Here is a 115,343-nt window from a genome sequence, read left to right on the forward strand (position 1 = left end):
ACGCGTTGCGCTTGTCGCGGTAGGCATGCCAAAGGTTCAGCACGCTGCCGACGTCATCGTTCTGCCCTGGCATCGCCAGCAGCGGCGTGGCTTGGCTGCGGTATTTGGCATCGGTGATGTAGCGGTCCTGGGCCGGTTCCTGGAACAACGCCCAGAAGTTATCGCGGATCACATCGGTGGCGATCTGCCCTCGACACACGGGGCCGCGGATGAAGGTGCGCACGAAGTACTCGGCGTTATCCAGCATGAACTGATAGCGGGCCACCGCTGGGATCGCCTCGAACGTTTCGAACGGGTTGGCGCGGTGACGCGGGCCGTAGCCGGGCAACGCGCTGGCATGCCAGTCGCCTGCGTAGAACAGCTGCTTCACCCGCTTGAGCTTCTGCGGCCCCATCGGGTAGGTGATGTGGGTTTTGTGCACGATGACGCCCTGCACCGGTATCAGACGGTAGAAGAAATCAGTGCCGGGCGGGTCGTTCGGGCGGCGTGTGGCGATGATGTCCACCGGTTTGCCGCTCGGGGTGCGTGAGCGTACCCACTGGAAAAAGTGCCCCTGCTCGCCGCCAACGAAGTAGATATGCGCCAGAAACAGGTGTTCGTAGAGCCAACGGCCGACCAGCGCTTCGGTGGAGCCAGGACGGTTGAGCAGTTCCTCCCACTCGTTGATTTGCCGGGCCTCGGCAGCGCTGGGCTTGATCGGCTGATATTCGACAGGCGCGCCAGCGGCGAGCCAGCGGCGCAGTGTGTGGTACTCGTCATCAGTGAGCCCGGTCACCGCCAGCGGCATGCCCTCTTTGGGATGGGCGCCGGCATAGCCGTCGAATTCTTCAGGCAGTGGGCACATATTGGTGCGGTTCAGGCCCAGGACGATTTCGTCAGGCACCTTGGCGTTGGGGGTCAGCGGGGTCTTGTGCCCCAGTTCGAGCATGCGCGCCATCAGCGCAGCCTGGCTGCCCTGGTTGTCCAGGACCGAATAGAAGCCCTTGCGCCGCCACTGCTCCTCAGTCTGCGCATCATAAAAAAGCCGCGTGGGCGGCACGGCCTGGCCCCGCTCACCCTGATACACCGGTACCTTGGTGGCGCCACGCACCGCGCCCTCGGGGCTTTCCAGCTTTAGCTGACAGGCCGCGTCGTTGCAGGCGTGGCAGGCTACGCACTTTTCGGTGAAGATCGGTTGAATGTCCCGCGTGTAGGAAATGCTTGGGCTCGATTGGGGGGCTTGCCCATGCGCAAGGCTGCTGACGAGCAGAGCGAACACGCTGACAAGAATACGCTGCACCATGTGCGGAAAGTCCTGAGAATTAAAAGCCATCACGTTTTGCCTGGTCGTCTGTTGGGTGCCTGCATAACCCGCGCTCAACATGAGCGAAATTCATGCAAATCGGCGATGCGCCTAAAATCCGCGCAGCTTTGTTATGATTCGACACCTTCTGATATTCGCCCGACCAGGTAGTTTCTATGTCCGACCGCAGCGCTCGTCTAAAAGCACTCCAGCAAGCACTCAATGAGCGCATTCTGATCCTCGACGGCGGCATGGGCACTATGATCCAAAGCTACCGGCTCGAGGAACAAGACTATCGTGGCACGCGCTTCGCCGATTGGCCAAGCGACGTCAAAGGCAACAACGATCTGCTGCTGCTCAGCCGCCCGGACGTGATCGCGGCGATCGAGAAAGCCTACCTGGATGCCGGCGCCGATATCCTGGAAACCAACACCTTCAACGCCACACAGATTTCCCAGGCCGACTACGGCATGGAAGCGCTGGTGTACGAGCTGAACGTCGAGGGCGCGCGCATCGCCCGCCAAGTCGCCGATGCCAAAACCCTCGAAACCCCGGACAGGCCTCGCTTCGTGGCTGGCGTACTCGGCCCCACCAGCCGCACGTGTTCGATTTCTCCGGACGTCAACGACCCTGGCTATCGCAACGTCACCTTCGATGAACTGGTAAGCAACTACATCGAGGCAACCCGTGGGCTCATCGAAGGCGGCGCCGACCTGCTGCTGATCGAAACCATCTTCGACACGCTCAACGCCAAGGCAGCGATCTTCGCCGTGCAGCAGGTGTTCGAAGACGACGGCATCGAGCTGCCGATCATGATCTCCGGGACCATCACCGATGCTTCCGGCCGCACCCTGTCGGGCCAGACCACCGAAGCGTTCTGGAACTCGGTGCGCCACGCCAAGCCGATTTCCGTGGGCCTTAACTGCGCCCTGGGTGCCAAGGACCTGCGCCCCTATTTGGAGGAGCTGGCGACCAAGGCCGATACCCATGTGTCCGCACACCCTAACGCGGGCCTGCCGAACGCTTTCGGTGAGTACGACGAAACCCCGGCAGAAATGGCCGCGGTGGTCGAGGAATTCGCCGCCAGCGGTTTTCTCAACATCATCGGCGGCTGCTGCGGCACGACGCCTGGTCATATCCAGGCCATCGCCGAGGCCGTGAGCAAATACAAACCGCGCCAGATCCCGGAAATCGCCAAGGCGTGCCGCCTGTCAGGGCTGGAGCCGTTCACCATCGATCGCCAGTCGTTGTTCGTCAATGTCGGCGAGCGCACCAACATCACCGGTTCCGCCAAGTTCGCCCGGCTGATTCGCGAAGAAAATTACACCGAAGCGCTGGAAGTCGCCCTGCAACAGGTCGAGGCCGGCGCCCAGGTAATCGACATCAACATGGACGAAGGGATGCTCGACTCCCAGGCCGCCATGGTGCGCTTCCTCAACCTGATCGCCGGTGAGCCTGACATCTCCCGGGTGCCAATCATGATCGACTCCTCCAAGTGGGAGGTGATCGAAGCAGGCCTCAAGTGCATCCAGGGCAAAGGCATCGTCAACTCGATTTCCATGAAGGAAGGCGTGGAGCAGTTCAAGCACCACGCTCGCCTGTGCAAGCGCTACGGCGCAGCCGTGGTGGTGATGGCCTTCGACGAGGTTGGTCAGGCCGACACCGCTGCACGCAAGAAGGAAATCTGCCAGCGCAGCTATGACATTCTGGTCAACGAAGTCGGCTTCCCGGCGGAAGACATCATCTTCGACCCGAACATCTTCGCCGTGGCCACCGGCATCGAAGAGCACAACAATTACGCTGTCGACTTCATCGAGGCCTGTGCCTACATCCGCGACCACCTGCCCCACGCGTTGACCTCGGGCGGTGTTTCCAACGTGTCGTTCTCGTTCCGCGGCAACAACCCGGTGCGTGAAGCGATCCACTCGGTCTTCCTGTACCACGCCATCCGCAACGGCCTGACCATGGGTATCGTCAACGCCGGCCAGCTGGAGATCTACGACCAGATCCCTGCGGCGCTGCGTGAGAAGGTCGAGGACGTGGTGCTCAACCGCACCCCGCACGGCACCGACGCCTTGCTGGCAATCGCCGATGACTACAAAGGCGGCGGCGCGACCAAGGAAGTGGAAAACGAAGAGTGGCGCGCGCTGCCCGTTGAAAAGCGCCTTGAGCACGCGCTGGTCAAGGGTATTACCGCTTTCATCGTCGAAGATACCGAAGCGTGCCGCCAGCAGTGTGCCCGCCCGATCGAGGTCATCGAAGGCCCGCTGATGAACGGCATGAACGTGGTCGGCGACCTGTTCGGTGCCGGCAAGATGTTCCTGCCTCAGGTGGTCAAGTCGGCCCGGGTCATGAAGCAGGCCGTGGCGCACCTGATCCCGTTCATCGAAGCAGAAAAAGGCGACAAGCCCGAGGCCAAGGGCAAGATCCTGATGGCCACGGTCAAGGGTGACGTCCACGACATCGGCAAGAACATCGTCGGTGTGGTCTTGGGCTGTAATGGCTACGACATCGTCGACCTCGGTGTCATGGTGCCAGCCGAGAAGATCCTGCAGACCGCCCGTGAGCAGAAGTGCGACATCATTGGCCTGTCTGGCCTGATCACGCCGTCTTTGGACGAAATGGTCCACGTTGCACGCGAAATGCAGCGCCAGGACTTTTACCTGCCCCTGATGATCGGCGGTGCCACGACTTCCAAGGCGCACACTGCGGTCAAGATCGAACCCAAATACAGCAACGACGCGGTGATCTACGTCACCGACGCCTCGCGTGCCGTGGGCGTGGCCACCCAGTTGCTGTCCAAGGAGCTCAAGCCCGCCTTCGTCGAGAAAACCCGCCAGGAATATGTCGAGGTACGCGAGCGTACCGCCAACCGCAGCGCCCGCACCGAACGCCTGAGCTACGCCCAAGCCATCGCTGCCAAGCCGCAATACGACTGGGCCGGGTATCAGCCGGCGGTGCCCTCCTTCACCGGTGTCAAGGTGCTGCAAGACATTGACCTGCGTACCCTGGCCGAATATATCGACTGGACGCCGTTCTTCATTTCCTGGGATCTGGCCGGCAAGTTCCCACGCATTCTTACCGACGAAGTAGTCGGTGAAGCAGCCACCGCGCTGTACAAGGATGCCCGCGAGATGCTCGACAAGCTGATTGACGAGAAGCTGATCAGCGCTCGCGCCGTGTTCGGCTTCTGGCCCGCCAATCAGGTCGGCGATGACGACATCGAGGTTTACGGTGAAGATGGCCAGCCCCTGGCGACCTTGCACCACCTGCGCCAGCAGACCATCAAGCCCGACGGCAAGCCCAACCTGTCCCTGGCCGACTTCGTCGCGCCCAAGCACAGTGGGTTGACCGACTACGTCGGCGGTTTCATCACCACCGCCGGCATCGGCGCCGAGGAAGTGGCCAAGGCCTATCAGGACAAAGGCGACGATTACAGCTCGATCATGGTCAAGGCCCTGGCCGATCGCCTGGCCGAAGCCTGTGCCGAATGGCTGCACGAGCAGGTGCGAAAAGAGCACTGGGGCTATGCACAGGACGAGCACCTGGACAACGAGGCGCTGATCAAGGAGCAGTACCGCGGTATCCGCCCTGCCCCTGGCTACCCGGCGTGCCCTGATCACACCGAGAAGCAGACCCTGTTCCGCCTGCTCGACGGCAGCGGCATCGGCGAAACCGGGCCAAGCGGTGTGTTCCTTACCGAACACTTCGCGATGTTCCCGGCGGCGGCGGTCAGTGGCTGGTACTTTGCCCACCCACAAGCGCAGTACTTCGCCGTGGGCAAAATCGACAAAGACCAGATCGACAGCTACAGCGCGCGCAAGGGCCAGGATATCCGGGTCAGCGAGCGCTGGTTGGCGCCTAACCTGGGTTACGACAGCTAAGACCCCACCGGCCTGCTCGCTTTAGGCTTCCCCCCCAGGGTTGCATCACTGCCCAACTTCTGGGGGGGCAGTGCATACCTGTAGGGGGCCAAGTTCGCCCGCCAAGAGCCAGGCACGACCAACCTCAAGCGCCTTGCCTATACTGTCTCTGGTTGTCTACCAACACCCAGGAGCCTCCCATGGACGACTCAAGCCAAGGCAAGCCCCCTACGTTCTGGCAAATGCTGCACAGCATCCTGGCCGCTGCCTTCGGCGTACAGAGCGGCAAGAACCGCACGCGGGATTTCACCCACGGCAAAGCCAGCCATTTCATCGCACTGGGCGCGCTGTTCACCCTGGTGTTCATTGCCGTGCTGATAGGCCTTGTGCAATTGGCCTTGCACCTTACTGCGCGGTGAAAATACAAACGCCTGCGTGTCTCCCTTACGCAGGCGCTGTGGTTGGATCATGGGTGGAGCATCACGTCACTGGTGGCTGACCCAATACACGGCGGTGACCACCACCAGAACGATCAGGCAGAGGATCGCCCAGGCATCGACACTGCTGTCAGCTTTGCGGACCTTGGTTGGGTTTCCCATTGCATTGCCTCTTGTAGTGGTTATGGGAATGCACTTCACAACCAGCAGTTAAGACGAGCAATGACCATCCCTCAAGCAAGGGTTTTCAATAGTCGACGGGCGTTGTCAAAAACGGGTACTGGTAGCTGGCTGGCTGCCCTTGCGCGCTGTAATGCTTGAAATCCACGCCGTAGTCGTCGCGCTCGACCAACTTCAGCCAGCGACGCGCCTTGGCTTGGTCGATCGACTGCAGCACCGGCAGTACATGCTCACGTTGGCCGCCGCGGTGAATATCCAACCCTTGGGCATCATCGTGCAGCAGCACCATGGCCCACCCGCCCAGTGTGGCATGCCCGCCCATCAGCACGCTCAAACGCCCATCGATACGCGCTTGCAGGGCCTCGGCCGAGCTATTGATGGCGCCGAACACCACGTCGCGCCCAGGGGTGCGGCCGGCTTGCTCGAATGCCCGCATGGCGCCGAAAGCCATCTGGTCGTTGGCAGCCCAGACCAACCGAGTCTTCGGGTAGCGCTGCAGTAACTGCTGAGCCTGTTCGTAGGCGCGCTCTCGGCTCCAGCCGCCGTATACCACCTGGCGCAAGCGGACCTGGGGGAAGTCGGCCAACGCCTGGCGCATGCCTGCTTCGCGCAACTGGGAAGCGGGGGTTGTACTGACTCCGGAAAAAGCCACCAGATCGATAGGCTGGTTGTCACGGGGGAGTGAAGCCAACATTTCATGCAGCATGCCAAAGCCCGCCTGCCAGTCGTTACCGATCAAGGTTCCCAGTACCTGGCCATATTTGCCTGGCTGGGCCTGGATACTTTTAGCCTGGCTGGCGGTCAGCCCGTTATTGACCAAGAACAGCTTGACTCCACTACCCTGGGACAAGCGGATGATTTCAGGCGCCAGGTACTGTTCATTGACCAGCACCAAGTAATCTGGCCGCTTGGGCCTACCCAGCACCGCCCGAGCCTGGCTCATCGCAATCCCACCGTCACGCTGGCTGTAATCGACTTCCAGGGTCATGCCCAATTCGTCGGCTGCAGCCTGCATGAAACGCGAATAGCTGCTCCAGAATACTTCGTCGCTGTGGCCAGGGTTTAGAAAAACTACCGAAGCGGCGTGAGCGGAGGCTGCCAGCGGCAGGCTCAGTAACACGCTTTGGCAAAGCGCCTTGAGCATGCGGGTACCCCCTTCAAACCAAATCGCCGAGTATAAACGTGCCTGCCTGACGGGTAACAAACGCCACTCAGTCTCACTTAGTTCGTTTGGTTCTTTTCATATGCAAAAACATCACTTTAGCGCATAAACCCAACCTGCTATCGTTCCCCGGCTCCGAACCGGAGTGCGCGGCCGTGCGCGCGAATAGCTGCATGCAGCCTGAGACAGGACTTTTATGTACGTATACGACGAGTACGATCAGCGGATCATCGAGGACCGCGTCAAGCAGTTCCGTGATCAGACCCGCCGCTACCTGGCCGGTGAGCTGAGCGAAGAAGAATTCCGCCCTCTGCGCCTGCAGAACGGCCTTTACATCCAACGTTTCGCACCGATGCTGCGTGTCGCCGTGCCGTACGGCCAGCTGAACGCCAACCAGGTTCGCACCCTGGCCAAGATCGCTCGCGACTACGACAAGGGCTATGCCCATATCTCCACGCGCCAGAACGTGCAGTTCAATTGGCCGGCGCTGGAAGACATCCCGGACATCCTCGCCGAGCTGGCCACCGTGCAGATGCATGCGATCCAGACCAGCGGCAACTGCCTGCGCAACACCACCACTGACCAGTTTGCAGGTGTGGCCGCCGACGAACTCGTCGACCCTCGCCCATGGTGCGAAATCGTCCGTCAGTGGACCACTTTCCACCCGGAATTCGCCTACCTGCCGCGCAAGTTCAAGATCGCCATCAACGGCTCCAAGCAAGACCGCGCCGCCATCGAAGTGCACGACATCGGCCTGGAGCCAGTGCGCAACGCCGCTGGCGAGCTGGGCTTTCGCGTATTGGTCGGGGGTGGTCTGGGCCGCACGCCAGTGGTGGGCTCGTTCATCAACGAGTTTCTGCCTTGGCAGGACCTGATCAGCTACCTCGACGCGATCCTGCGCGTGTACAACCGTTACGGTCGCCGTGACAACAAGTACAAAGCGCGGATCAAGATTCTGGTCAAGGCGCTGACTCCGGAAGTGTTCGCCGAGAAGGTCGAGGCCGAAATGGTTCACCTGCGTGGCGGCAGCACTACCCTGACCGAAGCAGAAGTGCAGCGCGTGTCGCGCCACTTCGTCGACCCGGACTACCTGGCCCTGGACAACGTCGACTACAGCGCCCAGGACGCCGAGTTCCCAGGGTTTGCCCGCTGGCGCTCGCGCAACACCCGCGCCCACAAGCGCCCTGGCTACGTGGCCGTGACCCTGTCGCTCAAGCCAACCGGCGTCGCCCCTGGTGACCTGACCGACAAGCAGCTCGACGCCGTGGCGGACCTTGCCGAACGCTACAGCTTCGGCTTCCTGCGCACCTCCCATGAGCAGAACATCATTCTCGCCGACGTCGAACAGCGCCAGTTGCACGCGCTGTGGATGGAACTGCGCGAGGGCGGCTTCGCCACGCCGAACATCGGCCTGCTGACCGATATCATCTGCTGCCCGGGCGGCGACTACTGCTCCCTGGCCAACGCCAAGTCGATCCCAATCGCCGAATCCATCCAGCGCCGTTTCGACGACCTGGACTACCTGTTCGACATCGGCGAAATCGATCTGAACATCTCCGGCTGCATGAACGCCTGCGGCCACCACCACGTCGGCCACATCGGCATCCTCGGGGTGGACAAGAAGGGCGAGGAGTTCTACCAGGTGTCGCTAGGTGGCAACGCCGCGCGCGACGCTAGCCTGGGCAAGATCCTCGGCCCGTCCTTCGCCCAGGATGACATGGCTGATGTGATCGAGAAGCTGATCGCCGTGTACGTCGAACGACGCACCGAGGAAGAGCGTTTCATCGACACCTACCAGCGGATCGGCATCGACCCCTTCAAGGAACGCGTCTATGCAGCGAATCATTAAGAACAACCAGATCGTCGACGAAACCTGGCACCTGTTGCCCAAGGATTTCTCGTTCGATGAGCTGAGCAATTGCGACGACTATATCGTCCCGTTGCAGATGTGGCGTGACCATGCCCACGTGCTCAAGGCCCGCGACGGCGGCCTGGGGGTATGGCTGGACAGTGACGAGCAGGCCGAAGAAATCGGTGACGACGTGCAGCATTTTCAGGTCATCGCCCTGAACTTCCCCGCCTTTACCGATGGGCGCAGCTACTCCAATGCACGCCTGCTGCGCGACCGCTATGGCTTCAAGGGCGAACTGCGCGCCATTGGTGACGTGTTGCGCGATCAGTTGTTCTTCATGGCCCGCTGCGGCTTCGACGCCTTCGCCATCCGGGCCGATAAAGATCCGCAAGACGCGCTGCAAGGCCTGAAGGACTTCTCGGTGACCTACCAGGCCGCCACCGACGAGCCGCTGCCGCTTTTCCGCCGCCGCTGATCGTCACCTGCACCGCCTGACGGCCCGCCCTTTGGCGGGCCGTTTCATTTGTGATTACAGGTCAAATGTCCTTGCACCGACCCTGGCTTAATCAAAGCCGAGCAAAGCCCCACACTGCCCTACTACGCTGATGGGCCGGCGCTGAGCGGCTAGGCTCAATGCGGTTCCATCTTTCACTGACCAGGAGCAGATTCATGAACATTCCAGCATTCGGCCTGGGCACCTTCCGCCTCACCGGCCAAGCCGTGATCGATTCGGTCAAGTCGGCTCTGGACCTCGGCTACCGGGCCATCGACACCGCGCAGATCTACCGTAACGAAGCTGAGGTGGGCCAGGCCATCGCCGAGAGCGGCGTGCCGCGCGGCGAATTGTTCATCACCACCAAAATCTGGGTGGACAACTACGCGGCCGACAAGCTGATCCCAAGCTTGCGCGAGAGCTTGCAGAAACTTCGCACCGACTACGTCGACCTGCTGCTGATCCACTGGCCGGCGCCAGGCAACGGCGTCGAGTTGCGTGAATACATGGAGGCCTTGGCCGACGCCAAACAGCAAGGGCTGACGCGCCAGATCGGCATATCCAACTTCAATATCGAACTTACCCGCCAGGCCATCGCCGTCGTGGGCGAAGGCGAAATCGCCACAAACCAGATCGAGCTCAGCCCGTACCTGCAAAATCGCACGCTGGCCGCATTTCTCGACCAGCAAGGCATCACCGTCACCTCTTACATGACCCTGGCGTACGGCAAAGTGCTCAAAGACCCAGTACTGGCCGATATCGCCAGCAAGCACAAAGCCACCGTGGCGCAAGTAGCCCTAGCCTGGGCGATGCAGTTGGGTTACGCAGTGATCCCATCTTCGACCAAGCGCGAGAACCTGGCCAGCAACCTGCTCGCCCGTGACCTGCGCCTGGACGAAGACGACATGGCCCGTATCACCGAGCTTGAGCGCAACGGCCGCGAGGTCAGCCCTGCTGGGCTTGCTCCGGCCTGGGACTGATTTCACGGCCAAGCCCCTGAGGTTAACGTTACGCCCAACCTCAGGGGCATCTTGCACGCGCTTGGCTTGCTTACCTTTGGGGTCGCCCCAACCGGTCAGAAGCGCAGCCCTAGGTTGACCATCCCACCAGCGCCTCCCAGCACCACGAACTCGCCCCCCACGGCCCCCCAGTGCACCCCCAGCGACGGGATGATCACTGGCGCGATGCCCAAGTGGTTCAACGGGATCTTGTCGGCGTACTCGCCTTTGTAGCCTTCGATAAAACCTGCGCTCAACTTGGCGTACACAGGATAGTGTGGGTGTTGCCAACTCTTGCCCAGATAGGCGTAGTAGGAGCGTTGGTTGAACGAGTTCTTGAATGTCGCCGCTCCCCACAGCGCGCCATCGGTGTAGACACGCTCGATACCGATCAATGCCTGGTGATTGTTGTGCTCGGGGTCGTGGGTCCAGTGCCGGGTGTAGACGCTGGTCTGCAGATACCAGTAATCACCTTCACGCGTGGTTTGTTCGGCGATGGCGACCGGTGCCGTCAGCAGTATGCCTGCCACAATCGATGCCTTGTTCATCCTTCACTCCCCCTTGAACAGTGAAGCGACACTAGCTGCGCCACAATGGCTGAGCCATAGGAAAACCCCGAGAGGCAGTACGCAGCGTGCAGGACGACGTATCGCTCTGTCCGAATCGCGACAGTCAGTGCCTGTTCAGCGTGAGACAGGCAATGGTCGGCTGGATAACCTAGCCCCTGCTTTGCCTTGCCACCCATGAACAAGAGCCATAACCATGACGACTCCTGCCGCCACCTTGGCCCCGCCCGCCAACGTCAACGCCGAGCCTGAAGGCTTCGTTGTCCGCATTGTCGGTGCCGCCGCCTTCGCTCATTTGCTCAATGACCTGATCCAGGCGGTGCTGCCGTCGATCTACCCGATGCTCAAAAGCGATTTCTCACTGAGCTTTGCCCAGATCGGCTGGATTGCGCTGATCTATCAGGTCACCGCCTCGCTGCTGCAGCCCTGGGTTGGCATGTACACCGACAAGCGGCCCATGCCCTACCTGCTGCCCACCGGCATGTTGTTCACCCTGGTCGGCATCGCCCTGCTCGCTTATGCCAACAGTTACCCCATGCTGTTGGTGGCCGCTGCTGTAGTCGGCATCGGCTCGGCAACCTTCCACCCTGAAGCTTCACGGGTAGCGCGCATGGCCTCTGGCGGGCGCTTTGGCACAGCGCAGTCGACCTTTCAGGTCGGCGGCAATACCGGGTCTGCCATTGGCCCTCTGCTGACCGCCGCCATCGTCATCCCCCACGGCCAACCAGCCATCGCCTGGTTCATGCTGGCTGCCGGCCTGGCCATCTTCGTATTGCTGCGGGTGACCGGCTGGACCATCCGCCACGGTCAGACGCAACTCCAAGGCCTGGCCGGGCATCAGGCACCTGGGCTGGCCAAAAGCGCCATGTGGCGTGCCGTCACGGTCATCGCCGTGCTGATGTTCGCCAAGTTCGTCTACATCGCCTCGTTCACCAACTATTTCACCTTCTATCTGATCGAACACTTTGGCCTGAGCGTGCAGCAAAGCCAGTTGTATTTGTTCGTGTTCCTGGCCGCGGTGGCGTTGGGCACCTTCGCCGGTGGCCCAGTAGGTGACCGAATCGGGCGCAAGGCGGTGATCTGGGTCTCGTTCCTCGGCGTGGCACCCTTCGCCCTTGCCCTGCCCTATGCCAACCTGGCCTGGACTGCGGTGCTGGCCGTGGCCATTGGCTTGGTGATGTCATCGGCCTTCGCCGCGCTGGTGGTCTATGCCCAAGAGGCGGTGCCTGGCCGGGTCGGCATGGTCTCGGGGGTGATGTTCGGCCTGATGTTCGGTATCAGCGGCATCGGTGCGGCAGGGCTGGGCGAGCTGGCCGACCTGCACGGCATCGAATGGGTGTATCAGGTGATCGCCTACCTGCCGCTGCTTGGCCTGGCCACCGCGCTGCTGCCAGCGACCCACTCCAAGGCACGGCCCACCCGCTGCTGCTAACATGGCAGCGCTTTTTGGACGGCACGAGAACATGATGGTCAAACCCCAGCACGAATTGCTGATGGAGGTCGAAGATTGGACGTGGGAGGTGGGTAGCCGGGCAACCGACTACCCGCCAGACTGGTACATCGCGCCCCACTCGCATACCAAGCATCAACTGATCTACGCCATCAAGGGCCTGATGCTGGTCGAGTCCGGCGCCGAACGCTGGACCGTGCCGCCCAGCCGTGGGATCTGGATGCCTTCTGGCCAGGTACACGCCATCCGCTGCGTGGGTGATGTGAAAATGCGCAGCGTGTTCGTGCGCCCCAATGCAGTGGCGGGCTTGCCCCAACAAAGCAGGGCCATCAGCATCACCCCGCTCCTGAGCGAATTGATCAAGGCCTCGGTCGACTTCACCGGGCCTTTTGTCGAGGACTCGCGCGAGGCACGGGTGATGCGCCTGATCCTCGATGAAATCTGCGTGTTGCCGACTCTGCCGCTCAAACTGCTGCAGCCAAGCGACCCGCGCCTGCAGGCCATCTGTTCAGCCCTGCACGCCCGCCCCCACGACACCTCTACCGTAGCGGACTGGGGCGCTCATCTGGGCGTCGATGAGAAAACCATCCAGCGCCTGTTTCGCAAGGAAACCGGCATGACTTTCGGCCAGTGGCGCCAACAGGCTCGGTTGATGCAGGCACTGGAGCGCATCGCCCTGGGCCAGCGCATCATCGATGTCGCCGGGACCTTGGGCTACGACAGCCCAAGCGCGTTCGCCAGCATGTTCAAACGCCAGTTCGGCATAACGCCGAGCCGGTTTTTCAAATGAGCTGAACCTCGGCTGGATATGGCTATGGCTAGCCAATTGCTACATAACGTTTCAGCGTCGAGGATGTGCTTGTGCCCTTACCTTCCAATGACTCCGCACCGGGCGGGTGCCGCTACCTCAGCAAATCCGGGCACTCGATGCGTAGTCTGCGCACATGAACTGAAACAGCTGAACACGGGATTTGTAGGACGTTTCCCCAAGGCCTGTAGGCAGATTACCGGCAGCCGGGTTTTCCTGTATGAAACCTCAGTTCCCGAAGGATTTTGTAGCTGCTACGGTCCATTTTTCCTACAACGGCACGGAGGCCAATGGCGTGAGAGAAACATGGATCAATACAATAAATCCGGCCTAGCCCTGCAGAAGAATCTGCTCAACCTGCGACGCGAGCGCGATCGCCTGAGAGCCGAAGGTAACCATCAGGAAGCTAAACGCCTGGAGGTGGAAATCGCGCGGATCGAAGCGGTGGTCGCGGCTTTGCCTGCCGAGGCCAAGCCGCCGACGTTGCAGTGATGCTCGGGCTGACACGCCCGTGCAGAGTCTTGGCGACCCGCCATGAAATACCTGCGATTCTCAATCGGCGGTGGTCGCAGTTAGCCCACCAGCAATCAACGAAGCCGGCTTTGAATTGATTGAGGTTGCCAAGACACCTTCGCTGCATCCAAAAACCCACTGACATCGATTCCGATAATTAATTTGTAGGGTTTAATCATTCTGCCTACCGTAGGACGCTCGCTAGCTATTGGGCCAACTCCTATGAACGACCGCGAGTTCGTCAATGCCATTGATGCCGATGGCCAACCCCTGAATATCGCCGTGCGCGAAGGTCGCATCAGCCACATCGGCCGGCACCGCGATACCATTACTGCCGGTGAAACCATTGATCTTGAAGGCCTGCTGGTATTGCCCGGTTTCGTTGACGGGCATATCCATCTGGACAAGAGCTTCGTGGGTGACCGTTGGCGTGCACACCAGCCAGTGAGCAACCTGCGCGAGCGCCTTGCCGTGGAGAAGCGCGAGCTGGCCAGCGCCCGACCGATGGTCGAGCGTGCCGACGCGTTGATCAGTCAAGCCGCCTCGTTCGGCACCCTAGCCATGCGCTGCCATGTGGACGTTGACGCCACTACCGGCCTTGACAATCTGTGCGCCGTTCTAGAAGCCCATGACAAGTGGAAAGAGCTGATCGACATCGAACTGGTGGCATTCCCCCAGGCCGGCGTGGTCACGTGCCCGGGGACCGTCAAGGTGCTGGAGGCTGCCGTGCGCGAGGGCGCCAAGGTGGTTGGCGGTATTGACCCCACCATGCTCGACGGTGACGCCCAAACGCAGTTAGACAGCATTTTCGGCATCGCCGATCGCCATGGGGTAAAGGTCGACATCCACCTGCACGAGCCTGGCGAAGTCTGCGTCGCGCAACTTGAGCGCATTGCCGCGCGCACCCAGGCGCTAGGCATGCAAGGGCTAGTAGCGGTGAGCCACGCCTATGGGCTTGGCGACGTCAGCGACGCGGTGGTCGACCGAACAGCTGGGGTTCTGGCTCGAGCCGGCGTGTCGATCATGACCAATGCCCCCGGTGACCGGGCTTTCCCGCCGGTACTTCGCTTGCGTGCCGGGGGCGTGCGGGTGTTCACCGGTAATGACAATATCCAAGACGCCTGGTGGCCCTATGGCAACGGCGACATGCTGCAGCGGGCCATGCTGGTCAGCTACCGCTCAGGCTTCAATACCGATGAAGAGTTGCGCGTAGCACTGGACATGGCGACTGTGATCAGTGCGCAAGTGATGGGTAAGCAGGATTACGGCTTGGCGGTGGGTAACGAAGCCAGTTTCATCCTGTTCGAGGCGCCCAATGCTGCTGCAGCCGTAGCAGCAGCTATTCATGAACGGGTTATCGTGCGCCGTGGCGCATTCTGGGGAAGGCCCGCGCAGTTGCGAGTCAATGCAATGCGGTGCGAACCTACGACTTGAGACGCAGTTGAGCTACCAGCGCTGCGTACAGTGACACAGGGTTTGTGCTGCCGGTTACTTGATCTGCTTCAACTTCTCAAGCATCGCCGCGCTGCCCTTGAGGTAACTGGTGACCTCACCGTCTTGGCGTGTGAATCTGATGCCCATCACTTTGTCGTCGAGCTTCACCCATTCGACGGATGCGCGCACCACTTCACGAGGGTGAGTAACAGAGGCAGCAGCCGGGCCATTGTGCACGGACACTTCGCTGATCCTTTGCTCAAAGGCATTGCGCCCGGCGTCATACGACCATGTCGACTGCTGTACGATTTTTTGCATGCCATGCTCGTCACTGACGATCAGAAAGTCGGTTGCCGAACCGTCCGCCCTCAGCAGCAACAGCGCCAGCACCTGTGAGGTACCCTGTGCGGCGTTGAAGTACCAGAGGCCGTACAAATCACTGGTCTGATAGCGGCCAGTATTGACAGACGCCTGGCTGGGCGGTTCGACAGTGCCGGTGCTGGAGCAGGCGGCAAGCGCCAGCGCGGCCAGCAGTGCGAGGGTTAGGCGGATGCGCGCTCTCATTTCAATCCTTTGCCTCTACCATGCCGCACAAGCGGTGGGTGAAGCTGCCAGGTAAACAGACTTTGCGGATTCATGCAGCTTACCATTGGCAGGTTCCGGCCGATCAGAAATTGGCGCCCACGCTGAACGCTATGTAGTCACGGTCCCCCCGGGTGCCGTAATCGCCGTCCAGGTAGTCGGTGTAGGCCAGGCTTGCCCAATACTGGCTGGCGAACGTCACATCCACCCCCAGGCTGACCGAGCGTGAGCCTTCGTTGAAGGCTGAGCCGTCTACCGGTGAATAACCCCTGACGTCATGGGACCAGGCAAGGTTAGGGCGGATATCCATGCCCGGCATCAGGCCGGTATAGCTCAAGGTGGCGCGCAGGCGATAACCCCAGGAAAAGGGCGTGACGAAGCCTTGGCCATTGCAGTCTTCGGGGCTACGGGATATGGCCTGGCACAGGCTGTTGTCAGGCAGCTCGCCGTTGCCGTAGGCACCGCTGCGGCCATATCGCGGCCCGTAACGCCCTTCCAATCCACCGACATAAGTGGCGCCCACCTCGCCCATCAGCAGCAGTTGGCTGGCCCCGAGGATCGGGCCCAGCGCCTGTATGGCCGAGACCTGCGCCTGGGTCACTTCCTTGCGCCGATAGCCATCGAACGGAGTACTGTCGGTTGCCGGTCGCAAGCCTTCGCCGTTCAGTGGGCTGCGCTGAGCATTGAGCAGCGACTGCAATATATCGTTGCCGTTGAGCTGCACCGGCATGTTGGGGCGGTAGCTCAGTTCACCTTGCAGCGCAGTACCGTTACGCAGGGTGGTGGCGAAGCTTAGCCCGTACAGATGGATGTCTTCGGGGTATTGGGCGCGGTATTGCGAGGTGCCCATGCGCAATGCCCCGGCCAGGGTCTGGCCGTTGCTCGAAGCCAGAAATGCACCGCAGTTTGCCAGCGGCACCCCCACATTGCCGCACAATTGGCTGGCGAAACCGGTGTTGGCGTAGTAGCGGCTGCTTACCGTCCCCAGGTAGGGCGAGCGGCTGTGGTAGTTGGCCCAGAACAGGCCGAACTCGGTGTCCAGGCGCTCGACGTAGGCATGCAGGGAGAACCCCCACTGGCCGCCATTGCGCGCATCCTCGTCGCTGCCCCGTGGCACCCGCACGCCCTCCTGCGAGAGCGTAACGCCAAAGGGTGTGAGAGCCCGGGCCACCGCTGGGGTGGTCACATTCGCCCCACCCACATCCAGGCCCGTGCAGCCCTGTGGCATGAAGTCGTTGCCGGAAAAAAACGTGGCGCAGTTGTCCAGCCGCGTCTGTTCCCAGTCCAGCTGGTAAAAGGCGTCCAAGGACACTGCCTGGTTGAGGTTCTGCGACACATACAGCAGGTTGACCGGTGCCAGGGCATCCTTGACCTGCGTGCCAGGGCGGCGTATCGCGGCCTGGTTGAACGGGTTGATGACGTTCAAGCCGCCTTGGATGAACAAACTCTCGCCCCAGTTGACCACCTGTTTGCCCGCCCGCAGTGACCCAGGCTCGCCTTTTATGTCGTAAAGCGCGTAGGCGAAAGCATCGAGCAGTTCGGCCCCAGCGGTTTTCGCCGATACCAGACGGTTATGGTCGTCGATGTCCACAGCACGCTGGCTGTGGTCGCGCTGGGCGCTGTCATACCAGTAGGTCCCACGCAGAAACACACCGATGTTGTCGCGGCGCAGTTCGAGGTCGTGAATACCTTTGAAGACGGTAGAAAATACGTCGCCTGCCCGGTAGTTGCGTCGCCCGTCATTGCCGTTGACATAGGCCAACTGCTTTTTGTCGGGGTTGGCAGTGCTCACGGCCGTACCGAACGACAGCGCCGAATCGAACCGCCCTTGCAGCGGGCCGATATCGAACTCTACGGCCGCAACGGGGGTGGCAAGCAGGCAGCAATAAGCCGCCAGCGGCGCGCAGCGCCGGCAGAAAAGGATAGTTGCGCTCACTCTGACCTCTTGTTGTTTTATTAGCGAGGAAAATGATGGGTTCAGCGCGGACGCGCCGGCCGCCCAGGCCGGCGGTGTCGGTGAAGTGGAGTATCAGGCAGGGCCGATAACCCTCACAAATAGCGTCTTCGGATCAATGCCATGCCAGTTTGTTATGGCTACTTTGGCCATCGAAAACGTGGGCAAGACGACCACTGCCTGCATGAAACGAAGCTTGCTGGGCTAGCCCGGCAGCAACCGCTCGAAGGCGCGGCGGAGCTTGGCCGGTATGGCCACCGGGCGGTTGTCGCGCCGGTCGACGAAAACGTGGGTGAAGCGACCCGCGGCGCTGGCATGGTCGTGCCCTGCGGCAAATACGGCCAGGGCGTACTGCACCGAACTGTGGCCCAAACGCTGCACGCTGATCCCCACCTCGATAACTTGCGGGAAGGCAACAGCCGCGAAGTAGTCGCAGGCCGACCCTGCGACGTAGGCCACCACAGGGTCGTGGTGAATATCCAGGCCAGCATGCTCGATCAGCCAAGTGTTTACCGCAGTGTCGAAAAACCCGTAGTACACGACGTTGTTCACATGCCCATAGAGGTCGTTATCGTGCCAGCGTGTGGTGATCGGCTGAAAATATCGGTAGGCACCGCGCAGCGGGCGCTCCCTGGCCATGCTCAGAACGCCGCCTGGTAAATCGCCAAGGCGTCGCCATGGCTGACTTTGCGCGGGTTGTTGACCAGCAAGCGTTGCTGCTGCAAAGCATCCTCGGCCAGCAGCTCAAGGCTGTGCCGAGGCACCCCCACGTCCCGCAAGCGCGTAGGCAGGCCGCAACGCGGCGCCAGCTGCGCCAGCTCGTCGATGAACTGGCTGCACAGTTCGTGGGCATCGCCTGGCACCAGCCGTTCGCCCAGCAAGGCTGGGGCCAGCGCGGCATAATCGGCGAACGCATGGCCTTGGTTGAAGCGCATCACGTGGGGTAGTACCAGGGCGTTGGCCAACCCATGGGGCACGTGGTAACGCGCGCCCAAGGGATAGGCCAGTGCATGCACGGCCGCCACCGGCGCATTGGCGAAGGCTTGCCCGGCCAGGCAGGCGCCCAGCAGCATGGCCTGGCGCGCGGCCAGGTTGCCGCCGTTGTGCACGGCCTGATCGAGGTTGCCGGCCAACAACGCCAGGGCCTCTCTGGCCAGCAGGCTGGACAGCGGATTACGCCTGAACTGGCTGGTAGTGGCCTCGATGGCATGCACAATGGCATCGATACCCGTAGCTGCAGTGATCGCAGCTGGTAAGCCCAGGGTGCGTTCAGCATCGAGCAGCGCCAGATCGGGCAGCAGCAGCGGCGATATGACCGCGATTTTAGCGGCCTCGCCGGTGGTGACTACCGCTACTGGGGTCACTTCCGAGCCGGTCCCGGCGGTGGTCGGCACTTGAATCAGCCCCAAGCGTTGCCCTTTGGCCTGATCGATACCGTACACCGCCTCCAGGGTCTGCTCGCAGTCAGGATGGGCCAGCAGCGCCACCAGCTTGGCCACGTCCATGGAGCTGCCACCGCCAAAGCCTACGATCAGTTCGGCACCGATATGCCGCGCTCGGCTGACCGCCGCCAGCACGCAGGCGTGGCTTGGGTCGGCGTTGACCTCGCTGAAGATCGCCGCGCTGAGCTGCAGCTCGGTGAACCCCGGGAGGATGTCGTCGAGCATGCCCAAGTTGACGATGCCCGGGTCGGTCACGATCAGCACGCGACGCACGCCGCGTTGCCGGCAAAGTTGCGCCAGGCGCCGGGCAGCACCCGGTTCGCATAACAGCTGGGCGGTGGTGGCAAAACTGAACGGCTGCATAATCCTGGTCCTCTTGTTGTTATGGGTGAACAGCCAGGCTGCTTCAAAAGGCAAAGTGCGCCTCATCCAGGCTCATCAGGCACTGCGCGCCGCCGCGCAGCGCTTCGCAATGGGCGTTGGCGCGCGGCAATATCCGCCGCCAGTAGAACGTGGCGGCCTGCACCTTGGCCTGGTAGAAGGCGCAGTCCGGGCTGCCGGCTGCCAGCGCCGCGCAGGCCCGCTCGGCAGCGCGCAGCCACAAGGCAGCCAACAGCACGTAGCCTGAGTAAGCCAGAAAATCCACCGACACCGCGCCGATTTCCTGCGGGTCGCAGCGGCAGGCATCGAGGACTTCGGCACTCAAGTTGCGCCACTCCAGCAGGCGCTGGCTGACTGCCTCGGCCATGCCGGTGAGCGGCTCACTGCGGCACTCACCTACCTGGGCAAGCAATTGGTCGATCAGCAGATGCAGCTGCTCGCCGCCATCGCCCAGCACCTTGCGCCGGATCAGGTCCAGCGCCTGGATGCCATTGGTGCCCTCGTACAACTGGGTGATGCGGCTGTCGCGCATCAGTTGCTCCATGCCCCATTCACGAATGTAGCCGTGCCCGCCGTACAACTGCACACCCAAGCTTGCGACCTCCTGCCCGACGTCAGTGAGCAATGCCTTGACGATCGGGATCAACAGCGCCGCTCGTCGCCCTGCAGCCAACCGTTCCTCCGGCAAGGCGGCGCCGTGCTCAAGGGCCAGTGCCTGGGCAGTCAACGCGGCAAGCATGCGGCACCCCTCGGTGAGGGTTTTCTGGGTCAGCAGCATGCGCCGAACGTCGGGGTGGCAGATGATTGGGTCGGCGCTGCGCTCAGGCGCCACCGGCCCTGCCAGGCTGCGTGATTGCAGGCGCTCGCGGGCATAGGCGAGCCCGCCCTGGAAGGCCGCCTCGGCGATACCCAAGCCCTGCAGCCCGACCTGAAAGCGCGCATCGTTCATCATGGTGAACATGCAGGCCAGCCCCTGGTTGGCCTCGCCCACCAGCCAGCCTTGGGCGGCGTCGAAGTTCATCACGCAAGTGGCCGCCCCCTTGATACCCATCTTGTGCTCCAGCGCACCGCAGGTCACGGCATTGCGCAGCCCTGGCTCACCCTCAGCGGTGCAGATGAACTTGGGCACCAGAAACAGGCTGATGCCACGTACACCCGTCGGCGCATCAGGCAGGCGCGCCAGTACCAAGTGCACGATGTTCTCGGTCAGGTCCTGCTCACCCCCGCTAATGAAGATCTTGCTGCCGCTGATCAGGTAGCTGCCATCGCCCTGGGGCTCGGCGCGGGTACGCAGCAGCGCCAGGTCGGTGCCGGCTTGCGGCTCGGTCAGACACATGGTGCCGGCCCATTGGCCGCTGACCAGCTTGCCCAGGTAGTCACGCTTGAGCGCCGCACTGCCATGGCGATACAGGGCCAGCACGGCGCCTTCAGTCAAGCCGCTGTAGATACGAAACGACAGCGATGCGCCCATCAGCATTTCGTGAAAACAAGCCGCGACCATCTGCGGCAGGCCCTGACCGCCATACTCAAGCGGGCCGGTCATCGCCGCCCAGCCGTTTTCCACGTACTGCTGGTAGGCCTGGCGAAAGCCATCGGGGGTGCGCACACTGCCCTGCTCCAGGCGGCAGCCTTGCTCGTCGCCCTGGCGGTTGAGCGGCGCCACCACCTGGCCCGCGAAGCGCGCGCCCTGCTCAAGGATGCCATCGATGGTTTCGCGGTCCAGCTCGTTACCGAGGCGATCACAATGGGCCGTTACGTCGAACAGCTCGTGCAGCACGAAGCACATCTCACGCAGGGGGGCGTTGTAATTCATACCCGGCCCTCGCGCACGTCAGCTAACTGTCGGCCCGCCACTGCCAGGCGCATCAACAGTGAGGCCGGACGCCAGTGCTCACCGAACAGGCCTTGCAGGCGCTCCAGCCGCGCCAAGATCAGCCCCAACCCTTGCTGGTCAGCCCAGCGCATTGGCCCACCAACTTCTGGCGCAAAGCCGTAGCCGTAGAGGTAAACGCGGTCGATGTCGGCACTGCAACCGGCCACTGCTTCTTCGAGAATCTTCGCGCCTTCGTTGACCAGTGCTAACAGACAACGCTCGCGGATTTCTTCGTCGTCGATCTCGCGCCGTCGCACTCCCAAGTCCTGGGCGACTTTTAGCACCAGGGCATCGACCTCGGGGTCGTGCAGTGCCTCACGGCTGCCCGGTGCATACCGGTAGTAGCCCTGCCCGGTCTTCTGACCGAAACGCCCCAGCCCACAGAGTGCGTTGTCGACCTGCGCCAGCGGTGCATCCATGCCACTCCCGGCGAGCTGGCGCGCTCGCCACTCCAAGTCGATACCGACCACGTCATACATGCGAAACGGGCCCATGGCCATGCCAAACGCCTGCAGCACCTCGTCCACCTGCCTTGGCGTGGCGCCTTCAAGCAGCAGCTTGCGCGCTTCGGCCACATAGGTGGCAAGCATGCGGTTACCGATGAAGCCGGGGCAGTTGCCGGCCACTACCACTTGCTTGCCCATCCGCAGGCCAAGGGCCTGAGCTGCGTCCAGCACCTCGGGTGAGGTACGCGCCCCGCGTACCACTTCCAGCAGCTTCATCACATGCGCTGGGCTGAAGAAATGCAGGCCCAGCACCTGCTCGGGGCGGCCGGTTACCGCGGCAATGGCATCGATGTCCAGCGCCGAGGTGTTGCTGGCCAGGATGGCCTGGGCCTTGAGGGTGCTGTCCAGGGTGCGGAAGATGTCTTGCTTGAGTGCCAGGTTCTCGAAGACCGCTTCGATCACCAAGTCGGCATCGGCAAGCTCGGCATAGGTGCTGGCGGCGCGTACTCGCTCAAGGCAGGCGTCGGCTTCGCAGGCTTGCAGGCGCCCCTTGGCTACCTGCTGCGCCCAGGTCTGGGCCAGCATCGCGATGCCTGCAGTGATGGCTTGCGGGTCGTTGTCCAGCCATGTCACCGCGACCCCTGCGCGGGCCAGGCTGATGACGATACCGCGGCCCATGGTGCCGGCGCCGATCACCGCCGCCTGCCGAATGTTGTAGGTATTACTCACGGGTGACGCTCCTGATTGTTCTGTTAGCGCATTGCCACCACCCTAGTCAGCCCCCTACTATTTTTGAAATTTTCATTTTCCATTGCATGTATTTGCCACATGAATATTGCCAACTTCGACCTCAACCTTTTGCGTGTGCTGGATATGCTGCTGCGCGAGCAGAATGTGTCGCGAGCCGCAGAACGCCTGGCTTTGACCCAGCCCACCGTGAGCAACGCCCTGGCGCGCCTGCGCGACCTGCTGGGCGACCCGCTGTTGGTGCGGGTGGGCCGGCGCATGCGCCCCACTCCGCGCGCCTTGGCCCTGGAAGGGCCGATTCGCGCCGCCCTGCAACAGATCGAGCAAACCCTGGGCACCGGCAACGCCTTCGACCCACAGCTCAGCCACCGGCAACTACGCATTGCCCTGACCGACTTCGCAGAACAGTTGTGCATGCCCAAGTTATTGCACACCTTGCAGACCCAGGCGCCGCATTTGCGCATCGACGTTCAGCACCTGGCTCCACACCTGCCGGCCGAGGCCTTGGACCGTGGCGAACTCGATCTGGTGTTGGGGCGCTTCGATGAGGTCCCTGCACGTTATGAACGACGAACGTGGCGCCGCGAAACCCTACGTGTTGCAGTGCGCAGGGAACACCCTGACGTGCAGGGCACGCTCGACCTGCAGACCTTTCTGGGGTTGCGCCACCTGTGGGTACACGGCGGCCAGACCCGTGGCATGGTCGACCAGTGGCTGGCCGAACAGGGCTTGGCCCGGCGCATCGTCTACACCACACCCAACTACCTGCAGGCAGCGCACCTGGCGGCCACCTCGGACCTGTGCGTCGTGCTACCCACGGCGCTGGCACTGCATTTCGCAGAGCTGCTGCCGCTGCAGGTGCTAGAGCTGCCGCTGGCCCTGGAGCCGTTCGAGCTGGAGCTGGTGTACCTTGCTCACCGCCAGCACGATCCGGCCTTGGCCTGGCTGGTGTCGCGGATCATGGAGGTAGGTCACGGCTGAGCCATCGCATTAAGGCATGACTCGCCATGCAAGAGTGGTATTGGTTAGCCTGCGACCTCTGTCCTTAGAGTGGTCGCCAGCCCATAACAACAAGGACCACCCGATGCGCCTACGATCATTGCCCTGCCTTCTGGCCCTGGCATTGCCATTCACTGCACTGGCCGAGGGGCCCGCCAAAGAGGCCACCGCGCTGACTCGCCAGATCAACCAGCAGTGGTTGCAGCGCCTGCCGTTCGCCGACCGCAGCGATTTCGACAACGCCCGCCGGGGCCTGCTCGAGGCCGTTGACCAGGCAGTGGTCAACGCCGATGGCAAACCCGTGTGGGACCTGCAGCGCTACGCCTTTCTCAATGGCCAGGCACCGGCCACCGTCAACCCAAGCTTATGGCGTATCGCTCAGCTCAATAGCATTGCCGGCCTGTTCAAGGTGACCGACGGTATCTATCAGGTACGCGGGCTGGACCTTGCCAACATGACCCTGATCGAAGGCGAGCACGGCCTGATCGTGGTCGACCCGCTGCTATCGGTCGAGACCGCAAGGGCGGGCTTGGCGATGTACCTACGCCATAGCCCGCAACGGCCAGTTGTGGCAGTGATCTACACCCATCCACACGTCGATCATTTCGGTGGCGTGCGGGGGGTGATCGACGAGGCCGATGTCAAAGCGGGCAAGGTCCAAGTCATCGCCCCCCAGGGATTTTTCGAGCATGCCATCAGCGAGAACGTTCTCGCCGGCCCTGCAATGAAGCGGCGTGCCCAGTACATGTATGGCGCCCCCCTGCCACGCGGGCCTCGCGGCCAGGTGGATGCGGGGCTGGGCAAAGGGGTGCCGGCCAACGCTACGGTCAGCCTGATCGCCCCCACGCAGCTGATCGACCAACCGTTGCAAACCCTGCAGATCGACGGGGTGAACATCGAGTTTCAGCTGACCCCCGGCACCGAGGCGCCGGCCGAAATGAACCTGTGGCTGCCACAGTTCAAGGCCCTGTGCATGGCCGAAAACGCCTCCCATGTGCAGCACAATGTGCTGACCCTGCGCGGGGCCCAGGTGCGTGATGCCAAGGTATGGGCGTATTACCTGGACCAGTCGCTGGTGCGCTACGGCGAGCAGGCCGAGGTGGTGTTCGCCCAGCACCACTGGCCCACTTGGGGCGGTGCAGCGATCCGCGAGTACCTGGCCGATCAGCGGGATATGTACGCCTTCATCGACAGCCAGACTCTGCGGCTGATCAATCGCGGCCTGGGCCCCACCGAAATTGCCGCCGAGCTGACCAGCCTGCCGCCACGGCTGGCCAGCAAGTGGTATAGCCGCGATTACTACGGCTCGCTCAGCCACAACGTGCGGGCTGTATACCAGCGCTACATGGGCTTCTACGATGGCAACCCCGCCACCCTGGACCCACTGCCACCCAGCCAGGCCGGCGCCCATTACGTCAAAGCGCTGGGAGGGGCCGAGCGAGTGCTGGCACTGGCCGGTGATGCCTACGCCAATGGCGATTACCGCTGGGTCGCCGAACTTACTCGGCATCTGGTGTTCGCCCAGCCAGACAACCAGCAGGCCCGCCAATTGCAGGCCGATGCGCTGGAACAGCTGGGCTACCAGAGCGAGAATGCCACCTGGCGCAATGCTTACCTGACCGGCGCGCAGGAGCTGCGCAACGGTGTCGCGCCAGGCGCGAGCCAAGGCGGCAGTGCCGAGGACCTGGTGCGCGCGCTGACCCCTGCATCGTTCTTCGATTACCTGGGTGTACGTGTGGATGCGGCCAAGGCCGCCGCGCAAGATCTGACCATCAACTGGCGTTTCAGCGACCTGGACCAAGACTACGCCCTGACCCTGCGCAACGGTGTGCTCACCCATCGCGACCTGGCCCGCCACCCACGGGCCGATGTCGAGGTGACGATGAGCAAGGCCACCCTCGACCAGATTGCTCTGAAACAGACAGGTTTCCTCAAAGAGGCCACCTTGGGGGGCATCGACATCGCAGGTGAACGGGCCAAGTTCCTACGCTTCATGGGGGGGCTCGATGAGCCTGATGGCCGGTTCGCCATCGTCACCCCCTGAACCCACCTCCCCCCTTGACCACAGCAATAAGGCGTCAGCGCAGCCCTTGGCTGCGCAGCGCGCCGGGCGAGAAGTGCGAGGCGCTGGTGACGAGGTCGAAGGTATACGGCTTGGGCTGTTCATTGGTCAGGCCCGAGAGTTGATAGCGGCCAGTGCGCAGATCGTAGATCGCCTCCATGGCGTTGACCAAAGCCTGGCCAGTGACGTGGTAATAACTATGAGCCTGGGCCGTGCGCCACAGCCGGCCCTGCTGGTCGAAGAAATCGGCTTCGACGATGGCCCAACTGTCCTCGTCCAGATAATAGCGGCGGCTGGCGTAAATATGCTTGGCTCCAGGTTTGAGCGTACCCACCACTTCCCACACCCGGTGCAGCTCGTAACGGGTGGCCTGCGGCCGTACATGGCCCGGCCCGATCAACGCAGCGTAACCCAGCAGCGGCGAAGCCAGGCGATAGCTGTTGTAGGGCACGTGCAGTGTCTTCTTGCCCACCAGGGTCCACTGGTAAAGGTCTGGCGCGCCGTTGAACATATCGCGGCTGTCGGCAGTGCGCAGGCCGGCCGTGCCTGGGGTAATGCTGTCGTACGCCAAGGCAGGGGCACGTCGCACTCGCCGCTGGCTGCTGCTGTACAACCACGACAGGCGCGGCTGCGCCACTTGGTCGAGGGTTTCGTGCAGTACCACGGCATCACCCGCCAGCCGCGACGGAGCGGTCATGCGGTAGCTCAGGTAATACAGCACAGTGCTCGGATCGCCATCGCGCAGCACATCGGGGCGGGCGAACGTCTGCTGAAAGCTCATGGTGGCGTAGCGCCCATCGCCACGTGGGGTGATGCTGTCCGAAACCAGGCTGTAGCTGGCGTTGCGTGGTCGGGTCAGGTGGTTCCACAGCACCTGGAGACCGTTGCTTGGGTAGGGAAATGCCAGTACGCCAGCAAACCCCGTCAGGCCATTGCCGTCATTGGCCAGCCTTGCACTGGCTGCATTGCGCTGGGCCCATGCCTGCACCTGGGGCGCAACGGCAACGCTGCGATGCGACGGATACACCGGCAGGCGAAACGATTTGGGGTAACGCTCGATCAAGGCCACCTGCCCGGCCGTGAGCTGATCGCGGTACTGGCGGTAATTGTCGGCACCGATGATGTACAGCGGCTGCTCGTCGGCGTAGGGGTCCAGCGGTGTGCCATTGAAAGCCAGCGACACCTGCCCGCTGCGCAGCCCACCGTCCCAGGCCGGAATGCGGCCATCAGAGCTGGGCCCACGCTCGGCGCCCACCGGGGTCAGGCCCTGGGGTGTAGGCATGGCTTGGGCGTGCAGGGCCAGCAGGCTGGCATTGACGAGCAGGATACAGCGCAGCAAAGCGGCAGGTTTCATCGCAGTTGGCCTCTTGTTGTTGTGTTGTGCCGGCCGGGCTTGCCTTGGCCCGCCCTTTCGAGGTGATACTAGGAGCCGCGCTTGGAACCCCACAAATAACGTGTTCGGATACGTGCCATATCAGTTCGGCATACCCTTGGAATCTGCTGCAATGACCTTGAAACAGCTCCGCTACCTGATCGCCATCGTCGAAGCCGGCAGCTTCTCCTCGGCTTCGCGTCGTGCCTACATAGCCCAGCCGGCGCTGAGCCGGCAGATCAGCCTGCTGGAAAGCGAGCTGGAAATGCAGCTGCTCGACCGCCAGCACGATGGCATCGCCCTGACAGATGCGGGGCGCCAGCTTTACGAAGTTGCCCGCCAGGTGGTGCAGAAACTCGACTCGGTGAAAGACGAGCTCAAGTCCAGCCGTGGCGACCCCAAGGGCCATGTCGCCATTTCGATTCCGGCAACTGCCGCCGAATTGCTGCTGCCAGAAATCCTCAGGCGCGCCGAGCAGCGCTTCCCCGGGGTGACGCTGACGGTGTGGGATGGTTTGAGCCGCGAAGGCGGCCAGGCTATCGAACTGGGCCGTGTGGACTTTGGGGTGGTGCCCAATGCCGAGGAACTCGACCATGTCGAGGCCGAGCCGATCTTTACCGAGGCGTTGTACTGGGTCGGCAGCTCAACCCCCGGTACCCCCGACACCATTACCCTGGCCGAAGCCATTGCCACCCGCCTGGTGCTGCCGCCCCGCGGGCTGCACCTGCGCCGGCGCATCGAGCAAGCCGCCATGGAGGCAGGTGTGCCCCTGAACGCCGCCTACGAACAGCAATCGGCGCCCGGCATCGCCAGCCTGGTACGCGCAGGGTTTGCAGCGACCATCAGCAACTGGCCGCCACTGAGCCAACTGCTCGAGCCCACGGCAGCGCGGCGTATCGTCGAACCCAGCATCAGCCGCACCATCGCCCTGGCGCATTCGCAGCACAAGCCCCTGTCGTTCGCGGCCGGTTGCCTGCGAGACCTGGTGCGCAGCGTGCTGATCGACCTGGTCAACAGTGGTCAATGGCGCGGTGAGCTGATCGGCAGGCAAGCCCAGCCGCTGGAGTCGGTACTGGGCGTTCAGCTGGCGGTTTGAGCCCGCACCTGCCGCCCTTGCACATCCGCCCCGTGCAAGCGCTGCAAGGTGCGCTGCGGGTTGAGGCTGACCAGGCCGGCCAATCCCGCTATCACCAGTACCACGCCGCACACCAGGAAGCCTTGGGCATACCCTGCCGGGTGTGCGGCACCCGCGCCTTGCACCAGCACACCGGTCACTACCGGCGCCGCCAACCCCGCGAGCGAGGCGATGCCGTTGCCCATGGCGAGAATGCCCCCACGCTGGCCTGCGGGGGTGAATTCGGCAAGCATCGCTGGCCCTACCGAGTACATGACCAACGCCAGCCCACCACTGAAGGTCAACGCACTGACCCGCACAACGGTGCTCAGCCCCGGCAGTACCAACGACGCCGACAGCAGCCCAGCCACTATCAGACAGGCCGAAACGAACACCCCACGGGCCAGCCGCGACGGTAGGCCCTGGCGCATCAGGCGCTGTGAAAGCCAGGCGAGCAGCAGGCTCAAAGGCGTGGTCACGATCACGAACATGACGAAAATCCGCCCGGTCTGCAGCGGGTCGATACCCAGCCCCACTTGCAGGTAGCTGGGCACCCAGGTCAGAGTAAGGGCCAATGACCAGTTGGCAGCGAAGTGGCACAGATAGTTACCCAGCACGCTGGGGTCGCTCAACAACTTGCGGTAAGCGATGGCCGGCTCGTCAGCCTGCAACTGGCTGGCACGCAAGCGCTCGAGGGTGCCTTCTTGCCCCAACCGCCACCACAACAGGCACCAGACCAGCCCGATCACGGCCAGGATGATGAAGTTGGTGCGCCAGCCATAATGCTGGCTTACCCAAGGGATCATGGCGCCTGCCACCAATAGCCCCATGGCGCTGCCTGCATGCAGCAGCGCTACCGGCAAATTGCGCCGGTCGTTGGGGAACCACTTGTACAACGCATGGGTGGCGACCGGCGAGGCGGGCCCTTCGCCAATACCCAGCAGCACGCGGCAGGCGATGATCGCCCATAGGGACGTGGCGAACAGCATCGGTAGCTGGATCAGCGCCCAGAACACACCCATACCCAGCAGCAGGGTACGCGTGGGGCGGCGGTTGGCCATGAACCCCCCGATCACCGCCGAGAGGGCGAAAAACCAATGCAGGGCGCCGCCAATCAGGCCGAACTCGGTTGCCGTCAGGCCCAGCTCTTGGCTCATCGGCACCGCCACCAGGCCGATCACCACCTTGTCGAGAAAGTTGATCAACATCAGCAGCGCCAGCAGCGCGGCCACCAGCCAGGCAGTTCGGGGGTTGGGCAATGAAGAATGCGCAGTCATGGGGAATACTCTTGTTATTGTTGTCAGCATGCAGGCAACAGGCCGCCACTGCGGCCTGCCGGTGGCTCAGGCGGGCATCAGCACCCCTTTGGCGATGGTATTGCGCTGGATCTCGCTGGTGCCGGTGAGGATGCGCATCATTCGGGTGGCGCGGAAAATCCATTCCACCGGATGCCCCTGCATCAAGCCGGCACCACCGTGTACCTGCACCGCCTTGTCAGCGATGCGAAACGCAGCCTCAGACACGAACAGCTTGCACATCGGCGCCTGGGTGCGGATATCGCCCCCTGCGTCATTCAACTGGGCGGTGGCGTACACCATGCTGCGTGCAGCATGCAGCTCGGTGGCCATGTCGGCGATCATATGGTTGACCGCCTGGAACATCGCGATCGGTTGACCGAACTGCTTGCGGCTGCGGGCATGCTCGACCGACAGCTTCAGTGCCAGGCCGGCCAACCCCAGCAGGGTCGGGCAATGCAGCAGGCGGTTCAGGGTGATGCGACCCATGGCCAGTTTGAACCCCTGCCCTTGTTCACCAATCAGATTGGCCGCCGGCACCCGCACCTGGTCAAGCACGATGTCGCCGTGGGCGCCGCCACCGGACATCACCGAGTAATCGCTCTGGATGCGCACACCTGGGGCCTTGAGGTCGACGAAAAATGCCGAGATACCCTGGGCACCCTGCCCTGGGCCGGTCACCGCCAGCAGCACTGCCAAATCGGCAAAGGTGGCACCAGAAATGTAACGTTTGCTCCCGCTCAGTACGTAGTGATCGCCATCGCGCTGTGCCTGGGTGGCAATGGCGCTCGCATCCGAACCGGCCTCAGCTTCGGTCAAGGCAAAGCACACCGCTTTCTCGGCGCGGCACACCGGCTTGAGGAAAGTCTCGACCTGATAGGGGCTGGCCACCTTGAACAGGTGGCCGACCCGCGGTGGTCCCGACAGCTCACCCAGCACGTGCGGCGCGAGCATCGAGCCGGTCAGCACGGTGGCCTCTTTCACCGCACACAGGTCGGCCACGTTCAGGCCGGCTCCGCCCATGCTTTCGGGCAGCATGATGGTATACAGGCCCTGCTCGCTGGAACGCTTCCACACCTGCCGCAGCACAGACTGCGAATGCGGGCGCGCCCAGTCCAGCTGCGCTTGCTGCTCCAGTGGGCGCACCTGATCGCGGACGAAACCTTCGATCGATTCAATGATCTGCGCAGCTTTTGCACTTGGTTGATACATGGTGATGCTCCCAGGTCAGATACGACGTTCGCTGTGTTGCCAGTAGGTGTCCCGGACCAGGCGGCGCACCACCTTGCCATTGGGGTTTTTCGGCAGCTCGTTCACGAAGTCCACGCCGCGCGGCTTCTTGAAGCCAGCTAAGGCGCCTGCGCAACGCTCGATGAGCTCAGCCGCCTGCAATTGCGCACCGGGCTTGAGCACCACCACCGCACGCACCGCCTCGCCCCATTGCGCATCAGGCACACCGACCACTGCCACTTCGAACACTTCGGGGAAGCCGTAGATCACCTGCTCCACCTCGCTGGGATACACGTTGAAGCCACCGGAAATGATCATTTCCTTCTTGCGATCGACGATGAACACGTAACCCTGGTCATCGACCGTCGCCAGGTCACCGGTGAGGTAGTAACCGTCGCGCATGACCTCGGCGGTGAGCGCCGGAGCCCGCCAGTAGCCCTGCATGATGTCGGGCCCTTTGACCACGATCTCACCAACCTCGCCAGGCGCCACATCTTCAAACGCGTCATTGACCACCCGCAGGTCGGTGTCGAAATAGCAGCGCCCGCAAGAGGCCAGGCGCCGGTAGTCGCCGTCCTCGACCAGGTGGTCCTGCTCGGTCAGTACCGTCACCAGCGAGCAGGTTTCACCGGCCCCGTAGCCCTGCGCAAGAATCGGCCCGAACAGCTCGATGGCCTTTTTCACCAAGGCTGGTGCCATCGGCGCCGCGCCATACATCACAAGCTTCAGGCTGGACAGGTCGTAACGCTCGACGCCTGGGAAATTCACCAGACGGTTGATCATCGCAGGTACCAGGAACAGGCGCGTCACCCGTTCGCGCTGGATGGTCTCCAGCAGCAAGCGGTCGTCGTAGCGATCGAGCAGCAGGTTGCAGGCACCGACTGCCAGCAGTGGCATGATCTGCATGCCACTGGCATGGGTAATGGGCCCGACATGGGCCATGACGTCGCCCGGCTCGGAACGCCGGGTTGGGCTGGCAATGCTTTTGCGCACCAGTGCCTTGCGGTTACCGAACGACAGCATGGCGGCCTTGAGCACACCGGAGCTGCCTGAGGTGTAATGCAGAACGGCCAGCGCATCGTCGGCCGGGTCATGTGCCAGTGCGGTATCGCTGCCACGCTCGAGCAACGCGGCATAGCTCAGGTCACCGCCATCCCCGTCCAGCACGATCACCTGGCGCAGCATTGGCAACTGCTGACGCCGCGCTGCCAACGCCTGGGCGAAGCGAGCGTCGGTGATCACGGCAACACTGCAGGAGTCTTCCAGCACCCGCACCACTTCATCCAAAGACAGGCGTGCATTGATTGGCACCTTGACCATCGCCGCCTTGTACAGCGCCACTTCAGCCTCCACCAGCTCCACGCGGTTGGCGGCAAGAATCGCTACATGCTCGCCAGCGGCCAACCCCAGCGTTCCCAACCCATTAGCCAGTCGATTGCTGCGGCGTTCCAGTTGGGCGTAGCTCAGGCGCATCTGGCTGTCCGCCACGGCGATGTGCTCGGGCCAGTAGCGGGCACTGCGGGTTATGATCTTTCCAAGGTTCACGTTGTTGTTCTCGTCGACAGGAAGACATCGACGATGCTAAACAGCCGTGGGCGGGCAGATGTAATACCAGATTCCGATGCCGGCCATAGCATTATTAGCTGGCGCCGGTTGGCGCACTTGGCGAACGGGTGCCGATGGGTACGGCACCCGTTGCTTTAGGTCGGCGCGCCAGTGCTGCGGTGGTCAGCCTCGTCCGTAGCCCTTGCTATTACGCGGCGGTTCAAACGCTTCGTTAAGTTCGGGCAACGCGGTCACTTTGATCGAGCGCACGGGTACAGCGAACCTGGCGCCTATGCGCGAAAAGCATTCGAGCAAGCGGAAATTGATCGCCTGCTGAATATCCATGTACATGTTGTACCCAGGGTCCTGCACGATGTAGACGCACTCGAACTCCAGCGCCTCCTTGCCAAACCCGCGCAGGTGGGCTCTGTCAAAGCGTGCATGTTCCTGCGCCCGGATAGCCTCCTCCACGATGGCTGGGGCTTTTTTCACCGCTTCAGTGGGCGTGTCGTAAGACAGTCCGAACTCGAAGACAATGCGCCGCTCCTGCAGCCGCTTGTAGTTCTGGATGGTACTGCTGATCATGCTCGCATTGGCCATGACGATCTGCTCACCACCCAGGCTGCGGATACGGGTAGTTTTGAGTCCCACATGCTCAACGGTGCCGGCCAGTGAGCCAATGACGATGAAATCTCCCACTTCGAATGGTTTGTCCACGGCAATCGACAGCGAAGCGAACAGGTCGCCTAGTATGTTCTGCACCGCCAGTGCTACCGCGATGCCACCGACACCCAAGCTTGCGATGAAGGCGGTGATGTTGACGCCCAGGTTGGACAACATCGCCAGTACCACGATCGACCACAGCAGCACCCGGGCACCCCAGGCCGACAACGTCGCCAAGGCGCTGCCTTGGTACAACCCCTGCCCGCCGTGGCGTGTGATGTAGTGAACCAGCCCCAGGGCGATGGCACGGTTGAGCCACAAGCCGATCTGCAGGGCGGCCACTACGAACCACAGGCTACTGACCCTGTCCAGCCAGCGTTCAGGCAGGTCGAGCATGCTTAGCCCCACCAGCAGCGAAGCCAACAACAACAGCAGGTTGCTGGTGCCGGCCAAGACTTTGGCCAGCACCTGGCTGAGCATCCCGGTAGACTCCACCCGGCGCCGCATGAAGCCTATGGCAGCCCGCGCTACCGTGAAAGTGACAGCCGCAACGCATAGCGCCAACAGCCAATTGAGCACTGATATACCGAACACGCTGTGGTCCGTAACCAAGTCGGTGATGCGCTCGTACATGAGTGGCAAGCCTCCTGAGTGTTTGAGTTGAAGCGGACATGCCTCTTCTCTGACGCCCTATGCTCCCGTGAGGTCGATTGGATGTCCGCTCAGCGATGGCCGGTCGGATCGAACCGAGCCAAGTGTGCCAGTGCAAGGTGCGTGAGGGTCACTGCACCTTGCACCGCGAAGTGGCATAAAGCCTCAACTCACCACGTGCAGGTAATGCAGGTGGCGCTCGTATTGATCGAGGATGTCGCCGATCACATCGTCCCGGCTCCAGCCCATGATGTCGTAGTCCTGCCCGCCTTCACGCAGGTGCACTTCTGCGCGGAAGTACTTGCGGCCATCGGTACTGTCGTCGGTATCGCGCATGACGAAGCTGGGCGTATTGAAGGCGCGCGGACGAACCTCGTAGAGGAAGCGCCCTTCCCCGGCATGGGAAAGCTCAAGGGCGACCCGGCCATCCTCACGCTCATTCACGGCCACCTCGTAGCCTTGCTTACGCAGCTCCAGTGCGACCTCTTCGCAGGCAGGCTTGACCACATCGGCGATGAAGCGCGTAACGTGCGCACGGCGCGGCATCATGGCGATATTGCGCAGGCGGCGCTGCCAGCCACCGTGGGGATGACGGGCATGCCCAGGCCCAGGTAGCGCCTGGTTGCGCAGCCCGCGGCGCGTGGCATCCAAGCTCAGAGCTTTGAACAACCCCCACATGGCTATCAGCAAGATGGCTGCGAACGGCAGGGCCGAGGCGATGGTAGCAGCCTGCAGGGCTTTAAGGCCGTTGGCCAATAGCAGTGCAATGGCCACGGCGCCCATGCTCAGCGACCAGAAAATCCGTTGCCATAGGGGCGAATGGCTCTGCCCCGACGAGGCCAGCATATCGACCACCAAAGCGCCCGAGTCTGCAGAGGTGACGAAGAACACCACCACCATCAGCACCGCGACCAGGGAAATGACCGTGGCAAACGGGAAGTGCTCAAGAAAGGCAAATAGCGCCAGCGAGCTGTCCTGACCAACGACGGTAGCCAAATCTTGTATCCCATCGTTGAGAATCATCCGAATGGCGGAGTCACCGAAGACCGTCATCCACAGCAAGGTGAAACCCGCCGGAACGAACAGCACCCCACAAACGAATTCGCGGATGGTACGCCCGCGGGAAATACGCGCGATGAACAAGCCTACGAACGGCGACCAGGACAACCACCAACCCCAGTACAACAGGGTCCACCCACCAATCCAGTCGGTCGGTTCATAGGCATAGAGGTTGAAAGTCTTGTTGACGATATCCGACAGATAGGCGCCGGTGTTCTGGATATAGGTCTGCAACAAGAATACGGTTGGCCCCAGTATCAATACGAATAGCATCAAGATCACCGCCAAGCTCAAGTTGAGCTCGGACAGAATGCGGATGCCTTTATCCAGCCCGCTGGCGACCGACAGTGTGGCCAGGCCGCAAGTTACCGCAATCAGGATTACCTGCACCGTGGCGTTGATGGGTAAGCCGAACAGATGATTCAAACCGCTGTTGATCTGCAGCACTCCATAGCCCAGAGAAGTGGCAACGCCAAACACTGTGCCGAGAATGGCGAAGATGTCGACCGCATGACCAATGGAGCCGTGGATACGCTCCCCAATCAAAGGATACAGCGCTGAACGCAGCGTTAGCGGCAAGCCATTACGGAAACTGAAGTAAGCAAGGATCAACGCCACCATTGCGTAGATCGCCCAGGCATGCAGGCCCCAGTGGAAAAACGTGATCTTCATCGCTTCACGTGCCGCGGCGACGGTGCCGGGCTCCCCGACCGGGGGCATGGTGAAATGCATCACCGGTTCGGCGACCCCGAAAAACATCAGGCCGATACCCATACCCGCAGAAAACAACATGGCGAACCAGCTGCTTTTACCATAATCCGGCTCGCTGTGATCAGGACCTAGTTTGATGTCACCGTAGCGACTGACCGCCAGGAACACCACACTGATCAATACCAGCGCAACGGTTAGGATGTAAAACCAACTGGCATTAGTGATGATCCAGCTCTGGACGCTTTCGAACAGGTCTTGGGCATGCGCCTGAAAAGCAGTGGCATACACGACGAGCAAAAATATCAATAGAGCGCTGGTGTAGAAGACCGGAGGATTAAGCGTGGTCCTGGGTTTTGGTGCTGCAGTCATTTGCGGCGGTTCTCCTTTGGTGACGGTGTGCACGGCGTGCCAAAGATGACTTGGACCAGCGTTCAACCAACGAAGTGCCAGATCGTTGAACCGTCATTGCTTGAAAATGCCTCAAACCGTAACGCCACCCGCATAAATTCTCAAACACTGGCCTTTGAATGCCAGCGGCAGCTGCTCTATGACAATCCTTGCATGCTGTGAGCTAACGCCCAGCCAAGACGGCCGCGCAGTGGGCCTGTTTGTGGGCATGGTCAAGGCGATTGTGTCGTTCAAGCTCATTCTCAATTCATTGATATTGCTTTCACTGAATTTTCACGCCTGCTACGGCAGTCTTTAGCTATCCCTACGTGTGATAGACCTTGCCCGCCTAGCAGCGGGCTTTCTTTTGCCTGCGGTTTTTCCACGCGCGAGCGCAACGTATCCAAAGGCCAGGGTCATGGGTTCAGGCCAGCTGGATGTACACCGAATAGCTGCCCAGCAGCACCCAGAACACCAGAAAGATCCAAGGCGTGCGTAACGAAAACAGCAGCGATTTTCGATGCCCGGCACGCGAAGTCTCGGCCTCGCAGAACAGCGGCGACTCGTCGTAGGCCAGCCCCATTAACGGCTCGCTCTGCAATAGGTGGCTTTGCTTGAGCTGCCAGTGATCGATGATTCTGTACGCCGCCCGAATACCCGGCCAGGCGTTGAGTGAGCTGAGTACACCCAGCAAAGCAAGAAACGCTGGCACTATCAGCGTGAACATTTCCCCCCAACCATCGTTGAGGTTGCCCATGGCAGAAACAAAGGCGATAACCAAGAAGGACTGCGCCGCCAGGTAGGCATCGGTACGGTTGGCCAGGATGCTGGTTTCGTATTGAATTTCACGCCGATAGAAATCCAGACGCTCCTTGGGCGAACCAAACATCCTGGCATCGTGCTCGTCGATTTCGTGCTCAGGGGTGGTTGGGGTGATGATTCGAGGCACTTGCTGCTCCGCAAATTTGCGCCCAAGCCACGAAAAGGGCTTGAGTCTGACCTCGGTAGAACAAGGGTGAGGCTGCAAATTCAATCGAATCGGTTCAATTGACCGCTCGTCGCTCGATGCGCCGATTGAACCAAACACGTCCCGGCAAGGCTTCTCGAAACCTGTGAGTGCGTTCTCAACTACAGGAGCTCGAATCATGCGTGAATTCCCTACCCCGCCCTTCCCTTCGCAGCCACAAAGCGTGCCGGGCTCACAACGCAAGATGCAGCCGGCTCCTGACTGTGGCGAGCAGTCATACATCGGCCATAACCGATTGGAGGGCAAAATTGCCCTGATCACAGGCGCGGACAGCGGCATCGGGCGCGCGGTAGCCATCGCCTATGCCCGTGAAGGTGCTGACGTGGCCATCGCTTACCTGGATGAGCACGACGACGCCCAGGAAACCGCACGCTGGGTCGAGCAGGCAGGCCGTCGTTGCCTGTTGCTACCCGGGGACCTCGCCCAGAAGCAGCACTGCTACGACATCGTCGAGAAGACCGTGAACCAGTTTGGGCGCATAGACATCCTGGTCAACAACGCAGCGTTCCAGATGTCCCATGAGACCCTGGAAGAAATCGATGATGATGAGTGGGTGAAAACCTTCGATATCAACATCACTGCCATCTTCCGGATTTGCAAGGCGGCGCTGCCGTCCATGCCCAAAGGCGGTTCGATCATCAATACCAGTTCGGTCAACTCCGACGATCCTTCCCAAAGCCTGTTGCCTTATGCGACCACCAAAGGCGCGATTGCCAACTTCACTGCCGGGTTGGCCCAGTTACTGGCCAAAAAAGGCATACGGGTGAACAGCGTCGCACCTGGTCCGATCTGGACGCCACTGATCCCCGCAACCATGCCCGATGAGGCGGTACAGAACTTCGGGTCAGGCTACCCAATGGGGCGGCCAGGCCAGCCGGTGGAGGTGGCACCGATCTATGTGTTGCTGGGCTCGGACGAAGCCAGTTACATCAGTGGCTCCCGCTATGCCGTGACCGGCGGTAAGCCGATTCTTTAACGTACTTCGCACAGTGTCGCTGGCGCTCAAACCGCCAGCGACCGGCTGCGCTGAACCGTGCCACCGGCGCGGCACTAACCTGCGGCAAGTTCATCAATCAATCTGTGACGAGGTAACGCCATGAACGCTATCGACTTACTGATCCAAGACCACAAGCTTGTGAAGAAACTGCTTGAAGAGCTTTCCACCACCACGGAGCGGGCCGTCAAGAAACGTGCGGATCTGCTGCACAAGATCGAGCAGGAACTGCAGATTCACACCACCCTTGAAGAAGAAATTCTTTACCCAGCCATCAAGCAAGCCGGCGGTAAGGAAGAAGCCAAGATGTACTACGAGGCCAAGGAGGAACACCGCACGGTCGATGCACTGGTGTTGCCGGACCTGCTGCATACCGAAACCGGCACTGTCGAATTCGCAGGGCGCGTCAAGGTCATTAAAGAACTGCTCGAGCATCATATCGAGGAGGAAGAAAGCGAGCTGTTCCCTACTGCCAAGAAGCTGCTAGGCAAGGACATGCTCGAAGAGCTCGGGCAGGCCATGGAAGTGCAGAAGAAAATGCTCAAGGGTGAGCAGCGGGCAGCCTAGTCGAGCGGTTACCTGCCAGCATACGCCAGGCTGGCAGGTAGCTTGATGGGCGATCGAGCAGCGACTTGGGAACAGCGTCATGGAACTTTGGATAAACTTTTTGGAGTGGCCGGCCATGCTGATGACGGTGCTGGCCGCCTGGTGTATCGGCTCACGCCGCCCTGGCCGGCGCAAAGTTGGTTTTAGCTGCTTCATTGCAAGCAACGTGTTGTGGGCCGCCTGGGGTTGGCACGCTCAAGCGTGGGCATTGATCATCTTGCAGTTGTGTTTGTGCGCCATGAACTTGCGTGGGTGGAAAAAGAATTCCCAACTGCAGGCCGTGAGATGAAACCATTGATGGCACCTTCAAATACCGCGCAGCTACACCAGGGCGCACATTAATCAGCAGCGCTGCAGGCTGGCCCTAGCAGATTGAGATCCGTCCTATTCTGGACGCAGTTGGCACTGGCTAGGCTGGCGCCGATGAAACTTGACCATCTGATCCCAACCGCTCGCTCGACGCTGGCCACGCCCAAGGCGGCCCGCAAGCTGCTGCACCTGTTTGCTTTCAGCCTGGTAGCAAGTGTCTACATTGGTGCCTACAGCTACCTGCGGGTGACGCTGAACCAGGAAATCTCCTCGCGGCGCAGTTACATGAACGAGGCGGTATTCGAGGCCCAGGGGTTCTTCGTCAGCCGCCAGACACTCCTCAAAGGCCTTGGCTTGTCGACCGTTCGTCAGCCTACTCTGGCCGCCGCCCAGGCCAACAATGTGCCTGAAGAAGAGATCCACATCATTCTGGGTGTAGAGCATGAAATCTGGAGCCTCTGGCTGACCCGGCGCATGTTGGACTACCTGCGGGTCAACCATGTCAACCTGCTCTACGTGCCGCAATCTTCTCAAGAACAGGTACAAAGGCTATTCACCGCAGGCGAAGCTGCCCAGGCGCTCCCAACGCAGGTGCTCAAGCAAGTGCGTTCGGCCAACGATAGCCCCTCTTCACAGGAAGAACTGTGGCTCACCGACCCCGCCCAGCCGAACGCTTCGCTGTACATCTTCATACGCATGGACGAGCGCAACCTGGCGTCAGGATGGTTGGGCCTGGAGGTGGATAGCCCCAATTTGATTCAGGCGCTAGAACATGACCAGGCAGGTGATTTCAAGCTGCTCGACGCCAGCGGCCGGCTGATCGTGGGCAACGCTGCACTGGCATCAGGGGGTGATGACCCCGAGGTTGACGCCGCCACCCTTGCAGGCTTCGGCTGGGAGGGAGGAGACTGGTTACCGGAACGCCTGACCATCCGTAAACACCTGGACTATTCGGGTTGGCAGATCGTCTACAGCGTCCAATTGAAATCCTTGCTACCGGCCATGGTACTGCCGCTGGTGGTTGCGCTGTTTGTCTGTTTGATGGCGACCGTATTCATGGTGTGGCTGGTCAGGCGAATCGATCAGCGCCTTATCGTACCAGCCGCCGCGCGGATCGACGCATTGATCGAAAGCGAAGCCTTTTGTAGCACGGTTATCCGTATCGCTCCCGTCGCGCTGTGCGTGCTTCGCCGCAGCGACGGCGCGGTGGTACTGGAAAACCCTCTTTCTGAGCAATGGCTGGGCATGGATGGTGAACGCAGACGGCTATGCCGCCAGTGGATCGAGAACGCTTTCGATGGTGAAGCGCCGCGTAGCAGTATTGATGAACTGAAAACGGCCGATGGGCGTCACCTGTACTTGAGCTATGCGCCAACCCGCTACCAACGTGAGGACGTGCTGATATGCGCGTTCAGCGATATTACCGAACACAAGGCCGCAGAACTTGCCCTGCAACAGGCGCGCATGCTTGCCGACGCCGCCAATGAAGCCAAGACACTGTTCCTGGCGACCATGAGTCATGAAATTCGCACACCGCTGTATGGCGTGCTAGCCACTCTGGAACTGCTGTCTCGCACCCAACTGGACACCCAGCAGCGTGGTTACCTCACGGCGATCGAGGGCTCGTCGGCGACGCTGTTGCAGCTGATCTGCGACGTATTGGATGTTTCCAAGATCGAAGCTGGGCAACTGGCCCTTGAGTTGAGCGCCTTTTCACCCCTGGTGCTGACCCAGGACTTGATCCAAAGCTATACCGGCGCGGCGCAAAGCAAAGGCTTGCAACTGTTTGCCTGCATCGACCCGTCATTGCCAGACCAGGTCAGAGGGGACGTTATTCGCATCCGCCAGATCCTCGGCAACCTGCTGAGCAATGCCGTCAAGTTCACCGAGACCGGGCGCATTGTCGTACGCCTGCAACTGTCGTCCCGCGAGGGCGAACGGGCCATGCTGCAATGGCAGGTGGTCGATACCGGTAAAGGTATCCCCACGCAGGATCAGCGGCAGTTGTTCGAGCCATTCTTCCAGAGCAGCCCTACCGCCAATGTGGTCGCCGGCACGGGCCTTGGGCTGTCCATCTGCAAACGCCTGGTGCATCTGATGAATGGCACGCTCAGAGTGTTCAGCGAACCTGGGCTGGGCAGCAGTTTCTCGTTCACGCTGCCATTGGAGCAGGTCACGCCTGATGCACATCAGCAATGGGCCACAGCGCTGGTCAGCGAGCGGATCTATGTTCAGTCTCAGGTTCAGGAGCTGGCCGAACACACGGCGGGGTGGCTACGCCGCTGGGGCGCACGGGCGCAGTTGGTAGGCCAGGACTCAAACAAGCTCGACCCAACCGCAGTGTTGGTTGAGCTGTGCCCAGGCTTGGCCAGCACTGCGCTCAGGCAAGACTGGAGCGGCCCGCGAATTGTGGTCGCTCAGGACGTGCACGGCATCTTGCAGGTGGACGCACGCACCTGGTCAGCCGGCTTGAACAACCTGCACGCGTTGAACCGTGCGGTCAGCCAGGCACTCGGTATGGCCCAGCACGGCGAACCTGCGCCGCTGCGCGAGCCTCAGGAAACCCAGCTGAACCTGCACCTGCTGGTGGCAGAAGACAACATGGTCAACCAGTTGATCCTGCGCGACCAACTAGAAGAGCTGGGCTGCACGGTGGCCCTGGCAAGCGACGGGCTCGAAGCGCTTGCGCTTTGGCAGGACGCAGACTTCGACATCGTCCTGACCGACGTGAACATGCCACGCATGAATGGCTATCAGCTCACTCAGGAGCTTCGCGCGCTCGGCTGCAGCGTGCCGATCATCGGCGCCACCGCCAATGCCATGCTCGATGAGGCGGAGCGTTGCCTTGGGGCAGGCATGGACCATTTTCTCGTCAAACCTTTCACGCTGCATGCGCTGTACCAATGCCTGCAGCCCTACCAGAGAAGCGCGTCTTGAACGTCTATCGTGTATTAATAGTCGAGGACCACCCCTTCCAACACCAATATCTGACAACCGCTTTCCAAGCAGCGGGAGGGTTCGAAGTCGAGTTGGCATGGGACGGTGCGACCGCCCTGCAGCGCCTTTCGCGCAACCGCTATGACCTTTTGCTGACCGACCTGATGATGCCGCAGATGGACGGCGTACAGCTGGTCCAACAGCTGGCGCAACTTCATCGCCCCCCTGCGCTTGCACTGATGACCGCAGCCTCTCGACGCATGCTGGTAGGTTGCGGCCAGGTAGCCAAGAACCTGGGACTGCAAGTTGCCGGCCTGATATCCAAACCAGTGCGCGAGGCCGAGATCATCGGCTTGCGCACACGCCTGGACGAGCTCAACGAGCAGGCTCGTGCCTTCAGCAGCAGACCGCGTGGCTGCCGCTCGGGTGATACACTGGCCAAGGCCTTGCAGAGCGGTGAGATACAGGCCTGGTTCCAACCAAAAATGTCACTGCGCGATGGCAGAATCGTCGGTGCCGAGGCCCTGGCTCGCTGGCTCCATCCCGCCGAGGGGCTACTGATGCCAGGCGCGTTCATCGAGGAAATCGAAAACGCGCAGCTGGATATCGAGTTGCTCACCAGCATTCTGGGCCAGACGCTTTCTGCCCAGGCGCAGTGGGCGCAGATGGGCCTGACATTACCGGTTTCGATCAACCTGCCGACGCATCTGCTGGATCAATATGACCTGGTCGACCGGCTGCTCGCGCAGGTCCGCGTCAATCAGGCAGACCCCCGACAGATCACCTTCGAACTCACCGAAAGCTCCACCACGCAGTTGTCCAGCAACTATTACGCTGGAGCCTGCCGCTTGCGGCTGATGGGGTTCGGATTGGCTCAGGATGATTTTGGCAAAGGCTACAGCTCGTACTTTAATTTGGTATCCACGCCGTTTACCGAGCTGAAGATCGACCGCTCGCTGGTGCTGGGCTGCGGCGAAAACGATGGCTTGGCATCAGCGCTGCGCAGCATCACTGAACTGGGGCGAAAACTCGGCTTGGTAACCGTCGCTGAGGGCGCGCAAACCCGCGCCGAGCTTGACGTGCTGCGCCGTGCACAGTGCGACCAGGTGCAGGGGTTCATTATTTCCCCTGCAATTGACAGGGTTGAATTGGCAGCGCTACTCAAGGAAGATGGCCCCCGGCCAGCACTTTCATGATCGAGTGAGGTCAAACGTTTCAGCTCATGGATGTGAAGCCATTTTCGATGGCGTTTGATGCTTATTGCAGTAGGACCTGCTAGCCCCCAACCCGTCAACGCCGAGCCCATCATGAAACACGCAAGCTTGCAACTCGATAAGCTGGCGCTGAGTTCTCAGCGCCTGAACAAAGCCTTGCTGCTGCTGGCTGGCCTGGTGCTGCTGCTTTCCAGCACCTGCTACTGGGCTGTGTCTCGGCTACTGGAAGCGGAGCAGCAGCGTGTGGACTTTCACTTCGCGCGGGTCGTTGAGATCATTCACGAGCACGAAACTTTTCTGCGCAACGTGGCTGCAGGTTACCGACAAAGTAGCAGGCCTGCATTACAAGTGGTGCAATCAGTTTCCATAGTCCAGACCAGCCCCCTTGGCGACCAAGTGTTGCTCAAAGCCAAAGGCTTTGAACACTCGCTGCCGTTTTCCCTGGCACACACCAAGGACTTCAGCAAGGAAGACCAGGCCCGTGCTCTGGCGCTGGGCGTCCAAATGACCGACTACTACGGCGGCTTCTGGTCAAGCTCGTTCTATGCATCGCCTCAACTGTTCGTTCTTGACCCCGGTGGCCAAGCTAGCCTGGCGATTCCTGGCGCAGAGGTTGCGCGGCAACGCCTGCCCCTGCTGCACGACAAATATGCCGACATCATCAACCGTTTGCAGCAACTCAGGCCTTCGCAAACGTTACTTGCCGATCAGCAAGTGCACTGGATGCGCGCCCCTCTGAAGCTGTACAAGGACCACCGCAGTATCGTCGCGATGATAGGCCTGGATGCTTCCAACGCTCTGCTGCCCCCCACGCAGGCAACGGGCCTGCTCATCCTCGCCGCGGCCGTGGACACAGCGCAAGTCGACGAATTCGAGCGCTTGCTGCAACTGTCGGCCTACAACCAGTTCACCTTGATTTCTCCCCAGGGCGACGTGGTGCTGGGCGCACTGGGTACCGATGAGGCTGTACCGGTAGGGCTCAGCTTCAACCGCCAGGGGCTGCACTTCAAAATGGTTTCCCCGATCGGGGAGCGCTGGACCGGCCTGTATGCCGTTTCGTACCAGGACTTTCTGCGCTATGCCAAATGGCCGCTCATGGGCCTGCTGTTGACCTTCATCGCAGCGATCATCGTCGGCTTGTGGATTAACCGTTGGTACAAATCCCGGATCGTCCTACCGGCCCAGCGGGCCCAGGTGCGCCTGTTCGAGAACGAAGCGTTCAACCGCCTGATGTTGCACAACGCACCGGTGGGTTTGTGCGTGCTGCGCCGCAGCGACCGCAAGCTGCTGCTGGACAATGAGCGTGCCGTGCAACTAGGTGCGACGCCGGCTGTGATCCAGCTACTGGAGAGCCATGATGGCGACCAGGCGCCGGGCGAAACCTGCCTGTTGGTCGACGGCCGCTACGTGCAAGTGGTGGTAGTGGCTGCGCGTTACGAGGGGCAGGACGTGTTCCTCTGTGGCTGTAACGACATCACCCGCCACGTCGACGAAACCTTGATGCTCAACCAGGCGCACCGCCGTGCCACGGCTGCCAATGAAGCCAAGACGGTGTTCCTGGCGACCATGAGCCATGAAATTCGTACACCCCTGTACGGGGTGTTGGGCAACCTGGAGCTGCTGTCACTGACCGAGATGACCGAGCGCCAGCGCCACTACCTGGAGGTCATCCAGGGTTCATCCACCGTGCTGTTTCAGCTGATCAGCAACGTGCTGGATGTGTCGAAGATCGAGTCGGGGCAGATGCCACTTGAAGAAGCCCCCCTGGACCCGAGCCAACTGGTCGAGGACGCAGTGGTCGCATTCTCTGCAACGGCGCGCAACAAGGGGCTGGATATCGAAGCTGAGGTGGACCCGCAAGTCCCAGGCCAAATCAAAGGTGATGCCGGTCGGCTACGGCAGATCCTGCATAATCTGTTGGGCAACGCCATCAAATTCACCGATTCAGGCCGCGTGCGCCTGCGCCTCACCGTTCAAGAGCGCACCGCCGACACTGTCTTGCTGCAATGGCAGGTAACGGACACGGGCGTCGGGATTGCTGAAAAAGCCATGGAGCAGCTGTTCAAACCCTTTTACCAAGTTGCAGCAGGCCAGGACGGCAATGGCGCAGGGCTTGGGCTTTCGATCTGCAAGAAGCTGAGCGAACTGATGGGCGGCAGTATGCGTGTGGTCAGCGAGCCAGGGCTGGGCAGTAGTTTCTCACTGTTGATTTCGCTGCCCGTGGTGGATACCCCGCCACCTGCGCCTGTGACCACCCTGCTACCCTCGTGCCTGGATGCGCCCTGCCTCAACGTGCGCGTGCTGGTGGCTGAAGACAACCCTGTGAGCCAGGCGGTGCTGCGTGAGCAACTCGAAGCCCTGGGCGCACACCCCACCGTCGCCAATGACGGGCAGCACGCTTTGAAGCTTTGGCACACCCAGCCGTTCGACCTGGTCATCACCGATATCAACATGCCGAAGCTCAACGGCTATGAGCTGGCCCAAGCGCTGCGCTCCCAGGGTGTGGATGTACCAATCATCGGCGTCACCGCCAACGCCCTGCGCGAAGAGGGTCAGCGCTGCCTGGCGATGGGTATGAGCGCCTGGGTGGTCAAACCGTTGAGCCTTGGCATGTTACGTCAGGCCCTCATGTCCCATTGCCGCAAAGCCACCGGGTTGCTGCCCATGCAAGCAATCGCGCAACCTGACGCGGTACAGGATCAAGAAGGCTGGATCGAGCTGTCTGCTGCCATGCGTGAACTGATGGCCAAGACCTTGATGGCGGATATCGCTCAAATCGAGCAAGGCTTGCTGGAGCTGGACGCCACTGCTGTACGCCACCGCCTGCATAGCCTCAGTGGCGCACTGGCCAGCGTGCACGCCCAAAGGCTGTACCTGCTTAGCCAGCAACTGGAGGAAGCACTGCACGCAGGCCCCTTGTCTGAGCCGCTGGTACAGCAGATCAGAGCCCTGTGTGCTCGGCTAACGGCAGTGTCGAAATGCCTGAGCGAGCAAGGCTGATGCCACCTACAACCCCAAGAGTATTCGTACATGCCCGATCTGAATGTCGTCATCGCTGATGACCATCCCATTGTCTTGCTCGGCGTGCGCGAAATCGTCCAGCGCGATGGGCGCTATACCATCGTGGGTGAAGCGGTCAGCTCCAGCGAGCTGATCGAACAATTACGCAAGCATCAGCCCAACCTGCTGATCACCGACTTCAACATGCCCGGCGATGCCACCTATGGTGATGGGCTGAAGTTGATCGAGTACGTGCTGCGTAACTTCCCACAGACCCAGATCCTGGTCCTGACCATGGTCTCCAACAGCCTTATCCTCACCCGGTTGCAGGAACTGGGGGTGGCCGGCGTTATCCAGAAGAATCAACTGCATCAAGAAATCGAGAAAGCGTTGACCGCCCTGAGCAAACAGCGCCGCTATGTAGGCCCTGCAAGCGAGCCCCGGTGGGTGACGGGCGAGCAAGGCCAGGTCGAGGAGCGTTTTCAAAGCCTATCGCCGCGCGAGATGGAGGTGCTACGGCTGTTCGTAACAGGCATGACCGTCAGTGACATTGCACGGCAGCTGTGTCGCAGCAACAAGACGGTAAGCGCACAGAAGGTTTCGGCAATGCGCAAACTGGACGTGGATACAGACCAGGCACTGCTCACCTACTGCATCGAGGCGCGGCAGTTTACCTGAAGGTAGCAGCGCGATCATCGGCACCCTGGGCGGTGGGGTGAACGGAGGTCAGAGATAATCGATGACCATCAACACTTGGGACTGATAGTTACCCACCGTCGGCGGCTGATCCCCAACCATTACCGAGCGGGCGCCCAAGTTCAGGCGCAAGCCAGTGCCAGACACTGCGATGCCCAGCGTTTCATTCAAACGCATGTCCAGGGCTGTAGCCCCTTGACTGTCATCACGCAGGCGCAGGCGCAGGCCCAAGCCATCAACGGTCGTGCGCAAGGTCACCCCATCGTACGCTGCGCCGGCGGCCACGAATCGTAACTTCACCTGGGTATTTTCGGCGCAGCGAAACTCCAGAGGCACCTCAGCCCATTGTGAAGTGCCGGCCATCAATGTATTGAGGCTGACCGCAGGCAGGGTAACCGTCTGATTGACCGGAAACAGAGTCGTGCACAAGGGGCGAACCAACGTGCCCGATACCCGGACTTCGCTAGCATCGAGCGCATGGCCCATGGCAGGCAGACAAAAAAGCGCGGCAATTGCTGCCTTGATCAGTGGTTTCATTGCAGGCCTCATCGAATTACAGGTAGGTGATGTTCACCACGGCCGAGGCTGAGAATGTGCCCTCGCTGAGCGTACCTTGGGCGACCAGTTTGGCATACATGCCAAGGTCGACATTGCCCTGCGCATTGCTCACGGTGCGCGCAGTTCCGCGAATGTTGACGGCGGCATTGTTGTCCTTACGCATCAATTGATAGCCCAGGTTCGTGCGGCCGGCCGAAGCGATGGTGTCGGTCAGGGCGCTAGAGGCGGTAACCGCGATGGTGAATGAAGAATTGGGTGGGCAGCTGAGTGTCAGCGGCAGGTCGATGGACGGTGCTGCCGCCACTTTGTCGTATTCAATACTACCGAAGTTCGCCGTGAGCGTTTTGGCGCTGGTTACTGTGCAAGGTGGCCGAGTCAAGGTGCCGCTGACATTGATGGTAACGGCATCGCTCGCGGCTTGTGCGCTAGCACAGACCAGCCAGGAACTTGCGACAAACAGGAGTGCATATTTCATAGTTGTATCACTCGGCATCACAGGTAGTTGATGGTCAACGTGTACTGGCTGTTAAAGCTGCCAACTGGCTGTACGGTTGGGCTATTCAATCTGGGTTTAAAGCGCACGCCTAGCGTGTTGCTGCCAGCTTTCAAGCTCAAGGATCGGGTACCACTGAAATTCACCGCGGCGCCGGTGTCTGCCCAATTGCTGACCATGGACAATCCGGCCAGTGTAGTTGCCGAAATACCCGATGCACTATCGACCACGCTCTGCGTGGGCGTAAGCTTGACCGTAGCCTGAGTTGCAGATTTACAGGAAAGATTGATAGAAGCCGTCTGACTTACTGCAGAAAAATCGGCACTGGACAGCGTGCCAAATTGAAGATTTGCAGCATTGGATGAAACCAGGTTACAGGGGGGATTTTCGACCGTGTAGGACATTACGCCTGCCACAATAGTGTCTGAATAATATCCCCAGCCCAATGACGTACCGTATAATCCATATACAAAAAAATAATTACCAGGTGTATTTCCTGCCACACCCTTGAACATGACCACGGTCTGGAAACGGTAGTTCACTGGCAGAGCAGTGCATGTAACAGGCAAGCAGACGCCTGAACTAGTTCCCATGCCCCCTTCAGTCACTTGTCTACCATTTGAACCCACCTCGAACTTCGGCCCCACGAGATATCCGACATAGCCCGAGGTGTAGCTGAGGCCCAGGGCGACCGGATATCGCCTGAGGACGGTGCAATCCAGCAGAATCGCAAATGAAATATCCTGGCCCGCACTCACGGTGCCTAACTGCTGAGCAACAGGCGCACCGGCGAGGCGGGTGCATTGCACGTTATTTTCGATGGATGCCTGAGCCTGGGGAGGGAACAAAACCGCTAAGCAGGCCAGCACTAACATGCCCAGTGTATGGCGGGTATTGGGTAAGATCATTTTGATGCCGCAGTAACTCATGATTCGTTTCCTCTCGCTGCCGGTTCAGAGCCGCCAGGGCAGCGCATAGTTATTTGCTCTACACCCTCGCCCTTGAGTGCGAAATCATTCAGATCGACCGTTGCCCGACACCAGGTCTTTCCATCGACATCCACGGTGAGCGTCGAGTGCTCGGGCACGCCCGTCATGAACACTCGCCCGTTATCCGCAACCATGGCCGTACTGATAAGCGTGCCGTCCTGGCCATAGAGGTTTGCTTGCGAGGCGAATGGCGCCAACGCGCCCTCGGGCGTTGCCAACCTGATCAACAAGCGCCTGCCATTACGTGTCTCGAAGTTGGCAATCACGAAGGCTCCGCGAGTCGGTACAACGTCCTGGACCAAATTACTGATGTCGGTCGTGTCCGACAGCGTGTCGGTGTTGAGCGACACTTTGTTGGACCGGTAAGGCTGGGCCGAAGGCAACACCGTATAGCCCGAACTATTGGTGCGCACGCCTCTTCTGGCGCGAATACCCACCCCTTCGGCGCCGGGTGTCGAGACGATGATGTTGGTTTCACCCAACGGCTGGGTAAACATGAAGCTGTCGCTAGTTGCAACCAGCCCCCCATCGACGCCGTAATCGAGTTGTGTGACGTTCTGATCGGAGGTATATGAACCGTGCCACACCGCGTTGGCCGCACTGTAGCGCGCGGCCAGCGAGGCTCCAGTCAGCTGATCACCTTGTTGTTTGCGCTGGTTCAACCCGACGTTGTAAGTCAACGCGTTATCTTCCAGCACCGAATCCGACATATTGATGTTGTTGCTGGCATTGCCCAGCGAGTCATGGCTTGCGCCCGCGCTAACCCGCCGCGATGAACTCACGCCCCCCAAAGGCAGGCTGACACCCAGTGAGATACTTTTCACCGACTGCCCTGCTCCGCTGGTCTGCGCCAGCCCTAATGTGTAGGAAGCGCTGCCCACGCTGAAGTTGTAACCCAGTTGCACGGATGTCGAACTTTTTGCCTGGTTCCAGTAACGCGTCTTGCTGACGTTGGCAAACAGGCTGCCGTAAGTGCTGAACTGCTGGGATACGTTGGCGGTGAACGCACTTTTCATATGGCCGGCAAAGTAATCTGAGGCCACTAGCGCGCTGCCCAGCAGATCATCGTCATAGCGGATGCCGGCTGCCGTGGCCTGCAGGTTCACTGCCTCGTTGAAGCTGTAGTAGCCCGCCGTTGAGTAGCGGTAGCCCAGCAGGCTGAAATTGGTGTCGGTCGTCTCGATGGATTTGGAGTAGCGAAAACGATAGGACTGCCCCGTTGCAGGCTTGTCCTTGAGCCCTTGGGTGACCGCGTGGGTGACATCCACCGACACGGCCCCGAAGCCTTCGATATCCTGCGCCACACCAAACAGTGCCGAGTGGTAGTCGGCACTGACGATGCTGCCGGCCAGCAGCGTAGTGCCACTGGCAACACCTCTGCGGTAGCTGGCCTGGGCGAACATGGGTTTGGGCAGGTCCGTCGAGGTGCTGGCAGAGCGGTACTGGCCGAGCGTCAGCTCGTAGCTGTGCTGCCCTTCACGCAGCATATAGGGTACGGAAGAGAACGACTGCGTATAAACCTGGCGATCACCATTGGGCCCTTCGACGGTGACTTCGATATCACCGTTGCTGGGTGTGGAATACAAGTTGCGCAGCGCGAATGGGCCAGACGGCACCCATTGTTCGCTGATGACATAGCCTCGCTGGCGCAAGGTGACCAGTGAGCGGCCGTTGGCAATCCCACGAATGACCGGCGCGAAGTTCCTGGCGCTGTCAGGCAGCATGTCCAAGTCCGTGGCCACACTGACGCCGCGGTAAGAGATCGTGTCGAACAGGTCGCTGCTGGTGCTGCCATCACCCACGGTCGCAATGGCCATGGTATTACCGAGCGCACGCTGGACGTAGGTGTCGACCGACTTCCATTCACCGCTGGTGGCGCCGTTTTTCTGATAGGTCGAAAAATTTCTGAAACGCCAGGCGCCGGCATTGATACCGCTCTGAACGCTGCCAAATTGCGACTCTTGTCGGCTTCTGGTGGTTTCCTGATGACTTGCGCTCAAGGAATAGTTGGCGAACACCACACGCTCGCCGTCAGACCAGTGTCGGCGACGGACCTCCAGTGGCACCTCGCCGATGAAAGCTTGAGGGACCTGGATATCGAGTTGTTGTTTGCCGAAGACGTAGTCATAGGTCATACCTGCCAACGAACCGCTGAAGGCCACGCACTGCGCCTCGTACAGCGAGGCCTTGGCCAGCCGCTCGGCATCGACGCCCAGCTCCTTGAGCGACTCGACGGAAAAACACGGAAACAGGCCAGTCATGGTTTTTGGCTGATCGGAAGGCTCCCGAATGAATCGAACCTCACGCTCATCAATGGCCTTGCCATTGACGGCGAGCCCAATCTTGTACACCCCAGGTAACTGCCCTTCACTGAGCGCACTCACTTGAGCCGCTACCGCATCGCCGCCGCGGCCGCCACCAATTTCCAGGAAGCTTGGGTCGAAACTGAACTCAGCCTGCACGCTGCAGGTGTAGAAAGTGAAAGTGAAAGCAGACATGCGCACAATAGGAATACGGCGCAGCCAATTGTTCGTGCGCCCTTTTCGCATGTCGGACTCCTTGGAATGGGCTTTTTACTGCGAATCCAGTGTTACGGCCGAAGCCTCGACTGCACTGCCGTATTCATTGATGTAACTCATGGTCAAGCTGTCGCCTGGTTTCGCTTTGATAGTTGCAGTGCCGCGCTGACCGGGCGTAATTACATCCGGCAGCCCTTTTTGTTCTTGACCGTTGATCACCAATTTGCTGACGACGAGGTGGTAGCGCGACGGGTTCTCGAATAAAAGTTGACCATTGTGCGAATACCAGACCATGCCTTTGGCGGCATCGATCAAGTTGCCAGGTAAACCCTCTGGGCGATAAAACATCTTGATACTGGTCTTGATGGCGATCTGTAGAACATTTTCCTTGCCCGGATCGTTACTCTTGGCCGGGATCGCTTTGACGTTGACAGCGAGTAAACTTTCCCTGTCGGTCGGTAATTGCTTGGCCTGTACAGCCATGATTCTCAGCATGTTCTGGCTGCCCGGGTCTAGACGAAATAACGGTGGCGTTACTATGAACTTCTCGGTCGCTTCGTCCGAGCCATACTCACTGACCCAGGACTGAATGAGATAGGGGATACGGTCATCCACTGTATTGGTGACCGAAAGATTGGCTTCCTTGTCTTTGCCCTGATAAATGACGCGGGTGGCGCCTACGTTCACACCGGCGTGTGCCAGCGTGCTGGACACGCAGAAGAGCACCGAGGCCAGCGTCAACAACTTGCGTTTCATGTTCTTGCGCTCCTTCGTACCAGAGCGCCCGTCAGCGCGAGGCTCTGGTAACAACCAAGACTTATTTATAGGTGATATCGAAAGTGGCCACGGCATTGACACGACCGGTACCGATGCCACGAGCGGTCACTTCGCCTTCGTTCACAGTGTCTGCAACCAGACGAACATAGGAGGCGGTGAAATCGAACGTGTTATTGGAAGGGCGCAGGGCGTAAGCAGTGCTTTCAGTGTTCAAAGGCAGTTTGGCGCCGGTGCGAGCATCGGAAATTTCAATACCCACGCCCGATACTTGATTAGTGCCGACCATGCCAAGCACGGTCGAATCCCCTGCGGCAGGCTGGCCGCTGAACTTCACGGTAGCGTTCTTCATGGTCGGCCCGCTGCAGTTCTCCAGCGAAATGCTGAACGGCGTGGCTTCTACAGTGGACTTTGCGCCGACAGTGTTAGGGAAGTCTGCAATACGCACTTGGCCCATATCGACAGCCTGGGTAACGCTTTGGCTGTTGATGGTGCAAGCGTTGTCGTTGACTACACCGGTGAATTCAATCTGGCCATCTGCTGCATGCACAGCAGTCATCATGAAAGATGCCAAAAGAGCGGCGCAGGATATTGCGGGGTATTTGATCGAACGTACAAACATGAGAGGCCTCGCTTATTGGAGTGATAGAGCCCCTGCTGACATCCGCGTTGATTAGCAGGGTGGCGCTACTATCGCTTTCGAGGCGCGGCGCTGACATAAGACGAGTCTCAAAGCTGAGATCTGGGCTGCGAGGCAGGCGAGTTGCAGGGGGGGCTTTTTTGCACAAAGCGCAACGGCTTCATCGTTGGCCCAAACGCTGCGAATTATATTGTTCTGCGCGCCTGAGCCCGTGTAGCTGCTCAGAGGTGGGGATAATGACCGCCGGACTAATTGGGCTGAACTTTGCTGCTGCTCATGGCTTCCTCTGCATACCGAGCGCAGCAACGACTGACAACCCAAGGCTCGAATCACAGGGGAGAGAACATGATCGATCCAGCTACAGGCATGAAACCGGGTGAGCGTTACCGCGTCGATAACGTTGAGCGCGCCCATCAGTTTCCAGGCTTTTTCCAAGATGGAAAGTATTATCTAGGCCCCGAGCTTCTCACCGCCGTTGGATGGCTGGAGGGTACGCGCTTCATCTACGACAGCCTGGATGCCGAAGGTGAACCGGTGTTTCCAAACAGGGAGGCAGGGACAGTCGAGGGGCTGACATTGACCCTGGTCGATGGTACCGCGCTTGGACTCTCATTGGTCGAGCCCGACGAGCTGATAATGCCACTCGACAAGCCAATTGCCTCTGATTCAAAGCACGCTGCGGTCGATAAACCGAAGTGTGTCAGGGCACCTACGGCCGGCAAGTGGGTGGTACTCGGTGCGGCGGCGCTTGGGTTCTTGGCAGGATTGGTTATTGCCCGCGCCGGCCACGGAAAACACTGACACTCGGCACACGGTTATGGACGGCTCCCGCGCCCGAGGCTCGGTCCATAACCGGTGTTCAAGGGCTGGCTTGCCCCTACTGGGCATGGTTCAACGACTGGTACCAGTCTGCATATGGGGTAGATTCAGCCAGCTTGCGATTGTAATCCGGGCTGCCGTCGCCCCACCAAACCGCCCCCCTCTCGCCCAGGCCGACTTTGGCGGCGTTCACTCGCGACCGTGCAGACGCCAGCATGCCTTCGTCACCTGCGCGCTTGGCATTTTTGACATCACGGCGAGCATCCATTAAGTCATGTACGAGCCGTTGCCGCTCTGTCTCACTCAGGCTGGGATTGGTGCAGCGCCAGAGCCGCCCTTTTACCACGAAGTAGCGCCCATCGGGGGTCTTGGGGTACACAGATTCACCTTGTAAGGCTTGAGAAAATTCAAATCGAAAGAACACAAGTCGCGAATGCGCACAAGAAGCCGTAAACTCGCGATTTCAAGTGCTCTTTAGAAAGCGAAGCGGTGGCCAAGTTGGCGATCAAAGGGCGTGCAGCAGCCAGCTAAAGCTTGAAACGCACGTGAACACAGCTTTTGTCATCCTGGCGATCAACTGCCACCGCCGCACTGCCATATCCTGAATAGCTCTTGACCAGACGCATACCAAGCCCTGTTCCCGTGGGCTTGGGATAATGATCAGGAAAGCCGTCACCCTCATCGCGTACGGTGAGCAATGCATCGCCACCCATGTGCTTGACGATGACCTCGATCGAACCCTTGCCATATTTAAGCGCATTGGTGATCAACTCGGAGATCACCAATCCTAATGGGGCCATTCTTTCGGGCGGCAAGACAAAATCGTCCGCGTCCAGAGAAATGTGTCGGTCGGCCAACGCCTTGCCCAGATCACCCAACAAAGCGCCAAGGTACTGAGGGGCGCGCACATCTTGATCTTCGCTGGCCTGGTACAGGCGCTCGTGAACGCTGGCGATGGTAACCACGCGCCCTGCGGCAGTTTCGAGCTGCAACTTCACCGCCGTATCCGGCGTCAGGTTGGCTTGCAATAAAAGCAAGGTATTGACCAGGTGAAGGCTGTTTTTGACACGATGGTGTATTTCTTCCAAAACCAGGTCGCTGCGACTTTGCCTGTTATTCTGAGCCTCAATGAGCGAAAGCAGTTGTGCTTCGTAGAGATGCCGCTCAGTGATATCCCGTGATACGGCGATGACACGCTCGACCTTGCCGTCTGGACCGAGGATCGGCGCAACGGTGACATCCCAAAACTTAGGTTCATCGGGAGCGATGGGGCAACTCGCTTCAAAGCGCACGGTTTCCCCGGCGCAGACTTTGGCCACCGCCTCCCCCGCAATCGATCGCGAAGCCTCGGGCCATAGGTCATACCAAGGCTGGCCTTTGACGCTGGCCAGGTCAGTATTCATAAACTTAAGCCCGGCTTCGTTCATGAACTCGATCTCGCCGTTCGCGGTGAGGATCTCCACCCAATCTGGGCTCGCATTCAAGATAGTTTCGGAGTAAGGATCGGGAACTGGCACGTCTATGCCTGCCGATATGCGTTCGACAGCCATGGAGATTACGTTGGAGATGCCTTCAAGGAATACCAGGTCGCTTTCGACGAAGTCATCCCCGTTGCTACTGTCTGCTTCGAGTACGCCGAACGGGCTCAGCACACCTCGGATCGGCACGTTTATAGCCCGTTCAATCCCATACTTCTTCAGCAAATCCGGTGTGCGAAAGCGACTTTCCATCCCCAAATGATTCGAGAGCACTGGCCGATAAGTCGCCAACGCATAACCGGCAGGGCTTGCCGCATCCGCACCCACGGTCGCTTGCCCGATGTCATCAGCATCCCAGCCAACGCCGTGAGTCAGAACAAAGCCGTCCTCATCCGCCGGTTGCAGCACTTTGGAGAAGCGAGTGCTCATACCTTCAGCCACCACTTCACAAGCATGGGTCAACAATTGGTCCAAGTCTGTAACTTTCAAAGACATGACACCGAACTCGACCACCAGCTCATGTTGACGGTGCAAGCGCGCATGAGTCTTCTGCAAGGCCGCTCGGATGGTTTCGTCCACGGGTTGCTGCATAGTATTTCCTACTCAATCAACGGGGAACGCGCAAAACCGTTCCCAGCAAGAAAGCGGTTCGCTTGCCACTCCCTAAGATAGCCGGTAATCCGTCAAGCCGCATTGCACTGGATAAGGCCTTGGATCAACGGACCCAGGCGTTCGCACTCACACCCGCTGGAGCGCTTGTGCCTTGGATTTCTATCGCTTGTGGGCTTCGTACCACGCCAGCAGCGGCTGTACGCTCAAACCATGCACCAGAATACTCAAGGCCACCACGCAGAGAACCAAGTTGATACTTTGCCCAGCCAGCGCTGGCGGCAGCCCATGATTCATGGCGTAGAACAGGTAATAGAAGCTCCCGATGCCGCGGATACCGAACCAACCCAAAAGCCCTCGCTGCCGAAGCGTCAACACACCTGGCCGCGGGAACAGCAAGACACTCACTGGCCGGATTACCACAAACAACGCAGCGGCGAGCGGCACTGCTCGCCAGTCCCAATGTTCGATGAGCACCACGCCGAGCATCGTGACAAGAAACACCTCCATTGCTCGCTCGATCAAGCTCCCGAACGCCAACATGTCACCCAACATGATCCCTGCCGCCACCTGCGAGTCAGCGAGCGCTTGCACATCCCCTTTCAACGCACGCTCCGGCGCCGCATGCTGATGCCCTACCACAGGCTGGACAAGATGCTCGGCCGCTGGGTCTTCTGGGTTACTGGAAGTCTGAACTTCGGCCTGGCGTAAACCCAGACCTGCCGCGAACACCGCAAGAAAACCATAAGCCTGAATAATCTCGGCGCTCACGTAAGCCAGTGCGATCAATGCTAGCGCCAGATAATCATTGGGCGATACGGTGCAGTCATCGTTGCGCAAACGTAAGTACAGGGTAAGCTTGCCCAGCCCACGGCCCATGAAGTAGCCAAGTAACAACCCTGCAGGCACGGCCCAGAGCATATCCTTGACCAACCACTCACTGAACCACGGCTGCCCGGATGGCTGTTGTAGGAACAAGCCAAGCATCACGAAGGGAAAGGCCACACCATCGTTGAGCCCAGCCTCACCAGAGAGGCTGAAACGCACCGGATCACCATCCTGGGCATCGGCGACCTGCACCAAGGTGGCAAGCACCGGGTCGGTGGGTGCGAGAATCGCCCCGATCAGAAGCGACCCACCCCAGCCCAGTTCAAAGCCGTAATGCAGCAACAGCGTTACACCCGCGATGCAACTGAGCATCACCGGCCCTGCCAAATAAAACGCGCTCCACCATCTGCGGTCGCGCAACGGCAGGCGCAGCTTCAAGCCGTTGAAGAACAGAGAAAACAACACTGCAACTTCGGTGAGATGCTCCATCCAGCCACTGGATTCGCTCAAGTCAATCTGAAGCAGGCCCAGCCCGGAGGTGCCCAAAAACATGCCAAGTCCCAGACACACGAGTGATGATGTTACAGGGACCCAGCGCAAATACGATGAAGAGAGCGCCAGCAGCAGCAATACTGCGCCCAGCATGGCGAACCAGACAATGAACGTCATCTGAGCAGAGGCCTTCAGAGATTCATGCAATCATTTTCCAAGCGCAAGCCGCACATCTCGCGCGGCGAAACCTGCCGGGCTCAGTTATTAACCCAACACGCTTAGCGTTTGAGCCTATCGCTGTTTCGAGCCGTTTTCTGCGCCGTGGAATCATGAGCAGTGCCGGTGGACCCATCAGGGCGGTGAGCATCGTTGTCGCGCTCCTGCTCACCTTGGGTGTTGGTTTGCGAAGTTTCTTTTTGCGTTTCGCTACCCTTGTTCATAGGGTTCTCCTCAACGTTGTCTATGAGTAAAGGCAGTCAGGCAGCGGCCAAAGTTCAGGGCAATTGCATCCGTGGAGATAGGCGGCGACCAAGGTGAAGTCCCCTATTACGCCCACTACCCATCAAGTAAGCTGTGGACGTGATAGCCCTCTGCTCACTAGCCCATTCACAAAGGGTCGATGTTCACGGCGCCAATATGGGCATTGGCGACTGCGCGCGTAATCCTTATCTGTCTGCTTTGTAGCCATTGCACCTACAAGTACAGCGCATTGCCGTGACCGCGCGCGATGCCGACCATGTCCTCATCGCCAGGCACACCGCCACCGCAACGAGGAATCCCAGAATGGCCAGAAATACCGACAACTGCGCCGATCTGTAGTGACCGAACACAACCGCCCCCAGCACGACGACACTGCCCACCGACGCTTCGGCGCCATTACGGCCCCACAAGCGGCGGCGCCGTTGGCTTGCTGAGCGCCAAGTTCATCCGTGCAACCGCGAAGAATTTCATCAAACGAGAAGAGGAAACTGCATGACTACTTTTCGATACGGCGACCGCTCCCAGGCGGTTCGGCACCTGCAGCGCAAGCTCAACGACAGAGGCGCCCAGCTGATCGCCGACGGCGTATTCGGCGATGCCACCGAAGCCGCGGTGAGGGCCTACCAGGTCAAGGCCGGTCTGGTCGGCGATGGTATCGCCGGGCCGAAAACCTTGGCTGGCCTGCAGGGGCTGGACACCGGGAAACTCCTCAAGCACGCGGACCTGCTGCAGGCATCACTGCGCCTGGGGGTGGCTGTGGCGGCGGTGTACGCGCTCAATGAGGTCGAATCCAAAGGGTTCGGTTTCCTGAGCAACGGCAAGCCAGTCATCCTTTTCGAGCGGCACGTCATGTACGAGCGCTTGCAACTGCCGCGCACGCCTGCCGACGACCAGCAGCAGCTGATACGGCGCACTTTGTTGCTTGCCAAGCAGGCGCCCACTCTGGTCAACCCGAAGGCCGGCGGTTACATCGGCGGAACCGCCGAGCATCAGCGTCTGGCCCAGGCTTGTCGGCTGGATGAACTGGCGGCGCTGGAGTCTGCGAGCTGGGGCGCGTTTCAAGTCATGGGGTACCACTGGCAGCGCCTGAATTACTTGAGCATCCACGACTTCGTGGCGGCGATGAACCGCAGCGAAGCGGACCACCTTGAGGCCTTCGTCCGCTACATCGAGGCCGACGCCGACCTGCTCAAGGCCTTGAAGGCACAGCAGTGGGCGACGGTCGCCAGGCTGTACAACGGTCCCGACTACCAGCGTAACCTGTACGACGTGAAGCTTGAGCGTGCCTTCGAGCGCCACCAGAACCTTGCTCTGGTAGCCGCGTGATGGACCTGCGCAACAGCTTGCTAGGAGCGGCGTTGGCCGCAGCCACCACGGTTGGCGCGTGGGGGTGGTGGCAACGGACTCAACTGTTGGTGGAGCAGAAAAACGCCGAGGGTCTGACGCAGCAGCTAGCAACCGCCGAGACCGAAGCCCGCCGCAACCGCGCCACCGCCACAGCGCTGCAATCTACCCTGGAGCACGAACGCCAAGTGCAGGCGCAGCTGCGCAAACTCCAGAGTACCCTGCGCACCGGCCTGGCCGAGCGCGAGCGCCTGATAGAGAGCCTCAAGCATGACAACGAAACACTGCGAAACTGGGCTGATCAGCCTTTACCTGATGCTGCTCGCCGGCTGCGCGAGCGCCCCGCTATCACCGGAGCCGACGCTTATCGTCAGTGGTTGTCCAGTGGTAGTGCCGTGCCAACTGCCGGCGACCACGCCGGGAACGAACGGCCATCTGCTCAGTGACCAGGAACGCACGGAACTAGCTTGGGCCGAGTGCGCGGCTCAGGTGGACAGCGTGTACCAATATCAGGTGAACCACCAACCCCGATAGCCTGAGCGAGGAACTGATGAAGAAAGTGCCCGGCCTCAAGATAAACCCCGCCCGGCTGCGGCGTGGTTGGTCGATCATAAAGGTGAAGAAAATCCCCTGAGTTCAAGCGCGGAGCTGCCTGCCTGGTGCTCGATCAAGGCTACAGCCATGCCGAAGCGGCCCGTTCGCTCGGCTTGGTCGAATCGGCCCTACGCGGATGGGTTAATCAACTTCAGCAGGAGTGTGGCGGCGTTATGCCGGCCAGCAAAGCGTTGACACCAGAGCAGCAAAAAATCCAAGAGTTGGAAGTCCGGATCAGGCGGTTGAACGCGAGAAATCGATACTAAAAAGGCTACCGCGCTCTTGATGTCGGAAGATCTCGAGCGTACGCGCTGATCCGCCAGCTCAGCGACCATGAGCCCGTTGATTGTTTGTGCGAAGTGTTCGAAGGCACTCGCTCTAGTTACTACGCACATCGTCACAAAAGGCGAACTCTGGACGGTGAATGACTACGGTCGCGTAGTCGAGTGAATGGGTTGTTCACGCGAGGTCGAAGTGCGCCCGGCAGCCGTACCATCATGGCAATGATGCAAGAAGAGGGTGAGCAAATCGGGCGGTTCAAGGTACGCAGCCTGATGCGAGAGCTGGCGTTGATCAGCAAGCAGCCAGGATCACATGCGTACAAAAAGGCCACCGTGGAGCGGCCAGATATACCGAACACCTTGAACCGAGCGTTTGATGTCGAAGCTCCAAATCAGGTCTGGTGTGGGGACATCACTTACGTCTAGGCACAGGGCAAATGGCACTATCTGGCAGTCGTCCTGGATCTCTATGCACGCAGAGTGGTTGGCTGGGCCTTATCAGAAAAGCCGGATGGAGACCTGGTGGTCAAAGCGCTGCACGTCGCCTACGAACAACGTGGAAAGCCTCAAGGACTCCTGTTCCACTCTGACCAGGGATCGCAATATGGCAGCCGTCAGTTCCGCCAGAGACTGTGGCGCTACCGCATGCGCCAGAGCATGAGCCGCCGAGGCAACTGTTGGGATAATGCACCGATGGAGCGAGTCTTCCGCAGCTCGAAATCAGAGTGGATACCGATCAGGGCTACCTGACCGGGCAGCAAGCTCAACGAGACATTGGCCAATACCTGATGGGCCACTACAACTGGATCCGGCCTCATCAGTTCAACGATGGGCTGGCTCCAGCGAAAGCAGAAGAAAAACTCAAAACCGTGTCCGGGATGAGTTGACCACTACACCAGGACGAAGACAGCGGAATGACGGAAGAAAACCGCTGAGCAAATAGCCAGGGCGATGGGCACATGTCTCGAATCACGCCCCTTAACGACGTTTATAGACTGCAGCTTAGAGGCCAGGATTGCTCATCACCCAACATCACGGATGTGCCCATCATGACTGTTACATCGCCCAGCGTTAGCGCCCCTACCCAGTTCATTGATCTAAGCGACCGCCGCCTGGCTTATCGAACCATCGGCAGCGGCCAGCCGCTCGTCCTGCTTGTTCGCTATCGCGGCACCATGGACGACTGGGATCCACTGTTTCTGGACAACCTTGCTGAGCTCGGCTTCCAGGTCACCATTTTTGACTACAGCGGATTGGGCCTATCAGGCGGCTACCCCAGCTACAATCCCGGGTCACTTGCGAAAGATGCTATCGAACTCATTCACGCGCTGCAGCTTGGCAAAGTGGTCATCGGCGGGTGGTCACTTGGCGGCATAGCCGCTCAGGTTGTAATCGCCCAAGCTCCACAACTGGTAAGCCATGCCGTGCTGATTGGCACTACTCCCCCTGGGCACCTTGTAAAACCCGGCGAAGCGCTGTTCTACGAGATGGCTCGTCGAGAAAATGACTTCGAAGATTTCGTAAGCTTATTCTTCGAGCCGGGCTCTGGGGATAGCCGAGCCACGGCTGAGAACGCCTGGGCGCGGCTTTCATTACGGACTCAAGAACGTGGCCCTAAGGTTCCTGTTCAGTGGGCAGCCCAGCAACTCGGCGAAGGCCCAAAGAATCCGGTTTTTCCAGTTGAAGCGGTACTGAACGCACTGAAAACCACCACGATCCCTGTGCTTCACCTGGGCGCTGATCACGACATCGTCTTCCCGGTTGAAAACTGGTATGCCCTCAGCCGTCAGCTTCCCACGTTGACGCTAGTGAGCTTCGCCAGTGCAGGTCACGGCCCACATATGCAGTACCCGCAGGCGGCGGCTCGCCATATAGCCGCTTTTACGTCGGTTTAACGCAGAAGTTGGGGCCACCAGTGTGGCCCCATTAAGCAGACACCACACGCCGAGCATCCCTTCGCACTGCCTGGGGCGGGACGCCATAACCACGAATGAAGACCTCTCGCATATGCCGGCGATCCCTGAATCCGGTTTCCTTCGCCACAACATCCAGGCTATGACGGCTCTGCTCGATCATCAAGCGGGCTGCCTCCAGGCGCAGGCTCTCCACAGCCTTGGCGGGTGATTGACCGGTCTCGGCAGTGAATACGCGAGTAAACTGGCGGGGGCTCAAATGCACTGCTTCTGCGAGCTCCTCAACGCTCAATGGTCGGCTCAAATTCTTCCGTGCGTAATCGAGGGCTGCCTGAATCCGATCTGATTTCGGAGACAGTGTCAGCAGCTCGGAATGTTGGGATTGCCCACCGGAGCGGCGCTGATGCATCACCAACTTTCTTGCCACCGACCTGGCCATCTCGGTGCCGAGATCTTTCTCCACCATGCCCAATGCCATATCCAGGGCGGCAGTCATGCCCGCAGACGTCCAGATCTGCCCATCCACGATGAATATGCGGTCTTCCTCGACTTCGATATTCGGGTGCAACTCACGGAGCTTCTTTGCGTAGGCCCAGTGGGTCGTAGCTCGGCGGTTATCAAGCACGCCGGCCTGGGCCAGGACGAAGCAGCCGGTGCAGAGGCCTGCGGTGCGTCTAGCGCTGTCGACAAAGCCCCGCACGCTTGCCAGCACTTGATCGCTCGGCGGCGTCAGGGGGGTCAATGTGCCAGTGATCATCCAGGTGTCGGCCAGACCGGGAGCCCCCAGCGGCAGCGTGTCCATGTACATCCCCAAGGAAGAACGCACCGTGCCGCCCTCGATGGAAAAATTCTGAATCTTGTAGACCGCTTCACCAGCGACGATGTTCGCGAACTCGAACACAGCCTGTGTCGCCAGCGACATAATCTGGAAACCTTCGGTGATCAAATAGCCGACCCTGTGCATAGTTAAGCCCAATTCGTTGATGTCCTAAAAACGTATCATATGCGTCGTTTAAGACGAAATCGACCTTCTGCATCATGGCTTCACACCAAACAACGGAGCATGACCATGACGCAGCATCACAAGGGCACTGCCCTCATCACCGGCGCCTCCACCGGCATCGGTTCCATCTACGCTGAACGCTTGGCTCGACGGGGTTATGACCTTGTACTGGTAGCTCGCAATCGTGAAAGGCTTAACACTCTGGCCAGCCGGCTGACCACGGAAACCCGCCAGAACGTGGAAGTGTTTCCGGCAGATTTGGCTGACGCGACCGATCTGGCCAAGGTCGAACGCAAGCTGCGTGGAGACGCCAGCATCAGCCTGCTGGTGAACAACGCTGGCATCGGCACCCATACCCGCTTGCTGGAAAGTGACGTCGAGCGCATGGTCGAGATGATCACCCTCAACGTCACCGCCCTCACTCGCCTCACCTATGCAGCTATTCCAGGGTTTGTGGCTCGCAAACAAGGCGCCGTGATCAACATCTCCTCCATCGTCAGCCTGGCTCCAGAATTGCTGAACGGCGTGTACGGCGGGAGCAAGGCTTATGTCACCGCTTTTACTCAGTCTCTGTACAAGGAACTGGCGGACAGCGGCATCCAGGTGCAGGCGGTGCTACCAGGGGCCACCGCGACGGACTTCTGGCAGATCGGTGGTTTGCCGGTCGAGAACCTCGATCCAGGCATCGTTATGTCGGCTCAGGATCTGGTGGACGGCGCTCTGCAGGATTTCGATGACCAGGTACTGATCTCCATTCCCTCAATGCACGATCTGCAAGCCTTCGAACGCTACGAAGCCAGCCGGCAAGCCCTGTTCAGCCAGCTGTCCAGCAACCAGCTGGCCCCGCGTTACAACGCCAACTGCTAATCAAAGGAATCGGATCATGAAGCCCAGCGAAAACACTATCTTCATCACAGGTGGTACTTCAGGCATTGGCCGCGCCCTGGCCGAGGCATTCCATCAACGTGGCAACAAAGTGATCGTTGCAGGGCGTCGTCAGGCACTGCTGAATGAGATCGCCCAGGCCAATCCCGGTATCGATACCGTGCGCCTGGACATTAACGATCCGCAGCAGATCAAACAGGTGGCTCAGGAGGTGATCCGCCGTTATCCGGAATTGAACGTGATCATCAACAATGCCGGGATCATGCCTTTCGACAACCCGGCTTCCGGAGACTACGACGACGAACAGGCGGTGAGCCTGCTGCAGACCAACCTGCTGGGCCCAGTACGCGTCAGCGCTGCCTTCGTGGAGCATCTCAAGGGTCAAGCGGACGCCTACATTATCAATAACAGTTCGGTGCTGGCCTACCTGCCGCTGGCAGCCACTGCCCTCTATTCGGCGACCAAGGCAGCCATTCACTCCTACTCGCTGTCGCAGCGGTTCAGTTTGCGTGGCACCAGCGTCAAGGTATTGGAAATCGCGCCGCCTTGGGTTGACACCGACCTCATTCACAAGAGCGGTGATAAACGCGCCATGCCGCTGAATGACTTCATTCAAGAAACGCTGGCCAAGCTCGAATCGGCCACTACTGAAGTGCTGGTGGATCGCGTCCTCCCGCTGCGCGCCAACCAGGGAGCGAATGAGCACAAACTGATTCATCAGTTCAACCAGTCGCTGGTCGATAACCCGATACCCGTTGCCTGAAGCCGAACCCGAACCTATTCCGAGGAACTGAACATGACGCGTATTCAAGCTCTGTCGCTCGACCAGGCCCCTTCCGCTGCCCGTACCTCCCTCCAGGGCGTTGAGAAAGGCCTGGGCTTCATCCCGAATGCTTTTGCCACCCTCGCCCATTCGCCAGCGGCGCTCAGTGGCTACTTGGCACTGTCGCAAGCGCTGAACAAGAACAGCTTGACCCCCGCCGAACGTGAGATCGCAGCGCTGGCCGCCTCCGAGGTCAATGGCTGCGACTACTGCGTTGCCGCACACAGCTTCTTTGGCAGCAAGGTTGGCCTCGATCCCGATGACCTGCTGGCTGCACGTGCCGGCACGCTTGATGGCGTGGCTGCACTGGCCAGGGCGATAACCTTGAGCCGGGGCCAGCTCAGCGATGCGCAGTTGGCAGCCGCTCGTGAGGCAGGCCTGGACGATGCCAAGATCGTGGATGTGATCGCCCAAATTTCTCTGCTCACCTTGACCAACTACCTGAACAACGTGGCCATGACAGAGATAGATTTCCCTCCTGGCAAATGATGGTTGAGTGGAGCGAGCCCGCTTGGTCTCAGACGCTCAACAAAATTTACACTCCAAGTGAGAAAGTCTTTATTTATCCAGGCTATTTGTTGAGTGAATCGAAGCGAATAGCCTACACCCACTCAGCGAATGTAAGAGGTAAAGCCAATGAGGGCAGTCTTTTACACCCTATCCGGTTTGCCTAAGCGTCATTAACCAAAATCGCATCGCCTTCCTCGTCGAACATCACAGCAAGCCGTCGCGCACTCTTCATCTCAGCTATTTGAGAGAAAAAAGCAGCGCTCGCAGAGGTGCAGCTCGTACTCTTGGCCGTAGCTCAGCTTGCAGCGCCTAATTGCAAGGAGCCTGCCCCTGACGGGCCAGTAACAAGCGAATGCGTGTACGCATGATTAGATCGCTCCAGATTTAATCTGTGGAGCTTCCCGCTTGAGCACGCAACCTGCTACCGGCTACTACGATTCACTGCTTCACGCTCCATCTTTCTCCAGCGAACCACTCGGCAAGCGCCAAGCTGAGTGTTGGAAACGCCTAGTGGATGACATCCACAAATCCACAACAGAGCAAGACCTGCGCGAGGCCTGAGGGACGGCGGAGGTTTACATCATTGGCCTAATGGAATGTGGTCATTTACCACCAGATGGCGAACGCGACTACGTCATTCTCAGCTCGATTCATCGCCGTCAGGATTTCTTGCGTACACTCCTAGCGACGCTCAACTGATCCGCATATTCGACCTTTCAGGCGCCCGCAAAGGCGCCTGGCTCGCGCTCCGAGGATGCGTCAGGTGAGTCAGCGGTTGCGATCAGTGCTCGAAGACTCTTCCGGCCCGATCCGCGCTTGAAGGAAGTCAGAACAAAATTTCCTGCTTTTGTAACGACCACCCAGAAACGCCCGGCTCTAATCAACGAGAAGATCGGCGTGGTCGTAAGCAAATATGCCCCTGTGCGCTTCTCAATAAACCCTGGAACAATTTGACCAACCACGACCCCGACTGCGCAATCGTTCGAAATTTCAACGTCGCTCAGATAAGCAGTGATCGGCACAGGATACTGCTGACCCATCGCTTGTATGATGCGCGTAAGCCGACATCCCGAAACGACCGTGTCGACCGCGTTATGGGTATGGCCGAAAATCCAGGCATCAGCCTGCGCGACCTTTTCATTCGGGTAGTGATGCGTGACGACGACGGTCTTGCCTCCAAAATCCTTAGCCAACTCCGTAGCCAGAAAGTCCCGCGCACAAATGTTGCGAGCGATGAGATCGACAGGGCGAAGCTTTCTAAAGCCCTCGCCGATTCGGATCTGGGTGAAGTCGCTCATCCACTCCCAGCACAACGACATCGCCACGCGGTAATCCCCTGTCGAAGTAAAATCTGACCACGCCGTCGTCGCTAGAAATCTGACATCACCAACGACCAGTGTCTGGTTATCCAGAACATGAACATGCCCAGCTGCCGCCTGTTGCATCTTCATCAGCGTGCGGTCTAGGTGGCCGCGGGAGAACTCGTGATTCCCAGGGACGGCCGACTGCACACTTGATCGACGCGTGTGATCGTAGCTGTCAGAGGCCGAAATACGAGCAACAAAAAAGGGCTCCAGATTTCTCTGAGCCCTTTATTTACTGCGATTTGGCGGGGAACCAGGGATTCGAACCCTGGGAACGCTCTCACGTTCGCCGGTTTTCAAGACCGGTGCATTCAACCACTCTGCCAATTCCCCGGATGCATCTGGAATACTGACTGAAGCATGCAGCTGGGATTGGCCTTGGATAAGAACTCTAGGATAGTTGCCCATCGACGGTTTTCAAGACCGTTGCCTTAAACCACTCGGCCACGCTTCCAACTTGTTTGCGGGCGCCATAATACCGTAATGAAACACGCTGTCAAACTCTCTGTGTCGCGGGTTGCGGGGCGTCTGTTAGACTGCTCGCATCTGTAACGTCCATAACCACGGATTCCATAAGGAGTGTCGCCATGCGCGAACAGGATTACGCCGTACACCACGGCCAGCAAGCCGAGCAGCAGGAGGTCAGCAAGGTCCTGCGCAACACGTACAGCCTGCTGGCACTCACCCTCGCGTTCAGCGGTGTCATGGCCTTCGTGGCCCAGCAAATGCGCGTCGGTTACCCGAACGTGTTCGTCGTGCTGATTGGCTTCTACGGTCTGTTCTTCCTCACCGCCAAACTGCGTGATTCGGTATGGGGCCTGGTATCCACCTTCGCCCTCACCGGTTTCATGGGCTTCATTCTCGGCCCAATCCTCAACCGTTACCTGGGTATGGCCGGCGGCGCCGAAGTGGTCAGCTCGGCATTCGCCATGACTGCGCTGGTGTTCGGTGGTTTGTCGGCTTACGTCCTGATCACCCGCAAAGACATGAGCTTCCTCAGCGGTTTCATCACCGCAGGCTTCTTTGTGCTGCTCGGCGCTGTCGTGGCCAGCTTCTTCTTCCAGATCAGCGGCCTGCAATTGGCGATCAGCGCTGGCTTCGTGCTGTTCTCGTCGGTCTGCATTCTGTTCCAGACCAGCGCGATCATTCACGGTGGTGAGCGTAACTACATCATGGCGACCATCAGCCTGTATGTTTCGATCTACAACCTATTCATCAGCCTGCTGCAATTGTTCGGCATCATGGGTCGTGACGACTGATTGACACCGCCTAAGAAAAGCCCGCTTCGGCGGGCTTTTCTTTTTGGAGTGCGGACGTCAGGCTGGCTACCTACTGAATTGCTGACTAAAAAGTCAGATCATCAAGCGGATAATCGCTGATCCTGTCGCCATCGTGGATGCCCCTACCGCAATCGCGCACCTCGCCGTAGAATGCGCTCCTTTTTCTTCCGGGGCGGCTTCAGCGATGAGCTCACACGAACACGGCCCAGGCGCGGCAGCGCCTGCCAATGAACTGGTACTGGGCCTGGAGGACAAGCCACGGCTGTTGATCGGCATGTTGGCCGCGCTGCAGCACCTGCTGGCGATCATCGTACCCATCGTCACCCCAGGCTTGCTGATCTGTCAGGCATTGGGCGTATCGGCCCGTGATACCAACCTTATTGTCTCCATGTCGCTGGTGATTTCCGGGATCGCCACGTTCATCCAGTGCAAGCGCTTTGGCCCGTTCGGTGCGGGGCTGCTGATCGTTCAGGGCACCAGCTTCAATTTCGTCGGGCCGCTGATAGCCGGTGGCACGCTGATGGTCAAGCAGGGCACACCAGTGGAAGGCGTGATGGCGGCTATTTTTGGCGTGGTGATTGCTGGCTCATTCGTTGAAATGGGCGTGTCACGCATCCTACCGTTCGTTAAACGGCTGATCACGCCTTTGGTAACCGGTATCGTTGTGCTCATGATTGGCCTGACCTTGATCAAGGTAGGCCTGATCAGCATGGGCGGCGGGTTTGGCGCAATGGCCAACGGTACTTTCGCCAACGGTGAAAACCTGCTGTTGTCGGGCGCCGTGCTGGCGGTGATCGTGATCCTAAACCGTATCCCGGTGGTGTGGATGCGCAGTTGCGCCATCGTCATAGCGCTGGCGGTCGGCTATGCCCTGGCCGGCTACCTCGGTCGCCTCGACTTCACCGGCATGCACGAAGCAGCGTTGTTCCAGGTGCCGACGCCACTGCACTTTGGCCTGAGTTTTTCCTGGGCGCTGTTCATTCCCATGCTGGTGATCTACTTGGTCACTTCACTGGAAGCGATCGGCGATGTCACCGCCACCAGCAAGGTTTCCCGCCAGCCCGTCGAAGGCCCATTATGGATGTCCCGCATCAAGGGCGGCGTGCTGGTGAACGGCGCCAACTCACTACTGGCCGGCCTGTTCAACACCTTCCCCAGTTCGATTTTCGCTCAAAATAACGGCGTAATTCAGCTGACCGGAATCGCCAGCCGCCACATTGGAATCTGGATTGCCGTAATGCTAGTAGTGCTGGGCCTGTTCCCAAGCGTGGCAGGTGTGATTCAGGCGGTGCCGGAGCCAGTGCTTGGCGGCGCCGCCATGGTGATGTTCGGGGCAGTTGCCGCATCGGGTATCAACATCCTGGCCAGCACCCGCCTGGACCGTCGAGCTTTGCTGATCATTGCGGTGTCGCTGGCCCTGGGCCTTGGGGTGGCGCAGGTGCCGGAGTTTCTGGCGCACATGCCAGCGGCTGTGCGCAACGTACTGGAGTCAGGCGTTGCGACCGGGGGTATCTGCGCCCTGTTGCTGAACTGGTTCCTGCCGCAGAGCAACGATAACGCCTGATCCACGCCAGCCCAATCGACAAAGCCTGCGCCCACTTGCGCGGGCTTTTTGCTTTATCATGGCGGCATTATTCAGCATGAGTTGCCCATGAAATTCGCTATCGCGGTTTTTTCCCCTGCCCATGCGCCCTCCTCGCGCCGCGCCCTGCGTTTTGCCGAGGCGGCGCTGGCTGGCGGGCATGAAATTGCCCGGCTGTTCTTTTATCAGGACGGCGTGCACAACGCTTCGTCCAACGTGGTCGTGCCTCAGGATGAGCAGGATATCGCCGGCCAGTGGCGTACCTTCGTCGAAAACAACCGTCTTGACGCGGTAGTGTGCATCGCTGCCGCCCTGCGCCGTGGCGTGCTCGACGAAGCCGAGGCCAGCCGCTACCAGCGCCCGGCAGTAAACCTGCACCAGCCGTGGGAGCTATCGGGCCTCGGCCAGCTGCATGAAGCCGCGCAAAACGCCGACCGTCTGGTCTGCTTCGGAGGTGACTGAAATGGCCAAGTCCATGTTGATCATCAGCCGGCAGGCACCTTGGAGCGGCCCATCCGCGCGCGAAGCGCTGGACATTGCCCTGGCTGGCGGGGCATTCGACTTGCCGTTGGCCATGTTGTTTCTTGATGACGGGGTATTGCAACTGATGCCCGCTCAACAGCCAGCGGCCGTTCAGCAGAAGAACCTCGCCGCCAACCTTCAGGCACTGCCGATGTTTGGCGTCGAGCAATTGTACGCCTGCCAGCACAGCCTCGCCCGCCGCGGCCTAAGCGCAGATGGCTTGGAGCTGTCGGTACAGGCATTGGACGATGACGAATTAAAAGCCTTGATTGCCCGTTTTGACCAGGTGGTGACGCTTTGATGGCAACCCTGCATGTTCTATCGCATTCTCCTTTCGGCGACGAGCGCCTGAACAGCTGCTTGCGCTTGTTGGGCGCTGATGACGGCGTGCTCCTGTGCGGCGATGCGGTCTATGGCCTGCGCGAGGGCAGCGACGCTTACCGCCAGTTGCAGGCTGCTAACCTGCCAGACCGACTGTTTGCCCTCGAAGAGGACATGCAAGCCCGTGGCGTCAGCAGCACCTTGGCCCAGGCGGTGGATTACCCAGCCTTCGTTGAACTGTCGCTGCAATTTTACAAGGTCAATAGTTGGCTATGAGCACCCTGAACGTTGGCGAACGCAATATCGCCTTGGACAAGGAAGGCTTTTTGGTCGACCTGCAAGACTGGTCGCGCCCTGTGGCCGAGGTCCTGGCCGAGCGCGAGGGCATTGCTCTGACCGCCGATCATTGGGAGATACTGGATTTACTACGCCTGTTCTACGACGAATACCAACTGTCGCCGGCTACTCGCCCATTGATCAAATACGCCGCGCTCAAGCTGGGCGCTGAAAAAGGCAATAGCCCGCATCTTAACCGCCTATTCAACGGCACCCCTGCCAAACTGGCTGCCAAGCTGGCAGGCCTGCCCAAGCCGACCAATTGCATATGACCGATCTGCGCCCTCTGACTCTGGAAACACCGGCTGAACACCCCTTCGCCGAATTCGTGCGCATACTCGGCAAAGGCAAACGTGGCGCCCGCGGGCTGACTCGCGAAGAAGCTCGGGCCGCCATGACATTGCTGCTCGAAGGAAAAGTCGAAGACACTCAGCTGGGTGCCTTTCTGATGCTGCTGCGCCACAAGGAAGAAAGCGCCGAAGAGCTTGCCGGCTTCACCGAGGCCCTGCGTGCTCAATTGCAGGCGCCGCGCATTGCCGTTGATATCGACTGGCCTACCTATGCGGGCAAAAAGCGTCACTTGCCTTGGTACCTGCTCAGTGCCAAGTGCCTGGCAACCAATGGCGTGCGTATTTTGATGCATGGTGGCGGTGCGCATACTGCCGGGCGCATGTACACCGAACAGCTACTGGCATTGCTCAAGATCCCGCTGTGCCGCGACTGGGCTGCCGTCAACCAGGCCTTGGACCAGCAGCACCTTGCCTTTGCGCCCTTGCACGACTGGGCCCCGCAGTTGCAGCGGATGATCGATCTGCGTAACACCCTGGGCCTGCGCTCGCCCATTCATTCCCTGGCCCGCGTGCTGAACCCGCTGAACGCCCGCTGCGGCCTGCAGAGCATCTTCCACCCCGGTTATCAGGCAGTGCACCGTGAGGCGAGCCGTCTGCTTGGAGATCATGCCATAGTGATCAAAGGCGACGGCGGCGAAATCGAGGTCAATCCTGACGTCATCAGCCATCTTTACGGTGCACGTGACGGCCAGGCTTGGGACGAGGAATGGCCAGCGCTGAGTGAACGCCGCCATGTCAAACCGCCAAGCCTGCAGCCTGAGCACCTGCTCGCTGTTTGGCGCGGTGAAGCTCAGGACAGCTACGGTGAAATGGCCGTGGTCGCGACAATGGCTTTAGCCTTGCGTGGCCTTGGGGAAAATCGCGAGCAGGCTTTCGCAACCGCCCACAGCTATTGGGCCGCACGGAACCAATCGAAAAACTAGATACTAACCTGGCAGTATTTGCGCTAGTTGTTCGAACGACTTTCCCTAGACTGAGCTCCAACGACAAACAGTACTGTTTCCGAGGAGCTCATCATGGGCCTTTTGATCGACGGCCACTGGCAGGACCAGTGGTATGACAATGGCAAAGACGGCACCTTCAAACGCGAGAGTGCTCAGCGCCGCAACGCCCTGCCCGCCCCTGAAGCCGGTCGCTACCACCTGTATGTTTCGCTGGCCTGCCCCTGGGCACACCGTACGCTCATCGTTCGCGCCCTGAAAGGCCTGGAACCGTTGATCGACGTATCAGTGGTCAGTTGGCTTATGCTCGACCATGGCTGGACTTTCGACCAGCAGCAAGGCTCAAGCGGCGACCACCTCGACGGCCTTCAGTACCTGCACCAGCGCTATACCCAAGACGACCCACACTATACTGGCCGCGTCACCGTGCCCGTACTGTGGGACAAAAAGGAAAAGCGCATCGTCAACAACGAGTCGGCGGAGATCATCCGCATATTCAACAGTGCATTTAACGAGCTGACCGGCAACAGACTGGACCTGTATCCCGAGCCATTGCGCCCGGCCATCGAAGCGCTAAATGAACGCATCTACCCGGCAATCAACAACGGCGTGTACCGCGCAGGCTTTGCCACCACACAAGACGCCTACGAGACGGCATTCGATGACGTGTTCAACGAACTGGACCATCTCGAAGCATTACTCGGTCGAAACCGCTACCTGGCGGGCGAGTACCTGACCGAAGCCGATGTACGCCTTTTCACCACCCTGGTGCGTTTCGATGCTGTGTATCACGGGCACTTCAAGTGCAACTTGCGCCGCTTGAGCGACTACCACAATCTGTCAAACTGGCTGCGTGAGCTGTATCAGTGGCCGGGTGTGGCAGGGACGGTGAACATGGAGCATATCCAGAAGCACTATTACATGAGCCACAAGACCATCAACCCCAATGGCATCGTGCCTAAAGGCCCATTGCAAGACTTTGGCCTCCCCCATGATCGGGAGCAGATGATGGGCAAGGGCATCTGGCAGCGTTGAGACAAAGGGGCTGCCGGGCAGCCCCAACGTGCTTAGCTGTTCTGTGCACCTTCAAACCACGCCAGCTTCTCGCGCAGTTGTACCACTTCACCAACGATCACCAGAGTCGGCGCATGCACCTCGTGCTGCGCCACCAATTGCGGTAGATCAGCCAGGGTGCCGGTGAACACCCGTTGATTGCGAGTCGTCCCTTGTTGCACCAGCGCAGCTGGGGTACTAGCGGCCCTTCCATGGCGTATCAGCTCGGCGCAAATGGTGGGCAACCCAACCAACCCCATGTAGAACACCAGCGTCTGAGCCGGGGCTACCAGATCATTCCACGGCAAGTTGCTGGTGCCGTCCTTGAGGTGGCCGGTGACAAAACGCACCGACTGAGCATGGTCGCGGTGAGTCAGCGGAATGCCGCCATAAGCGGAGCAACCGCTTGCGGCGGTGATACCTGGCACCACCTGGAACGGGATGCCGTGTTCCGCCAACTCCTCGATTTCTTCGCCGCCCCGGCCAAATATGAACGGATCGCCACCTTTGAGGCGCAGAACGCGTTTGCCCTGTTGGGCAAGATCGACCAGCAGGCGGTTTATCTGCTCCTGGGGCACGGAGTGGTCGGCGCGGCGCTTGCCCACATAAATACGCTCGGCATCGCGTCGGCACATGTCGATGATGGCTGGGGCCACCAGCCGGTCATACAGCACCACGTCGGCCTGCTGCATCAGGCGCAGGGCACGGAAGGTCAGCAAGTCCGGGTCGCCCGGCCCTGCTCCCACCAGGTACACTTCCCCGCCTTGCTGCACGGGCGCACCCTCCACCATCGCTTGCAGCAGACGCTCAGCTTCGGCGCCCTGCCCGGCCAGTTGACGCTCGGCAATTGGCCCCTGGAATACGGTTTCCCAGAAGCCACGACGCTGATTCACGTCTGGATACAAGGTTTTCACCTTGTGCCGGAAGCGCGCAGCCAGCCCGGCCAATTCGCCGTAGGCAGCCGGGATCCAGGCTTCCAGCTTGGCGCGAATCAACCGCGCCAACACGGGCGCATCGCCGCCGCTGGAAACTGCGATCACCAAGGGTGAGCGGTCGACGATAGCCGGGAAGATCACCGTGCACAGGGCCGGGGCATCCACCACGTTGACCGGCAGGCTCACCGCCTGCGCATCGGCCGACACCTGGGCGTTGAGCGCTGCGTCATCGGTAGCCGCGATCACCAGCCGACATCCGACCAAGTCGGCCGCCAGATAACCGCGCACCAACACCTCACCGCCACCTTCCCGCGCCAATGCAGCCAACTGACCATCGACATCCGGCGCCACTACGCGCAGCACCGCACCGGCGTCGGCCAGCAGACGCGCTTTACGTAAGGCTATCTCACCCCCGCCGACGACCAACACTCGGCCGCCCTGCAGTTTGTGGAACAGCGGCAGGTATTCCATTTAGCGGATGACCTCAACGCCGCCCATATAGGGCTTGAGCACATCCGGTACGCGAATCGAGCCGTCAGCCTGCTGATAATTTTCCAGTACCGCCACCAACGTACGCCCTACGGCCAAGCCGGAACCGTTGAGGGTATGCACCAGCTCAGGCTTGCCGGTTTCCGGGTTGCGCCAGCGGGCTTGCATGCGGCGGGCCTGGAAATCACCGCAGTTGGAGCAGGAGCTGATTTCGCGGTATTTGCCTTGGCTAGGCACCCACACCTCGAGGTCGTAGGTCTTGACTGCACCAAAGCCCATGTCGCCGGTGCACAGCGCCAGTACGCGGTATGGCAGCTCAAGCAACTGCAGCACGCGCTCGGCGTTGGCGGTAAGGCCTTCAAGAGCCTCCATGGACTTGGACGGCTCCACCACCTGCACCATCTCGACCTTATCGAACTGGTGCTGGCGAATCATGCCGCGCGTATCACGGCCCGAGGCGCCGGCTTCGCTACGGAAGCATGGGGTGTGAGCGACAAGCTTCAACGGCAGCTGCTTGGCATCGAGAATCTGCTCCGCGACCAGATTGGTCAGCGACACTTCGGCGGTGGGGATCAGGTAGAAGTCAGCTTCACCTTCGCGGGTGATCTTGAACAGATCTTCCTCGAACTTCGGCAACTGGCCGGTGCCCTGCAGGGCCGGGGCCTGTACCAGGTAGGGCGTGTAGTGCTCTTCGTAGCCGTGCTCGCCGGTGTGCAGGTTGATCATGAACTGAGCCAGCGCGCGATGCAGGCGCGCAATCGGCCCACGCAGTACGGCAAAACGCGCGCCGGACAGCTTGGCCGCAGCCTCGAAGTCAAGGCCCCCACTGATTTCGCCCAAAGCCACGTGGTCTTTGATGTCGAAATCGAATACTGCTGGGGTACCCCAACGGCGCACCTCAACGTTATCGTCTTCGCTGGCACCGACCGGCACACTGGCGTCCGGCAGGTTCGGAATGGTCAGCAAAATGCTGTCCAGCTCGGCCTGAATACCGTCCAATTCGGTTTTACCGGCAGCCAGTTCATTGGCCATGCGCTCGACATCAGCCATCAGCGGAGCAATGTCTTCACCCTTGGCCTTGGCTTGGCCGATCGACTTGGAACGGGCATTACGCTCGGCCTGCAGCTGCTCGGTGCGGGTCTGCACCGCCTTGCGGCGCTCTTCCAGTGATTCGATGCGCGCGACATCCAGGCTGAAGCCACGGGAGGCCAGGCGATCTGCCACTTCCTGAAGTTGGCCGCGTAACAGTTTGGAATCGAGCATATCGTTCTCTCGTTATAAGTAGGTGTTGGTTCAGAAACGGGTCAAAGACAGGCCGGCCCAGGTGGCCAGTAGCCCGCCTACCACGCTGATACTGGTATAGCCCAAGGCAAGGGGCACTTGGCCACTTTCCAGCAGGCGCACGGTATCGAGCGAGAAAGAGGAAAATGTCGTCAGCCCACCGAGGAAGCCAACGATCAAGCCAGCGCGCAGTTCTACTGGCACGAGCGGTTTGTGCAGAAACAGTCCATACAGCAGGCCAATCAGTAGGCAACCCACCAGGTTGACCGCCAGCGTACCGAGGTAAAAGTGCCGTGGCCAGTGAGCCGCGACCCAATTGGTGGTGGCAAAGCGCAGCAAGGTGCCGCAGATACCGCCCGCGCTCACCGCGGCAATCAATGCAATCACGTTTTTCTCCGCTGGCGAGGGCTGTTGCGGTCGAGTTCAGCCAGGTGACGCAGCTTCTCACCGATCTTCAATTCCAGGCCCCGTGGGACGGGCTGATAATACTGCCGAGGCTCGAGCGCCTCCGGGAAGTAATCTTCACCGGCCGCATAAGCATCGGGCTCGTCGTGGGCGTAACGATATTCATCGCCATATCCCAGTTGCTTCATCAGCTTGGTAGGGGCGTTACGCAGGTGCAGCGGCACTTCCAGCGAGCCGTGTTCAGCCGCTTCGCGCAAAGCGGTCTTGAAACCGACATAGACTGCGTTGCTCTTCGGCGCGCAGGCAATGTAGGTGATGGCCTGGGCCACCGCCAATTCGCCCTCTGGGCTGCCGAGGCGCTCCTGCACATCCCAGGCGGCCAGGCAAAGGCTCAGGGCGCGAGGGTCGGCGTTGCCAATGTCCTCGCTAGCCATGCGCACCACGCGCCGGGCGATGTACAGAGGGTCACAGCCGCCGTCGAGCATGCGCGCAAACCAGTAGAGTGCGCCGTCGGGGTTGGAGCCGCGCACCGCTTTGTGCAGCGCTGAAATCTGGTCGTAGAACGCCTCGCCCCCCTTGTCGAACCGGCGGCGGCTGTCACCGAGCAGGCTTTGCAGCATCTGCACGTCGATCTCGCTGCCATCCTCAGCAAGGTCGGAGGCATTTTCCAGAAAGTTCAGCATCCGACGGCCATCGCCATCGGCAGCGGCCATCAGCATCTTGAATGCTTCGTCGCCAACGCGCAGGTTGTGCTTGCCCAGCCCGCGCTCTTCATTCAGGGCGCGATCGACCAACTTGCGCAGTGCTGCCTCGTCCAGGCTCTTGAGTACGTACACCCGCGCCCGCGAGAGCAGCGCATTGTTCAACTCGAACGACGGGTTTTCGGTGGTGGCGCCGATGAACAGCAACGTGCCATCCTCCACGTACGGCAGGAAAGCATCTTGCTGGGATTTGTTGAAGCGATGCACTTCATCGACGAACAGAATGGTCCGCCGGCCGTACTGGCCGGCCTGCTGCTTGGCCACTTCGACAGCCTGGCGGATCTCTTTGACCCCGGCCAGCACCGCCGACACTGTCTCAAAGTGCGCATCGCAAAACTGCGCCAGTAAGCGCGCCAGCGTAGTCTTACCCACCCCAGGCGGGCCCCAGAAAATCATCGAGTGCAGCGCACCCTGCTCCAGCGCCTCGCGCAGCGGTTTGCCACGCGCCAGCAGGTGCTCCTGACCAACGTACTCGTCCAGATTGGACGGGCGCAGGCGAGCGGCCAGAGGCTGGGCGACGGGTTCGCTTCGAAACAGGTCCATGGCGAGCTCTGCTTACTCCCTGATGACGTCGGCACCTTTGGGGATGTCGAACCTGAATTGATTGGCCGGCACCGCCTGGTTGGCCTTGACGCCATTGAACAGGATATTGGTACGCTGGCCGACACCGTCGACCAGTTGCATGTCATTGATGAGGCCTTTGCGGAACGACACACGCAACGAGTCGAACAATGTGTCCTTGGTCTTAGGCTTGAGGGTGAAGTCCATCACTTCGCCTTGCTGCTTGGAGGTGATATCGAAGCTCTGACTGATCTTCGAAACATCACCGGACAATAGCAGTGCCGGGGTCTGATTCAGGCGCTGGTCCAGCTTCTTGACGGTAGCCTGTTCCAGGTCCGGGTCCCAAAGGGTCACATTTTTGCCATCGGACACCACCAACTGCTCCTGTGGCGCGTTGGTGTGCCAGTAAAACAGGCCGGGACGTTGCACGACCATCTTGCCGGTGGTTTCCTGCAGGCTGGTGCCGCCAGCGTCCAGGGTCAGCTGGGAGAAATTGGCCTCGATGGTCTGGGACTTTTCCAACAGCTGGGTCAGGCGTTGTACGTCTTGCTCACCGGCATAAGCAGTAACCGAGCCCAGGGTCAGGGCAGAAACCAACAGCATGCGAATCGCGCGCATGGGAATCCTCATTGAGCATTGAAAAGGCCAGGCGCCACCGTTGGCGCCCGGCAGGATATTGATCAGTCGCGCGGGCCGCCTGGGGCTATCACTTCCCGCGAGCCGTTGCTGTTCATCGGGGTGACCACGCCGGCCATTTCCATGGACTCGATCATGCGCGCTGCTCGGTTGTAACCAATCTTGAGCTTGCGCTGCACTGCGGAAATCGAGGCACGGCGGCTTTCCAGAACAAATTGTACCGCCTCATCATACAGCGCATCGGTTTCGGCATCGTCACCATCGCCGCCGCCGCCACCCTCAAAACCACTGCCGGCTTCTTCCACACCGTTGAGAATGTCGTCGTTGTAATCGGGCGCGCCGCGCAATTTCCAAGCCTCGACCACGCGGTGCACCTCGTCGTCCGAGACGAACGCGCCGTGCACACGGATAGGCAGGCTGGTGCCCGGTGGCATGTACAGCATATCGCCGTGACCCAGCAACTGCTCGGCGCCACCTTGGTCGATGATGGTCCGCGAGTCGATTTTACTCGACACCTGGAACGCCATACGGGTCGGAATGTTGGCCTTGATCAAACCGGTGATCACGTCCACGGAAGGGCGCTGGGTGGCGAGGATCAGATGAATACCGGCCGCGCGCGCCTTCTGGGCGATACGGGCGATCAGCTCTTCGACCTTCTTGCCGACGATCATCATCATGTCGGCGAACTCGTCGACCACCACCACGATGGTCGGCAAGGTTTTCAGAGCGGGCGGCTCGTCTTCCATGCTCTCCCGGCGATACAGAGGATCGTGGATGATCTCGCCAGCATCCTGGGCGTCCTTGACCTTGCGGTTGAACCCGGCCAGGTTACGCACACCCATCGCCGCCATCAGCTTGTAGCGCCGCTCCATCTCCGCCACGCTCCAGCGCAGGGCGTTGGCAGCATCTTTCATGTCAGTGACTACTGGGCAGAGCAGGTGCGGGATGCCCTCGTAGATCGACAGTTCGAGCATTTTCGGGTCGATCATGATCAGTCGCGCGTCTTCCGGGCTCGACTTGAACAGGATCGACAGGATCATGGCGTTCACGCCGACCGACTTACCAGAACCGGTGGTACCGGCCACCAGCAGGTGCGGCATCTTGGCTAGGTCGGTGATCACCGGCTTGCCGCCGATGTCGTGGCCAAGGGCCAAGGTGACGGGGGACTTCTGCTCGTCGTACTGCGGCGTAGCGAGTACTTCCGAGAAGCGCACCATCTGCCGATTTTCGTTAGGGATTTCGATACCTACCGTGGTTTTACCGGGGATCACTTCGACCACCCGCACGCTGGTCACCGCCAGCGACCGCGCCAGGTCCTTGGCCAGGTTGGCGATGCGGCTGACCTTGACGCCTGCGGCAGGCTGGATTTCGTAACGGGTAATCACCGGCCCTGGGTGGATAGAGTCCACAGACACTTCCACACCGAATTCTTTGAGCTTGATCTCCAGCAACTGGCCGACGCCTGCCAGGGACTCGGGGGAGTACTCGATCTTCTTCTGCTCGGCAGGGTCCAGGATGGAGATCGACGGCAAGGTGCCTTCCACAGCGCTATCGACGAACACTGGCGCCTGCTTTTCCTTGATCACCCGTTTGCTCGGCTCCGGCGCCCTAGCTTCGGTGGGCGGCACGATGGTCGGAACGGTTGCTGGTTGCTCGCGGCGAATAGTTGGCTCACGAGGCACCACCGGCTCGCGACTCGGAGCAGGCTCGCGAGGCACTGCAGGTTCACGGGCAAGGGTTGGCTCACGCGGTTCACTCGGCTGGGCCGATGCCTCTTCACGTTTGAAGATACGCTCGCGCAGCGCCGGCTTGGCGGGCTCGCGCTTGTCCGTGGCCTTCGCACCCAGGTCGAACACCGGCTCGTCCACTTCACGCAACTGCGCCTCCAGGCGCTTGCGCTCGTTGCGTGCCTCCCACCAGCGGCTAGCAGCCCCCTGCACCCACTCGAACAAATCCAGGGTGATCTTGCCGGTCATGTCCATCACTTTGAACCACGACAGATCAGTGAAAACGGTCAGGCCGAACAGGAACAACGCTATGAACATCAGCGTACTGCCCTGCACGTTCAGCAGGCTGCGAGCCAGATCGCCAAGGCTCTCCCCCAGCGCGCCGCCTGCGGAAAACGGCAGGCTCGCAGGTGGGTGGAAGTGAATGTGCGCCAGGGCCGCCCCCGACAACACCAGAAATACCAGGCCGATCAGCCGCCAGGAAAACAACCAACCGCTCCACTGCCAGGGCTGATGGCGCTCGCGGAAGATCTGCCAAGTCTTGATCGCCAGCAGCAACGGGAAGATGTAGGCAAAATAGCCCAGCACCATGAACAGGATGTCGGCAAAGTACGCGCCGGCACGCCCAGCGGCATTCTGCACCTGATCGATGTTGCTGGTGTGGCTGAAGCCTGGGTCCGCCGTGTCGTAGGTCAGCAGTGCCATCCACAGGTACAGGCACAGGGCGCCAACTGCGATCAACGCACCTTCCTTGAGACGGTAATGCAGCTGCTGCCGCCACAGAGGCACGGGCAAAGGAGCTGGAGTTGCGGTGGATTTCTTCAAAACGCGTCTATTCCTGCGCGTGCTGCGCGTCCAGTAGTGATCGGCCAGTGCCTGGCCAACGAACCACTACTTTTAACATTACTGCCCGCCAGCTGCCATGACGGCGCGCCGTATGGAGCTTGAGAGGGGGCGACTTTCATATAGGTGCAATTTGAGCATGCATTTTCTTTCGTGACAAAGGCTTATGCTGTGTTTTTGCACAGGTGTGACAGCAAATGTGGCCGATGGTGCCTGTAATACCTTGAATGTGTCCGAAATTGTCTATGTGGCGCCTTCGTCCCCCCTCTGAGCACCTGCCAGCATTGACCCGGCAAGCCCACCGCGCCATGCTGCCCTCTCCCCTCCCCCACCGCACGATTGACCATGCTCACCTGGCTGACCCGCGACTCGCTGACCTTTCCACCACTGGAAAAGGCCCTGCACGATCCCAATGGCCTGCTCGCTGCAGGCGGTGACCTGAGCCCCGAACGCCTGGAGCAAGCTTATCGACATGGCTGCTTCCCCTGGTACCAAGATGGCCAGCCCATTCTCTGGTGGTCACCCGACCCGCGCACGGTGTTGTTCCCCGACGAGCTGCATGTTTCCCGTTCGCTGGCAAAGCTGATGCGCCAAGGCCGTTACCAGGTCACCTTCGACAGCGATTTCCCTGCTGTGATAGCCGCCTGCGCAGCCCCACGCGATTATGCCGACGGCACCTGGATCACCGACACCATGCGCGATGCCTACTGTGAGCTGCACCGCCGCGGCATCGCCCATTCGGTGGAGGTGCGTGAGGGTGACGAGCTGGTAGGCGGGCTTTATGGCCTGGCGATAGGCCAGCTGTTTTTTGGCGAGTCGATGTTCAGCCGCGCCGACAATGCCTCCAAGGTGGGCTTCGTGACGCTGGTCGAGCATTTGCGCCAAGCCGGCTTTGTGCTGATCGATTGCCAAATGCCGACCAATCATCTACACAGCCTCGGCGCCCGCGCCATCAGCCGGGCTCGTTTCGCCGACTATCTGGCCCAACACCTCGATCAGCCCAACAGCGCCAGCTGGGTTCGCTAGGCGAGTTTTGCCAGCTGGCTTACACTTAAAGCATCGTCTCATCGAGGGGTTGATCATGACAGAGCTGGCGCGGTTGAAGTTTTATGCCACTCAACCCCACTCCTGCAGCTACCTGCCGGATGAGCAGGCGACCACCCTGTTCCTTGACCCCAGCCAGCCGATGGACGTGCACGTATACGCCGATCTGTCTGAAATGGGTTTTCGTCGCAGCGGCGACCATCTGTACCGCCCACACTGCCAGAACTGCAATGCTTGCGTGCCAGCGCGCATTCCTGCTGAGCGATTCATCCCCAACCGCCAGCAGCGGCGCATTCTCAAGCGAAACACCGACTTGACCGTCACGGCTGCACGACCAGCGTTCAGAGAAGAGTATTTCGATCTTTACCGGCGCTATATAGAGACCCGCCACGCCGATGGTGACATGTACCCGCCAAGCCGCGACCAGTTTTCAACCTTCCTGGTCCGTGACTTGCCATTTTGCTGGTTCTACGAATTCCGCCTGCAGGGCAGGTTACTGGCTGTAGCGGTATGCGACCTCCTGCCCAACGGCCTGTCGGCGGTCTATACCTTCTATGAGCCCGACGAGGAGCGGCGCAGCCTGGGGCGTTTTGCAATTCTATGGCAGATCACCGAAGCCCTGCGCCAGGGCCTTGAAGCGGTCTATCTGGGCTATTGGATCAAAAACTGCAAGAAAATGAACTACAAGACACAGTATCGGCCTATCGAGTTGTTGATAAATCAGCGCTGGGTCACCCTTAACTGAAAGCATTGGCTTGACACACAGTTTTCGGGCATAATCCACGCCACTTTTTTGCCCGGTGCTGTGATGCGTCGGGCCAACACTGGATCCGAGGGCACTACTGCATGTCGAAAGAAGACAGCTTCGAAATGGAAGGCACTGTCGTCGACACCCTGCCCAACACCATGTTCCGCGTGGAGTTGGAAAACGGGCACGTCGTAACCGCGCACATCTCCGGAAAGATGCGCAAGAACTACATCCGTATTCTCACTGGCGACAAGGTACGCGTCGAGCTGACGCCATATGACCTGAGCAAGGGCCGCATCACCTACCGTGCGCGCTAAGTTCTAGCCATGAAAAAGCCCGGCAAGTGCCGGGCTTTTTTGTGCCTTATGACAATCCGTCATGTCATCGGCGCTAGCAGCGCGCTCCTGAGGGGCTACCAGACCCCTCAGTAGCTCGCGCTAGGCCGTCAAGCCTGCAATCAAGCAACCTCAGCCGTCGTCTCGAAGTCGAACACCAGTTCGCCATCGCGCAGGTCGACGTGTACTACGCCGCCATGCTCGGCCAGCTCACCAAACAGGATCTCCTCAGCCAGCGGCCGCTTGATCTTGTCCTGGATAAGCCGGGCCATCGGCCGCGCGCCCATCTGCACGTCGTAGCCGGAGGCGGCCAGCCAGCCGCGCGCGGCATCGCTGACCTCCAGTAGCACACGCTTGTCTTCCAACTGCGCCTGCAGCTCGATGAGGAACTTGTCGACGATGCTCTTGATCGTCTCGGTGCTCAGGCGGCCAAACTGGATGATTGTGTCGAGACGGTTACGGAACTCCGGCGTGAAGCTTTTACGGATGACCTCCATGGCATCGGACGCATGGTCCTGATGGGTGAAGCCGATCGACGCCCGCGCGGCGGTTTCAGCGCCGGCATTGGTGGTCATGATCAAAATCACGTTACGGAAATCGGCTTTGCGCCCGTTGTTGTCGGTCAGGGTGCCGTGGTCCATAACCTGCAACAGCAGGTTGAAGACTTCTGGGTGAGCCTTTTCGATCTCATCGAGCAGCAGCACACAGTGCGGTTGCTTAGTGATCGCTTCGGTCAACAAACCGCCCTGGTCGAACCCTACGTAACCTGGAGGCGCACCGATCAGGCGCGACACAGTGTGACGCTCCATGTACTCGGACATGTCGAAGCGCACCAGCTCCACACCCAGCGCCTTGGCCAGCTGACGCGCCGCCTCGGTTTTACCCACACCGGTAGGGCCGGCGAACAGGAACGAGCCAACCGGCTTGTCGGGCGACTTGAGGCCTGCGCGGGAGAGTTTGATCGCGGTTGCCAAGGAGTCGATGGCCTGGTCCTGACCGAAGACGGTCAGCTTGAGGTCACGCTCGAGGTTACGCAGCAATTCCTTGTCGGAACTGGTGACATGCTTAGGTGGAATTCGCGCGATCTTGGCAACAATGTCCTCGACCTGGGGCACATCGATGCGCTTGACCCGGCTGGCCTCAGGCTGCAGGCGCTGGTAGGCGCCTGCCTCGTCGATCACATCGATGGCCTTGTCTGGCATATGACGGTCATTGATGTAGCGTGAAGCCAGCTCGGCGGCAGCACGCAACGCCTCGTCGCTGTACTCGATGTTGTGGTGGCTCTCGAAACGACCTTTCAGGCCACGCAGGATGCCGACGGTGTCTTCCACAGATGGCTCGCTTACATCCACCTTCTGGAAACGCCGCGCCAGAGCGCGATCTTTCTCGAAGATGCCGCGAAACTCCTGGAAGGTGGTCGAACCGATGCAACGTATCTCACCGGACGACAGCAGCGGCTTGAGCAGGTTGGACGCATCCATTACCCCACCGGACGCCGCACCAGCGCCGATGATGGTGTGAATTTCGTCAATGAACAGAATCGCCTGAGGGCGTTTGCGTAATTCTCCGAGCAGCGCCTTGAAGCGCTTCTCGAAGTCGCCACGGTACTTGGTACCGGCCAGCAAGGCACCAAGATCCAACGAGTAGACGACACTCTGGGCCAGCAGGTCAGGCACCTGGCCGTCGACGATCCGTTTGGCCAGGCCTTCGGCGATGGCAGTCTTGCCAACGCCTGCTTCGCCCACCAACAGCGGGTTGTTCTTGCGCCGACGCGCCAGAATCTGCGCCACACGCTCGACTTCCTGTTCGCGACCCACCAGCGGGTCGATGCGCCCGGCCCGGGCCAGCTCGTTCAGGTTGCTGGCGTAGGCGTCCAACGGGTTGCTCGAAGAGGACGTTTCACCACCCTCTTCATCCTGCATCTCCTGGTCATTCTCGGAATGCGTACCATGGCCAGGCACCTTGGAGATGCCGTGGGCAATGTAGTTGACCACATCGATACGGGCCACGCTTTGCTGCTTGAGCAGAAACACAGCCTGGCTTTCCTGCTCGCTGAAGATCGCCACCAGCACATTGGCACCGGTGACTTCACGCTTGCCGGAACTTTGCACGTGGAACACGGCACGTTGCAGCACGCGCTGGAAGCCCAGGGTAGGCTGGGTCTCACGGTCTTCGTCGTTGACAGGGATCAAGGGGGTAGTGGAGTCGATGAACTCTTGCAGGTCGTGCTTGAGTTTGTCGAGATTGGCGCCACAGGCGCGCAGAACGGTCGCAGCAGCCTCATTGTCAAGGAGAGCCAGCAGCAGATGTTCGACGGTCATGAATTCATGACGCTTCGAACGAGCCTCCTTGAAGGCAAGATTGAGGGTGACTTCGAGCTCGCGGTTTAACATAGCTTCACCTCATACCCAAGTGGTCGGCGATTAACCGTCCTTCTCGATTTCACAGAGTAGCGGATGCTGGCTTTCCCTGGCGTATTGGTTGACCTGCATGGCCTTCGTTTCGGCGATGTCACGGGTAAACAATCCGCACACTGCCCGCCCTTCGGTGTGGACGGTCAGCATGATCTTGGTCGCCAGCTCGCGGTTCAAACTGAAGAACGTTTCGAGCACTTCGACGACGAAATCCATTGGCGTGTAGTCATCGTTGAATAAAACCACCTTGTACATCGGTGGCGCCTGCAGGATCGGCTTGGCTTCCTGAACTGCAAGCCCTGAGCCGTCGTCCTCATTCGATTGCGGGCGATCCTGATTGAATGTTAGTCGAATCTCGCTAGGTGCATGCATGGAAAGAATTTCATCATGAGCGTCAGGTTAAGGTTGTGGGTTGACTGCATCAGCGGCCGCTGGCGCACGCGCCACCTGACCTTGACTATCGGCAAAACGGTGTTACAACCAATAAGAACCCACCGTGGGCGATAAAGATCCGCGCAGTCAACCAGATTTTTCGCAGGGTTCGTATGCGGATGAAGTGGATGATACTCCAGTGATGGAGTCCTTTGCAGAGGGACATAGGGATGGCAAGCGGTAAAGTCAAGTGGTTCAACAACGCCAAGGGCTACGGATTCGTCAATGAAGAGGGCAAATCCGAGGACTTGTTCGCCCACTATACGGCGATCATGATGGACGGCTACAAGACGCTCAAAGCCGGCCAGTGCGTGGAGTTCGAGATCGTTCAAGGCCCCAAGGGCCTGCACGCGATCAAAATCATGGACGCAGCCGCAGCCGCCAAGACGGTTGGCCGAGCCGAGGGCGAGACCGTACAAATCTGACCCCCCTTCCCTGCAGATAGACGAAACAACCGATTGCCCCTTCAGTGAGGGGCGATCGGTTTTACGTTCGCTTACATATGCTTGATCATTTCATCGCCAAAACCTGAGCTGCCCACCAACGTGGCCCCCTCCATCAACCGCTCGAAGTCGTACGTCACGGTCTTGGCGGCAATTGCCCCGTTGGTGCCCTTGATGATCAGGTCGGCAGCTTCCGTCCAGCCCATGTGGCGCAGCATCATTTCCGCCGAAAGAATCACCGAACCCGGGTTGACCTTGTCCTGCCCGGCATATTTGGGCGCAGTGCCGTGGGTGGCCTCGAACATCGCTACGGTGTCGGAGAGGTTTGCGCCAGGCGCAATGCCGATCCCCCCCACCTCGGCTGCCAGTGCATCGGAAAGGTAGTCGCCATTGAGGTTGAGGGTGGCGATTACGTCATATTCGGCTGGGCGCAGCAGAATCTGCTGAAGCATGGCGTCGGCGATGGCATCCTTGACGATGACTTCGCGGCCGCTCTTGGGGTTCTTGAATTTCATCCAAGGGCCGCCATCGAGTAGTTCGGCACCAAACTCATCGCGCGCCACTTCGTAGCCCCAGTCTTTGAAGGCGCCTTCGGTGAACTTCATGATGTTGCCTTTGTGCACCAGCGTCAGCGATTCGCGATCGTTGTCCACCACGTACTGCAAGGCCTTGCGCACCAAGCGCTGGGTCCCCTGGCGGGAAACCGGCTTCACGCCGATGCCGCAGTCCTGATCGAAACGGATCTTGGTGACACCCATTTCCTCCTTGAGGAACTTGATCACCTTGTTCGCTTCAGGCGAACCGGCCTTCCATTCGATACCGGCATAGATGTCCTCGGAGTTTTCGCGAAAGATCACCATGTCGACGTCGCCAGGCTTTTTCACCGGGCTCGGCACACCCTCGAACCAGAGCACCGGGCGCAGGCAAACATAGAGGTCCAACTGCTGGCGCAAAGCTACGTTGAGCGAACGGATGCCACCGCCAACCGGGGTGGTCAACGGGCCTTTGATCGAAACCACGTAATCTTTCACCGCCTCCAGGGTTTCCTGTGGCAACCAAGTGTCCTGGTCATACACCTGGGTAGCTTTTTCGCCAGCGTAAACCTCCATCCAGGCGATCTTGCGCTTGCCACCGTAGGCTTTCTGCACGGCGGCATCGACTACCTTGATCATCACTGGCGAGACGTCGACGCCGATGCCATCGCCCTCGATGTAGGGAATGATCGGATTGTCAGGCACGTTGAGCGAATGGTCCGCATTGACTGTTATCTTGGCGCCGTCGGTCGGAACCTTGATTTTCTGGTATCCCATGCTTGCACTACTCCGCTGTCGGGTGTGGTTGGACATCATGCGATCCCACTGAGCCTAAACCACATCCGCCACGGTGCAAGCACTGCGACAACTCACCACATTGCCCGTACGTCTTTGGTCTTATAAATGGCGCCGATGTCACTTCGCCTTGCTGAATAGCCCAAATGGTTTGATATACTGCGCCGCGACCGAAGGGTCACTGGGGCGAACCCTTGGAAAATGCGGCTCGCCCTTGGCCAGCGATGGCCATGAAGCCTGGGCTGTTACCGCACCCCAGCACTTGACGCTCGACTGATGCATCCACCATCACAGCTCGCAGCCTCTCGACTTTCCGCTCATGGCGTTGCCAGGGCGATGCGCCTACCCTGCGCAACACGAGACTCGAGCACGCTCAGCACACAGAGAGTTAACCCGCATGCCCACCCGTTCCAAGATCATCTATACCTTCACCGACGAAGCCCCCGCCCTCGCCACCTACTCGCTGCTGCCGATCATCGAAGCTTTCACAGCTTGCGCTGACATCGCCGTCGAAACCCGCGACATCTCCCTGGCTGGCCGTATCCTCGCCGCCTTCCCGGAGCAACTGGGCGCAGAGAAGCAAGTAGGCGATCACCTGGCGGAACTGGGCCAGCTGGCTACCACCCCTGAAGCAAACATCATCAAACTGCCGAACATCAGCGCCTCGGTACCGCAGCTCAAAGCCGCGATCAAGGAGCTGCAAGGCAAAGGCTTCAACATTCCCGACTACGCCGACGAGCCTGCCACCGAGGCCGAAAAAGAGTCCCGCGCTCGCTACGATCGCATCAAAGGCTCTGCCGTCAACCCGGTGCTGCGCGAGGGCAACTCCGACCGCCGCGCACCGCTGTCGGTCAAGAACTACGCTCGCAAGCACCCGCACAAAATGGGCGCCTGGGCCGCCGACTCCAAATCGCACGTTGCACACATGAGCAACGGCGACTTCTACGGCAGTGAAAAAGCCGCGCTGATCGAAGCTGACGACAACCTGCGCATCGAGCTGGTCGCCAAAGATGGCAGCACCACCGTGCTCAAAGCCAAGACTGCGGTCAAGGCTGCCGAAATCGTCGACTGCGCCACCATGAGCCGCAAGGCCCTGAAAGCCTTCATCGCCGAACAGATCGCCGACGCCAAGGCTTCTGGCGTGCTGCTGTCGGTACACCTCAAAGCGACCATGATGAAGGTTTCCGACCCAATCATGTTCGGTGTCATCGTCGAAGAGTTCTACAACGACGTGCTGGCCAAGCACGCCGCAGCGCTGGCTGAAGTAGGCTTCAATGCCAACAACGGCATCGGCGACCTGTACGCTCGCATCAAGGACCTGCCTGCCGAGAAGCAGGCTGAGATCGAAGCCGACATCAAGGCCCTGTACGCTCAGCGCCCAGCCTTGGCGATGGTCAACTCCGACAAGGGCATCACCAACCTGCACGTGCCGAGCGACGTCATCGTCGACGCCTCGATGCCCGCGATGATTCGTGACTCGGGCAAGATGTGGAACACTGCCGGTGAGCTGCAGGATGCCAAGGCGATCATCCCGGATCGCTGCTACGCCGGTATCTACCAAGCCACCATCGAAGACTGCAAAGCCAACGGCGCCTTTGACCCGACCACCATGGGCAGCGTACCGAACGTCGGCCTGATGGCACAGAAAGCCGAGGAATACGGCTCCCACGACAAGACCTTCCAGATCCAGGCCGATGGCGTGGTGCGTGTGGTCGATGGCAAAGGCACTGTTGTGCTGGAGCAAAACGTCGAAGCCGGTGACATCTTCCGCATGTGCCAGACCAAAGACGCGCCGATCCAGGACTGGGTCAAACTAGCCGTCAATCGCGCCCGCCTGAGCAACACCCCGGCGGTGTTCTGGCTGGACCCGGCTCGCGCCCACGACGGCGTGATGATCGAAAAAGTGCAGAAGTACCTGAAGGACCACGACACCACTGGCCTGGACATTCGTGTACTGGCACCGGTCGACGCCATCAAGTTCTCCCTGGCCCGTATTCGCGAAGGCAAGGACACCATTTCGGTGACCGGCAACGTGCTGCGCGACTACCTGACCGACCTGTTCCCGATCATGGAGCTGGGCACCAGCGCCAAAATGCTGTCGATCGTGCCGCTGATGAATGGCGGCGGCCTGTTCGAAACCGGCGCTGGCGGTTCGGCACCCAAGCACGTGCAGCAGTTGGTAGAAGAGAACTTCCTGCGTTGGGATTCGCTGGGTGAATTCCTGGCCCTTGCCGCTTCCTTGGAGCACCTGGGCAACACCTACGACAACCCACGCGCCAAGGTCCTGGCCAACACCCTGGACCAAGCAACCGGCAAGTTCCTGGACACCAACAAGTCGCCTTCACGTAAAGTCGGTGGCATCGACAACCGCGGCAGCCATTTCTACCTGACCCTGTACTGGGCCCAGGCACTGGCCGCCCAGAGCGACGACGCCGCCCTGCAGGCGCGCTTCGCCCCGCTGGCCAAGAGCCTGAGCGAGAACGAGGAAGCCATCGTCGCCGAGCTCAACGCCGTTCAAGGCAAGCCAGCCGACATCGGTGGCTACTACGCCCCGGATGCCGAGCTGACCGCCAAGGTGATGCGCCCAAGCCAGACCCTGAACAGCGCCATCGCCGCCCTGTAGGGTTCGCTTGACGTAACATCACAAACCCCGGCCACGTACCGGGGTTTGTGCTTTGTGCACTAATGATTTGCAGCGGCCGCACATGCCCTGTAGGAGCCACTCATGACTTGGCAACCCCACATCACCGTCGCCACCATCGTCGAACACCAAGGCACGTTTTTGTTCGTTGAAGAATTCAAAGCGGGCAAGCATGTGTTCAACCAACCTGCCGGCCACCTCGAGCCCCATGAAACCTTTGCCCAGGCCGCGCTTCGCGAAACCCTCGAAGAAACCGCGTGGGAAGTCGAACTCACCGGCATCGTCGGCATTTACCTTTACACAGCCCCAAGCAACGGCGTGACGTACCAGCGCATCTGTTTCGCCGCACGCCCTGTGCATCACCATGCCGACCTGGCATTGGACACCGATATCGTTCGCGCCGTCTGGCTGACCCGCGACGAACTTCTGGCCGATCCTGCCCGCTGGCGCAGCGAGCTGGTACCACGCTGCCTGGACGATTACCTCAACGGCCCATTGCACAGCCTCGCAGTGCTACGCGACTGACGCGCCGCGCCGGTTTTGCTAGAATCGGCGTTTTTCCCCCTTGATACACACCGGTAACCATGACCAGCCCAGCAATCAAAGACCCCGCCAAGACCCGCGTAATCGTCGGCATGTCCGGCGGCGTGGACTCTTCCGTCTCCGCCCTCCTGCTCATGGAACAGGGCTATCAGGTGGAAGGGCTGTTCATGAAGAACTGGGAAGAAGACGACGGAACCGAGTACTGCACTGCCCGTGAAGACCTGGCCGACGCCCAGGCCGTGTGCGACCGCATCGGCATCAAGCTGCACACTGCCAACTTCGCCGCCGAATACTGGGACAACGTGTTCGAGCATTTCCTCGAGGAATACAAGGCCGGCCGCACACCCAACCCGGACATCCTGTGCAACCGCGAAATCAAGTTCAAGGCATTCCTCGACTACGCCCTGTCACTGGGGGCCGACCTGATCGCCACCGGCCACTACGTGCGCCGCCGCGACACCGGCACCCTCACCGAGCTGCTCAAGGGCCTGGACCCGAACAAGGACCAGAGTTACTTCCTGCATGCCGTAGGCGGCAAGGAGATTGCCCGCACGCTGTTCCCGGTGGGCGAACTGGAAAAGCCCGAAGTTCGCGCCATTGCCGAACGGCACGGCCTGGCGACCGCCAAGAAGAAGGATTCCACCGGCATCTGCTTCATCGGCGAGCGCCGCTTCAGCGACTTCCTCAAACAGTACCTGCCGGCACAGCCGGGCGATATCGAAACCACTGAAGGTGAAGTGATCGGCCGCCACCATGGCCTGATGTACCACACCATCGGCCAGCGCCAAGGCCTGGGTATTGGCGGCCTGAAAGACGCCGGTGATGAGCCTTGGTACGTACTGCACAAGGACCTCACCCGCAATGTGCTGGTGGTCGGCCAAGGCAACGAACACCCCTGGTTGTTCTCCCGCGCCCTGCTCGCCTCGCAGATTTTCTGGGTCAACCCGATCGACCTGAGCAGCCCGCGCAAGCTCACAGCCAAAGTGCGCTACCGCCAGAGCGACCAGCAATGCACCCTGGAACTGACCGAGTCGGGCTACCGCGCCGTGTTCGACGAGCCGCAACGCGCCGTGACCCCGGGTCAGTCGGTAGTATTTTATGACGGCGAGGTATGCCTGGGCGGCGGCGTGATCGAAAGCGCCGAGCCTTGGAGCCCACGCGCATGAGCAGCCTGCAGGAGCAACTGATCGCCCTGGGCGGCGTGTTCCAGGCCGCCGTGCTGGTGGACCGCATCGCCCGCACCGGCCAGGCCAGCGAAGCCAACATCGGTTGCATGCTTGGCAGCCTGCTGGTGCGCGACCCCAAGGACACCCTGGAGGTGTTCGGTGGCGACGATCTGAACCTGCGCGACGGTTATCGTGCCCTGGCCGGCGCCTTGGAGCGTGACCCTAGCAGCCTGCAGCGCGAGCCGCTGCGCTATGCCCTGTCGATGCTCGGCCTGGAGCGCCAGCTGAACAAGCGCGGCGACCTGCTCGACACCATCGGCAACCGTCTGCCACAAATTCAGTCCCAGGCCGAGCATTTCGGCCTGGTTCACGAAAACGTCATCGCCTCCAGTGGCGCCTTGTACCAGGACACCCTGAGCACGCTGCGCCAGCGTATCCAGGTACACGGCGACATGCGCTTCCTGCAACAGGCTAGCAACGCCTCGAAAATCCGCGCTCTGCTGCTTGCCGGCATCCGCGCTGCGCGCCTGTGGCGCCAATTGGGCGGGCACCGCTGGCAACTGGTGTTCAGCCGGCGCAAGCTGCTCAACGAGCTCTACGACATGATGCGTTCGCCATCCTGACCGGCGCACGCTGAGCCCTGCAGGAGCGCGTTCACCCGCGTACGGGTGTGGGCCTAGCCGACGCATCGGCGGGCAAACCTGCTCCCGTGAGGCCCGCGACACGCTTTCATTGGCCCGACCTTTGGTCAGCCACCCGACGTCGGCGCATTTTTCATGTATGATATGCGCCCTTCCAAAAGCCTGACTGTCCGAGAACACCCCATGCAGCTTTCTTCGCTCACTGCGGTTTCCCCTGTAGACGGCCGTTATGCCGGCAAAACCCAGGCCTTGCGCCCCATTTTCAGCGAATACGGTCTGATCCGTTTCCGCGCCCTGGTCGAAGTGCGCTGGCTGCAGCGCCTGGCCGCCCACCCGCAGATCAGCGAAGTGCCGGCGTTCTCCGCCGAGGCCAATGCCCTGCTGGACAGCCTGGCAACCGACTTCAAGCTCGAGCACGCCGAACGCGTCAAGGAAATCGAGCGCACCACCAACCACGACGTCAAGGCGATCGAATACCTCCTCAAGGAGCAGGCTGCCAAACTGCCTGAGCTGGCCAAGGTCAGCGAGTTCATCCACTTCGCCTGCACCAGCGAGGACATCAACAACCTGTCCCACGCCCTGATGCTGCGCGCTGGCCGTGATGATGTACTGCTGCCGCTGATGCGCCAGATCGCCGATGCCATTCGCGCCCTGGCTCACGCCCATGCCGACGTGCCAATGCTGTCGCGCACCCACGGCCAGCCGGCCTCGCCGACCACATTGGGTAAAGAGCTGGCCAACGTTGTTTACCGCCTGGAGCGCCAGATCGCCCAGGTTGCCGCAGTGCCGCTGCTGGGCAAGATCAACGGCGCCGTGGGCAATTACAACGCCCACCTGTCGGCCTACTCGCAGATCGACTGGGAAGCCAACGCCCGCGCCTTCATCGAAGACGAGCTGGGCCTGCAGTTCAACCCGTACACCACTCAGATCGAGCCGCACGACTACATTGCCGAGCTGTTCGACGCCATCGCCCGCTTCAACACCATCCTCATCGACTTCGACCGCGACGTCTGGGGCTACATCTCGCTGGGCTACTTCAAGCAGAAGACCGTGGCAGGTGAAATTGGCTCTTCGACCATGCCGCACAAGGTCAACCCGATCGACTTCGAAAACTCCGAAGGCAACCTGGGCATCGCCAATGCACTGTTCCAGCACCTGGCCAGCAAGCTGCCGATCTCGCGCTGGCAGCGCGACCTGACCGACTCCACCGTGCTGCGCAACCTGGGCGTGGGCTTCGCCCACAGCGTCATCGCCTATGAAGCCAGCCTCAAGGGTATCGGCAAGCTGGAAGTCAACCAGGCTCGCATCGCTGCCGATCTGGACGCCTGCTGGGAGGTTCTCGCCGAGCCGATCCAGACCGTGATGCGCCGCTTCAACATCGAGAACCCCTACGAGAAGCTCAAGGAGCTGACCCGTGGCAAGGGCATCACGCCAGAAGCGTTACTGACCTTCATCGACGGCCTGGACATGCCGGCCGACGCCAAGGCCGAACTCAAGCTGCTGACCCCTGCTACCTACATCGGCAACGCAGCAGCCCAGGCCAAACGCATCTAAGCTGAACCCCGCGTTCAACGCCCGGCCTGGCCGGGCGTTTTTATTCCCGGACGAAAATTACGTTTTTTCAATAGGTTGAACATGAATCCTGATACTCCACTGCAGCTGCTCGGCGGCATCTCGGCCCGCGAATTCATGCGCGACTACTGGCAGAAGAAGCCGCTGCTGGTGCGCCAGGCATTCCCGGATTTCGAAAGCCCGATCGACCCCGACGAGCTGGCCGGCTTGGCTCTGGAAGAGGAAGTCGAGTCGCGTATCGTGCTCGAGCACGGCGCCCATCCCTGGGAGCTGCGCCGTGGCCCGTTCACCGAAGACACCTTTGCCGAGCTTCCGGAAAAGGACTGGACCCTGCTGGTGCAGGCTGTCGACCAGTTCGTACCGGAAGTCGCTGAGCTGCTGGAGCACTTCCGCTTCCTGCCAAGCTGGCGTATCGATGACGTGATGATCAGCTTCGCCACCCCAGGTGGTAGCGTTGGCCCGCACTTCGACAACTACGATGTGTTCCTGCTGCAAGGCCACGGCGAGCGCAACTGGAAGGTTGGGCAGATGTGCAACAGCGACAGCCCGCTGCTGGAACACGCCGATCTGCGCATCCTCGCCGAATTCGAGCAAAGCGGCGAATGGACCCTGGAGCCGGGCGACATGCTCTACCTACCGCCGCGCCTGGCCCACTACGGCGTGGCCGTGGACAACTGCCTGACGTACTCGGTTGGCTTCCGCGCACCTAGCGCTGCCGAAGTACTGACCCACTTCACCGACTTCCTCGGCCAGTTCCTGCCGGACGAAGAGCGCTACAGCGATGCAGATGCGCTGCCTGCCAGCGACCCGCATCAGATCCAGCACGATGCGCTGGACCGCCTCAAGGCGTTGATGGACAAGCACATGAACGACAAGGACCTGCTGTTGACCTGGTTCGGCCAATTCATGACCGAGCCCCGCTATCCAGAGCAAGTGGTTGGCGAGGAGCTGGACGAAGAGGAGCTGGTCGAAGCCCTGGAAGACGGCGCTATCCTGATCCGCAACCCCAGCGCCCGCATGGCCTGGTCGGAGCTTGGCGACGACCTGATGCTGTTCGCCAGCGGCCGCAGCTGCCCACTGCCGGCCAAACTGCGTGAGTTGCTGAAACTGGTCTGCTCGGCTGATGCGTTACACATCGAAAACCTTGAGCAGTGGTTACAGGATGAGGATGGCCTTATGCTGGTACAGCAACTGATCAAACAAGGAAGCCTGGGATTCGCCAATGAATAAGATTCGTGTGCGCCTTGCCGATTGGCACAAGGACAATGCCGATATCCGCCGTATCCGCGAAAGCGTGTTCATTGCCGAGCAGCACGTACCGCCAGAGCTGGAATGGGATTCGGAAGACCCGAGCGCCGCGCATTTCCTGGCGCTCGAAGGCGACTACCCGATCGGCACCGCCCGCCTGCTGCCCGATGGGACCATCGGCCGGGTGTCGGTGCTCAAGGATTGGCGAGGGCTGAAAGTCGGTGATGCGCTGATGAATGCAGTGATCGCAGAAGCACAGGACCGTGACCTGAAGCAGCAGATGCTGAGCGCACAGGTACACGCAACGCCTTTCTACGAGCGCCTGGGCTTTCGCGTAGTCAGCGAGGAATTTCTCGAAGCAGGCATTCCCCATGTAGACATGGTGCGGGACTCGCGCGCCTGACATCTCGCATGGCGCAAGCTTCTTCGCGATAAGCCCGCTCCCTCAGGGTTTCACCAGGTCACGGCAGCCGTGCCTTACCTGAGGGAGCGGGCTCACCCGTGATCAAGGCTGTAAAGGCTGAAGACACATCCCCAGACAAAAACCTGTACATCCATCCAGATAAAACTTGCCTCCGCGCCCTCGCTTGCGCATTCTATTACTCATCATTTCCCGATGAAGCGTTCCCGGCCATGCGCCTTTTCCTCTGCGAAAAACCTTCCCAAGCCAAAGACATCGCCAAGGTGCTGGGTGCCAACCGCAAGGCCGACGGCTGCTGGCAGGGTACCGACGTGTGCGTGACCTGGTGCATCGGCCACCTGCTGGAAACAGCCCCGCCCGACAGTTACGACGACCGCTACAAGCGCTGGGACCTCGCAGACCTGCCGATCATCCCGGACAAATGGAAGATGCAAGTCAAGCCCAAGACCGCCAGCCAGTACAAGGCAGTCAAACGCCTGCTGGGTGAAGCCCGCGAGCTGGTGATCGCCACCGACGCCGACCGCGAAGGTGAGATGATCGCCCGCGAGCTGGTCGAGCATTGCCGTTACCGCGGGCCAATCCAGCGCCTTTGGCTGTCGGCGCTGGACGACGCCTCGATCCGCAAGGCCCTGGGCCGCCTGCTACCCGGCCAGGACACCTTCAGCCTTTACCACTCTGCCCTGGGGCGCTCACGGGCCGACTGGCTGATCGGTATGAACATGAGCCGGCTGTTCACCCTGCTGGGGCGCCAATCGGGGTATCAGGGTGTGCTGCCAGTGGGCCGGGTGCAGACCCCTACCCTGCGCCTGGTGGTGGATCGTGATCGCAGCATTGCCGACTTCGTGCCGGTGCCTTTCTGGGCCATCGACGTGTTGCTCGAACAGGCCGGGCAAACCTTCACTGCACAATGGCGAGCTGCGCAAGATGCCTGCGATGACCAGGGCCGCTGCCTGAATCAGCTGCTAGCTCAGCAGGCCGCGGCCGACATGAACGCTGCCGGTACTGCGCAGGTCCTGAAGGTGGCGACAGAACGCGTGCGCGAGGCAGCGCCGCTACCCTTCGATCTTGGCACCCTGCAGGAGCTGTGCTCGAAAAAGTTCGGCCTCGGCGCGCAGGAAACCCTGGATATCGCTCAGGCCCTGTACGAAACGCACAAATTGATCACTTACCCGCGCAGTGACTGTGGCTACCTGCCCGTGAGCCAGCACGGCGAAGCACCGGCCATCCTTGCCGCGCTACAGCGTGCTGACGCCAACCTGGCGCCGCTACAACCGCATCTGCAGCCGCAGCGCCGTTCCCGCGCGTGGAATGATGCCAAGGTCAGCGCCCACCACGGCATCATCCCAACCGCCGCAGCCAGCGACCCGGCGCGCTTGCCGGCCAAGTACAAAGCGGTCTACACCTTGATTCGTGCACGCTACCTGGCGCAGTTCCTGCCCAACCACGAGTACGATCGCACTCAGGCCGAGTTCGACTGCGCCGGCCACGCCCTGCGCGCCGTTGGCAAACAGATCGTCGAGCCTGGCTGGCGCCGCGCGCTACCCGAGGCGCTGACACCAGCCAAGGGCCGCGAGGCTCAACCCACACAGGTGCTGCCAGCCCTAGGTGAAGGTCAGGATTGCCGCGTGCACAGCTTGCAGCTCAAAGACCTCTGGACTCAACCACCCAAGCCGTTCACCGAAGGCGACCTGATCAAGGCGATGAAAAACGTTGCCAAGCTGGTAGAGGACCCACGCCTCAAGCAAAAGCTCAAGGAAACCACCGGCATAGGCACTGAAGCGACCCGCGCCAGTATCATTCAGGGCCTGCTCGAGCGCGGCTATCTGGTGAAGAACGGCAAGGCGCTGTCGGCCACACCGGCGGCTTTCAGCCTGATAGACGCAGTACCTCGCGCAATTGCCGACCCTGGCACCACGGCCATTTGGGAACAAGCGTTGGACATGATCCAGAGTGGTGAAATGAGCCTTGAAGAGTTCGTTACACGCCAGTGCGCGTGGATGGGCAAGCTGGTGGAGCGTTGTCGCGGTATGCGCATGACCATCAGCGGGCCGGCAGTGGGCAAGGCGCCGCCTTGGAAGAAGAAGCGGCGCAGCAGTGCCGGCAAAGGCAAGGCGGGTGCTGGCAACGCAGCAGCCGACAAACACAAGCAATCGCGGCGCAAGCGCTCTGACTGATGCAGCCCTTAAGCCGCGAACAGGCCGGTGCAGGAAACACAAACCCCACCCTATGTCCCACTCTTCAATCTGCTGAACGCCCGTGTCAGCTCGCGGTTGAAGACCTTACCGTTGTCGTTCTTACCGTATAACCGCGCCCGCACTTCAGCCGGCGGATAGGTGCCCGGGGCATTGCGGATCTGCGCATCCACCAGGCCATCGGCCGCAGTAATGGCATTGGCGTAATGGATGGTGTCGGTTATCGGTGCGATCACATCAGGCCGCATCAGGTAATCCACCAATTGCCAGGCAGCATCCGGGTGCGGCGCATCCTTAGGCACCACCAGCGCGTCCAGCCAAATCAACGTACCCTCCTTGGGAATGCTGTAATCGAGCGTAAACGCTTTACCCGCCTGCTGCGCCTGCCCCTGGGCGATGGCCACGTTGCCGTTCCATGACATCGCCACGCAGGTTTCACCGTTGGCAAGGTCGTTGATGTTGCGATCGTTATCGAAGTAGCGAATGTACGGGCGAACCTTGCGCAGTTGCACTTCCGCAGCTTTAAGGTCCTCCAAGCGCTGCTGGTTGATGTCCAGGCCCATATAACGCATCACTGCGGCAAAGACTTCGTTGGGGTCGTTGAGCAGGCTTACCCCGCAGTCGGCAAATTTCGCCACCACTTGCGGGTCGAACAGCATCGCCCAACTGTCCACCGGAGCAGCCCCAAAGCGCGCCGCCACCGCCTGGCGCTGGTAACCCACACCTGTCGTACCCCAGGCGTAGGTACCGGCATAGCGGTTGCCAGGATCGAACACGGCCATGTGTTGGCGAAATTCTTCACCCACCCCGGCCAAATGAGGGACCTGAGCTTTATTCAACGGTTGCAGGGCGCCGCTGGCGATGGCTCGGCTCAGGTGCTGCCCTGCGCTAAGCACTACGTCGTAACCACTGCCGCCGGTCAAGAGTTTGGTCTCGGCGGTTTCCAGCGAGTCGAAATGATCGGCAACCACTCGAATGCCGGTTTCCTGCTCGAACCGCGTCAAGGTGTCGGGAGCCAGATATTCGCCCCATATATACAGGTTCACGGTTGGCTGCTGCGTATCGGTGGCCTGGGCCACCGACATCGCACAACCCAAGGCCACCGCTACCGCCAGCGTGGGCACTCTCATCAGCGGCCTCCAGCATATTGAGGCATGGTGATACAGGCGACATTGCCACCACCGAGCAAAATCTCACGAGAGTTCTTGATACCGATGATGCGGTGGCCGGGGAACAGTTCGGCCAACGTCGCCTGGGCGATATTGTCGTTACGATCACCGAACAGTGGCACGACAATGGCCGTATTGCCCGCATAGTAGTTGATATACGAGGCGCAGATGCGGGTGCCGGCCTGGCGCAGATGGGTACCGTCGACCTGGTCGAGTCCAGCTGCTTCTTCGGCGGTCCACTCCAGCACATCCGGCTGCAGCAGCTTGTGCACCTTCAGTTCACGGCCACGGGCATCTCGGGTACTGCGCAAAATGTCGTAGGCCTCTTGGTAGATCTCCCACTGTGGGTCGTCACGGTTATCGGTCCACTGCAACACCACTTCACCGGGGCGTACGAAACAAGCCAGATCGTCGACGTGGCCATCGGTTTCATCGAACTTGCAGCCCCGCGGCAGCCAGATCACCTGCTCGGCGCCCAGGTAGTCCTCGAGCCGACGGGTCACCTCGGCCTTGCCCAAATGAGCATTGCGGTTGCGGTTGAGCAAGCACTGCTCGGTGGTCAGCAAGCTGCCTTGCCCATCACTCTGGATACCGCCAAGCTCGGCAATCAACGGTGCACGATAGCGATCCAGGCCTTCGATTTCGAGCATCTTCTGAGCGACCTGGTCGTCTTTGTCCCAAGGGTAGTAAAGGCCGCCATCCAGCCCACCATAGGCGTTGAACTCGAAGTCCACACCACGCACCTGCCCGCTGTCGGGGTTGACCACAAAACAGGCACCGCTGTCACGGAACCAGGTGTCATTGCAGGTCATTTCCACTAGCCGTACTTGAGGCGGCAGCAGGCGCCGGGCATTGGCATACTGGGCGGCAGAAGCACACACCGTCACCGGCTCGCTGGAAGCGATGGCCGTAACGATTTCGACCCAGACCTTCTGCGCAGGCTTAGCGCCGTTGCGCCAGACATCAGGCCGCTCGGGCCAGCCAAGCCAGCAGCCTGCTTTGCGCTCGAATTCGCCAGGCAGGTGAAAACCGTCGGCCTTTGGAGTGGTGGTGAGCGAACGTGCCATGGGTCATCCTCGTGTCATTGGGTGATGACCGCACGCTACGCCGCACCGCCGGGCAGTTCCAACGATGAAAACTCAGCGATAATTGAATTCAATTCAGCTATCAGCAAGCTGTTCGATGAACCATTCGATGAAATCAGCCACCGGTGGCCGCTCCAGGCGCAGCCGTTCGCACACCAGGGCATATTGACCTTGCGCAGTGACCGTGGCGGCGAACGGGCGTATTAGCCGCCCGATCTGAAGGTCGGCCTGGCATGTCAGGGTGTCGCCCATCGCTACCCCCTGCCCTAACAATGCAGCTTCAAGTGCCAACGCAGCGTGGGGGAAATACAGTTGCCGGTTGGGCAGTGCATCGTCAGCATGGGTGGCCAGCCAGGTGGTCCAGGTGCGGCCATCCTGATCGTCGTGAAGCAAGCAATGCCGCACCAGGTCGCGGGGGCGCTTGAGCCCACCCTGGTTGAACAACCCCGGGCTGCATACGGGGAAGAATTGCAGCAGCGGCAGCGGCCGGACGAAGTACGTGCTGGCATCCAGTGCGCCAGTGCCGTAGGTGATGGCCAGGTCTACGTCCAGCCCTGGCGCACCGGCATCGATGGGCTGATCGTGCAGGTGCAAGGTGATATGCGGATATCGACTGGTGAAGTCGGCCAGGCGCGCCACCAGCCATTTCTGCGCCAGCTCCGCAGTGACCGCCACCCGAAGCACGGCTTGTGAGGCAGGGTCGCGCAGCTCGTCACAAGCCGCGCCGATAAGCTCGAAGGCTTGTTGCAAGTGGTGCAGCAAGCGCTGCGCTTCGGCGCTGGGGCGTACTTGGCGCCCTACACGCTCGAAGAGCGGGGCGCCAAGCTGCTCCTCGAGTTGACGAATTTGGTGGCTTACGGCGCTGTCGGTGACACACAGCTCGGCAGCTGCACGGCCGAAATGGCCATGGCGAGCGGCACACTCGAAGGTCCGCAGGGCAGTCAGAGAAGGCAGGCGGCGCATTGTTGTTCCTGTTGAGGCCTTGGATTACCGCTGCTGCGGCTACTGGATGATAGATGCAACGATGGGCCAATGACCAACGGCCGATGACCCGGGGCTGGTTCACTCACGAACGGGGCCGGCACTGGCAACCGATCATCAGCAGCATTACCATGGCTTCCCTCTAGCGCGGCCATTTGCCGCACCCCTGCCCTCTACCTGCCAGGCACCCATGCCCTTCGAACTCACCGTAGAACCGCTCACCCTGCTGATCTTGACGCTGGTCGCCTTCATCGCAGGCTTCATCGATGCCATCGCCGGTGGCGGTGGCCTGCTGACCACACCGGCGCTGCTTACCGCAGGCATGCCGCCGCACTTGGTCCTGGGCACCAACAAGCTCAGCTCGACCTTCGGCTCGGCCACCGCCGGCTTCACTTATTACAAGCGCAAGCTGTTCCACCCGGCGCAGTGGCGCCCGGCCCTGTTCGCAACGCTGATTGGCGCCTCGATCGGCGCGGTGCTAGCGCACTTCATGCCGGCCGAGTGGCTGAACAAGATGCTGCCGGTGATCGTGTTCGCCTGCGGTATCTATCTGCTGTTGGGCGGTACACCCAAAGCGCCGCTGGATGCCGATGCGCCAATCAAAAAGAAATGGCAGTTTCCCCAAGGCTTCACCCTGGGCTTCTACGACGGCGTGGCCGGCCCCGGCACCGGTGCATTCTGGACCGTGAGCACATTGCTGCTGTACCCCATCGACCTGGTCCGCGCCAGCGGGGTAGCGCGCAGCATGAACTTCGTCAGCAACATCGCGGCGCTGACGGTGTTCATCATTTCCGGGCAGGTGGATTACATCGTTGGCTTGTGCATGGGCATGTCGGTAATGATCGGCGCCTTTTTCGGCGCACGCACGGCGATCAGCGGCGGTAGCAAATTCATCCGCCCGGTGTTCATCACCGTGGTATTGGCATTGACCGTGCGTTTAGCGTGGCAGCATTGGTTCGGGCAGGCCTGACCGGTATTGACACCCCCGCCACCCCATTGAAGCTGCGTCCAAAATCTTATGCGTCATCGTCGCAGAGCGTTTCCCACTGCCGTCAGGGGTTGAAAGCAGGGATATCACGGCCCAGCCGCTGCGCCACATAGAGGTCGATCAAGTAGCGCGCAATCGAACGCCCCGCCGGCAGCGGCGGAAGGTCGTGCACACTGAACCACTTGGCATCTTCGATCTCGTCCGGCTGCATGACAATTTCGCCACCGGCATATTCGGCATGAAAGCCCAACATCATCGAGTGGGGGAACGGCCAGCATTGGCTCCCAACATACTGAATATTCTTCACCTGCAACGCCACCTCCTCGCGCACCTCACGCACCAGGCACTCTTCGGCCGACTCGCCCGGCTCGGCGAAGCCGGCCAGGGTGCTGTACACACCCGTGACGAAGCGCGGCGAGCGGGCCAGCAGAATGTCGTCACCTCGGGTCACCAGTACAATCATGCTCGGCGAAATGCGCGGGTAACAGCGCAGGTCGCAGGGCTGGCAGTACATCGCCCGCTCCCAGTGAATCTGAGTCATCGCCCGGCCGCAGCTGCCGCAGAAGCGATGCTCGCGGGCCCAGGTGCCGATCTGCGCGGCGTAGCCGAGCACTTTATAGGTGTCAAAGTCGCCTTCAAGCATGAATGCACGCAGCCCGCGCCAGCTGCAGCCGGCAACCTCGCTCGCGCTGCGCAGCTCCAGCAGGACCACAGGCTGCCCATCGAAGTGCCCTATGCCGTGTTCACAAAGCACGTCCAGGCCCTGGCGCTTGAGCCAGTGACGAGGGAACAGCGCGCCGTTGGCGTCCACGAGAAACCCTTCCGGGCTGCGGGCCACGGCCAAAGCGCCGGTGATGTTTGGGTCCAGAACTGCGGTCGTCCAGCGAGCTGCCATGTCGGGGGTTCCTTTACTGCGCGTTCCCGGCCCGGTCAGTCGGCGAACGTCGGTTTCTGTTTGCTCATGTGCGCCGCCACGGCCACGCGCAGGTCTTCGGACTGCAGCATGGCGGCGTTCCAGGTGGCAATGTAATCCAGGCCATCATCGATGCGATGGTCACGCATGTAGCTGAGCATTTGCTTGGTTCCGGCCACAGCGATCGGCGATTTTTCGGCAATTTCGCGGGCGACGGCAAACACGCCGTCCAGCAAACCAGCCTGATCGTCGTAGATTCGGTTCACCAGGCCGATGCGCAGGGCCTCGTCGGCCTCGACATAGCGCCCGGTGAAGGCCAGCTCACGCATGATGCCGTCGCCGATGATACGTGGCAAACGTTGCAAGGTGCCAACATCCGCGGCCATGCCCATGTCGATTTCCTTGATCGAGAACTGCGCATCGCGGCTGCAGTAACGCATGTCGCAGGCCGAGATCAGGTCGATCGCACCGCCAATGCAGTAACCCTGAACTGCTGCCAGCACCGGCTTGCGGCAATTGTCCACGGCGTTGAACGAAGCTTGTAAGCGCTGGATGGTCTTGCGCAGCAGCCGGGCATTGCGGCCCACATCCTTGCCCATCTGGCCGGCCAGCGATGCCAGCATCATCAAATCGATACCTGCGGAAAAATGCTTGCCCGCACCACTGATTACCACTGCACGCACCGCATCGGTGTCGTCGATCCACTGGAAGATATCGACGATCTCCGACCAGAAGGCGGCGTTCATCGCGTTGATCTTCTCCGGTCGGTTGATTTGCACATGGGCGATATTGTCGGTCAGTTCGACCTTGAACGCGGTGTACTCGGTCACGGGCGGCACTCCTGTGGGAAAGGGTTCACAACAGGAATGGTAACTCAGTGGATTGACCGCGCTTGTGCCAAAACTGGGACTTTGGGCCCGGCGCAATCACCACGCGCTGCATGCACCTGCCTGGCGCTATTGACCAGGCTCGATACAACTTTTAGACCCTAGCCGCGTCGAAACGAAAGTGAGACCCTACCTCGCTTTAAGGAGATCTGCCATGGCGATGCGCAAGGCCCTGATGTTTTCCTGCATGACCCTCGCCCTGATGGGCTGCGTCGGTTCCAACGACGACCACCAAGCTGCGCCCTCCACGATGCAAGTCGACCTGCAACGCTACCAGGGCACCTGGTACGAGCTGGCACGGCTGCCTATGTTCTTCCAGCGCAACTGCGTGCAGTCAGAAGCGCACTACGCGCTGCGCGAAGACGGCCGGATCGACGTCACCAACCGCTGCAAAGAGAAGGACGGTGAAGTCAACGAAGCCCATGGCATCGCCGAAGCGCAAGTCCCAGGCAAGACCGACAAGCTGTGGGTGCGTTTCGACAACTGGTTCAGCCGCCTGGCGCCAGGGTTGACCAAGGGCGAATATTGGGTGCTGTACCATGACAAGGACTACCGCGTGGCGCTGGTGGGCCACCCCAACCGCGAGTACCTCTGGCTGCTGTCGCGTACTCCGGCAATCACCGACCAAACCCGCGATGAGCTCGTGGCCATTGCCCGCAAACAGGGTTATGACACCAGTAAGCTGATCTGGCGCCAGGGCACCCCGACCGCGCCTTGAGCATCGACGCCGCGCGGGGATGCCGCTATCGTGTGGCCACCCGCGCATGGAGCGAACCCGTGGACCTGCAGTTTCTAGGCACCTCGTCAGGGGTGCCGACCAAAAGCCGAAATGTCAGCGCCACCGCCGTGATCGAAGCCAGTGGCAAGCACTGGTACCTGGTCGATTGCGGCGAAGGCACCCAGCACCAGTTACTGCGCAGTTCGCTCTCGGTGCGTGATCTGCGCGCCATCTTCATCACCCATGTGCATGGCGACCATTGCTTCGGGCTACCGGGGCTGCTAGCCAGCGCCGCGATGGGCGGACGCAGCGAACCGCTCGACCTGATATTGCCGGCCGCCCTGCATGCCTGGGTGCGCCTGGCCCTGAGCGCAAGCGATACCCACCTGCCGTACCCACTGCGCTTGTTGCCGGTCGAGCAAATGGCCCCGTGGCGAAGCGCCCAGGTGCAGGTCAGCGCCGTACCTTTGTCGCATCGGGTTGCAAGCGTCGGCTTTGTGTTCACCGAACTGAACCCGGAGCCTCGCCTGGATGTTCAGCGGCTGGACGCTGAGGGTATCCCGCGCGGGCCATTGTGGGGCCACCTGGCCAAAGGGCTGACGGTGGAGCATGCCGGGCAGCGGCTTGAAGCCTGTGATTACCTCAAAGCCTCGCGACCACCGCGGCGGATGATCGTATGCGGTGACAATGACAACCCGGGGTTACTCGCCGAGGTTGCCAGGGACGTCGATGTGCTCGTACATGAGGCGACCTACACCCAACCCATCGTCGAGCGCAACGGCAACTCCTTTGGCCACAGCACGGCGGCGGCGGTGGCGCAGTTCGCTGAGACGGCGGGCGTGCGCAACCTGGTATTGACGCATTTCAGCGCTCGCTACCAAGCAGACCCCAAGCGCAGCCCGTGCATCGACGATGTGCGTGAGGAGGCGCAAAAGTACTACTGCGGCCACCTGACCTTGGCGCGGGACCTGCAGCGCTACCGCATCGGTCGCGATGGTTACCTGCTGCCAGTGATGGTTTGAAGAGCCAAGCTTCGAACGTCGGCAAGATCGTCTCGGTTCAGCCAAGGGCCTTGCAAGAGCGCCGCGGGTGCGGCGCGCGATCTGCAACCGAGTAACATGCTCGACACCCTCAAGCAGTCAAGCAGCCAGCCGTCCACTGGCAATCGCTTGCGACGCCGCCAGCATCGCCCGCAGCAGCACTGCGCAGCCCGCTGCCAGGTCCTCGGGTGTGGCGTTCTCGATTTCGTTGTGGCTGATGCCGTTTTCGCAAGGTACGAAGATCATCCCCGCCGGCCCCAGTTCGGCCAGGAAGATCGCGTCATGCCCTGCCCCACTGACGATGTCCATATGCGCAAGGCCTAGCGCCTGGGCCGAATCGCGCACGGCATCGACACACCCGCGGTCGAAATACAACGCCGGGAAATCGGCCGTAGGCACCAGCTCGTGGCTCAGGCCATGCTTGGCACAGGTTTCTTCGATCACCGTACGCACCTCGGCGATCATCGCATCCAGGTGCTGGCCCTCCAGGTGGCGAAAGTCAAGAGTCATGCGCACTTCACCCGGGATCACATTGCGCGAGCCGGGGTAGGCCTGCAGGCAACCGACCGTGCCGCAGGCATGGGGTTGGTGCGCGTGGGCGGTGCGGTTGACCGCCTCCACCACCGCAGCGGCCCCGACCAGCGCATCCTTGCGCAGGTGCATCGGGGTCGGGCCGGCGTGGGCTTCTACGCCGCGCAAGGTCAGGTCGAACCACTTCTGCCCCAATGCGCCAAGCACGACGCCGATGGTCTTGGCCTGATCTTCCAGAATCGGCCCCTGCTCGATGTGCGCCTCGAAGTAGGCGCCGACTGGGTGGCCAAGCACCGCTCGCTGGCCAGCGTAGCCGATGGCGTTGAGCGCCTCACCTACCGTTACACCCGCGGCATCACGCTTGGCCAAGGTGTCTTCGAGGGTGAACTTGCCGGCAAAAACCCCTGAGCCCATCATGCAAGGCGGGAAGCGCGAGCCCTCTTCGTTGGTCCAGACCACTACCTCCAACGGGGCCTCGGTTTCGATACCCAGGTCATTGAGCGTACGCAACACTTCCAAGCCCGCCATCACCCCGAAGCAGCCATCGAACTTGCCGCCTGTTGGCTGGGTGTCGATATGGCTGCCCGTCATCACCGGCGGCAGCTTAGGGTTACGTCCCGGTCGGCGGGCAAAGATATTCCCCACTGCATCGACGCTGACGGTACAGCCGGCCGCCTCGCACCACTGAACGAACAGGTCACGCGCTTGACGGTCCAGGTCAGTCAGCGCCAACCGGCACACGCCGCCCTTGGGCGTAGCGCCCAGGCGGGCGAGGTCCATCAACGACTGCCAAAGGCGTGCGCTGTCGACGTAGCGCTCGTTTGAGTTCAATACGTGCTGGGATTGGCTCATGGTGTTTCTCCTCAGGCATTTTTATTGGTTTGAACGGGCACGATCTCTGCCCTGCGTACCGCCACGCTGCCCAGGGCGTAATACAACGCGCCGCCCAACAGCGATCCGGTGAACCAGCCATAGTCGTAGAACCAGCTGAAACTGCTGTTGCCAATGGCCAGAATGGTCAGCCCTACCGGCAAGGCGAAGGCAGCAAAGCCGGCCCAGTTCCAGGCCGGGTACACGTCATCGCGGTACAGCCCGGCCAAGTCCAGCTGCTGGCGGCGGATCACGAAGTAATCCACCACCATGATTCCGGCAATAGGCCCGAGCAGGCTGGAGTACCCAAGCAACCAGTTCGAGTACACGCTTTCAAGGCTAAGGTCAGATACGATCCAGCCGAGTTTCTTCAGCAGTTCATGGCTCATCAGCGCCAGGCCGATGAGGCCGGTCAACCACACCGCCCGGCTGCGCCCGATCAGGCGTGGGGCGATGTTCTGAAAGTCGTTGGTTGGCGAGACGATGTTGGCGGCAGTGTTGGTCGAAAGCGTTGCGATCACGATCAGCGCCATTGCCAGTGCAACCCAGCCGGGGCTTTGAATTTTGCCGATCAGGCTGACAGGGTCCGATACCGTTTCACCCACCAGCGAGGCCGAAGCAGCCGTCATCACCACGCCCAGCGATGCGAACAGGAACATGGTCAACGGCAGGCCGAAGATCTGCCCAAGAATCTGATCCTTCTGGCTTTTGGCATAGCGGCTGAAGTCGGGAATGTTCAGCGACAAGGTCGCCCAGAAACCCACCATGGCGGTGAGCCCGGCGCAGAAGTAACCCACTACGCTGGCCCCTTCCGGGCGCTTGGGTGGCTGCGCCAGCAGTTCGGTCATCGACATGTGCGGCAAGGCCCAGAACAGCAGGCCGAAACCGACCGCTACCAGCAGCGGTGCCGACAATGTCTCGAGCCACTTGATCGACTCAGCGCCGCGCAGTACCACCCACAGGTTCAGGGCCCAGAAGATCATGAAGCCGATCACTTCGCCAGTGCCGGCCAGCGCCCTCCAACCTTCGAAGATGGAGCTCAGGAACAGGTGGATGGCCAAGCCGCCGAACAGGGTCTGGATGCCGAACCAGCCACAGGCGACAACCGCACGAATCAGGCAAGGCACGTTGGACCCCAGTATGCCGAACGATGAACGCAGCAGCACCGGAAACGGGATGCCGTACTTGGTGCCTGGGAAAGCATTGAGCGTTAGCGGAATAAGCACGATGAGGTTGGCCAGCAGAATCGCCAGCAGCGCCTCACCCACGCTCAAGCCGAAGTAGGCCGTGAGCACACCGCCGAGGGTGTAGGTGGGCACACAGATGGACATGCCCACCCACAGCGCGGTGATGTGCCACTTGTTCCAGGTGCGTTGATGCACCTTGGTCGGGGCGATGTCATGGTTGTAGCGGGGGCTGTCGAGGACATCGCTCCCTGCGGCCAGTTCGAACAGGCCTGCCTGCTCGACCACTTGCGATCTGCTCTGTTGCATGGGGCCTTCTCCAGATTTTTTCTAGTTGTCTGCTCATCGGGCTAACGCGATGGCCGGAGTACACACACCACCAGTACTGCTCCTCCGGTCCGGCCTGGCGCCTGGGCCGTACTCAAATAGCGTGCCGGTTTGGCTTACGCCTACCCGGCCGGCCGCCGCCAACAGGAGGTAAACAACTGATCTGCAATGATTAATTCGAAGGCAGCTGAGGGTTAGGGGGCTCTCCCGGGCTCCGCTCACGCCGCCGACTGCCGCTCGGCCTGGCTGGTACAGGTTTCAAACTGGTGCAGGGCTTTTTTTCATCGGCGCACCCCGCGCCGCCATGCCAGGAATCAAGCAGCTGATTTTGCATGGAAAATCTTGACCAATTTGGCTTCTTGTCAAGTGCGTCAAAATGGTGAAAGGGCTCACCATTTTGGGGATTTTTGATTTTAATCCTTATTAATCAATTAGATACGACAAGAATAAGCTTATAAATTATTTTCTTGAACAATCCCGAATCAGCATCTAAATTCCAATCTTGTCAGGCCTGACAGGATTAAAACTTCCATCGGCCATTGGCACATAACAACTTCAAGAACCGGCAAAGACCGGTCAGCCTGCGAGGAAGACGGCATGTCCCTGTTGATCCGTGGCGCCACCGTAGTTACCCATGAAGAGAGTTATCCAGCCGATGTTCTGTGTGTCGATGGCCAGATTCGCGCCATTGGCAAAGACCTCGAGGCGCCTACCGACTGTGAGATCCTCGACGGCAGCGGCCAGTACCTGATGCCGGGCGGCATCGACCCGCACACCCATATGCAGCTGCCCTTCATGGGCACGGTCGCCAGCGAGGACTTCTTCAGCGGCACCGCGGCCGGGCTGGCCGGAGGCACCACCTCGATCATCGATTTCGTCATCCCTAACCCGCAGCAGTCGCTGCTCGAAGCGTTCCATACCTGGCGCGGATGGGCCCAGAAGAGTGCGTCGGACTACGGCTTTCACGTCGCCATCACTTGGTGGAGCGAACAGGTCGCCGAGGAAATGGGCGAGTTGGTGAGCCAGCATGGGGTCAACAGTTTCAAGCACTTCATGGCCTATAAAAACGCCATCATGGCGGCTGACGACACCCTGGTGGCCAGCTTCGAGCGCTGCCTGCAACTGGGGGCAGTGCCTACGGTGCATGCCGAGAACGGCGAGCTGGTCTACCACCTGCAGCAGAAGCTGCTGGCGCAAGGCCTGACCGGGCCTGAAGCCCATCCACTGTCGCGGCCTTCGCAGGTCGAAGGGGAAGCGGCAAGCCGCGCTATCCGTATCGCCGAAACCATCGGCACGCCGTTGTACGTGGTACACATCTCAAGCCGTGAAGCACTGGATGAAATCACCTACGCTCGGGCCAAGGGCCAGCCGGTGTATGGCGAAGTGCTGCCCGGCCACCTGCTGATCGACGACAGCGTCTACCGCGACCCAGACTGGGCAACCGCTGCCGGTTATGTGATGAGCCCGCCTTTCCGCCCCCGCGAGCACCAAGAAGCGCTATGGCGCGGGCTGCAGTCTGGCAACCTGCACACCACGGCGACCGACCATTGCTGTTTCTGCGCAGAACAGAAGGCCATGGGCCGCAATGACTTCAGCCGCATTCCTAACGGCACCGCAGGCATCGAGGACCGCATGGCAGTGTTGTGGGACGCTGGGGTCAACAGCGGGCGCCTGTCGATGCACGAATTCGTCGCCCTGACCTCGACCAACACCGCCAAGATCTTCAACCTCTTTCCGCGCAAAGGCGCCATCCGCGTGGGCGCCGACGCCGACCTGGTGCTATGGGACCCTCAGGGCACCCGCACCATTTCCGCCCAGACCCACCATCAGCGGGTCGACTTCAACATCTTCGAGGGCCGCACCGTTCGCGGCATCCCCAGCCATACCATCAGCCAGGGCAAGGTGCTCTGGGCCGATGGCGACCTGCGTGCCGAACCGGGTGCCGGTCGGTACGTGGAGCGCCCTGCCTACCCCTCGGTATACGAAGTACTAGGCCGACGCGCCGAGCAACAGCGCCCGACCCCCGTACAGCGCTGATTGGCCCTGCATTGCCGTACCGGCCCCAAGAGGCCGGGCGGCGCCGTATTGCCGTTGACTGCCACAACCAAAAGAACAGAGAGGCTACAACCGTGATCGATGCCCTGAACCACTTGCCCCGCCCCAGCGCAGGCAGCGCCGCCCTGGCCGAGCGCTTTACCGACCTGGCCCCGCCGCTTACCCCTCGCCAAGCGGCCGTGGAGAGCGCTCGCTGCCTTTACTGCTACGACGCCCCTTGCGTCAACGCCTGCCCGAGCGAGATCGACATCCCGTCGTTCATTCACCGCATCAGCGATGAAAACCTGCAAGGCGCTGCCGAACGCATCCTGTCGGCCAACATTCTCGGCGGCAGCTGCGCCCGTGTCTGCCCCACCGAAATTCTTTGCCAGCAGGCCTGCGTGCGCAACAACGCCCAGGAGTGCGCGCCGGTGCTGATCGGCCAACTGCAACGCTACGCGCTGGACAACGCCGGGTTCACTGAGCACCCCTTCAAGCGCTCGCCCACCACCGGCAAGCGCATCGCCGTGGTAGGCGCCGGCCCCGCTGGGCTTTCCTGCGCTCACCGGCTGGCCATGCATGGCCACGACGTGGTGGTGTTCGAAGCCTCTGACAAGGCCGGCGGCCTCAATGAGTACGGCATCGCCCGCTACAAATTGGTGGATGACTACGCCCAACGCGAGGTGGAGTTCCTGCTTGGCATCGGCGGCATTGAAATGCGTCACGGCCAGCGCCTGGGGGCCAACCTCGCCCTGGGAACGTTGCGCGAGCAGTTCGACGCAGTGTTTCTGGGCCTTGGCCTGAACGCGGTGCGCCAGCTTGGCCTGGCCGATGAGCAAGCTCCTGGCCTGCTCGGCGCCACCGCCTACATCCGTGAACTGCGCCAGGCCGACGATCTGGCACAATTGCCACTGGCCGAGCGCTGCCTGGTGATCGGCGCCGGTAACACTGCCATCGACATGGCGGTGCAGATGAGCCGCCTGGGCGCGCGCGACGTCAATCTGGTGTACCGCCGTGGTTATGCCGACATGGGCGCCACCGGTCATGAGCAGGACATCGCCAAGGCCAACCAAGTGCGCCTGCATACCTGGGCCCGCCCAGAGCAAGTGCTGCTGGACGACCAAGGGCGCGTGCGCGGCATGCGCTTCATGCGCACCGAGCTGGTCGATGGCCAGCTACGCGATACCGGCGACGCTTTCGAGCTGGCCGCTGACGCCATTTTCAAAGCGATTGGCCAAGGCTTCGACGACACCAGCCTGTGCGACCCGGTTGCCGCGCAGTTGGCCCGGGACGGTGAACGCATTCGCGTAGACGAAAACCTGCGCACAAGCCTTACCGGGGTATATGCCGGTGGCGACTGCACGGCACTTGGCCAGGACCTCACCGTCCAGGCGGTGCAACACGGCAAGCTGGCCGCCGAAGCCATCCATGCCCAACTCATGCTCAACGTGGAGGCTGCATAAATGGCCGACCTGTCCATCGAATTCGCCGGTATCAAGGCACCTAACCCCTTCTGGCTGGCGTCTGCGCCACCGACCGACAAAGCCTACAATGTGGTGCGTGCCTTCGAGGCAGGCTGGGGCGGTGTAGTCTGGAAAACCCTCGGAGAAGACCCGGCCGCAGTCAACGTGTCATCACGTTATTCGGCGCATTACGGCCCCAATCGTCAGGTACAGGGAATCAACAACATCGAGCTGATCACCGATCGGTCGTTGGAGATCAACCTACGCGAAATCACCCAGGTGAAGAAGGATTGGCCCGATCGCGCACTGATCGTATCGCTGATGGTGCCGTGCGTGGAGGAGTCGTGGAAATTCATCCTTCCCCTGGTTGAGGCCACAGGTGCCGATGGCATCGAACTGAACTTCGGTTGCCCCCACGGCATGCCTGAACGCGGCATGGGTGCCGCTGTGGGCCAAGTGCCTGAATATGTCGAGATGGTTACCCGTTGGTGCAAGCTGTATTGCTCGCTGCCGGTGATCGTGAAACTCACCCCCAACATCACCGACATCCGCCAGTCGGCTCGTGCAGCCCATCGCGGCGGCGCGGACGCGGTGTCGTTGATCAACACCATCAACTCGATCACCAGCGTCGACCTGGAGCGCATGGTCGCCCACCCCATCGTCGGCGACCAAAGCACTCACGGCGGTTATTGTGGCTCTGCGGTCAAGCCGATTGCCTTGAACATGGTCGCTGAGATAGCCCGTGACCCGCAGACACATGGCCTGCCGATCTGTGGCATCGGCGGTATTGGCAACTGGCGCGACGCCGCCGAGTTCATCGCTTTGGGCAGCGGTGCGGTACAGGTGTGCACGGCGGCGATGCTGCATGGTTTTCGCATCGTCGAAGACATGAAGGACGGCCTGGCGCGCTGGATGGACCAGCAGGGGCACCGCAACCTCGATGCGTTCCGCGGGCAGGCGGTGGGGCACACCACCGACTGGAAGTACCTGGACATCAATTACAAATCCATCGCCCACATCGACCAGCAATCGTGCATCGGTTGCGGCCGTTGCCATATCGCCTGTGAAGATACCTCGCACCAGGCCATTGCCAGTACCCTGAGGGGCGATGGCACGCATATCTACAGCGTGATCGAGGACGAATGCGTGGGCTGTAACCTATGCCAGATCACCTGCCCGGTGGACAACTGCATCGAGATGGTCGCCCAAGACACCGGCAAGCCTTACCTGAACTGGACCCAAGACCCGCGCAACCCCTACCGCGAGGCCAGTTGAGGGAAGCCAGTGGATGGGGCCAGTTCACGGCCCCATTTCACTCAGGGTTGCAACCCTATGCCACGCAAGATGACCGAAGTGACCGTCTGCACCGCACGCTCGAAGGCCGAGTCGGACAGCGGCTCACCTTCGTTGAGCAGCGCCACCTGGTAGCCGAAATCGGCGTAGTGCTGGGTCGATGCCCAGATCATGTACAGCAGGGCCGACGGCTCCACCGGCAGAATACGCCCCTGCTCCACCCAACGGCGTATCTTGTCTTGTTTGAGCCTGGCCCAGGGCACCAGGTTTTCCTCGAGGCTGCACCCCAGCACAGGGGCGCCATGGAGCATTTCTTCAGCCCAGATCCTAGAGCCCAGCGGGCGTGAGCGTGAATGGCCCATCTTGGCGCGGATGTAGCTGGTCAGCACCACGCGCGGGTCGTCGAAGTTCTCGAAGCACAGCGCGTCCTGCTTCCACACATCCAGCAAATCTTGCAACACCGCGCGAAACAGTTCGTCCTTGGTACTGAAGTAGTAATGCAGGTTGGAACGCGGTAACTCAGCCTGTTCGGCGATATCACCCATCGAGGTGGCGCCATAGCCTTTTTCGGCGAACACCTTTTCGGCAGCCACGAGAATCTTCTGGATATTGCGTCGACGGATCTCGATCTTGTGGTTAGCCATCAGGCGTCGGCCGTCCATGCATCCAGCCCACCGAAATTGAGTTCGATGTCGTTCAGTTGCCGCTCACGACCACGCACGCTCATGGGTGCTCCTTGCCGAATGGGATTGGCGTAGTCTACGCCGCAATTGCCATGGGATTGAATCACGGGGCCCGAAATAGCCTGCCAGCGTACCGGCCCCGCCACGACCCGCCGATGCCTGCCATTGGCAGCGCTGCGTCTGATCTGGCGGGACGGCCGCTCAGCCATGCCGCACTCAGCCCGTACGCGCCCGGTCACGGGCCGGGCACCGCGCCTGAAGCAGGTTCAGGGCAGAATTGATGATGCCGATGTGGCTGAATGCCTGAGGGAAGTTGCCTAGCATGCGCTGCTCGCTTGGGTCGTATTGCTCGGCCAGCAAGCCCACGTCGTTGCACAGGCCTGAGAGTTTTTCATACAGCTGCTGAGCCTCGGCCTCGCGTCCGAGCAGCACGTACACATCGGCCAACCAGAACGAACAGACCAGGAAAGTACCCTCACCCGAGCTCAGCCCATCGCCGCCTTTCTCGCTGTCGTAGCGCAACAGCAGGCCATTGTTCAGCAGACGTTGTTCGATCTGCGCAAGAGTACGCAGAAACCTCGGGTCGTCCGCTGGCAGGAAGCCGGTGAGTGCGATCTGCAGAAGGCCTGCGTCCATTTCGGCCGAGCCATAGGCCTGGACGAAATACTGCCCGCTGGCATCCAGCCCGTTGGCACAGACGTCACGATGGATCTCATCGGCCACCTCTCGGTAGTGGCGTGCATGCTCGCTGCTCTCTTCCGTGGTATCGGCAAGCCCGGCTGCGCGATCGAAGGCAACCCAGGCCATGACCTTGGAATGCACGAAGTGCTGGCGACCACCGCGCACCTCCCAGATGCCCTCGTCGGGCTCGCGCCAGATGCGTTCGACGTAGGGCAGGATCATCCGCGAGATCGCAGCGCTGCGCGGTAGCCGCGGCAGCCCGCCCTTGATCGCCTGGGTCATGGCGTCGGCCAGCTCGCCGAAGATATCCAACTGCACCTGCGCCGAAGCCGCATTGCCAACCCGCACCGGCTGGGAGTGTTCATAGCCAGCCAGCCAAGGCAAGGTGTATTCCTGCAAATCCCTTTCGCCCGCCAGCCCGTACATGATCTGCATCTGTTCGGGGTTGCCGGCAACCGAGCGTAGCAACCATTCGCGCCAGGCCTGGGCTTCGTCGAAGTACCCCAGGTTCATGAAAGCCAGCAAGGTCATGGTGGCGTCGCGCAGCCAGCAGAATCGATAGTCCCAGTTGCGCTCACCGCCCAAGCGCTCGGGCAGTGACGTGGTCACGGCAGCAACGATGCCACCGGTAGGGGCGTAGGTCATTGCCTTGAGGGTCAGCAGCGAACGCCGCACCCGGTGCGAGTAAGACCCCAGATCCGGGCAGCGGTCAGCAAAGGCTTGCCAGTGAGCCAGTGTATGCTGCAGAGCCTGGTCGATGTCGCAGTCCGGCTGCACCGGCAGGTGCGAGGGTTGGTGCCGCAAGCTGAACACCTGACGCTCACCTGCGCACACTCGAAAGCGGGCGACGGTATGGTGGTCAAGGCCATGGGACGCCACGCTGCTGGTCAACAGCAGACGGTCAGGCCCGGCCACGGCGCTCAGCGTAAGCGGGTCGAGCTTTTCGACCCACGGCACACTACGCCCGTAGTCGAAGCGCATCACTAGGTCCATCTCGAAGTGCGTCTCGCCGGCCAGGCCTTCGACGATGCGTACCACCGAGTTGACTTCGTCGAGCGGCATGAAGTCGAGCACCCGGGCCCGGCCACCGGCGGTATGCCAAGTGGTTTCCAGCACCAGGGTGTCGCCCAGGTACTGGCGGCTGACCTGCTCGACCGTGTCACTGGGCGCCAGGCGCCAACGGCCGTTCTGTTCATTGCCAAGCAGAGCGGCGAACACCGCTGGGGCGTCGAAGCGCGGCAGGCAAAGCCAGTCGATGGAACCGTCGCGGCTCACCAGGGCGGCGCTGCGGCAGTTGCCGAGCAGCGCATAGTCTTCAATGTGGGCGGGCATTGCTTCTCCTTGATCGGATTACCCTAAGGTGTGCCACTCACGCTTGTCGCGCGTCAGTAATTCATTGCCAGCTTCGGGGCCGTCCTCACCTGCCGGATATTCATGCACCTCGCCGCCCTGGGCCCAGGCATCGAGAAAGGGCTGAACCGCTCGCCAGCCGTTTTCGATGTTGTCGGCCCGCTGGAACAGGGTCTGGTCGCCGGTCAGGCAGTCATAGATCAGCGTTTCGTAACCGGTGGCTGG

General features: G+C 60.6%; 98 protein-coding genes, 1 tRNA gene and 4 pseudogenes (2 of these 103 only partly in view). 54 read left to right on the forward strand and 49 right to left on the reverse strand.

The features are described from left to right. Window positions 1-1,282, reverse strand: partial view of a fatty acid cis/trans isomerase gene (locus J5M56_RS01095; protein ID WP_207869637.1) — the 5' portion only. 1,019 nt of this gene lie to the left of the window's left edge; the window shows 1,282 of its 2,301 coding nt (coding positions 1-1,282); its start codon is at window positions 1,280-1,282; its stop codon lies off the left edge, out of view. Between the two features lie 176 nt (window positions 1,283-1,458). On the opposite strand from J5M56_RS01095, the gene metH reads away from it, so the two are divergent. Both metH and J5M56_RS01105 read left to right on the forward strand, forming a co-directional pair. After that, window positions 1,459-5,166: a methionine synthase gene (gene metH / locus J5M56_RS01100; RefSeq protein ID WP_207869138.1), complete on the forward strand. Its 3,708-nt coding sequence runs from the start codon at window positions 1,459-1,461 to the stop codon at window positions 5,164-5,166. Window positions 5,167-5,345: 179 nt separating this feature from the next. Beyond that, window positions 5,346-5,564, forward strand: coding sequence for a DUF2970 domain-containing protein (locus J5M56_RS01105; protein WP_207869140.1), 219 nt, complete (start codon window positions 5,346-5,348; stop codon window positions 5,562-5,564). Window positions 5,565-5,829: 265 nt separating this feature from the next. On the opposite strand, the gene J5M56_RS01110 is transcribed toward J5M56_RS01105, so the two are convergent. After that, window positions 5,830-6,906 carry an ABC transporter substrate-binding protein gene (locus J5M56_RS01110; protein WP_207869141.1) on the reverse strand — a complete coding sequence of 359 codons (1,077 nt, stop codon included), beginning with the start codon at window positions 6,904-6,906 and terminating at the stop codon, window positions 5,830-5,832. 214 nt (window positions 6,907-7,120) lie between these two features. On the opposite strand from J5M56_RS01110, the gene J5M56_RS01115 reads away from it, so the two are divergent. From J5M56_RS01115 to dkgB, 3 genes are all read left to right on the forward strand, one after another. Next, entirely contained in the window at window positions 7,121-8,773 is a 1,653-nt protein-coding gene (locus tag J5M56_RS01115) for a nitrite/sulfite reductase (protein ID WP_060479007.1), read from the forward strand. Then, window positions 8,757-9,251: a DUF934 domain-containing protein gene (locus J5M56_RS01120; protein ID WP_060479008.1), complete on the forward strand. Its 495-nt coding sequence runs from the start codon at window positions 8,757-8,759 to the stop codon at window positions 9,249-9,251. The genes J5M56_RS01115 and J5M56_RS01120 overlap by 17 nt, the downstream gene beginning before the upstream one ends. Before the next feature lie 194 nt (window positions 9,252-9,445). Then, window positions 9,446-10,249, forward strand: coding sequence for a 2,5-didehydrogluconate reductase DkgB (gene dkgB / locus J5M56_RS01125; protein WP_207869143.1), 804 nt, complete (start codon window positions 9,446-9,448; stop codon window positions 10,247-10,249). Window positions 10,250-10,344: 95 nt separating this feature from the next. Here the strand turns inward: dkgB and J5M56_RS01130 are convergent, their stop codons facing one another. After that, window positions 10,345-10,815 carry a sn-glycerol-3-phosphate transporter gene (locus J5M56_RS01130; RefSeq protein WP_207869145.1) on the reverse strand — a complete coding sequence of 157 codons (471 nt, stop codon included), beginning with the start codon at window positions 10,813-10,815 and terminating at the stop codon, window positions 10,345-10,347. A gap of 214 nt (window positions 10,816-11,029) precedes the next feature. Between J5M56_RS01130 and J5M56_RS01135 the strand changes: the two genes are divergently transcribed. From J5M56_RS01135 to J5M56_RS01150, 4 genes are all read left to right on the forward strand, one after another. Then, entirely contained in the window at window positions 11,030-12,265 is a 1,236-nt protein-coding gene (locus tag J5M56_RS01135) for an MFS transporter (protein WP_207869147.1), read from the forward strand. A 34-nt stretch (window positions 12,266-12,299) separates the two neighbouring features. Beyond that, window positions 12,300-13,073 (forward strand): helix-turn-helix transcriptional regulator, encoded by a 774-nt coding sequence (locus tag J5M56_RS01140; RefSeq protein WP_186477368.1) that lies wholly within the window; start codon window positions 12,300-12,302, stop codon window positions 13,071-13,073. 324 nt (window positions 13,074-13,397) lie between these two features. Further along, the gene (locus J5M56_RS01145) at window positions 13,398-13,583 is read left to right on the forward strand and encodes a hypothetical protein (RefSeq protein ID WP_060479013.1); all 186 of its coding nucleotides are present in this window, start codon (window positions 13,398-13,400) and stop codon (window positions 13,581-13,583) included. Window positions 13,584-13,826: 243 nt separating this feature from the next. Continuing rightward, entirely contained in the window at window positions 13,827-15,038 is a 1,212-nt protein-coding gene (locus J5M56_RS01150; RefSeq protein ID WP_207869149.1) for an amidohydrolase family protein, read from the forward strand. Window positions 15,039-15,092: 54 nt separating this feature from the next. On the opposite strand, the gene J5M56_RS01155 is transcribed toward J5M56_RS01150, so the two are convergent. From J5M56_RS01155 to J5M56_RS01180, 6 genes are all read right to left on the reverse strand, one after another. Then, on the reverse strand, window positions 15,093-15,602 hold the full coding sequence (locus tag J5M56_RS01155) for a hypothetical protein (protein ID WP_207869151.1): 510 nt from the start codon (window positions 15,600-15,602) through the stop codon (window positions 15,093-15,095). Between the two features lie 103 nt (window positions 15,603-15,705). After that, the gene (locus J5M56_RS01160; protein ID WP_207869153.1) at window positions 15,706-17,556 is read right to left on the reverse strand and encodes a DUF1302 domain-containing protein; all 1,851 of its coding nucleotides are present in this window, start codon (window positions 17,554-17,556) and stop codon (window positions 15,706-15,708) included. 222 nt (window positions 17,557-17,778) lie between these two features. Then, window positions 17,779-18,213 carry a thioesterase family protein gene (locus J5M56_RS01165; protein WP_207869155.1) on the reverse strand — a complete coding sequence of 145 codons (435 nt, stop codon included), beginning with the start codon at window positions 18,211-18,213 and terminating at the stop codon, window positions 17,779-17,781. Between the two features lie 2 nt (window positions 18,214-18,215). Next, a complete protein-coding gene (locus tag J5M56_RS01170; protein WP_186476936.1) occupies window positions 18,216-19,379 on the reverse strand; it encodes an iron-containing alcohol dehydrogenase in 1,164 nt (387 codons plus the stop codon). A gap of 43 nt (window positions 19,380-19,422) precedes the next feature. Next, window positions 19,423-21,210 (reverse strand): acyl-CoA dehydrogenase C-terminal domain-containing protein, encoded by a 1,788-nt coding sequence (locus J5M56_RS01175; RefSeq protein ID WP_207869157.1) that lies wholly within the window; start codon window positions 21,208-21,210, stop codon window positions 19,423-19,425. Beyond that, on the reverse strand, window positions 21,207-22,445 hold the full coding sequence (locus J5M56_RS01180; RefSeq protein WP_207869159.1) for a 3-hydroxyacyl-CoA dehydrogenase: 1,239 nt from the start codon (window positions 22,443-22,445) through the stop codon (window positions 21,207-21,209). The genes J5M56_RS01175 and J5M56_RS01180 overlap by 4 nt, the downstream gene beginning before the upstream one ends. Window positions 22,446-22,544: 99 nt before the next feature. Here J5M56_RS01180 and J5M56_RS01185 point away from each other — a divergent pair, with 99 nt between their 5' ends. Together J5M56_RS01185 and J5M56_RS01190 are read left to right on the forward strand one after the other, a co-directional pair. Then, a complete protein-coding gene (locus J5M56_RS01185) occupies window positions 22,545-23,444 on the forward strand; it encodes a LysR family transcriptional regulator (RefSeq protein WP_207869161.1) in 900 nt (299 codons plus the stop codon). A 103-nt stretch (window positions 23,445-23,547) separates the two neighbouring features. Further along, window positions 23,548-25,506, forward strand: a complete 1,959-nt coding sequence (locus tag J5M56_RS01190) for an alkyl sulfatase dimerization domain-containing protein (protein ID WP_207869163.1) — start codon at window positions 23,548-23,550, stop codon at window positions 25,504-25,506. A gap of 34 nt (window positions 25,507-25,540) precedes the next feature. Here J5M56_RS01190 and J5M56_RS01195 read toward each other — a convergent pair whose 3' ends face one another. After that, window positions 25,541-26,878, reverse strand: coding sequence for a DUF1329 domain-containing protein (locus J5M56_RS01195; RefSeq protein WP_207869165.1), 1,338 nt, complete (start codon window positions 26,876-26,878; stop codon window positions 25,541-25,543). A 151-nt stretch (window positions 26,879-27,029) separates the two neighbouring features. On the opposite strand from J5M56_RS01195, the gene J5M56_RS01200 reads away from it, so the two are divergent. Beyond that, window positions 27,030-27,992 carry a LysR family transcriptional regulator gene (locus J5M56_RS01200; protein ID WP_186476930.1) on the forward strand — a complete coding sequence of 321 codons (963 nt, stop codon included), beginning with the start codon at window positions 27,030-27,032 and terminating at the stop codon, window positions 27,990-27,992. On the opposite strand, the gene J5M56_RS01205 is transcribed toward J5M56_RS01200, so the two are convergent. The 6 genes from J5M56_RS01205 to J5M56_RS01230 all read right to left on the reverse strand — a co-directional run bounded on the left by J5M56_RS01205 (window position 27,977) and on the right by J5M56_RS01230 (window position 36,500). Continuing rightward, window positions 27,977-29,287, reverse strand: a complete 1,311-nt coding sequence (locus J5M56_RS01205; RefSeq protein WP_207869167.1) for an MFS transporter — start codon at window positions 29,285-29,287, stop codon at window positions 27,977-27,979. The genes J5M56_RS01200 and J5M56_RS01205 overlap by 16 nt on opposite strands. Before the next feature lie 66 nt (window positions 29,288-29,353). Beyond that, window positions 29,354-30,517, reverse strand: coding sequence for an acyl-CoA dehydrogenase family protein (locus J5M56_RS01210; protein ID WP_207869169.1), 1,164 nt, complete (start codon window positions 30,515-30,517; stop codon window positions 29,354-29,356). A 15-nt stretch (window positions 30,518-30,532) separates the two neighbouring features. Further along, window positions 30,533-32,080 (reverse strand): AMP-binding protein, encoded by a 1,548-nt coding sequence (locus tag J5M56_RS01215; protein WP_207869171.1) that lies wholly within the window; start codon window positions 32,078-32,080, stop codon window positions 30,533-30,535. A 183-nt stretch (window positions 32,081-32,263) separates the two neighbouring features. Beyond that, window positions 32,264-33,376, reverse strand: coding sequence for a mechanosensitive ion channel family protein (locus J5M56_RS01220; protein WP_060479029.1), 1,113 nt, complete (start codon window positions 33,374-33,376; stop codon window positions 32,264-32,266). Window positions 33,377-33,559: 183 nt separating this feature from the next. Then, entirely contained in the window at window positions 33,560-35,533 is a 1,974-nt protein-coding gene (betT, locus tag J5M56_RS01225; RefSeq protein ID WP_186476926.1) for a choline BCCT transporter BetT, read from the reverse strand. Between the two features lie 442 nt (window positions 35,534-35,975). After that, window positions 35,976-36,500, reverse strand: coding sequence for a hypothetical protein (locus J5M56_RS01230; protein ID WP_060479031.1), 525 nt, complete (start codon window positions 36,498-36,500; stop codon window positions 35,976-35,978). A 196-nt stretch (window positions 36,501-36,696) separates the two neighbouring features. Here J5M56_RS01230 and J5M56_RS01235 point away from each other — a divergent pair, with 196 nt between their 5' ends. The 7 genes from J5M56_RS01235 (at window position 36,697) to J5M56_RS01260 (ending at window position 46,316) form a co-directional block, all read left to right on the forward strand. Further along, window positions 36,697-37,554: an SDR family oxidoreductase gene (locus J5M56_RS01235; protein ID WP_207869173.1), complete on the forward strand. Its 858-nt coding sequence runs from the start codon at window positions 36,697-36,699 to the stop codon at window positions 37,552-37,554. 120 nt (window positions 37,555-37,674) lie between these two features. Next, a complete protein-coding gene (locus J5M56_RS01240; RefSeq protein ID WP_207869175.1) occupies window positions 37,675-38,139 on the forward strand; it encodes a hemerythrin domain-containing protein in 465 nt (154 codons plus the stop codon). Window positions 38,140-38,218: 79 nt separating this feature from the next. Continuing rightward, entirely contained in the window at window positions 38,219-38,467 is a 249-nt protein-coding gene (locus J5M56_RS26645; RefSeq protein WP_225915523.1) for a hypothetical protein, read from the forward strand. Window positions 38,468-38,601: 134 nt separating this feature from the next. Further along, entirely contained in the window at window positions 38,602-41,424 is a 2,823-nt protein-coding gene (locus J5M56_RS01245; protein WP_207869177.1) for an ATP-binding protein, read from the forward strand. Beyond that, complete coding sequence (locus J5M56_RS01250; protein ID WP_207869179.1) at window positions 41,421-42,620, forward strand: EAL domain-containing response regulator; 1,200 nt, start codon at window positions 41,421-41,423, stop codon at window positions 42,618-42,620. Before J5M56_RS01245 ends, J5M56_RS01250 begins: the two co-directional genes overlap by 4 nt. Window positions 42,621-42,731: 111 nt before the next feature. Further along, window positions 42,732-45,638, forward strand: a complete 2,907-nt coding sequence (locus J5M56_RS01255) for an ATP-binding protein (RefSeq protein WP_207869181.1) — start codon at window positions 42,732-42,734, stop codon at window positions 45,636-45,638. Window positions 45,639-45,668: 30 nt separating this feature from the next. Continuing rightward, window positions 45,669-46,316, forward strand: coding sequence for a response regulator (locus J5M56_RS01260; protein ID WP_207869182.1), 648 nt, complete (start codon window positions 45,669-45,671; stop codon window positions 46,314-46,316). Between the two features lie 48 nt (window positions 46,317-46,364). On the opposite strand, the gene J5M56_RS01265 is transcribed toward J5M56_RS01260, so the two are convergent. The 6 genes from J5M56_RS01265 to J5M56_RS01290 all read right to left on the reverse strand — a co-directional run bounded on the left by J5M56_RS01265 (window position 46,365) and on the right by J5M56_RS01290 (window position 52,229). Further along, on the reverse strand, window positions 46,365-46,871 hold the full coding sequence (locus tag J5M56_RS01265; RefSeq protein WP_207869184.1) for a fimbrial protein: 507 nt from the start codon (window positions 46,869-46,871) through the stop codon (window positions 46,365-46,367). Between the two features lie 16 nt (window positions 46,872-46,887). Beyond that, window positions 46,888-47,367, reverse strand: coding sequence for a spore coat protein U domain-containing protein (locus J5M56_RS01270; RefSeq protein ID WP_207869186.1), 480 nt, complete (start codon window positions 47,365-47,367; stop codon window positions 46,888-46,890). Between the two features lie 17 nt (window positions 47,368-47,384). Continuing rightward, the gene (locus tag J5M56_RS01275) at window positions 47,385-48,314 is read right to left on the reverse strand and encodes a fimbrial protein (RefSeq protein WP_207869188.1); all 930 of its coding nucleotides are present in this window, start codon (window positions 48,312-48,314) and stop codon (window positions 47,385-47,387) included. Continuing rightward, window positions 48,311-50,872 (reverse strand): fimbria/pilus outer membrane usher protein, encoded by a 2,562-nt coding sequence (locus J5M56_RS01280; protein WP_243430405.1) that lies wholly within the window; start codon window positions 50,870-50,872, stop codon window positions 48,311-48,313. Before J5M56_RS01280 ends, J5M56_RS01275 begins: the two co-directional genes overlap by 4 nt. Before the next feature lie 75 nt (window positions 50,873-50,947). Continuing rightward, the gene (locus tag J5M56_RS01285; protein ID WP_207869192.1) at window positions 50,948-51,649 is read right to left on the reverse strand and encodes a molecular chaperone; all 702 of its coding nucleotides are present in this window, start codon (window positions 51,647-51,649) and stop codon (window positions 50,948-50,950) included. Window positions 51,650-51,710: 61 nt separating this feature from the next. Beyond that, the gene (locus J5M56_RS01290) at window positions 51,711-52,229 is read right to left on the reverse strand and encodes a fimbrial protein (RefSeq protein WP_243430407.1); all 519 of its coding nucleotides are present in this window, start codon (window positions 52,227-52,229) and stop codon (window positions 51,711-51,713) included. Window positions 52,230-52,652: 423 nt separating this feature from the next. Here J5M56_RS01290 and J5M56_RS01295 point away from each other — a divergent pair. Further along, a pseudogene (locus tag J5M56_RS01295) lies at window positions 52,653-53,060 on the forward strand (short-chain dehydrogenase); the annotation flags it as partial. Between the two features lie 124 nt (window positions 53,061-53,184). Here J5M56_RS01295 and J5M56_RS01300 read toward each other — a convergent pair. The 4 genes from J5M56_RS01300 to J5M56_RS01315 all read right to left on the reverse strand — a co-directional run bounded on the left by J5M56_RS01300 (window position 53,185) and on the right by J5M56_RS01315 (window position 56,973). Continuing rightward, window positions 53,185-53,505, reverse strand: coding sequence for a hypothetical protein (locus tag J5M56_RS01300; protein WP_060480462.1), 321 nt, complete (start codon window positions 53,503-53,505; stop codon window positions 53,185-53,187). Between the two features lie 148 nt (window positions 53,506-53,653). Next, window positions 53,654-55,195: a PAS domain-containing protein gene (locus tag J5M56_RS01305; RefSeq protein ID WP_207869196.1), complete on the reverse strand. Its 1,542-nt coding sequence runs from the start codon at window positions 55,193-55,195 to the stop codon at window positions 53,654-53,656. 180 nt (window positions 55,196-55,375) lie between these two features. Continuing rightward, window positions 55,376-56,710, reverse strand: coding sequence for a cation:proton antiporter (locus J5M56_RS01310; RefSeq protein ID WP_207869198.1), 1,335 nt, complete (start codon window positions 56,708-56,710; stop codon window positions 55,376-55,378). Window positions 56,711-56,811: 101 nt separating this feature from the next. Then, window positions 56,812-56,973 (reverse strand): hypothetical protein, encoded by a 162-nt coding sequence (locus J5M56_RS01315; RefSeq protein WP_186476912.1) that lies wholly within the window; start codon window positions 56,971-56,973, stop codon window positions 56,812-56,814. Between the two features lie 532 nt (window positions 56,974-57,505). Here J5M56_RS01315 and J5M56_RS01320 point away from each other — a divergent pair. The 5 genes and pseudogenes from J5M56_RS01320 to J5M56_RS01335 all read left to right on the forward strand — a co-directional run bounded on the left by J5M56_RS01320 (window position 57,506) and on the right by J5M56_RS01335 (window position 61,127). After that, entirely contained in the window at window positions 57,506-58,339 is an 834-nt protein-coding gene (locus J5M56_RS01320) for an N-acetylmuramidase domain-containing protein (protein ID WP_207869200.1), read from the forward strand. Beyond that, a pseudogene (locus tag J5M56_RS01325) lies at window positions 58,339-58,707 on the forward strand (LysB family phage lysis regulatory protein); the annotation flags it as partial. The gene J5M56_RS01320 and the pseudogene J5M56_RS01325, both read left to right, overlap by 1 nt. Next, a complete protein-coding gene (lysC, locus tag J5M56_RS26650; RefSeq protein WP_217872380.1) occupies window positions 58,628-58,891 on the forward strand; it encodes an Rz1-like lysis system protein LysC in 264 nt (87 codons plus the stop codon). The pseudogene J5M56_RS01325 and the gene lysC, both read left to right, overlap by 80 nt. 122 nt (window positions 58,892-59,013) lie before the next feature. Continuing rightward, window positions 59,014-60,119: pseudogene (locus tag J5M56_RS01330) on the forward strand (IS3 family transposase). A 162-nt stretch (window positions 60,120-60,281) separates the two neighbouring features. After that, window positions 60,282-61,127: an alpha/beta hydrolase gene (locus tag J5M56_RS01335; RefSeq protein WP_207869202.1), complete on the forward strand. Its 846-nt coding sequence runs from the start codon at window positions 60,282-60,284 to the stop codon at window positions 61,125-61,127. A 31-nt stretch (window positions 61,128-61,158) separates the two neighbouring features. On the opposite strand, the gene J5M56_RS01340 is transcribed toward J5M56_RS01335, so the two are convergent. Then, window positions 61,159-62,109 (reverse strand): GlxA family transcriptional regulator, encoded by a 951-nt coding sequence (locus J5M56_RS01340; protein WP_207869204.1) that lies wholly within the window; start codon window positions 62,107-62,109, stop codon window positions 61,159-61,161. A 105-nt stretch (window positions 62,110-62,214) separates the two neighbouring features. On the opposite strand from J5M56_RS01340, the gene J5M56_RS01345 reads away from it, so the two are divergent. Genes J5M56_RS01345 through J5M56_RS01355 form a run of 3 tightly spaced genes read left to right on the forward strand, consistent with a single transcriptional unit; the run spans window position 62,215 to window position 64,345 of the window. After that, window positions 62,215-63,015 (forward strand): SDR family oxidoreductase, encoded by an 801-nt coding sequence (locus J5M56_RS01345; RefSeq protein WP_207869206.1) that lies wholly within the window; start codon window positions 62,215-62,217, stop codon window positions 63,013-63,015. Window positions 63,016-63,031: 16 nt separating this feature from the next. Next, window positions 63,032-63,796, forward strand: a complete 765-nt coding sequence (locus J5M56_RS01350; RefSeq protein WP_207869208.1) for an SDR family NAD(P)-dependent oxidoreductase — start codon at window positions 63,032-63,034, stop codon at window positions 63,794-63,796. A 33-nt stretch (window positions 63,797-63,829) separates the two neighbouring features. Next, the gene (locus J5M56_RS01355) at window positions 63,830-64,345 is read left to right on the forward strand and encodes a carboxymuconolactone decarboxylase family protein (RefSeq protein ID WP_207869211.1); all 516 of its coding nucleotides are present in this window, start codon (window positions 63,830-63,832) and stop codon (window positions 64,343-64,345) included. A 1,079-nt stretch (window positions 64,346-65,424) separates the two neighbouring features. Here the strand turns inward: J5M56_RS01355 and J5M56_RS01360 are convergent. Further along, window positions 65,425-65,817 (reverse strand): annotated as a pseudogene (locus tag J5M56_RS01360) (serine/threonine protein phosphatase); the annotation flags it as partial. 156 nt (window positions 65,818-65,973) lie between these two features. After that, window positions 65,974-66,063: transfer RNA gene (locus tag J5M56_RS01365), tRNA-Ser, on the reverse strand. Window positions 66,064-66,317: 254 nt separating this feature from the next. Here J5M56_RS01365 and J5M56_RS01370 point away from each other — a divergent pair. The 8 genes from J5M56_RS01370 (at window position 66,318) to J5M56_RS01405 (ending at window position 72,097) form a co-directional block, all read left to right on the forward strand. Next, a complete protein-coding gene (locus tag J5M56_RS01370) occupies window positions 66,318-66,989 on the forward strand; it encodes a Bax inhibitor-1/YccA family protein (RefSeq protein WP_027919754.1) in 672 nt (223 codons plus the stop codon). 205 nt (window positions 66,990-67,194) lie between these two features. Then, the gene (locus tag J5M56_RS01375) at window positions 67,195-68,574 is read left to right on the forward strand and encodes a uracil-xanthine permease family protein (protein WP_207869213.1); all 1,380 of its coding nucleotides are present in this window, start codon (window positions 67,195-67,197) and stop codon (window positions 68,572-68,574) included. A gap of 87 nt (window positions 68,575-68,661) precedes the next feature. After that, window positions 68,662-69,054, forward strand: coding sequence for a sulfurtransferase complex subunit TusD (tusD, locus tag J5M56_RS01380; RefSeq protein ID WP_207869215.1), 393 nt, complete (start codon window positions 68,662-68,664; stop codon window positions 69,052-69,054). Between the two features lies 1 nt (window position 69,055). After that, the gene (gene tusC / locus J5M56_RS01385; RefSeq protein WP_186476883.1) at window positions 69,056-69,415 is read left to right on the forward strand and encodes a sulfurtransferase complex subunit TusC; all 360 of its coding nucleotides are present in this window, start codon (window positions 69,056-69,058) and stop codon (window positions 69,413-69,415) included. Further along, a complete protein-coding gene (tusB, locus tag J5M56_RS01390) occupies window positions 69,415-69,711 on the forward strand; it encodes a sulfurtransferase complex subunit TusB (protein ID WP_060477770.1) in 297 nt (98 codons plus the stop codon). The genes tusC and tusB overlap by 1 nt, the downstream gene beginning before the upstream one ends. Continuing rightward, complete coding sequence (locus J5M56_RS01395; RefSeq protein WP_207869217.1) at window positions 69,708-70,043, forward strand: TusE/DsrC/DsvC family sulfur relay protein; 336 nt, start codon at window positions 69,708-69,710, stop codon at window positions 70,041-70,043. The genes tusB and J5M56_RS01395 overlap by 4 nt, the downstream gene beginning before the upstream one ends. Then, on the forward strand, window positions 70,040-71,044 hold the full coding sequence (locus tag J5M56_RS01400; RefSeq protein WP_207869219.1) for a glycosyl transferase family protein: 1,005 nt from the start codon (window positions 70,040-70,042) through the stop codon (window positions 71,042-71,044). The genes J5M56_RS01395 and J5M56_RS01400 overlap by 4 nt, the downstream gene beginning before the upstream one ends. Before the next feature lie 93 nt (window positions 71,045-71,137). Beyond that, the gene (locus J5M56_RS01405; protein WP_207869221.1) at window positions 71,138-72,097 is read left to right on the forward strand and encodes a glutathione S-transferase family protein; all 960 of its coding nucleotides are present in this window, start codon (window positions 71,138-71,140) and stop codon (window positions 72,095-72,097) included. Window positions 72,098-72,129: 32 nt separating this feature from the next. Here the strand turns inward: J5M56_RS01405 and cysG are convergent, their stop codons facing one another. The 6 genes from cysG to J5M56_RS01435 form a co-directional block, all read right to left on the reverse strand. Next, window positions 72,130-73,521, reverse strand: a complete 1,392-nt coding sequence (cysG, locus tag J5M56_RS01410; RefSeq protein WP_186476880.1) for a siroheme synthase CysG — start codon at window positions 73,519-73,521, stop codon at window positions 72,130-72,132. After that, window positions 73,522-74,802, reverse strand: coding sequence for a serine--tRNA ligase (gene serS / locus J5M56_RS01415; RefSeq protein WP_060477775.1), 1,281 nt, complete (start codon window positions 74,800-74,802; stop codon window positions 73,522-73,524). Window positions 74,803-74,832: 30 nt separating this feature from the next. Then, entirely contained in the window at window positions 74,833-75,207 is a 375-nt protein-coding gene (gene crcB, locus J5M56_RS01420) for a fluoride efflux transporter CrcB (RefSeq protein WP_060477776.1), read from the reverse strand. Continuing rightward, the gene (locus J5M56_RS01425; protein ID WP_207869223.1) at window positions 75,204-76,529 is read right to left on the reverse strand and encodes a replication-associated recombination protein A; all 1,326 of its coding nucleotides are present in this window, start codon (window positions 76,527-76,529) and stop codon (window positions 75,204-75,206) included. Before J5M56_RS01425 ends, crcB begins: the two co-directional genes overlap by 4 nt. Before the next feature lie 12 nt (window positions 76,530-76,541). Continuing rightward, window positions 76,542-77,165: an outer membrane lipoprotein chaperone LolA gene (gene lolA / locus J5M56_RS01430; protein WP_186476878.1), complete on the reverse strand. Its 624-nt coding sequence runs from the start codon at window positions 77,163-77,165 to the stop codon at window positions 76,542-76,544. Between the two features lie 62 nt (window positions 77,166-77,227). Further along, window positions 77,228-79,735 (reverse strand): DNA translocase FtsK, encoded by a 2,508-nt coding sequence (locus J5M56_RS01435; RefSeq protein ID WP_207869225.1) that lies wholly within the window; start codon window positions 79,733-79,735, stop codon window positions 77,228-77,230. Window positions 79,736-80,098: 363 nt separating this feature from the next. Here J5M56_RS01435 and aat point away from each other — a divergent pair, with 363 nt between their 5' ends. The 3 genes from aat (at window position 80,099) to infA (ending at window position 81,862) form a co-directional block, all read left to right on the forward strand. Further along, on the forward strand, window positions 80,099-80,779 hold the full coding sequence (gene aat, locus J5M56_RS01440) for a leucyl/phenylalanyl-tRNA--protein transferase (RefSeq protein ID WP_207869227.1): 681 nt from the start codon (window positions 80,099-80,101) through the stop codon (window positions 80,777-80,779). A 55-nt stretch (window positions 80,780-80,834) separates the two neighbouring features. Then, entirely contained in the window at window positions 80,835-81,542 is a 708-nt protein-coding gene (locus tag J5M56_RS01445; protein WP_186476875.1) for an arginyltransferase, read from the forward strand. 101 nt (window positions 81,543-81,643) lie between these two features. Next, the gene (gene infA, locus J5M56_RS01450) at window positions 81,644-81,862 is read left to right on the forward strand and encodes a translation initiation factor IF-1 (protein WP_002553999.1); all 219 of its coding nucleotides are present in this window, start codon (window positions 81,644-81,646) and stop codon (window positions 81,860-81,862) included. A gap of 140 nt (window positions 81,863-82,002) precedes the next feature. Here infA and clpA read toward each other — a convergent pair whose 3' ends face one another. Together clpA and clpS are read right to left on the reverse strand one after the other, a co-directional pair. Further along, complete coding sequence (gene clpA, locus J5M56_RS01455; protein WP_186476874.1) at window positions 82,003-84,273, reverse strand: ATP-dependent Clp protease ATP-binding subunit ClpA; 2,271 nt, start codon at window positions 84,271-84,273, stop codon at window positions 82,003-82,005. A gap of 30 nt (window positions 84,274-84,303) precedes the next feature. Next, window positions 84,304-84,666: an ATP-dependent Clp protease adapter ClpS gene (gene clpS, locus J5M56_RS01460; protein WP_003251220.1), complete on the reverse strand. Its 363-nt coding sequence runs from the start codon at window positions 84,664-84,666 to the stop codon at window positions 84,304-84,306. 230 nt (window positions 84,667-84,896) lie between these two features. Between clpS and cspD the strand changes: the two genes are divergently transcribed. Beyond that, window positions 84,897-85,151 carry a cold shock domain-containing protein CspD gene (gene cspD / locus J5M56_RS01465; protein ID WP_207869229.1) on the forward strand — a complete coding sequence of 85 codons (255 nt, stop codon included), beginning with the start codon at window positions 84,897-84,899 and terminating at the stop codon, window positions 85,149-85,151. A gap of 71 nt (window positions 85,152-85,222) precedes the next feature. On the opposite strand, the gene icd is transcribed toward cspD, so the two are convergent. Next, entirely contained in the window at window positions 85,223-86,479 is a 1,257-nt protein-coding gene (icd, locus tag J5M56_RS01470; protein ID WP_060477784.1) for an NADP-dependent isocitrate dehydrogenase, read from the reverse strand. Between the two features lie 415 nt (window positions 86,480-86,894). Here icd and J5M56_RS01475 point away from each other — a divergent pair, with 415 nt between their 5' ends. From J5M56_RS01475 to J5M56_RS01510, 8 genes are all read left to right on the forward strand, one after another. After that, the gene (locus J5M56_RS01475; RefSeq protein ID WP_207869231.1) at window positions 86,895-89,120 is read left to right on the forward strand and encodes an NADP-dependent isocitrate dehydrogenase; all 2,226 of its coding nucleotides are present in this window, start codon (window positions 86,895-86,897) and stop codon (window positions 89,118-89,120) included. 102 nt (window positions 89,121-89,222) lie between these two features. After that, complete coding sequence (locus J5M56_RS01480; RefSeq protein ID WP_207869233.1) at window positions 89,223-89,663, forward strand: NUDIX hydrolase; 441 nt, start codon at window positions 89,223-89,225, stop codon at window positions 89,661-89,663. Window positions 89,664-89,722: 59 nt separating this feature from the next. Continuing rightward, window positions 89,723-90,847, forward strand: a complete 1,125-nt coding sequence (gene mnmA / locus J5M56_RS01485; RefSeq protein ID WP_060477787.1) for a tRNA 2-thiouridine(34) synthase MnmA — start codon at window positions 89,723-89,725, stop codon at window positions 90,845-90,847. After that, window positions 90,844-91,470, forward strand: coding sequence for a high frequency lysogenization protein HflD (gene hflD, locus J5M56_RS01490; protein WP_186476869.1), 627 nt, complete (start codon window positions 90,844-90,846; stop codon window positions 91,468-91,470). The genes mnmA and hflD overlap by 4 nt, the downstream gene beginning before the upstream one ends. A 201-nt stretch (window positions 91,471-91,671) precedes the next feature. After that, window positions 91,672-93,042: an adenylosuccinate lyase gene (gene purB, locus J5M56_RS01495; protein WP_186476868.1), complete on the forward strand. Its 1,371-nt coding sequence runs from the start codon at window positions 91,672-91,674 to the stop codon at window positions 93,040-93,042. Between the two features lie 81 nt (window positions 93,043-93,123). Continuing rightward, a complete protein-coding gene (locus J5M56_RS01500) occupies window positions 93,124-94,290 on the forward strand; it encodes a cupin domain-containing protein (RefSeq protein WP_060480645.1) in 1,167 nt (388 codons plus the stop codon). Beyond that, window positions 94,283-94,711: a GNAT family N-acetyltransferase gene (locus tag J5M56_RS01505; protein ID WP_186476867.1), complete on the forward strand. Its 429-nt coding sequence runs from the start codon at window positions 94,283-94,285 to the stop codon at window positions 94,709-94,711. The genes J5M56_RS01500 and J5M56_RS01505 overlap by 8 nt, the downstream gene beginning before the upstream one ends. A 230-nt stretch (window positions 94,712-94,941) precedes the next feature. Beyond that, window positions 94,942-96,903: a DNA topoisomerase III gene (locus J5M56_RS01510; RefSeq protein WP_207869235.1), complete on the forward strand. Its 1,962-nt coding sequence runs from the start codon at window positions 94,942-94,944 to the stop codon at window positions 96,901-96,903. Window positions 96,904-96,953: 50 nt separating this feature from the next. Here the strand turns inward: J5M56_RS01510 and J5M56_RS01515 are convergent, their stop codons facing one another. The 3 genes from J5M56_RS01515 to J5M56_RS01525 all read right to left on the reverse strand — a co-directional run bounded on the left by J5M56_RS01515 (window position 96,954) and on the right by J5M56_RS01525 (window position 100,138). Beyond that, window positions 96,954-98,051, reverse strand: a complete 1,098-nt coding sequence (locus J5M56_RS01515) for an extracellular solute-binding protein (RefSeq protein ID WP_207869237.1) — start codon at window positions 98,049-98,051, stop codon at window positions 96,954-96,956. Then, on the reverse strand, window positions 98,051-99,157 hold the full coding sequence (gene aguA, locus J5M56_RS01520) for an agmatine deiminase (RefSeq protein ID WP_207869245.1): 1,107 nt from the start codon (window positions 99,155-99,157) through the stop codon (window positions 98,051-98,053). Before aguA ends, J5M56_RS01515 begins: the two co-directional genes overlap by 1 nt. 93 nt (window positions 99,158-99,250) lie before the next feature. Further along, window positions 99,251-100,138, reverse strand: a complete 888-nt coding sequence (locus J5M56_RS01525) for a LysR substrate-binding domain-containing protein (protein WP_207869248.1) — start codon at window positions 100,136-100,138, stop codon at window positions 99,251-99,253. A 208-nt stretch (window positions 100,139-100,346) separates the two neighbouring features. Between J5M56_RS01525 and J5M56_RS01530 the strand changes: the two genes are divergently transcribed. Further along, on the forward strand, window positions 100,347-101,126 hold the full coding sequence (locus J5M56_RS01530; protein WP_186476864.1) for a TSUP family transporter: 780 nt from the start codon (window positions 100,347-100,349) through the stop codon (window positions 101,124-101,126). Window positions 101,127-101,208: 82 nt separating this feature from the next. Here J5M56_RS01530 and nudC read toward each other — a convergent pair whose 3' ends face one another. Together nudC and J5M56_RS01540 are read right to left on the reverse strand one after the other, a co-directional pair. Further along, entirely contained in the window at window positions 101,209-102,039 is an 831-nt protein-coding gene (nudC, locus tag J5M56_RS01535; RefSeq protein ID WP_207869250.1) for an NAD(+) diphosphatase, read from the reverse strand. A gap of 35 nt (window positions 102,040-102,074) precedes the next feature. Further along, window positions 102,075-102,887 carry a crotonase/enoyl-CoA hydratase family protein gene (locus tag J5M56_RS01540; protein ID WP_207869252.1) on the reverse strand — a complete coding sequence of 271 codons (813 nt, stop codon included), beginning with the start codon at window positions 102,885-102,887 and terminating at the stop codon, window positions 102,075-102,077. Window positions 102,888-103,098: 211 nt separating this feature from the next. Here J5M56_RS01540 and J5M56_RS01545 point away from each other — a divergent pair, with 211 nt between their 5' ends. Then, window positions 103,099-103,662, forward strand: coding sequence for a lipocalin family protein (locus tag J5M56_RS01545; RefSeq protein WP_081016676.1), 564 nt, complete (start codon window positions 103,099-103,101; stop codon window positions 103,660-103,662). A 59-nt stretch (window positions 103,663-103,721) separates the two neighbouring features. After that, on the forward strand, window positions 103,722-104,684 hold the full coding sequence (locus J5M56_RS01550) for a ribonuclease Z (RefSeq protein ID WP_207869254.1): 963 nt from the start codon (window positions 103,722-103,724) through the stop codon (window positions 104,682-104,684). Window positions 104,685-104,801: 117 nt separating this feature from the next. Here J5M56_RS01550 and J5M56_RS01555 read toward each other — a convergent pair whose 3' ends face one another. Both J5M56_RS01555 and J5M56_RS01560 read right to left on the reverse strand, forming a co-directional pair. After that, a complete protein-coding gene (locus J5M56_RS01555; protein WP_207869256.1) occupies window positions 104,802-106,085 on the reverse strand; it encodes a Zn-dependent hydrolase in 1,284 nt (427 codons plus the stop codon). Window positions 106,086-106,096: 11 nt separating this feature from the next. Beyond that, complete coding sequence (locus J5M56_RS01560) at window positions 106,097-107,596, reverse strand: NCS1 family nucleobase:cation symporter-1 (protein ID WP_186476858.1); 1,500 nt, start codon at window positions 107,594-107,596, stop codon at window positions 106,097-106,099. Between the two features lie 615 nt (window positions 107,597-108,211). On the opposite strand from J5M56_RS01560, the gene hydA reads away from it, so the two are divergent. From hydA to preA, 3 genes are all read left to right on the forward strand, one after another. Beyond that, window positions 108,212-109,651, forward strand: a complete 1,440-nt coding sequence (gene hydA / locus J5M56_RS01565) for a dihydropyrimidinase (protein WP_060479373.1) — start codon at window positions 108,212-108,214, stop codon at window positions 109,649-109,651. A gap of 92 nt (window positions 109,652-109,743) precedes the next feature. Further along, window positions 109,744-111,111 carry an NAD(P)-dependent oxidoreductase gene (locus J5M56_RS01570; RefSeq protein ID WP_207869259.1) on the forward strand — a complete coding sequence of 456 codons (1,368 nt, stop codon included), beginning with the start codon at window positions 109,744-109,746 and terminating at the stop codon, window positions 111,109-111,111. Then, window positions 111,112-112,386, forward strand: coding sequence for an NAD-dependent dihydropyrimidine dehydrogenase subunit PreA (gene preA, locus J5M56_RS01575; RefSeq protein ID WP_207869262.1), 1,275 nt, complete (start codon window positions 111,112-111,114; stop codon window positions 112,384-112,386). It abuts the gene before it with no gap. A 41-nt stretch (window positions 112,387-112,427) separates the two neighbouring features. Here the strand turns inward: preA and J5M56_RS01580 are convergent, their stop codons facing one another. The 4 genes from J5M56_RS01580 to zwf all read right to left on the reverse strand — a co-directional run. Beyond that, window positions 112,428-113,048, reverse strand: coding sequence for a TetR/AcrR family transcriptional regulator (locus J5M56_RS01580; RefSeq protein ID WP_060479376.1), 621 nt, complete (start codon window positions 113,046-113,048; stop codon window positions 112,428-112,430). Next, window positions 113,048-113,194, reverse strand: coding sequence for a hypothetical protein (locus J5M56_RS01585; protein WP_207869264.1), 147 nt, complete (start codon window positions 113,192-113,194; stop codon window positions 113,048-113,050). The genes J5M56_RS01580 and J5M56_RS01585 overlap by 1 nt, the downstream gene beginning before the upstream one ends. A gap of 109 nt (window positions 113,195-113,303) precedes the next feature. Continuing rightward, a complete protein-coding gene (locus J5M56_RS01590; protein WP_207869266.1) occupies window positions 113,304-115,100 on the reverse strand; it encodes a glycoside hydrolase family 15 protein in 1,797 nt (598 codons plus the stop codon). Window positions 115,101-115,118: 18 nt separating this feature from the next. Next, a protein-coding gene (gene zwf / locus J5M56_RS01595; protein WP_060479378.1) for a glucose-6-phosphate dehydrogenase crosses the window boundary here: on the reverse strand, window positions 115,119-115,343 show its final stretch. 1,278 nt of this gene lie beyond the right edge of the window; the window shows 225 of its 1,503 coding nt (coding positions 1,279-1,503); its start codon lies off the right edge, out of view; the stop codon is at window positions 115,119-115,121.

The organism is Pseudomonas sp. 51_B, from assembly GCF_017491595.1.
In the GTDB taxonomy this organism is placed as follows: domain Bacteria; phylum Pseudomonadota; class Gammaproteobacteria; order Pseudomonadales; family Pseudomonadaceae; genus Aquipseudomonas; species Aquipseudomonas promysalinigenes.

Bases quoted from the DNA above. Each gene is read 5' to 3' on its own strand.
- J5M56_RS01425 (WP_207869223.1), bottom strand. From the start codon at position 76,529: ATGGACCTGTTTCGAAGCGAACCCGTCGCCCAGCCTCTGGCCGCTCGC.
- J5M56_RS01370 (WP_027919754.1), top strand. From the start codon at position 66,318: ATGCGCGAACAGGATTACGCCGTACACCACGGCCAGCAAGCCGAGCAG.
- J5M56_RS01320 (WP_207869200.1), top strand. From the start codon at position 57,506: ATGACTACTTTTCGATACGGCGACCGCTCCCAGGCGGTTCGGCACCTG.
- icd (WP_060477784.1), bottom strand. From the start codon at position 86,479: ATGGGATACCAGAAAATCAAGGTTCCGACCGACGGCGCCAAGATAACA.
- J5M56_RS01505 (WP_186476867.1), top strand. From the start codon at position 94,283: ATGAATAAGATTCGTGTGCGCCTTGCCGATTGGCACAAGGACAATGCC.
- lysC (WP_217872380.1), top strand. From the start codon at position 58,628: ATGACAACGAAACACTGCGAAACTGGGCTGATCAGCCTTTACCTGATG.
- infA (WP_002553999.1), top strand. From the start codon at position 81,644: ATGTCGAAAGAAGACAGCTTCGAAATGGAAGGCACTGTCGTCGACACC.
- J5M56_RS01335 (WP_207869202.1), top strand. From the start codon at position 60,282: ATGACTGTTACATCGCCCAGCGTTAGCGCCCCTACCCAGTTCATTGAT.
- lolA (WP_186476878.1), bottom strand. From the start codon at position 77,165: ATGCGCGCGATTCGCATGCTGTTGGTTTCTGCCCTGACCCTGGGCTCG.
- J5M56_RS01130 (WP_207869145.1), bottom strand. From the start codon at position 10,815: ATGAACAAGGCATCGATTGTGGCAGGCATACTGCTGACGGCACCGGTC.
- J5M56_RS01555 (WP_207869256.1), bottom strand. From the start codon at position 106,085: ATGAGCCAATCCCAGCACGTATTGAACTCAAACGAGCGCTACGTCGAC.
- J5M56_RS01305 (WP_207869196.1), bottom strand. From the start codon at position 55,195: ATGCAGCAACCCGTGGACGAAACCATCCGAGCGGCCTTGCAGAAGACT.
- hydA (WP_060479373.1), top strand. From the start codon at position 108,212: ATGTCCCTGTTGATCCGTGGCGCCACCGTAGTTACCCATGAAGAGAGT.
- dkgB (WP_207869143.1), top strand. From the start codon at position 9,446: ATGAACATTCCAGCATTCGGCCTGGGCACCTTCCGCCTCACCGGCCAA.
- J5M56_RS01340 (WP_207869204.1), bottom strand. From the start codon at position 62,109: ATGCACAGGGTCGGCTATTTGATCACCGAAGGTTTCCAGATTATGTCG.
- J5M56_RS01515 (WP_207869237.1), bottom strand. From the start codon at position 98,051: ATGAGAGTGCCCACGCTGGCGGTAGCGGTGGCCTTGGGTTGTGCGATG.
- purB (WP_186476868.1), top strand. From the start codon at position 91,672: ATGCAGCTTTCTTCGCTCACTGCGGTTTCCCCTGTAGACGGCCGTTAT.
- aguA (WP_207869245.1), bottom strand. From the start codon at position 99,157: ATGGCACGTTCGCTCACCACCACTCCAAAGGCCGACGGTTTTCACCTG.
- mnmA (WP_060477787.1), top strand. From the start codon at position 89,723: ATGACCAGCCCAGCAATCAAAGACCCCGCCAAGACCCGCGTAATCGTC.
- J5M56_RS01170 (WP_186476936.1), bottom strand. From the start codon at position 19,379: ATGCAGCCGTTCAGTTTTGCCACCACCGCCCAGCTGTTATGCGAACCG.
- J5M56_RS01290 (WP_243430407.1), bottom strand. From the start codon at position 52,229: ATGATGACTGCTGTGCATGCAGCAGATGGCCAGATTGAATTCACCGGT.
- J5M56_RS01260 (WP_207869182.1), top strand. From the start codon at position 45,669: ATGCCCGATCTGAATGTCGTCATCGCTGATGACCATCCCATTGTCTTG.
- cysG (WP_186476880.1), bottom strand. From the start codon at position 73,521: ATGGAATACCTGCCGCTGTTCCACAAACTGCAGGGCGGCCGAGTGTTG.
- J5M56_RS01500 (WP_060480645.1), top strand. From the start codon at position 93,124: ATGAATCCTGATACTCCACTGCAGCTGCTCGGCGGCATCTCGGCCCGC.
- J5M56_RS01375 (WP_207869213.1), top strand. From the start codon at position 67,195: ATGAGCTCACACGAACACGGCCCAGGCGCGGCAGCGCCTGCCAATGAA.
- J5M56_RS01355 (WP_207869211.1), top strand. From the start codon at position 63,830: ATGACGCGTATTCAAGCTCTGTCGCTCGACCAGGCCCCTTCCGCTGCC.
- J5M56_RS01135 (WP_207869147.1), top strand. From the start codon at position 11,030: ATGACGACTCCTGCCGCCACCTTGGCCCCGCCCGCCAACGTCAACGCC.
- J5M56_RS01255 (WP_207869181.1), top strand. From the start codon at position 42,732: ATGAAACACGCAAGCTTGCAACTCGATAAGCTGGCGCTGAGTTCTCAG.
- metH (WP_207869138.1), top strand. From the start codon at position 1,459: ATGTCCGACCGCAGCGCTCGTCTAAAAGCACTCCAGCAAGCACTCAAT.
- J5M56_RS01590 (WP_207869266.1), bottom strand. From the start codon at position 115,100: ATGCCCGCCCACATTGAAGACTATGCGCTGCTCGGCAACTGCCGCAGC.
- serS (WP_060477775.1), bottom strand. From the start codon at position 74,802: ATGCTCGATTCCAAACTGTTACGCGGCCAACTTCAGGAAGTGGCAGAT.
- J5M56_RS01280 (WP_243430405.1), bottom strand. From the start codon at position 50,872: ATGTCTGCTTTCACTTTCACTTTCTACACCTGCAGCGTGCAGGCTGAG.
- J5M56_RS01185 (WP_207869161.1), top strand. From the start codon at position 22,545: ATGAATATTGCCAACTTCGACCTCAACCTTTTGCGTGTGCTGGATATG.
- J5M56_RS01105 (WP_207869140.1), top strand. From the start codon at position 5,346: ATGGACGACTCAAGCCAAGGCAAGCCCCCTACGTTCTGGCAAATGCTG.
- J5M56_RS01175 (WP_207869157.1), bottom strand. From the start codon at position 21,210: ATGAATTACAACGCCCCCCTGCGTGAGATGTGCTTCGTGCTGCACGAG.
- J5M56_RS01115 (WP_060479007.1), top strand. From the start codon at position 7,121: ATGTACGTATACGACGAGTACGATCAGCGGATCATCGAGGACCGCGTC.
- clpA (WP_186476874.1), bottom strand. From the start codon at position 84,273: ATGTTAAACCGCGAGCTCGAAGTCACCCTCAATCTTGCCTTCAAGGAG.
- J5M56_RS01165 (WP_207869155.1), bottom strand. From the start codon at position 18,213: ATGGCCAGGGAGCGCCCGCTGCGCGGTGCCTACCGATATTTTCAGCCG.
- J5M56_RS01145 (WP_060479013.1), top strand. From the start codon at position 13,398: ATGGATCAATACAATAAATCCGGCCTAGCCCTGCAGAAGAATCTGCTC.
- hflD (WP_186476869.1), top strand. From the start codon at position 90,844: ATGAGCAGCCTGCAGGAGCAACTGATCGCCCTGGGCGGCGTGTTCCAG.
- J5M56_RS01220 (WP_060479029.1), bottom strand. From the start codon at position 33,376: ATGTACGAGCGCATCACCGACTTGGTTACGGACCACAGCGTGTTCGGT.
- J5M56_RS01480 (WP_207869233.1), top strand. From the start codon at position 89,223: ATGACTTGGCAACCCCACATCACCGTCGCCACCATCGTCGAACACCAA.
- J5M56_RS01315 (WP_186476912.1), bottom strand. From the start codon at position 56,973: ATGAACAAGGGTAGCGAAACGCAAAAAGAAACTTCGCAAACCAACACC.
- J5M56_RS01120 (WP_060479008.1), top strand. From the start codon at position 8,757: ATGCAGCGAATCATTAAGAACAACCAGATCGTCGACGAAACCTGGCAC.
- J5M56_RS01560 (WP_186476858.1), bottom strand. From the start codon at position 107,596: ATGCAACAGAGCAGATCGCAAGTGGTCGAGCAGGCAGGCCTGTTCGAA.
- J5M56_RS01195 (WP_207869165.1), bottom strand. From the start codon at position 26,878: ATGAAACCTGCCGCTTTGCTGCGCTGTATCCTGCTCGTCAATGCCAGC.
- J5M56_RS01310 (WP_207869198.1), bottom strand. From the start codon at position 56,710: ATGACGTTCATTGTCTGGTTCGCCATGCTGGGCGCAGTATTGCTGCTG.
- J5M56_RS01245 (WP_207869177.1), top strand. From the start codon at position 38,602: ATGAAACTTGACCATCTGATCCCAACCGCTCGCTCGACGCTGGCCACG.
- J5M56_RS01510 (WP_207869235.1), top strand. From the start codon at position 94,942: ATGCGCCTTTTCCTCTGCGAAAAACCTTCCCAAGCCAAAGACATCGCC.
- tusB (WP_060477770.1), top strand. From the start codon at position 69,415: ATGGCAACCCTGCATGTTCTATCGCATTCTCCTTTCGGCGACGAGCGC.
- J5M56_RS01275 (WP_207869188.1), bottom strand. From the start codon at position 48,314: ATGAGTTACTGCGGCATCAAAATGATCTTACCCAATACCCGCCATACA.
- aat (WP_207869227.1), top strand. From the start codon at position 80,099: ATGCTCACCTGGCTGACCCGCGACTCGCTGACCTTTCCACCACTGGAA.
- J5M56_RS01200 (WP_186476930.1), top strand. From the start codon at position 27,030: ATGACCTTGAAACAGCTCCGCTACCTGATCGCCATCGTCGAAGCCGGC.
- betT (WP_186476926.1), bottom strand. From the start codon at position 35,533: ATGACTGCAGCACCAAAACCCAGGACCACGCTTAATCCTCCGGTCTTC.
- preA (WP_207869262.1), top strand. From the start codon at position 111,112: ATGGCCGACCTGTCCATCGAATTCGCCGGTATCAAGGCACCTAACCCC.
- J5M56_RS01270 (WP_207869186.1), bottom strand. From the start codon at position 47,367: ATGAAATATGCACTCCTGTTTGTCGCAAGTTCCTGGCTGGTCTGTGCT.
- J5M56_RS01155 (WP_207869151.1), bottom strand. From the start codon at position 15,602: ATGAGAGCGCGCATCCGCCTAACCCTCGCACTGCTGGCCGCGCTGGCG.
- cspD (WP_207869229.1), top strand. From the start codon at position 84,897: ATGGCAAGCGGTAAAGTCAAGTGGTTCAACAACGCCAAGGGCTACGGA.
- J5M56_RS01210 (WP_207869169.1), bottom strand. From the start codon at position 30,517: ATGTATCAACCAAGTGCAAAAGCTGCGCAGATCATTGAATCGATCGAA.
- J5M56_RS01445 (WP_186476875.1), top strand. From the start codon at position 80,835: ATGACAGAGCTGGCGCGGTTGAAGTTTTATGCCACTCAACCCCACTCC.
- J5M56_RS01395 (WP_207869217.1), top strand. From the start codon at position 69,708: ATGAGCACCCTGAACGTTGGCGAACGCAATATCGCCTTGGACAAGGAA.
- clpS (WP_003251220.1), bottom strand. From the start codon at position 84,666: ATGCATGCACCTAGCGAGATTCGACTAACATTCAATCAGGATCGCCCG.
- J5M56_RS26645 (WP_225915523.1), top strand. From the start codon at position 38,219: ATGGAACTTTGGATAAACTTTTTGGAGTGGCCGGCCATGCTGATGACG.
- J5M56_RS01240 (WP_207869175.1), top strand. From the start codon at position 37,675: ATGAACGCTATCGACTTACTGATCCAAGACCACAAGCTTGTGAAGAAA.
- J5M56_RS01580 (WP_060479376.1), bottom strand. From the start codon at position 113,048: ATGGCTAACCACAAGATCGAGATCCGTCGACGCAATATCCAGAAGATT.
- J5M56_RS01285 (WP_207869192.1), bottom strand. From the start codon at position 51,649: ATGAAACGCAAGTTGTTGACGCTGGCCTCGGTGCTCTTCTGCGTGTCC.
- J5M56_RS01265 (WP_207869184.1), bottom strand. From the start codon at position 46,871: ATGAAACCACTGATCAAGGCAGCAATTGCCGCGCTTTTTTGTCTGCCT.
- J5M56_RS01545 (WP_081016676.1), top strand. From the start codon at position 103,099: ATGGCGATGCGCAAGGCCCTGATGTTTTCCTGCATGACCCTCGCCCTG.
- J5M56_RS01150 (WP_207869149.1), top strand. From the start codon at position 13,827: ATGAACGACCGCGAGTTCGTCAATGCCATTGATGCCGATGGCCAACCC.
- J5M56_RS01405 (WP_207869221.1), top strand. From the start codon at position 71,138: ATGGGCCTTTTGATCGACGGCCACTGGCAGGACCAGTGGTATGACAAT.
- J5M56_RS01400 (WP_207869219.1), top strand. From the start codon at position 70,040: ATGACCGATCTGCGCCCTCTGACTCTGGAAACACCGGCTGAACACCCC.
- J5M56_RS01350 (WP_207869208.1), top strand. From the start codon at position 63,032: ATGAAGCCCAGCGAAAACACTATCTTCATCACAGGTGGTACTTCAGGC.
- J5M56_RS01475 (WP_207869231.1), top strand. From the start codon at position 86,895: ATGCCCACCCGTTCCAAGATCATCTATACCTTCACCGACGAAGCCCCC.
- J5M56_RS01235 (WP_207869173.1), top strand. From the start codon at position 36,697: ATGCGTGAATTCCCTACCCCGCCCTTCCCTTCGCAGCCACAAAGCGTG.
- J5M56_RS01530 (WP_186476864.1), top strand. From the start codon at position 100,347: ATGCCCTTCGAACTCACCGTAGAACCGCTCACCCTGCTGATCTTGACG.
- J5M56_RS01140 (WP_186477368.1), top strand. From the start codon at position 12,300: ATGGTCAAACCCCAGCACGAATTGCTGATGGAGGTCGAAGATTGGACG.
- J5M56_RS01205 (WP_207869167.1), bottom strand. From the start codon at position 29,287: ATGACTGCGCATTCTTCATTGCCCAACCCCCGAACTGCCTGGCTGGTG.
- J5M56_RS01525 (WP_207869248.1), bottom strand. From the start codon at position 100,138: ATGCGCCGCCTGCCTTCTCTGACTGCCCTGCGGACCTTCGAGTGTGCC.
- J5M56_RS01345 (WP_207869206.1), top strand. From the start codon at position 62,215: ATGACGCAGCATCACAAGGGCACTGCCCTCATCACCGGCGCCTCCACC.
- tusD (WP_207869215.1), top strand. From the start codon at position 68,662: ATGAAATTCGCTATCGCGGTTTTTTCCCCTGCCCATGCGCCCTCCTCG.
- tusC (WP_186476883.1), top strand. From the start codon at position 69,056: ATGGCCAAGTCCATGTTGATCATCAGCCGGCAGGCACCTTGGAGCGGC.
- J5M56_RS01190 (WP_207869163.1), top strand. From the start codon at position 23,548: ATGCGCCTACGATCATTGCCCTGCCTTCTGGCCCTGGCATTGCCATTC.
- J5M56_RS01110 (WP_207869141.1), bottom strand. From the start codon at position 6,906: ATGCTCAAGGCGCTTTGCCAAAGCGTGTTACTGAGCCTGCCGCTGGCA.
- nudC (WP_207869250.1), bottom strand. From the start codon at position 102,039: ATGGCAGCTCGCTGGACGACCGCAGTTCTGGACCCAAACATCACCGGC.